The sequence below is a fragment of the Dactylosporangium sp. NPDC000555 genome (assembly GCF_040300025.1).
Lineage (GTDB): Bacteria > Actinomycetota > Actinomycetes > Mycobacteriales > Micromonosporaceae > Dactylosporangium.
The window spans coordinates 55,318-140,296 of sequence record NZ_JBEPDB010000005.1 but is presented as its reverse complement, the minus strand read 5'-3'; the positions used below and the strand labels follow the sequence as shown (position 1 = coordinate 140,296).

Here is an 84,979-nt window from a genome sequence, read left to right as displayed (position 1 = left end):
AGCCCATGATGACCGGCCCCAACGCCCGGTCTGGCTCGACGGGGCTTCGCGCTGATCGACCCAGACCAGGCGCCGCTCCGCTCCGGACCGGTCATGCCGACCCCTCCGCTTCGCTCCGGCTGCGGCATGACTTGCAGCTGAGCCCATGATGACCGGCCCCAACGCCCGGTCTGGCTCGACGGGGCTTCGCGCTGATCGACCCAGACCAGGCGCCGCTCCGCTCCGGACCGGTCATGGCCCGGCCGCGGTCACCTGGGCGGCCGCCTCCCGCCACGCGTCGCGCAGCTGCTCGGCGAAGCCCTGGACGGTCTCGACGCGCGCCCGGTCGCCGGTCACGTTGGACTGGACCAGCTCGTTGATCATGTAGCTGTACAGCGCGGCGAGCCCGGGACCGCCGCTCCACGCCGACGTGTCCAGCGTGGCGCGCAGCTCCATGAGGATCTCCTGGGCGTGGTGCATCCGGCCCGAGCCGGTCGTGCGGTCGCCGGACTCCAGGGCCTGACCGGCGATCATGAGGTCGAGCACGAGCCGGTCGTACAGCATCACCAGCAGCTGCGCCGGGGGAGCGGTCGAGACGCTGTCGGTGACGTAGCGGTTTCGTAGGGCTTGGGTGGTCATGCACTCTCCAGGGCCGGCGGGTTACTTGGCCAGCGAGGACAGCTGGCCGGCCAGCCAGGTCGACTGGTTCCTGAGCGAGCCCAGCGCGGTCTCCATCGCGGTGAACTGCCGTTGCAGCGTTTTCTGGCGGGTCGCCAGGCGGGTGTCCCAGCCGCTGATGCGGTTGTTGAGGTCGGTGATCGCGCTGTTGCCGCTGGTGATCAGCTGGGCCAGGGTGCCGGTGTTCAACTGGGTGGCCTTGCCGGCCATGGCCACCATCTTGTCCGCCAGGCCGTTGCCGGCGTTGTCGGCGCCGGCGTTGAAGTACGACCGCGTCTTCACCGGATCGGCGTTGAGCGCCGCGACGAAGGCGGTCTTGTCGAACGACAGCCGCCCGTCGCGGGTCAGCTCGATGCCCACGTCCTTGAGACTGCCCAGTGTCCCCGCGCCGCCGGACACGGTCTGGAGGATCTGACTGGTCAGCTGCTGCATCGAGGAGTTGCCGGCCAGCGCGCCGCCGGGCACACCGCCGCTGGCGTTCCTGGTCAGGTTGCCAAGCTCGGTCAGCGCCGCGTTGGCCGCGTCGACCATCGCCTGCACCTTCCCGGCGATGCCTTCGGTGTCGCCGGCCACGGTGACGGTCACGGGCGGGGCGCTGTCGGCCTGCCTGCTCTTCGCGGTGATCGTCAGGCCGTCCATGAGGCCGGTGAACGTGTTCGTCGCGGAGGAGACCTCGAACGAGTTGGAGGTACCGACGGTGAGGATGGCGTCGGCGCCCTCGGTCGCTGTCACATCGGCGCCCAGGCCGTCGACGCCGGCGACGGTGAACGCCGACGCCGCGCCGGTGGTGGTCGCGGTCAGCTGGAGCGTGTACTTCCCGGGCGAGGTCTGGATCGCGGTAGCCCTGACCCCGGCGTCGGTCGACTTGTTGATCGCGTCGACCACGCCCTTGAGCGACGTGTCGGTGATCGCCACGTCCGTCTGTTTGCCCGTGGCCGTGTTCGTGATGCTGATCGTCGACGCGCCGGTGATGCTGTCACCCGTCGAGCCCACCCCGCCGGCCGAGAAGATGTGCGACTCCGCGGCGGCCAGCTGCTTGACCCGGAACGTGACCGAGCCGCTCTGGTCGGACCCGGTGGCGCTGGTCGTGGCGAGCACGGTGTCGGAGCTCGAGGTCGCCGCCGCGCCCTTGAACGCATTCTTGTCGTTGAGGGCCTTCGCGGCCGTCAGCAGCGCGCCCATCTTCGTGTTGATCGACTGGTACGCCCCGACGACCGTCTGCTGCACGCTGACCTTCTTCTTCAGCGCGGTCTGCGGCGCCGCCTCCACCTGCATCAGCTGCGCGATGACGGACGAGGTTTGCAGGCCCGAGACCAGGCCGTCGACGCTTCCGCCGGTGACCATGCGGTACCTCCTTCATGCCTGGGTCAGGGGCAGGGCACGGCGCCCTGGCTGGATGCCGTGCCCTGTCGTGTCCTCGTCAGGCCACTTCAGTCCTAGCGCAGCAGCGAGAGGACGTTCTGCGGCGCCTGGTTGGCCTGGGCCAGCATGCTGGTGCCGGCCTGGGTCAGGATCTGTGAGCGGGTGAACGACACCATCTCCTGCGCCATGTCGGTGTCCCGGATTCGCGACTCCGACGCCGAGAGGTTCTCGACCGCGACGTTGAGGTTGTTGATGGTGTGCTCGAACCGGTTCTGGTAGGCACCCAGGGTGGCCCGAGCCGTCGAAACACCCTTGATGGCGGAGTCGATCGCTTCGATGGCGGCCGTCCCGGCCGTGGTCAGGTCCAGGGTGCTGACCCCGAGCCCGGCCGAGTCGAAACCGGTCACCGTGGAACTGCTGCCGAAGGCCGCGGTTCCGAGGTCGACCGCGATCTGGTCCGCGTCGGCGGTGTTCGCGCCGACCTGGAAGGTGCCCAGGTAGGCACCGTTGCCGACGTCGAGCAGCTTCTGCCCGCCGAAGGCAGTCGTCGTCGCGATGCGGTCGAGCTCGCTGTTGAGCTGCGCGAACTCGGTCTGCGCCGCCGACCGGGCATCGGAGTCCTGGGAACCGGTCGACGCCGCCTGAACGGCCAGGTCACGCATACGCTGCAGGATCGAGTGCGTCTCGGTGAGAGCACCTTCAGCGGTCTGCACGACCGAGATGCCGTCCTGCGCGTTGCGCACCGCGACCTTCAGGCCGCCGATCTGGGACCGGAGACCCTCGCTGATGGAGAGGCCCGCGGCGTCGTCGGCCGCACGGTTGATCCGGTACCCCGACGACAGCTTCTCCAGCGACTTGCTCATCTGGCCGTCCGTCACCGACAGGTTCCGGTAGGCGTTCTGAGCAGCGATGTTGTTGTTGATGCGAAGACCCACGTTTTTCCTCCTTGAGATGGGCCAGGCCGGTCCGTCCGTGGTCCGGTCGCTCTTCAGATCGGCGCGAGCCCTCGCCGTTCAAGGGTTTCGCGCAAGAATTTGTCACGCGGCCCTGGGCATGCCCAGGGGAGTCGTGATCGCGAGCCGGGCGCTGAGGTCGCCCTGTGCCGCGATCTGCGCGTAGTACGCCTCCCGCCGGCGCTTCACGCACCCGCTGCGGCCCGGGCCGATCAACAGGTCCGGGTCCAGGTGGTTGTTCAGGCCGTCGCGCAGCAGGACCATGGCCTCCGCGCGCAACTGGCTGATGCGGGACTCGGTGACCCCGAGCTCCTCGGCGATGTCGTTCATCGGGCGCTCGTCGAAGAAGTACGCGGTGACGACCCTGCGCAGGCGTTCCGGCAGGGCGTTGATGGCCTGGTGGAGGTACCCGATCCGCTCCCGGTGCAGGATCAGGTCCTCGGGGCCGGCCGCCCGCTCCGGCACGAGCTCCTCCGCCGAGCCGGCGGTGAAGCCCTGCAGCGACAGGACGACGGCGCGCTGCACGTCCTCGTCGATCGTCTTGAGCTCGCCCACCGCGACGCCCATCGCCTCGGCGAGCTCCGCCTGCGTCGGGGTGCGGCCCAGCCGGCCGGTCAGCTCCTGCTGCACGGCCTCGACCCGGCGGGCCCGGGCGCGCACCGAGCGGCTCGCCCAGTCCAGGCCGCGCAGCTCGTCCAGCAGCGCGCCGCGGATGCGGCTGGTGGCGAAGCTGCCGAACGGGATGCCCCGGCCCGGGTCGAAGGACCGGGCGGCGCCGGCGAGCGCGGCCATGCCGGCCGAGATCAGGTCCTCGCGGGCGACGTGCGCCGGCAGGCGGCCGAGCATCTCGCGGACCAGGTGGCCGACGAGGGGGAGGTGGGCGCGCACCAGCGAGTCCAGGTCCGTGAGCGTCAGGGAGGCGGGGGCTTCGGCGGTGATGGTCACAGCAACCTCTTCGTGGCAGGAGAGCGGTCCCATTCAGGCTCGGCAGCGGTGGGTGCGTGCCCGGGTAGCGCGAAGTTGCAGGCCGGTTGTGCTCAAGCCGGGCATCGAAGTGCCGAAGTATCAAGCGACCGGTGTGCGAGAGGGGCGGAACGGATGGGGCTGGCGGATCTCGCGAGCATCCTGTGGCGGGAACGCGAGATGCTCGAGCTGCTGCTGTTCAAGCTCGAGGAGGAGCAGCTCGTGCTGGCCGCCGGGCGGACCCGCTGGCTCGCGCACGCCACCCGCGAGGTCGAGGTGGTGCTGGAGGAGATCCGGCGTACCGAGGTCGTGCGCGCCGCCGAGGTCGAGGCGATCGGGGCCGAACTCGGGCTGGGCCCCAACCCGAGCCTGAGCCAGCTCGCTGAAGCGGCCCCGGCGCCCTGGTCGGACCTGCTCACCCAGCACCGCAGGGCGTTCCTGACGATAACCGCCGAGGTGAGCGCGATCGCCGAGGCCAACCGCGACCTGCTGGCCACCGGGGCCCGTGCGGCACGCGAGACGATGCTCGCCGCCGTCGGCTCGGTCGAGACCTACGGGCGCAAGGGCGAGACCGTCGCGGCCGCCCCCCGCACCCGGCTGATTGACGAGGCGATGTAGATGAGCACCTTCTCCGGCCTGAACACGGCCCTGTCCGCCTTGTACGCGCAGCGCCGCGCCCTCGACCTCACCGGGCAGAACATCGCCAACGCCAACACCGAGGGCTACTCCCGCCAGCGCGTCGAGCTCTCGCCGGCCGAGCCGGTCAGCAACCCGGCCCGCTGGTCGACCAGCAATGGCGTCGGCGCCGGCGTGCGCATCACCGACGTCACCCGGCTGCACAACGAGTTCAACACCAACCGGACCCGGGCCGAGCGCGGGCTGAACGCGTACCTGCAGGCGCAGAGCACCGTCTACGCCAACGTGGAACAGACCCTCGGCGAGCCCGGCAGCACCGGACTGCAGTCACAGCTGTCGGACTACTGGGCGGCGTGGTCCGACGTGGCGAACCGGCCCGGGGACGTCTCCGCCCGCACCCAGCTGCTCTCCCGCGCCGGGACCATCGCCGACACCATGCGCACCACGAGGCAGAACCTGGACAACCTCTACGGCGCGACCCGCGAGCAGCTCGACGCGGACATCGCCGTCGTCAACCAGACCGCCTCCGGTATCGCCGACCTCAACGCGCGCATCGCGCTCGCGCACACGGCCAACATGCCGACGAACGAGCTGTCCGACCAGCGCGACCGGCTCGTGCTGCAACTGTCCGAGCTGACCGGGGCGACCGGGCGGCTCAACAGCGACGGCATGGTCGACGTGTCGCTGGGCGGCAACCTGCTGGTGCAGGGCGACACCGTACGCACCCTGCAGGCGGTCGGCTCGACGACCGTCGACGGGCTGGGCGTGGCCCCGGTGCGGGTACGGTTCACCGACAACGGCACGCCCGCCGCGGTCGCCGCGGGCAAGGTCGCCTCGCACCTGCAGGCGCTGAACCAGACGATCCCGAACACCGTCGCCGGCCTCGACCACGTCGCCCAGACGCTCATCCAGACCGTCAACGCGCAGCACGCCCAGGGCTACGACATCTCGGCCACGCCGCCGTCCACCACGCCCACGCCGCAGCCGGGCGGGGACTTCTTCACCGGCACCGGCGCCAAGGACATCGCGGTGGCGATCACCGACCCGGCGAAGATCGCCGCGTCCAGCACGCCCACCACGCCGTACCAGGGCGACAACGCCAACCTCGTGGCCGCGGTCGCGAAGAACCCGCAGGGCGCGGACACGCAGTACCGCAACTTCGTGGTCGACATCGGCATCCAGGCGCAGACGGTCAACCGCCGCGCCGCCGCCCAGCAGGTCCTCGCCGACAACGTCACGGCGGCCGAGCAGGCGGAGTCGGGCGTCAGCCTCGACGAGGAGATGACCAACATGCTGCAGTTCCAGCGCGCGTATGAGGCCGCCGCGAAGGTGATCAGCGTCATCGACATGACGCTGGACAGCCTGATCAACATGAAGAGGTAGGGGGAGGGAACGGATGCCCGGCTTCCGCGTCACCGAACGCTCGATGGCCACGACCACGCTGACCAACCTGCAGGTCAACCTACAGCGCAACCAGGACCTGCAGAACCAGTTGTCCAGCGGCAAGCTCATCACCAAGGCGTCGGACTCGCCCGGCGGCGCGATCATCGCGATGCAGCACCGCAGCGACATCGCGGCGCTGAACCAGTACTCGCGCAACGCCGACGACGGGATGGGCTGGCTGGGCATGGCCGACACCGCGCTCAACAGCGCCTCGACGCAGCTCAACCGGGCCCGTGAGCTGGTGCTCACCGGCCTGTCCAGCGGCACGTCCGGCAGCCCGCAGGCACGCGAGGCGATCGCGCTGGAGGTCGAGAACCTGCGCAGCGCGATGATCGACCTGGCCAACAGCACCTATCTCGACCGGCCCATCTTCGGCGGCACGACCTCGGGCAGCCTCGCCTACGACCACAGCGGCGCGTACCAGGGCGACAGCGGCGCGGTCAACCGCACCATCGGCGCCAACGCCGGCGTGCGCGTGGACACCAGCGGCGACTCGGTGTTCGGCGCCGGCGCCGGCAACGTCTTCAACCTGCTGCAGCGGGTCGCCGACAACCTGCGCAACGACCCGTCGGCGCTCAAGAACGACCTGGCCGACGTCGACACGGCGCAGAAACGGGTGCAGACGGGGCTTTCGGGCGTTGGATCCCGATATAATCAGATTTCACAAATGCAGCAGACCGCGGAGAACCGGGTGTTCGACCTGAGGGCCCAGTTGTCCGACGTCGAGGACATCGACCTGCCCAAGACCATCACCGAGCTGTCCCTGCAGCAGACCGCATACCAGGCGGCGCTGGCCGCCACCGCGAGGGTCATCCAGCCGTCGCTGGTGGACTTCCTGCGGTAGGCGCGGGCCGGCCCCAGTCACCGTGAGGAATCTATGAGCGTCGCGACCGTTGGCAGTCCGGAGACGACCACGCTTCCGGTGATCGACTTCGTGGCGCCGATGCCGGGCTTCCCCGACGACCGGCGCTTCGTGCTCGTCCGCCTCGACGACGCCGGCGTACTGTACGCGCTGACCTCGGTGGACTCGGCGGGGCTGCGCTTTCTCGTGGTACCGCCGGCGCAGTTCTTCCCCGACTACGAGACCGAGATCGACGACGATACGCTCGCCGCGCTCGGCGCGACCGACCAGGCCGACCTGCTGGTGCTGCTGGTCGTCACCGCCGGCGAGTCGGGGGCGGAGGACGCCACGGCCAACCTCATGGCCCCGATCGTGCTCGATCGGCGCAGCCGCCGGGCGGTGCAGCTCATCCTCAGCCACGGCGGCCTTCCGGTACGCCAGAGGCTCCTGGTCGCCTGAACGGGGGCGGGGCCCGGCTTTCCCGCCCGGTGCGGCCGACAATTCGGGTACTGTTCGCCTATCGCCCAGCGAAGGAGCGGCTTGTGCTCGTCCTGACCCGACGTCCCGGTGAAAGCGTGATGGTCGGTGACGACGTCGTCGTCACCGTGCTCGACGTGCGCGGCGATGTGGTACGGCTGGGCATCAAGGCACCCCGCAGCATCCAGGTCCACCGCGAAGAGGTGTATCGCGAGCTGCAGAAGGCCAACCGTGAGGCCGCCTCGCCCAGCGATGTCGCCGTGCGGGCGCTGAGCCGCATGCTGCGCACCGAGAACAAGTAGGCGCCTGGCCCCCGGCGTCGCCGACGATCACCCGGCGACCGGGGTACCGGGTGGGTGTCGATCCGGCGCCAACGGGAATCCAGCCGCCCATGGCGTCCCGGGCGCATTTGCCGAAAATCACCCCCACGGTGGGTACCGCGGATCAGAATGGGTCTGTGCCAAAGATCAACAATGGTCTGGCGGCAATCCTGCGGACGCTGCTTCCGCTGGTCCTCTGCGCGGCCTGGCTGGTGGGCGAGCCGCCCATGACGATGCGGACCAACCGCTTCGCGATCGTGGTCCCGGGGCCGCCGACCGGGCAGCCGGCCGAGGCGGCGATGGGCGGGGGCCGGTGCGCGGACCCGGCCGGCGCGTGGCTGGGCATGCGCTGGCGCGGCGCGCTCAAGTGGCGGGTGAACGAGCGGACGATCCCGGCGTACCTCGGCGACCGCACGGCCGTCGTGAACGCGCTGCGCAGCGCGGCCACGACCGTCGACATCGGCCGCAACGACTGCGGCCTGCCGGAGAACCTGGGCATCCAGGAGTCGTACGACGGCAAGACCGACCACGTCGCGGGCGTCACGCCGTCCGGCGGGTGCGGCGAGCGCGACGGGCACAACGCCGTGTCCTTCGGCCCGCTCAAGCACGGGCTGCTCGCGGTCACGTGCATCTGGTGGTACGGCCCGAGGGAGAACGGCCGCAGCGTCGAGACCGACATCCTGATCGACAACACCGAGGGCCTGTTCTTCCTCACCACGCCCCCGTCCTGCAGCAACCGCTGGGACCTCGAGGGTACGGTGACCCACGAGTTCGGGCACGCGTTCGGCCTCGGCCACGTCGCGTACGCGCAGCACTCGGCGCTGACCATGACCGACGGGCTGCCGGACTGCTCGACCGCCTACCGGGGCCTCGGCCTCGGCGACTACCTGACGCTCAAACAGCAGTACGGCACCAACTGAGCCACGCGGCAACGCCTTGGCACCCGCCGTGGAACAGGGCACGCAACCGCCGATGACGACCTTTGAGGGGACCACCCACCCCTCATGGGAGATCAGTTCATGTTGCGCACCCTCAAGAAGTCCGTCCTCGCCCCGGCACTCGCCCTCGCCGCGACCGCCACCACGCTCGTCGTGGCCGCCGCCCCGGCCGACGCCGCCGTCATCAGCGTCCGCGTCAAGGGCTCGCTCGCCGCTCGTACCGGCGCCGCCAACTGGTTCGACCAGACCCGGACCATCAAGAACAAGCAGAAGGTCACCGTCACCTGCCGGGTGAACGGGCAGTACCTGCGCGGCAACGTGCGCCGCACCGCACAGTGGGACCGCACCGCGGCCGGCGACTACATCTCCCACGCGTACGTCTCCGGCAACCCGAAGCTGCCCGTCTGCGCGCCGCCGCCCGCCCCCGCTGCCCCCGCCGCGCCGGCCCCGGTCGCAGCTCCCGTCGCGACCGTGCCGACGGGCCCGACCGGCACGATGACCAACGAGCAGTTCCTGGCCGCCTCGATCCCGGCCGCGCAGCAGAGCCAGCGCGACACCAAGGTCCCGACGTCGGTCACGCTCGCCCAGGCGATCCTGGAGTCCGGCTGGGGCCGCAGCTCACTGTCGGCGAACGACCGGAACTTCTTCGGCATGAAATGCTTCAACAATGTGCCGGGCCCGTACGCTTCGGGCTGCAAGGCGTACGGCACCCAGGAGTGCGACGCGCAGGGCATCTGCTCGACGACGGTGGCGACGTTCCGCACCTACAACGCGTCGGTCGACTCGTTCCGCGACCACGGCGCGAGCCTGCGGTCGCTGTCGCGTTACGCCGCCGCCTTCAACTACACGAACAACCCCAACCAGTTCATCGCCGAGATCCACAAGGGCGGCTACGCGACGGACCCGCAGTACACCACGAAGGTCGTCGCCCTGATGACGAAGTACAACCTCTACCAGTACGACCTGGCCGTCTAGGCCTTTCGCCAGGCACGGAAACGGCAGCGGACAGGCCCGGCTCACCCGGGTTTGGCCGCTGCCGTCCTCGTCCCGAGTGCTCTGTCGACGAGCGAGCGTGTGCGATCGACCGCCGCGGAGCTTTTTTGTCGTACCCCTGGTGCAGACTGCGTGGCGTGGACCTGACGTTTGCGTTCGCCGCCCTGCTCGGGCGGTCCGACTTCCCTGCCGCCTCCTACGACGCCTACTACGGCGGCGACACCCTCGACGAGTTCCTGCTCCCGGCCCTCTGGCTCACCCCGGCCGCCCTCGCGTCGTCCGCCCCGGTCGCGTTGCCAGACATCGACGCCTGCTACCTCGACGACGACCATCAGGCCCTCGCCTGGGAGTTCGACCTGGCCAATTCGCTGTTCGCGGTCGAGTGGGCCGACGACGTGCTGCCGGCGGCGTTCCTCGCCGACGTGCGGGCGGCCGATGCCGACATGTTCGTGCGCGGCACCGACCTGGGCGTGCTGCTCGCCCGCCACGGCCTCGACCTGACGGCCGAGTCGGCGGGGCGGCTGAACTATCGCATCTCGGCGCTGCTGCGCCTGGCCACGGACGGCACCCTGCACGACGCCATGCGCATGGCGACGTTCACGCACCGTCTGCCGGCGCTGGCCTCGTTCGGCTCGGGAGGCCCGCGGCGGGTCGAGGAGGGCTGGGAGGCGGCACTGGCCGCGGTCGAGCCGCCGCAGCTGCGTGACCACCTGCGCCTGCACTGCCTGGAGCCGTTCTGGTCGCGGGACGCGGGCGCCCGCTACCTGGGCGCGGACGAGTGGCCGACCGGCACCTCGGCCCTCGACGGCCGACGCAAGCTGCTGGCGGGTTGGGAGTTCGGCGAGTCTCAGTCGGGGGTGGCCGTGGTCGCCTGAGAAGCGTTTCATGGCTTACCCGTGGTCCGCCCCGCTGTCTAGGCTGCCGCCGTGAACGACACCACACACGGCATCCGGATCAGACCGGGCAACCCGGCCGATGCGCCAACCGTGCTGGACATGCTCGACTCCGCGGTGGTCTGGATGAACGCTCGCGGCAACACCGAGCAGTGGGGCACGACACCGTATTCGCAGAAGCCCGGCGGGGTGGCTCAGGTCGAGCGGTACATGACCGAGAACGCCCCGTACATCGCAGAGTTGGATGGAGCACCTGTTGGAGCCGTGGTGCTGGACTCTGGGCCCAGCCCTCGGATGCCGATCGCGCCGGCCGAGGAACCCGAGCGGTATGTCCGGCTGCTCGTCTCTGACCGACGGCACGCCGGTCTAGGCATCGGGGCGGCACTGCTGGCCCATGCCGTGGAGGAGACCCGGCGGGCCGGCGTGGAGCTGCTGCGGGTCGACTGCTGGGCGGGCGGCGGGGGCGAACTGGTCGCGTTCTACGAGCGCAACGGTTTCACTCGCACCGATCGTTTTCGGTACGAGGCATGGCCGGGACAGGTGTTGGCCCGGCGGGTCGGCTGACGGCGCGGGCATGGCGCCCGGCGGCAGGCTCGTCCGGCGGCTCCGGGAACGGCTCCCCGCCGATCGATGTGAGGGGCTCAGGCGGCGTCGACCGAGACCAGCAGGCCCTGGTTGACGGCCGCCATGAGCGCCTGTGAGCGGTTATTCACCCGGAGCTTGCTGTACAGCCGGGACACGTACGTCTTGACCGTCGCCTCGGACACAGCGAGGCGCTGGGCGATCGTCGGCAGGCTCAGCCCGTCGCGCATCAGGGACAGCACCTCCTGTTCGCGCTGGCTGAGCAGGCCGGTCTGGCCGCGGCGACGGGACAGGGCGGAGGACAGCCCGGGCGCGGTGAACGAGTGCGGGGCGACGGCGGCGTGCCGGATCGCGGCGAGCACGGACGAGATCGGGGCGGCCTTGGTGACGTACGCCGAGAGCCCCGCGTCCAGCGCGCGATACAGCAGGTTGTCGTCGCTCACCGCGCTGAGCAGCACCACCCCGAGGTCGGGGCTGGCGGCGCGCAGCCGGCGGGCGAGCGTGATGCCGTCGGTGTCGGCCAGGGAGGCGTCGATCGTGACGACGTTCGCGCGGCTCTCGGCCACGACGCGCTCGGCATCGGCGGCGCTGCCCGCCTCGCCGACGAGGGTGATGTCGGGAACCGTGGCCACGACCCGGTTGAGTCCGAGGCGGAGGAGGACGTGTTCGTCGACGGCGACCAGACGGATCGTCATCAAGGGGCTCCCTACGGGGTGTTGCCGGGCGATTTTCGGTGCCTGACCAGCGTCGCAGTGAGCCGCGGGCGGCGGCCAGACGCTGCAATCGACCTGCGCTCGTCGGCACCTGTGCTGCACCGCAGGACAATCGGACACCGGCTGACACCGTCCCCCTTTAAGGTGGAACCATGACCGAGGTGGTGACGCGGGTGCGCGCGATCTGCCTGGCGCTGCCGGGCGTCACCGAGCACGTCAGTCACGGCACGCCGCTGTTCAAGCGCGCCCGGAGGGCGTTCGTGCAGATCTGGCCGGACGGCCACCATCAGAACCGGTTCCCGCACCTGTGGTGCGCGGCGCCCGAGGGCGTTCAGGAGCTCCTGATCGCCGAGGATCCGCGGGTGTATTTCAGGCCGCCCTACGTCGGCCACCGCGGCTGGATCGGCATGGACCTCACCGACCCCGACTGGGAGGACGTGGAGGAGCGCATCGAGGTGGCCTACGGCACGGGCAGGCCCTAAGACCGGATCGGGGCACGAGCACATCACGCGACCGGGAGCGTGACGCGCACGGTCACGCCCGGCCGGTCGACGGAGGTGAGCATCGCGCCGCCGTGCCGTGCGGCGATCTCGCGGCCCAGCATCAGGGCGAGGGCCCCGGTGCGGTACTCCTCCGGCTGCTCCGGATGCGGAATGCGCATGGACAGCAGCCGTTCCGCGGTGAGCCCGGATCCGTTCTCGACCGACACCACCACACGCCAGCGGCCGCCCGCGAAGGCGGCGTCGACCTCGGCCGGCCCGGCGATCGCCGCGACCTCCACCGCGGTGTGGAACAGCTCGCGCAGCAGGGCTCGGTCGCCCATCAGGTCGGGGCCCGGCCCGGCGCGCAACGGCACGCCGGGGAAGTCGAGCAGCTCGGCGATCCGCAGCGGGGCCAGGTCCAGCGGTGCCTCGGCGGTCTCCAGCCGGCTCAGTAGCAGCAGGTCGGCGACGAGCACCTGCATCCGGTCGGCGTTGCGCCGGATCACGCCGAGCGCGGCCTGCCGGTCGGCGCGGGACAGCGCCGTCATCCCGTCGTCCGCCTCGAGCATCGTGGCGAACGTGACGATCGACGTCAATGGGGTGCGTAGCTCGTGCGAGGCGACCCGGATGAACTCGGTGCGCAGCTGGGACAGCTCGGACAGCAGCCGGTGCCGCTCGGCCAGGTCCTCGTCGCCGGTGCCCGGTCCTCCTCGTTGAGGCTCCTCGCCGAGCGGCGCGGACCGGGCGGCTCGCAGGTAGAGCTCGGCGTCCGGGGGCGTGCGGGAGCTCAGCGGGCGGAACGCGACGGCGCGGCCGTGCTCGGTCGGGCGCACGCGCAGCGCGGCCCGCATTTCGCGGCCGTCGGCGTGCAGCACCGCGACGTCGAGCTCGACGCCCGGCGGCAGCTCGGCGTCGCGCAGCCGCGGCGGCAGGAGCAGGTGCGCGAAGGCGGACCCGACGGCCCAGGATCGTTCGTGGCCGAACAGTTCCGCGGCCGCCTCCGGCCAGGAGCGGATGACACCGCGGTGGTCGATCGCGATGTCGCCCGGTTCGTCAGAGATGAGCACCGGCCCGGTCCTCCGGAAACGTTACAGGACATGTCATTACATTGCGTAGGATATGTGTGTACCGACAGTAAGCGGCACAATGTCGCGATCGCTGCCGGCGAGGAGTGCCTTGCGAGGAGAGACCGACCGCCTGGTCGACACCGGCCTGATCGAGGGTGCCGTGGTCGACCTGGTGGTGCGTGCGGCGAACGCGGCCACCGTGGTGGACGCGCAGCGGCTCGTGGCCGAGTTCCGCGGGTTCTCCGGGGTGCGCTCCGCCGACATCGTGCCCGCGCTCGCACCGGTCGCCGGCGAGCTCGACCTGACGGAGCGGCTGCCGGTCGGGCCCGCGCAGTGGGGTCAGGAGCTGCGGGTCGAGTTCAGCGCCGTGCCCGCCCGCGCCGAGCTGCTCGCCGCCGCCTCCGAGATCGCCGCCGCCGCGGACCGGGCGCTGGCCAAGCCGTGCCGCGCGGTCGCGCCGCCGCCGCTGCACGGCTCGCCGCTGGCGTGGGCCATCACCATCGGTGCCCGGGCGATGATCCTCACCGTCGACCCGGCCCGCGGCTGGTGCGCGCTGTCCGAGTCGTTCACCACCGTGCTCGGCTACGACCGGCACCGCCCGCCCGACTTCCGGCTGCTCGACATCGTGCACCCCGACGACCGCCCGGCGGTCGTGGCCATGTTTCTGGCCTGCTGCGCCGGGCGGCAGCCCGACCAGGCGCTGGACCTGCGGGTGTGCACGGTCAACGGCCGCTGGCGCACGATCGAGGTCGTCGCGCACAGCTTTGTCGAGGACGCCGATGTCGGCGCCGTCGTCTTCTCCGGCCTCGATGTCACCGCCCAGCGCGAGAGCGAGCGCACCGCCCGGATCGAGCAGCAGCGCCTCGCGCGGCTGGTCGAGACGATGGACGACGGCCTGCTCATGCTCGACGCGCAGGGCCACGTGTGCCTTGCCAACCGGGCCGCGCACCAGCTGCTGGACACCGGGGTGCTCGACGTCGGCCCGGAGCACGATCCGGACGACGAGGAGCCGCTGGACTGGGCCGAGGTCATCCAGCGCACGATCGCGCGGCTCGACCCCGAGGCGTTCCGGGTCGACCGGCTGCGGGCCGGTTTCCGCAGCCGCCGGGCCGTCGTCGGCGAGGAGCTCGCCTTCGCCGACGGCCGCGTGCTCGAGCTCGACCTCGTCCCGGTGTCGGGTCCCGCCCGGGCCGGCGACGCGGCGGACGGCGGCACGCTCATCCACCTGCGCGACGTCACCGCCCGGGTCGCGGTGCGGCGCGGGCTGGAGGAGCGCAGCCGGGGCCTGGAGGAGCGCAACCGGGCGCTGGTGGAGGCGACCGCGCTCAACAACGAGTTCGTCGCCAGCGTCTCGCACGAGCTGCGCGGGCCGCTGTCGTCCGTGGTGGCGTTCTCGCACCTGCTCGGCGACAGCACCAGCGGGGAGCTGTCGGAGGACCAGCGCACGTACCTCTCCGTCATCGACCGCAACGCCAACCGCCTGCTGCGCCTCATCGAGGACCTGCTGCTGCTGTCCCGCCTGGAGGCGCGCACGCTGCAGCTCAAGCCGATGCCGACACGGCTGCCGGAGCTGCTCGGCGTCGCCGTGGCCGAGCGGATCCCGGCGGCGCAGGCGGCTGGTATCGAGCTCACGCTGGACTGCACCGAGGGACCGGAGATCGTGTGCGACGACACCCGGCTGCACCAGGTCGTCGACAACCTCGTGAGCAACGCGGTGAAGTTCACGCCCGGTGGCGGCCGGGTGGCCGTCAAGGCCTGGCCCGGCCCGGAGGGCGAGGGCTGGACCGTGTCCGTCGCGGACTCCGGCGTGGGCATTCCCGCCGCCGACCTGCCACGGCTGTTCAGCGCGTTCTTCCGCGGGTCCAACGTGACCGCGGCCGTCGGGCGGCAGGTCATGCCCGGCACCGGACTCGGCCTGGTTGTCAGCCGGGCCATCGTTGAGTTACACGGCGGCAGCATCAGCGTCGCCAGCACTGAAGGGGTCGGCACGACGGTCACGCTGTCGTTGCCCACGCGACCGGCACGAAATGGGGGATGATCGTGAGCCGACTTCTCGTCGTCGAGGACGATCCGGATATCGCCATGGCACTGCGCCTGCTCCTCACGCGGGCGGGCCATCAGGTCGCGCACGCCAAGGACGGCCGAGCCGGCCTACGGGACGCGTACACCGAGCGCCCCGAGCTGGTGATCCTCGACATCGGCCTGCCCGGCATGGACGGCTGGCAGGTCCTGGAGCGGCTGCGCGACGTCAGCGACGTGCCGGTGCTGCTGCTCACCGCGCACGGCCAGGAGTCGGACAAGGTACGCGGGCTGCGTGGCGGCGCCGACGACTACCTCACGAAGCCCTTCACCAACGCCGAGCTCGTCGCCCGGGTGGAGGCCCTGCTGCGGCGCAGCGCCGGCCCGGCGAGCTGGGCCGACGAGGTGTACGACGACGGCGTGCTGCGCATCGACCCGGCCGCGCGGCGCACGTTCGTGGCCGGCGACGAGGTGCGCCTCACGCCGACCGAGTTCCGCCTGCTCAACGTGCTGGTCCGGCACGCGGGCGCGGTGCTCTCGCCCAACCAGCTGCTGGCCCAGGCCTGGGACGACCCGACCGGCATCGGCCCGGAGCGGGTCAAGTTCGCCGTGCTGCGGCTGCGGCGCAAGCTGGGCTGGACCGACCCGGACGCGTCGCCGATCGAGTCGGTGCGGGGCTTCGGCTACCGGTACCGCCGCCCGGTTCTGGACCGCGCCGAATAGCCGCAGGAGGTTATGCCACGGCACGCGGCCCGGTGAACCGAGCCGCACCCCGGCGGGAACGGTGGCGGCGACGGAGGGACCGCAGGCTGGAAGACGTCCCGCCCACACGCACACGAAATGAGGCCAGATGATCGACCTCTCCGCCGACGGTCACGTCCACACCGCATTCTCGTCCGGTCGCGACAGCGTCAGCCTGCTCGTCGCCGCCGCCGAGCAGGCCGGCCTGACGGAGATCACCTTTGCCGATCGGGTCGGGCCGGACACGGGCTGGCTCCAGCCGTACCTGGCATCGATCCTGCGGGCGCAGCAGCGCACCGACGTGGTCCTGCGCCGTGGCGTCGAGGTCGAGGCCATCGGGATCGACGGCTGGCTCGCTTTCCCGTCGGACCTCAACGGCCTCGAGGTCATCTCCGTCGGCCTCAACCGGCTCCCGCTGCCGGCCGGGCTGCTCAGCCCGGAGGCCGTGCGCGCCCGGATCGACGCCGGCACCATGCGCGCCCTCGACGTCATCGACCAGGTCGTCACCGTCACCGGGCTGGCCGTCGAGCGGGTCTCCCGGTACGCGCCGACCCGGCTGGCCCGGCCGCTGGACTTCGTGGTCCGCGCCGGCATCGACGAGGCGGCCGTGCCCGACACCGCCATCGCCGAACTGGTCGAGGCGTGCCGCGTCAACGGCACGGTGGTCGAGATCAGCGAGCGGCACCGGCTGCCCGGCCGGCGGCTGGTGCAGGCGTGCGCGGAGCAGGGGGTGCGCCTCGTCGCGGCCAGCGACGCGGCGCGCGCGAGCGAGGTCGGGCACTACCGCTACGTCCGCGAGATCGTGACGGACCTGCGCCACTCGCCGGCCGCGGCCTGAGTCGCGGTTCGCCCGAAACGGATCAATAGCGGCGGGTCCGACCTTTAGGATATAAGGTGTGCCGAAGGATCGCGAACTCGTCCTCGTCTCCCTGCTGCACGAGGCAACACGGATCGCGAACGAGGCCGACGACATCCTCGACGCCGGCCGTCCGGTCATCAACGCGGTGTGCGCGGCGACCGGCTGGCCGGCCGGGCACCTGTGCGTGCCCGACGAGCGCGACCGCCGTGTGTTCGTGTCCACCGACGTATGGCACGAGGAGGTGCCCGGCGAGTTCGCCGAGCTGCGCGAGGCGAGCGAGGAGATGCGGTTTCCGCTGGGCGCCGGGATCGTCGGGCGCGCCGCCAAGACAGGCCGGCCGCTGTGGATCGCCGACGCGGCCCGCGACCGGACGTTCGTGCGCGGCCACGCCGGCGCGGTGATCGCCCTGCCGGTGCTCGGCGGCGGGGTCGTCGCCGCGGTGCTGGAGTTCTTCACCCGCGAGCCCGCCGAGCCCGACCCGGGCCTGCTGGAGATCATGGCCGACGTCGGCATCCAGCTCGGCCGGGTCATCGACCGCATGGTCGCCCGCCAGGCGCTGCTGTTCGGCTCGCGGCGGCTCGAGCGGATCCTCGACAGCTGCGTCGAGGCGTTCGTCTCGATGGACGAGGGCGGGATGATCACCGCCTGGAACGCGGCCGCGGAGAAGGTCTTCGGCCTGTCCAAGGAGGAGGCGATCGGCCGGCGGCTGTCGGACACGATCATTCCGCCGCGGTACCGCGAGTCCCACCACCTCGCCGTCGGGCGCTTCCTGACGACGGGGGAGAAGCACGTCCTGGACAACCGCATCGAGATCTCGGCGTGGCACTCCAACGGCTACGAGTTCCCGATCGAGCTCGCGGTGTGGGCCGTGCGGGACCCCATGACGGGCTGGACGTTCAACGCGTTCGTGCACGACATCACCGACCGCAAGCGCACCGAGGACGCGCTGCGCCACGCGTACGAGCACGAGCGCGAGGCGGTGTCCCGGCTGCGCGAGCTCGACGTGGCCAAGAGCGACTTCGTGACGACGGTGTCGCACGAGTTCCGCACGCCACTGACCAACGTCATCGGCCACCTCGAGGTGCTCACCTCCGGCGACGCGGGGCCGCTCACCCCGGCGCAGATCCGCATGCTCGGCGTCATCGGCCGCAACTGCGACCGGCTGCACGCGCTCATCGAGGACATGCTGACCATCTCCAAGGTGGAGGCCGGCGTCTTCGACCTCGAGCTGCGCGAGACCGACCTGCACGAGGTGCTCAGCGCCGCCTGCGCCGCCGTGGAGCCGCGTGCCAAGCGGCGCGGGCACCGGCTCGTGCTCTCGGCGCAGGGGCCGCTCGGCACCGTCGAGGCCGACCCCGAGCAGCTGCGGCGGGCGCTGTCCAACCTGCTCGTCAACGGCGTCAACTTCACCCCGGACGGCGGGCTGATCGAGCTCGGCGCGCGGGTCGACGGCGAGCACGTGGAGATCAAGGTCCGCGACAACGGCGTCGGGATCGACCCCGACGAGCGGCCGCGGCTGTTCACCCGCTTCTTCCGCGGCGCGTTCGCGGTGCGCGAGGCGGTGCAGGGGGCCGGCCTGGGCCTGGCGATCACGAAGACGATCGTGGAGGGCCACGGCGGGGAGATCGCGGTGGAGAGCCTGGCCGGGCACGGCACCACGTTCACGATCCGGATTCCGCGCGAGCGCCCTCTCTGGCTGTAGCCGGTTCCTTCGCCGCCGGCGGCGGAGCCTGCGTCTGTACCGTCTGGAAGCCGGTCCGGGTCATCTCGCCCCACACGTGCTTGCCGCCGCGGATCGCCGACCACATGCCCATGGTTCGCCACAGCGCGGTCAGCTGCCGGTAGCCGAGGTTCTCCAGCACCGAGGCGGCCACCGCGGCGAACAGGTCCGTCCACCGGTGGTAGCGGCGGAACGAGTACTCCTCGACGGTCAGCGCGATGAGGTTGAGCAGCAGGGCGTAGCCGTACGCGACCCCGACGAACACGACCGCGAACCGTGCGTCGACGGCGCCGGCGTAGAGGCCCAGCGGCACCAGGATCACCCCGGCCAGCTCGATCACCGGGGCCAGCAGCTCGAACAGCACGTAGTAGGGCATCGCGACGAGCCCGATCCGGCCGTACCGCGGATTGCCGATCATCCCCCGGTGCTTGCGCAGGATCTCGGCGATGCCCCGGTGCCAGCGCCGGCGCTGCTTGCCCAGCACCTTGAGCGTGCTCGGCGCCTCGCTCCAGGAGACCGGCTCGGCGACGAAGACGATGCGGTAGTCGCGCCGCTGCCGGCGCAGGTGCCGGTGCAGGCGCACCACCAGCTCGGCGTCCTCGCCGATGCAGTCGTGCGCCAGGCCGCCGACCTCCACCAGTAGGTCGCGGCGGAAGATGCCGAACGCGCCGGAGATGATGAGCAGCCCGCCCAGCCGGGACCAGCCGGTGCGGCCGAGCAGGAATGCGCGCAGGTACTCGACCACCTGCACCCGGGGCAGCCACCGGCGCGGCATCCGTACGTCGACGATGCGCCCGGCCACGGCGGTGCATCCGTTGGCGACGCGGATGACCCCGCCCGAGGCGACGGTGCGCACCGGGTCGTCGGAGAACGGCTTGGCCACGGACAGCAGCGCCTGCGGGTCGAGGATCGAGTCGGCGTCGACCATGCACACCAGCGGGTGCCGAGCCACGTTGATGCCGGTGTTGAGCGCGTCGGTCTTGCCGCCGTTCTCCTTGCGCACCACCACCAGCGGGTCGGGCCGGTCGCGCGGCACGTGCACGGAGAGGATCCCGCCGCGGGTCGGGGTGGCGTCGGGTACCACCCGTGGCACCTCGACGAGCCCGAACTCCTGCTCCAGCCGCGCGAAGGTGTCGTCGCTGGAGCCGTCGTCGATGACGATGACCTCGAAGACCGGGTACCGCAGCGCCAGCATCGCCTGCACCGACTGCACGATGCCGGCCGACTCGTTGTACGCCGGGACGAGCACCGAGATGGGCTGGGTCAGCGGGCTGCGGTACGTCTCCTCGTGCCCGGCGAAGGGAACGCGGCGCAGGTGGTGCACGAACTCGGCGCCCGCGAGCACGATGAGCACCAGGTAGCTGCTGTTGATGACCAGGAAGTACGTGAGGATGAAGACGTCCGTCGCGTGCAACAGATCGCGCACCCAGTCCCCGGTCATGCCGAACCCTCCGCTTCGCTCCGGCTGCGGCATGACTTTGAACTGAGCCCATGATGCCCGGCCCCTGTGCCGATCGACCCAGACCGGGCGCCGCTTCGCTCCGGACCGGTCATGCCGAACCCTCCGCTTCGCTCCGGCTGCGGCATGACTGGAACCTGAGCCGATGATGACCGGCCCCCTCCGCTTCGCTCCGGACCGGTCATGGGACTGCCTGCCGGCGGCGGTCGTCGAGCTCGGCCGCGGCCAGCGCCTCGCGGGCGTGCGCGGCACCCAGCAGGACCTCGGGGCCGGGGCCCTCGTCGGGCTCGGCGCTGTGCCGGGGGCGTACGTGCGCGCGGTGCTCCGCGGCGACGAGCGCGGCCCGGCCGGCGCTGCCCAGCCGCAGCAGGGACCGCGCCGCGTTGTGGGCGACCGCGTAGTCGGCGTCGGCCAGCAGCGCCGTCAGCGCCGGCGCCGCGGTCACCGCGCCGAGCTCGCCCAGCGCCCGGGCGGCCTCGGCCCGCAGTACCGCGGGGCGGTCCTCTCCGAGGGCGTCCAGCAGGGGCGCCAGCGCCGTGCGGGTGCCGAGCCGGCCAAGGGTGCGGGCCGCGCTCACCCGCACCTCCACGGCCGGGTCCGCGCGCAGCGCGCTCTCCACCCGCACGGTCGCGCCCGCCGCCCCGATCAGCCCGAGCACCTCCGCGGCCGTGGCCCGCACCGGCGAGCGCGGGTCGTCCAGCGCCGCGGTCAGCGCGCCCTGAGCCGGTGTACCGAGGCGGGTCAGCGCGGTCGCCACCACGTGCGCCGGCACCGGCCGGCGGCTGCGCAGCGTGGCCAGCAGCGGCTGGGTGGCGCCGGCGTCGCCGATGCGCCCGAGCGAGCGCGCGGCGACCACCCGCACGTCCGGGTCGGGGTCGCTCAGCAGGTCGCACAGTGGCAGCACCGCGTCGCGGCGGCGCAGGTTGCCCAGCACCTCGGCGGCCATCGCGCGCGCCACGGGGTCGCGCCTCTTGAGCTGGCTGCGGGCTCGCCAGGCGGCGCCGCGGCGCTCGAAGACGTCGACCAGCGTGGTGTGCGCCTCGCCGCGGACCTTGCCCAGCAGGGCGACGGCGCTGGGCTCGACCGCGAGCCACACCTCGTCGGGCAGGCGCACCAGTTCCTCGATCTGCCGCGGGTCGTCGTCGCCGGCCGCGATCGCGAGCAGCAGCCGCCTCGCGGGCCCGGCCAGCCGGGCGCGCCCGGCCTCGCGAGCCCGGCGCACGGTGCGCCCGCCGACGATGAGGGCGCCGAGGACGAGCGCGGCGAACAGCACGACGAACAGCGCCACCAGGGCGGTGCCGGCGAGCGTCACGTGCGCATGCGGGCCAGGACCGCCTCGACCCGGCTCACCAACTCCCGCGGGCTGAAGGGCTTGACGATGTAGTCGTCCGCGCCGGCGCCGAAGCCGACCTCGACGTCGCCCTCCTGGGCACGCGCGGTGAGCAGGATGATCGGCAGGGCCTTGGTGCCCTGCTCCTGGCGCAGCTGGCGGCACACGTCGATGCCGGACATCCCGGGCATCATGACGTCGAGGACCACCAGGTCCGGGGGGTTCTCGGTGGCCGAGGTGAGCGCGGCGAGGCCGTTGTCGACGGCCACCACGTCGTAGCCGGCCTGCTCCAGCTTGAAGGCGACGAGGTCCCTGATGTCCATGTCGTCGTCGGCGACCAGGATCGCGGTCATCGGTCCGTTCGCTCCTCTCGACGGTGGCGATTTTCAGGATATGCGGGATTTGATGGTGATTTCGGCGGGATGGCAAAAGGGGCGCCGGCCGCGGGCCGGCGCCCCTCCGCGGGTCGTGGTCACGGGTCGTGCCGGCGCCGCGCTGCCTGACCGGCGCGCGCGCCGAGCTCCGCCGCGCGTCGCATCGGGCCCAGGTTGCCGGTGGGCGGCATCGCCTGGCTCGGCCGCTCGTTGGTGGCGCGGGTGAGCCCCGAGGCCGACGCGATGGTGGCCTGGGCGGCCCGCGCGGATGCCGTGGGCCCGTTCTCCCGGGTCGCCGCGGGGGCCGGTGCGGCCGCGGGTGTCTCGGCCATCGCGGCCTCGCGGGCGGCTGACTCCTCGCAGAACCGCTTGAAGCCCCTGAGGTCGGCCTTCAGCCGGCGGTTGAGCACCTCGACGGCGTGGTTCTCGCCGGGCATCAGCTCGCGGGCGTCGATCTGCAGCTCGGCGATGACCCGGGTCATGTCGTCCGCCATCGGCTCGATCCGTAGCGCCTCGCTGACCTGCGGGCCGTCCAGCGCCTCCCAGGCGAGGAACTCGCCGGGCCGCGTCTCGGTGATGCGGGCGTCGAACTCGGCCCGGTTGCCGCCGAGGTCGAGCACCATGTGCGCGGTGGAGGCGTCGATCGGCGCCATGCTCATGATGCCCGACATGAACTGCGGATAGTTCTCGAGGTGCGTGAGCTGCTCGTAGACGACCGCCGCCGGTACGGCCACCTCGATCGACTCTCTGGCGGTGCTCATGGCGGTCCCCCTTGCCGTCGGCGCTGATGGTTGCCCACACCGTACGGCTGATTCGCCCCGATTGAGGGTGATTCGCGGGATTAGCGGCAAACGCCCGCAGGCCCCGCCGGGGTCCGGCGAGGGCCTGCGTGGTGTGTGTTCGCGAGTGGGTCGGGTGGGTCAGACGGTGAGGGTCCAGCCGGTCAGCCGGCCGGTGCCGCCCGCGAACACGTCCTTGGCCTGCAGGGTCCAGGTGCCGTTGCGGGCCTTGCCGGACAGGTCGACGGTGTAGGTGGTCGTCACGAAGGGCCGGTTGTCAGTGGAGGTCGAGCTCTTGAGCTTGTAGCCGGTGCCATCCGGGGCGATCAGGTCGAGACGCAGGTCGCCGCGGTAGGGGTGGGTGATCGAGACCTTGACGGTGGCGGTCTTCGAGCCGGTGCCGGTGCAGTTGGCGATCACGATCTTGCTGGAGGCGGTACCCCGGTCCGGGATCGCCACCGTGGTGGTGCTCGTGGCCGGGGCGCAGGCGGCCGGCGTGGTGGGCGTGGTGGGGGTGGCCGGGTTGGTCGGGCTGCTCGGCGTGGCCGGGTCGGTCGGGCCGGTCGGGCTGGTCGGCTCCTGCGCGACCGGGTCGCCGTCGCCGATCCCGCCGGTGTGGAGCAGCTTGTTCGGCGATCCGCTGCCCGCGTTCTTCACCACGCCGTTGACGGCGCCGGCGATCAGCGCCTCGCGAACCTGCTGCGGGGTGGCGGCCGGGTGCGCGGCGAGGTAGAGGGCGGCGGCGCCCGCCACGTGCGGGGTCGCCATCGAGGTACCGCTCATCCGCTGGGTGGCGGTGCCGGAACTGTTGGAGCTGGACGTGATGTTCACGCCCGGGGCGAAGATGTCCAGGCAGTTGCCGAAGTTGGAGAAGCTCGCGCGGGCGTCGTTGCTGTCCGTCGCGCCGACGGTGATCGCCTCCGGCAGGCGGGCCGGCGACTTGCCGCACGCGTTGGCCGAGTCGTTGCCGCCCGCGACGGCATACGTGACGCCCGACGCGATCGAGCGCTTGACCGCGTTGTCCAGGGTGGCGCCCGCCGAGCCGCCGAGGCTCATGTTCGCCACGGCCGGCTTCACCGCGTTCTTGGTGACCCAGTCGACGCCGGAGATGATCTGCGAGTAGGAGCCGTTGCCCGAGCAGTCGAGCACCCGGACGGCGACGATCTTGACGTCCTTGGCCACGCCGTAGGTCTTGCCGCCGACAGTGCCCGCGACGTGGGTACCGTGGCCCTGGCAGTCGCTCGCATCGGCGTCGTTGTCCACGAAGTCGTAGCCGGAGCGGGCACGACCGCCGAACTCGCTGTGGGTGAGGCGGACGCCGGTGTCGATGATGTACGCGGTGACGTTGCTCGACGGCCCGTAGGTGTACGCCCCGTCGAGCGGCAGCGCCGGCTGGTCGATGCGGTCCAGGCCCCAGGTGGCGCCCGGTTGCGTGGTCTCGATCGAGACCACGCGGTCCTGCTCCACGTAGGCGACGGCCGGGTCGGCGGCCAGACGGCGAGCGGCCGAGGCGCTCATACGGCTGGAGAAACCGCGCACCGCGCTGTCGAACCGGCCCTCGATCTTCCCGCCGACCTTGCCGGCGAGCGCGTCCGAGGTGGCAGTCGTGCCGTCCTTCATCACCACGATGTACCGGTCCTTCAGCACGCCGGCGGCGTCCGTGCCCCGCACGGTGCCCTCCGCCGGGGCGGCCGAGGCGGCCGCGCCGAAGGTGAAGGCGGTGGCGGCCGTGGCGGCGGCGCCGAAGACGATTCCGGTAATGGCGCGACGGGCGATGTTCTTCGTCATTATGTCTGCGTCCCCTTTACGGTGAGCCGGCATTTCGTTGCGTCATTTGATGTGCCGCGGTTCGGTGCCGCGTTTTCCTTGCTGCGACTAGGTTCCGGCGCACCGGTGGCGGCCCCGGGACCCCGGCGGGAGCATCGCAGTTGCCGCGGCCGGTTGCGAAGCGGGCGGGGGCGGAAATGGCGAAGGCCGCCCGGACTGTGCGTCCGGACGGCCTTCACTCACCGGGGGGAACCGGGTGTTCAAAGCTGCACGTTGAACCGTGGGTCGGCGGCGATCTTCTTGAAGGCGGCCAGCGCCTCCGGGGTGTCGTCCATGCGGATGTCGTGGCCGCTCTGGTCGCGCTCGGTCTCGAAGTACACCAGGCCCTTGATCTGTGGCATCTTGGCCAGCTGGGGCAGCACGGTGGCGTACACGTCGGCCTTGTTCTTGCCCACGACCGTCGGCGACGAGTCGTACACGCCCCACTCCGCGACCATGATGGGCTTGCTCGCGTGCTGCGTGGTGGCCCAGGTGTAGAAGCCCGGGAACTTCGCGCTGTTGGTGCGGTTCATCATGTAGTTGAAGTCGCCGTAGTGGAAACCGCCCGGCTGCGCGTTGTTGTAGGTGTCCACGCCGACCCAGTCCACGACGTCGTCGCCGGGGTACAGGTCGCCCCACCACGAGGTGTTGTTCCACTTCTCGTAGTTCATGTACGCCATCACGAACACGGCGTTGCCGACCCCGGCGGCCTTCAGGCGCAGCGCGGTGTGGCGGAACATCGCCGCGTAGTCCTTGGCGGTCTGCCCCGATCCGGCGGCCGGGTTCACGTCGTTCTCCGGCTCGTGGTGCAGCACCATGAAGAACGGCTTGGTGTAGTTGGCCTTGATGTAGCCGGCGAGCCGGTCGATGCGCGCGTCCACGTCGCCGCGGGCCACGTTGGCCCACGTGGTGCCGTAGCCGACCTTCCAGTTCAGCATCAGCGTGCGCGGGTTCGCCGGGTCGTTGGTCATGGCGATCTCGCTCTTGGTCGGGAAGAGCTGGTCACCCTTGTGGTACGTGTGGTAGATCGTCGACGTCCGGCCCGACTTGGCCTCGAAGGTCTTCAGGGCCTGGTCGCGCGGCACGTCGGAGAAGCCGCCGGCCGCCGCGCCCCACAGCACGCCGCAGCTCGGGACCAGCTTGGCGTCGACCTTGCAGGTGCCGGGCGCGGTCGGCGCGGGGCTGCTGGCCGGCGGGTTGCTCGGCGGGTTGCTCGGTGGGTTGGTGGCCGGGCCGGTCGTCGGGGAGGTCTCCACCGGCCGCGGGGCGGTCGGTCGGCTCACGGTGACGTTCAGCGCCGGCCGGCCGCCGGCCGCCTCGGCGGAGCGGAACCGCGCCGGGCTGTTCGGGACGGTCGAGGTGACCGCGAAGGCGTACGTCCCGCCGCCCTTGACCACGGAGCTCACGTCGAAGGTCACCGTCTCCGCGCCGGAGGCCGGCCGGACGGTGCTCACGACCGCACCGAGCCCGGGACGGTTCTTGGCCGACAGGGTCTTCTGGCTCCACGCCGTGCTGGCGACGCGGCTCAGCGAGATCGAGCCGGGCACCTTCCGCGACGCGACGGTCAGCGTCACCTTGGCGCTCTTGACGGTCGCGCCGGTGCCGGGGGCGGCGACGTTGAACTTCAGGTAGGTCACCATCGTGTCGCCGCCGTTGCGGCCCGCGACGAGGGTGTCGGAGGAGCCGAAGTTGTACGACGGGCGGCTGCTGGAACTGTAGGTGTCGTCAGCGGCGCCCGAGCGCACGACGTCGGTCGTCTCCGCGGCGGCGGTACCGCTGTGGACGGCGGTGCCGAATACGGCGCCGATGGCGAGTGCGGCGATCGGCATCAATGTGCGGGCGTGGCGACGAATCATCTATGCAAAGCCCTTCCCTGGCTGGCGGAATCCTCGTGGCGAGGTGCTGCACCCGGCGTTGTCGTCCGGACTCCACAAGATTCGGCAGCCCGGGGTACGCCGCCGGTTCGCCGCGAGTTGCCGTTGGGGTGTCCGCCCGCCGGCCCGCCCGTCCACTGTGGACTCGGCCCGCGTGGCCCGCGCTCGGCCCGGGCGATCCGCGTTCCGGCCGGGCGCCGGGTGTCGAAACGTTGCCGGGCGGCTATGTGAAATGCGTCCGTGATGCATCGGACGAACGGCCGGTCATGGCAACCGGGTCGTAACCAAATGCCAACGCTTACGAACTAGGCGCGCAATTCAGACGAACGTAGTGTTGGTTTGGTAAGCCGCAACACGCGGAAATGTCACATATCGGATTGCCACCATCCGTTACGAGCCCGAGGAGACCGAGATGACCCCGATGCTGATCTCGCGCCCGGCCGTCCACGTCGTCCCCGAGCTGGCCAGCGAGCGCTGCGACAGCTGCGGCGCGGCGGCGAAGCTGACGGTGACCTTCGGTACCGCCGGCGAGCTGGCCTTCTGCGGGCACCACGCGAACCGTTTCGCGGACCGGATCGCCGCGACGGCGGACAAGGTCGTCGTCGAGTCGGGCTTCGAGTGGCGCGGCTGAGAAATTTGGCCCAAGCCCTGTTGGGCGGAGGAAGCGTGGCGTCGCGGCGTTGCCGCGGCGCCACGCCGCGTTTGTGGCGGTCGGTGCCGGCGGGACCGGCTCCGTTTTGGCCCGCGCTGAGTCGACAACAGCGTGTTATCCGTTAAGTCCGAAAAATCGGATATGCGGGGCATAGCATCTTCGTGTGCGTCGCAAGCCGAGCCCTCGTCCGCGGCGGCCCGGGCTGGCGGGCCGCGAGAGGGCGCTGCTCGTCGCCGTCTCGGTGTCCGGGGCGGCGTTCCTGGCCGCGGTACCGTCGATGATCCGGCAATTCTCATCCGTCCTGGCCGGCGCCGTCGCGCTCGTCGCCGCCGGCGTAGCCGTGGCGCTCGTGCTGCGCCGGTCGCGCCGGCTGGCACGCTCCCTGGCCCGGTCCTCGGCGCGGCGCCGGGGGCTCGAGCGGGCCCTGCGCGAGCGCGCCACCCGCGACCCGGTCACCGGCCTGGCGAACCGGGCCCTGTTGACCGGGCTGCTGGCCGGCATCCGGCCGGGGCTGACGGTGGTGCTGCTCGACCTGGACGGGTTCAAGGAGATCAACGACGAGCTCGGGCACCAGGCCGGCGACGCCCTGCTGGTGCAGGTCGCCGGGCGGCTGCGGGCCGCGCTGCCCGACGCGGACCTGCTCGCCCGGCCCGGCGACGACGAGTTCGCCGCCGTGTGGCGCGGATCAGCACCGGCCGACGCGGCCGAGCGCGCGCTGGCCCGGCTGCGCCCGCCGTACCAGGTCGGCGGGCGCCAGGTGCACCTCACCGGCAGCGCGGGCGTGGTCGTGGCCGACGGGCAGCGGACCTCGGCGGAGGTGCTGCGCGACGCCGACCTCGCGCTGGATGCGGCCAAGGGCGGCGGGAAGGACCGGATCGTGCGCTTCGACGCGGGGCTGCGCACCGCCGTCGACCGGCACCGCGAGCTCGCCGCGGGGCTGCGCCGGGCGCTGCGAGACGGCGAGTTCGAGCTGCACTACCAGCCGGTCGTCCGGCTCGCCGACGGCCGGATCACCGCGGTCGAGGCGCTGCTGCGCTGGCACCCGCCCGGGGGCGACCCGATCCCGCCCGGCGTGTTCATCCCCGTCGCCGAGGCCACCGGGCTGATCGTGCCGCTGGGCTGGTGGGTGCTCGGCCGGGCGTGCGCGCAGGCGCGGGCGTGGTACGAGCGCGACGGCGTCGGCCTCACCGTCAACGTCGCCGCGCACCAGCTGCGCGAGCCGGACTTCGTCGACCGGGTGCGGGCCGCGCTCGAGGCGGCCGGACTGCCCCCGGCGGCGCTGGTGCTGGAGGTGACGGAGAGCACGCTGGTCGCCGACGCCGAGTCGACGGCCCGGCTCGACGCCCTGCGCGCCGACGGGGTGCGGGTCGCGATCGACGACTTCGGCACGGGTTACTCGTCGCTGGCGTACCTGGTGCACCTGCCCGTGGACGTGCTCAAGATCGACCGTACGTTCGTCGCGATGGCCGTCGACACCACCCTCATGCGCGCCATCCTGCAGCTGGCCGGCGGGCTGGCGCTGCAGACCGTCGCCGAGGGCGTCGAGACCGAGGAGCAGGCCTCGACGCTGCGCGCCCTCGGCTGCGAGCACGCCCAGGGCTTCCTCTTCTCCCGTCCGGTACGTCCGGATGCCCTCGAAGCGCTGCTGTCAGGCCGCCTCGAGCTCGGTGCGGCGCGCGCGGGATAGCGGGGCGGGCCACTCGTCGGCGTCGGACGGCCGCCGGCTCGACGCGGCGGCCGATGGCGGCAACGTGGCGGCGGCCACGACCCGGTCGCGGCCGGCCCGCTTGGCCGCGTAGAGCGCCCGGTCGGCCAGCAGGACCAGCTCGTCCGGCACCGTGGTGTTGGCCGGCAGCACCGCCGTACCGGCGGAGACCGTGACCGTGCGGAGGACACCGCCGCCCACGTCGATCGGGACGCCGCTCACGGCCGAGCGCAACCGGTCCGCCAGCTCGGCCGTCCGCGACGCCTCCGCGCTGGGCACGAGCAGCGCGAACTCCTCGCCGCCGTAGCGCGCGACGACCACGCCGGGGCCGGCCGCGGCGCGCAGCCGGTCGGCGACCTCCCGCAGCACCCGGTCGCCGGCCGGGTGGCCGAACGAGTCGTTGATGCACTTGAAGTGGTCGATGTCGAGCAGGATCACGCCGAAGGGCCGGGCGCGCCGCGGCGCGCGGAGGCGCTCCTCGAACGCCCGCCGGGTGTGCAGCCCGGTCAGCATGTCGGTGGCGGCGAGCCGGCGCTGGTCCGCGACGAGGCCGGCCATCCGCCCGAGCACCAGCAGGAACAGCAGCGCGCACACGACGGCGATCACCGGGACGTCGCGCGTCCTGCCGGTTTCGTACTGCACCAGGAGTACCACGGGGGCAAGCAGCGAGGCGGCGGCCAGGGCGATCAGGCGCGCGGACGTCGTGGGCGTCGCTCGCCGCGCCGGTGGTTCGTTGACGCGGTGCATCGAGGGGTGCAACGCGGCCCCGCCGAGCAGGATGTACGTCAGCAGCCACAGGAAGCCCACCCAGGCGGGCACGCTACCGCCGAGCAGCGTGAACGCGGTGTCGCCGACGAGCATCGTGCACAGGCTGGCCAGCAGCATGAGGTAGCTGGGGGAGCGGGCACCGCCGCCGAGCATCAGGCGCAGGCCGATGACGAGAACCAGCAGGTCGCCCAGCGGATACGCCATGCTCACCAGCCGGGCCGCCATGGTCATGTCCGCCGCGCCGGTCAGCGGGCCGATGAGGTACAACCACGACAGCAGGCCGGCGGCGGTGGCCAGGATGCCGGCGTCCAGCAGTGCCGGGGTGTGCCGGCCCGGCGTCCGGCGGCGCACGAAGCTCAGCAGCGCGCCGATGATCAGGGGATACTGCGCCAGGTACAGGGCGTCGGCGACATTCGGGAACGTGATCGTGCCGTGGACCACGCTCTGTACGAGGTAGATCGAGTCGGCGGCCGCGTAGGCGAGCTGGCCGGCGCCGAGCAGGTACCAGCCGGTCAGCTCGCCGGCACGACCCGGCGAACGGTACCGCCGGGCGGCGTACAGGACCGTGGCGGCCGTGAGTGCGGACAGCCCGGTGTACAGGCCTCCGCTGAGCCAGGGCGCCGGCCCGAACGCGAGCATCGCGACGAACGCCGCGGCGATCACCGTCCCGAACGCGACGAAGACCCTCCACAACGGCATTTGCTCACGGATTGTGGTCACACGACGATTCTCCGTCATCGAAGCTCGGGGCCCGTCGTCCAGTCGGATGATCCACAGTTGGTTTCCGGTCACAGCGCCGTTCCCGTCTGGTCGTCCGATACCTCCCTGCCCGCGACTACCTCCCTGTTCGCAACCCGAAGGACACGACGGTGCTCCGGCGGGAGCGTGGACTTGGCCGAGGCGAAGGGAGCAAGTCATGACGCCGCAGCTACTGGAACACGTCCGCGCCGAGGCGCTCTTCGTGTCGGACGTGCAGTCGTCGGAGCCGCTCGACCCGGCACGCATCCGCCGCGCGGTCATGGTGAGCGTCCGCCGGCACGGGTCGCGCGGGTGCGCGGCGCTGGTCGCCCACGAGTTCGGCGAGCACCCGGACACCGCCGTCAGCCGGATGGGCTGGGTCCTCGACGCCGTGCGCCGGGCCTACCGCTGATCGTCATTTTTGTCGTACCTCGGGGGCAGAATCCGGGGTATGCGATTCGAGGAGCTGGCCGCGGTTTCGAGGGCGGTGGCGGCGACGCCCGCCCGCAACGCCAAGATCGAGCTGCTCGCGGCCGCACTGCGGGGCCTGGCCGGGTCCGGCGACGAGCGCACCGTCTCCGCCGGCGCCGGTTACCTCTCCGGCGAGCTGCGCCAGCGCCAGACCGGGGTCGGCTATGCGAGCCTCCGCGACCTGCCCCCGCCCGCCGCCGAGGCCTCGCTGAGCGTCGCCGACGTCGACATCGCGTTCGAGCGGATGTCGCAGCTGTCCGGCAAGGGCTCCCAGGCCGCCCGTCGCGAGGAGGTCGCGGCCCTCTTCGGCGCGGCGACCGACGCCGAGCGGCGGCTGCTCGTCGGGCTGCTCAGCGGCGAGGTGCGCCAGGGCGCGCAGGCCGGGCTGCTGGCCGACGCGCTGGCCCGGGCAGCCGAGATTCCCTCCGTCTCGGTGCGCCGGGCCCTGCTGCTGGCCGGCGACCTCAAGGCCGTCGCGGTCTCCGCGTTGCTCGGCGGGGCCGATGCGCTGGACGCCTACCGGCTCACCGTCGGCCGGCCGCTCTCGCCGATGCTCGCCTCCAGCGCACCCAACGCCACCGAGGCCGTCGCGGCCACCGGTGCCCCGGCCGCCGCCGACGACAAGATCGACGGAGTCCGGATCCAGGTGCATCGCTCCGGTTCGGCGATCTTGGTGTATAGCCGCAGCCTCGACGACCTCACCGCGCGCATGCCGGGCGTGGTCGCCGCCGTCGCCGAGCTGGACGTGTCCTCGATCGTGCTCGACGGCGAGGCCGTCGGCGTCGACCCGGACAGCGGCCGGGCCATCCCCTTCCAGGAGACCTCGAGCCGGGCCTCGCGCCGCGACGGGTTGTCGGTCCTGCGGCCGTTCTTCTTCGACATCCTGCACCTGGACGGCGCGGACCTGCTCGACGAGCCGGCCTCGGCGCGGTGGGCGGCGCTGGATCGCGTGGTCCCCGAGCGAATGCGGGTCGGGCGCACCATGGTCGCCACGGCCGACGAGGCGGAGGAGGCCTTCGCGCTCGCGGTCGCCGCCGGGCACGAGGGCCTGGTGATCAAGTCGGCCGCCGCGCCCTACGACGTGGGCCGCCGGGGCTCCGCCTGGGTCAAGGTCAAGCCCCGGCACACGCTCGACCTGGTGGTCCTCGCCGTCGAGTGGGGCCATGGGCGGCGCCGGGGTTGGCTGTCCAACCTCCACCTCGGCGCCCGCGACCCAGACGGTGGGGGGTTCGTCATGCTGGGCAAGACCTTCAAGGGCATGACCGATGAGATGCTGCGGTGGCAGACCGAGCGGCTGCGGGCCTTGGCCGTCGAGGATGCCGTCGAGTCCGAGTGGGTCGTGCGGGTGCGGCCCGAGCTGGTCGTCGAGGTGGCCTTCGACGGGGTGCAGACGTCACCGCGCTATCCGGGCGGGGTGGCGCTGCGGTTCGCACGGGTGTTGCGGTATCGGGAGGACAAGCGCCCCGAGGAGGCGGACACCATCGACGCGGTGCGCACGATCCACCGTGGCATCGCCGCTCAGCGGGAGGCGCCGTGAGCCGCTTCCTCGTCCTCATCGGCCTCGTCGTCGAGCAGGCTCGCCGGGCGCGGGCCGCGGGCCTCCCGGCGGGCGAGGTAGCCGAAACCGTAGACCGTCATCGCGGCGAAGAGCCACCACTGCAGCACGTAGCCGGCGTTCTGCAGCGCGTTCTGCTTCTCCGCCGGCACCGCCGTGAAGCCCGGCGCCGGCTCGTCGGAGCTCACGTAGGCGTCGAAGAGCGCGTAGGGCAGCGCGGGCGCGATCGCCGAGGGCGTGATCCGGCGGATCTCCGTGCGGCCGTTGACCTCCTGCGGCCGGCCGCCCCGGCTCTCCGGCGGGCGCAGCCGCCCGGCGACGGTGACGCTGCCGCCCGGCGCCGCAGGCACCTCGGGGGCCGTGAGCGCACCGGCCGCGGCCGGGCGCACCCAGCCCCGGTCGACCAGCACGGCCGTGCCGTCGCTCAGCACCAGCGGGGTGAGCACCTCGAAGCCGACCGCGCCCTCGACGGTGCGGCCGCGCACGAGGATCTCGTGGGCGGGGTCGTAGTGGCCCGTCACCGTCACCCGCGTCCACTCGGTGTGCTCCGCAGGCGGCGGCCCGACCGTCCCCGCCGCCCCGGACGGCGCGCCGACCACGCCGGTCAGTGGCACGGGCGCCGCCGACGTGCCCGCGTTGATCCGGGCGTTGATCTCGGCCCGCTGGTGATAGCGGTCAAGCTGCCAGAGGCCGAGCAGCACCATGACGGTCACCGCGGCCACCATCAGCGCGGCGTAGCCGAGCCACCGGGGCGTCGCGAGAAACCGGTACACAACCATGCACAGTATCCCGTCCCTTCGGGGCGGCTGGGGTGGCGCCCGTTCGGTATCGTCCGGGACACACCTACGCCTCAGCGCCGGAGGAGCACATGAGCACGATCCCGCGGCTGGTGATCAGCGCGCCGTCGTCCGGTCATGGCAAGACGGCCGTGTCGGTCGGCCTGCTCGCGGCGCTGTCGGCACGCGGCTACCGGGCCGCCGGGTTCAAGATCGGGCCGGACCACGTCGATGCCGCCTACCTGGGCCTGGCCGCCGGCCGCCCGGGCCGTAACCTCGACCCGCGCCTGGTCGGGGCCAAGCGGATGGGGCCGCTGTTCGCCCATGGCGCCGCGTCGCTGGACATCGCCGTGGTCGAGGGCACGATGGGGCTGTTCGACGGCCTCGCCGGGCGCACCGACAGCGAGTCCACCGCGCAGATCTCCGGCCTGCTGCGCGCACCCGTCATCCTGGTCGTCGACGTCGGCGCGATGGGCCAGTCAGTCGCCGCCCTCGTGCACGGCTTCCGCGCCTACGACGAGCTGCTCTGGCTCGGCGGCGTGATCCTCAACCGGGTCGCCTCCAGCCGCCACGAGCAGCTGCTGCGCGAGGCGCTCGACGACATCGGGGTGCCCGTCCTGGGCGCCCTGCGCCGGCACGCCCTCAGCGACGCCGGCGACGCCGGGGCCCCGCTGCCGTCCCGCCACCACGGGGTCGTCCCGGTCGTGCACCACAACATCGACGCCGTGCGCGCCGTGCGCCGCCTCGGCGAGGTCATCGCCGGCGCCGTCGACATCGACCGCACCATGGCGCTGGCCCGCTCCGCGCCCCGGCTGATCTCCGACCCGTGGAACGCCGAGGCCGAGGTGGCCGCAGCCGGCGCGAGCGACGCCGCCCCGTCCTCGCTCGCGGCCACGCGCATCGGCCGCCGCCCGATCGTGGGCGTCGCCTTCGCCTACCCGGAGACCGCCGAGCTGCTCGCCGCCGCCGGTGCCGAGGTCGTGCCGTTCGACCCGCTGCGCGACGAGGCGCTGCCGGCCAACGTCGACGGACTGGTCATCGGCGCCGCGCTGCCCGAGTCCTACGCGGAGGAGCTCACCTTCAACGGCCGCCTCCGCTCCGCCGTCGCCGCGCACGCCGCGGCCGGCAAGCCGATCGCGGCCGAGGGGACCGGCCTGGTCTGGCTGTGCCGCGACTACAACGGCCGCCCGATGTGCGGGGTCGTCGACGCCTCGGCCCGGGAGACCGACCTGGTCGTCCTCGGCTACCGCGAGGCCACCGCCCGATCCTCGTCGGTCCTGCTGCCGGTCGGCGCGCAGGTCATCGGCCACAAGATGCACCGCACGACCATCACGCCGCGCGCGGGCCAGCAGGCCGCCTGGACGTGGGCCGGCGGCCCGGCCGAGGGCTTCGTGCAGCGCGGCGTGCACGCCTCCTACCTGGGCCTGCACTGGGCCGGCACGCCGTCGATCGCGTCCCGCTTCGTGGCCGCGGCCGGCGCGACCGCCGCACCGGCGCCGGGCCAGTGGAGCACGCCGTCGACCAGTCCGTATGGGCGGCCCTCCGTCCCCCAGCTGACCTTCCCCACGGCCCGGATGACCGGCGTCCCGGCCGCCGCGGGCACCGGCCCGAGCTACACGGCCGACTACACCGCGCCCGAGCCCGCCGCGCCGCCGCGCCTGCCCGGCTCGGCCATCCCCGGCTCGATCCTGTCCAGCCCGGGCGGCCCCGGTTCGATCGCCGCGGCCGCTGCGCTCGCCTCCGACCCGGCCGCGCCCGCGCCGGTCGTCTCATCACCCCCGCTCACCGCGGTCGGCTCGTCCCCGGTCTCCGTCGCTTCGCCGGCCACCGGCTCGGCGCCGGGGTCGGTTCTCTCCGCCGGGCCCGTTTCGTCCCCGGTGTCCGCTACGTCCGCGGTGCCCGGCTCGCCGTCCGGCGCCGCGGCGGCTTCCGGCGTGCCGGCGAACGCGCCGACCTCGCCGGGCGCGTCGTCGCCGTTCGGCCCGGCGCTCGGCCCCGCGATGCCGATGTCATGGACCTCACCGTCCCTGTCCGAGCCGGCCGCCCTGGCCTCGTCGCTTGCCTCGTCGCCGGCCTCGTCGCTCCCGGCGTCGTCCACGCCCGTGTCATCCGCCCCGTCGTCGGCCGCTACGCCGTCCGCACCTCCGTCGTCCGCCTCCGTGTCGCCCGCGTCTAGGTCGGTGGCTTCTTCGTCGCCGGTGGCCCCAGCGTCGGTAGTTCCGTCGCTTGTGGTCCCGGTGTCGGGAGTTCCGTCGCCGGTGGTTCCGGCGTCGGGGGGTGTGTCGTCCGCGGCTCCGGCGTCCGCTCTTTCGGCGTCCGTGGGCCAGTCGTCCGCGGCCGCGGTGTCGGGTGCGCCGTCGTTGGCGGGTCCGGGTTCTGTAGACCCGGGCTCCACCGGCTCGGGGTCCACCGGTCCGGGCTCCGCTGGTCCGGGGTCCGCCGGTTCGGGGTCAGTCTCGGGCGGGGTGGGATCGGAGGGTTCGGGCTCTGCCGGTCTGGGCTCTGGCGGTCTGGGCTCTGCGGGTCCGGGCTCCGCCGGTTCGGGTTTTGCGGGTTCGGGGTCCGTCTCGGGCGGAGCGGGTTCGGAGGGTTCGGGCTCTGTCGGTTCGGCGGGGGAGTGGGCTTCCTCGGATAGTGCGGCCATGTCCGACATTTCCGTAGTGTCGGACGAAGCGGACTGGTTTCGCGATGGCGACTCGGGCGAGCCGGGTGACTCGGCGGGTGGTGCTCGGTCCGGGGCTGGGTTGACCGCCGCGGGCTCGGTGACGTCGGGGCCCTGGTCGACCGGCCCGGCTGATGGCGCGGACGAGGAGGGGACGACGGTCCTGCCCGCCGCCACCAGTGGTGCGCCCGGTGAAACGCCGCTCACTGCGACCGATGAGGCGAGCGTTGGGGTGCCTTCCGGCTCGAACGGCCCCGTGACGGCCGTGGGCCTGCCATCGTCTGGGGTTGTGCCGACGACCTCAGCGATCTCGCCGCCGACCGCGCCCTCCCAGCCCTCCGCGGCGCAGCCCTCGTCCGCCGCCCAGCCGGTTTCGTCCGCGCCCGGCGGTTCCGCCGTTCAACCGGTGTTCGCTCCGGGTGGTTCCGCCGCTCAGCCGGTTTCCGCGCCTGGGGGTTCCGCCGCTCAGCCGGTATCGACGCCGCCGGCCGTGGGGGAGCGGCCCGCTGGGGTGATCAGCCCGGCCACCTCGGCGGCGATGCCCGTCTCGTCGGCGCCCATGCCGGGGGCGACCGCTCCGGTTTCCGCGGCGCCGGTCGGCGTCACCGCCATGCCCGCCGCGGGGTCGGAACTCGTGCCTTCGCCCGACAGCGCGCCCGGGACCTACTCCTCGCCGTCGCTCCCGGGCGGCGATCTTCCGGAACAGGCTCCCGTGTCCGCGCCGCCGGTTTCGGCGCCGCCGTCGTCCGGGTCCGCTGTCGAAATCGCGTCGATTCCGGCCGCGCCCGTGTCGGCGCCGGTCTTGGGGCCGTCCGGTTCGGTAGTGTCCGGTTCCGTGCCTTCTTCGCCTGTTTCGGGCTTGCCTTCAGATCCGTCCGGGCCGAGCCCCGTGTCCGCGCCGCCCGGGTCCGCGCCGGTTGGCCCAGCCTCCGGCTTCCGGTCCGCCGATGCCGCGCCCGGCTCTCTGGGCGCCGGGGATCTGTCCGACTCTCGATCCGCCGAGGGCGGGCTCGCGGCCGAGGGCGCCGATGGGCCGGTCGGCTCCCGGCCCGGTGAGGGTGTGGCCGGTTCCGGGGGCTCCGACGCTGACGCGGGTGGTGCGGGGAGCGGTGGCGGGAAGCCGCCGGCCGGTGGTTCGAGCGAGGCAGCCTAGTGGCGACGTGGTCGGTGGCGCTGCGCCGATTTCCCTCGCTGGTGGTCGAGACGCCGCGGCTGACCGTGCGGCCGTTGTGTGCCGATGACGACAAGCGGGTCGCCGAGATCTTCGCCGACCGGCTCGTGCGGCGCTGGCTGCCGGTGGCGCAGGACGAGCTGGAGGAGTTCGACGGATACGCCTGGTGCACCGAGTTCGCGGTCGAGCGGCGGGACAGCGGGGCCGGTGATCACTACGGGATCGTGCGGCGCGAGGACGAGCGGCTCGTCGGGTGCCTGTGGACGAAGAACACCGACTGGCTGACGCGGTCGACCGAGATCGCGTACGCGGTGGCGGCCGATGCCCGCGGATACGGCGTGGCCCCGGAGGCGGTCGACGTGCTGGCGCTGTCGCTGCTGCTGGAGCACCGGTTCCAGCGCATCGAGCTACGCGTGGCACCCGGCAATGTGGCGTCGCGGCGGGTGGCGGAGAAGGCCGGGTTCACCTACGAGGGTCTTCTGCGCAACGCGGGCTCGCTCGCCAGCGGGCGTGTCGATCTGGAGAGCTGGTCGCTGCTCCCGTCCGACATCCGCTGAAGCCACCGGCCGTCGACGGGCCTTTGGTCGCTGTCGGCAGCGGGATCACATCGGCTGGACTCACCGGCCGCGCGTGCTCTGGTCGCCGTCCCGAGGGCGCATCGGCTGAGGCCACCGGGCTCACCGCCCGCGCGTGCTCTGGTCGCCGTCCCGAGGGCGCATCGGGCTGAGGCCACCGGGCTCACCGGCCGCGCGCTGGCTCGGTCGCCATCCTCCCGGGCGCGTCGGCTGAAGCTACCGGGCTCACCGGCCGCGCGTGCTCTGGTCGCCGTCCCGAGGGCGCATCGGGCTGAAGCTACCGGGCTCACCGGCCGCGTGTCGGCTCGGTCACCGTCCTCCCGATGGGCGCGTCGCTGAAGCTACCGGACTCACCGGCGCGCGTCGGCTCAGTTGCTATCCCGAGGGGCGCTTTGGCTGAAGCCGTCGGGTCTCCCGGTGGGGGCACGTCTGGGAACGACGGGGCGCGTCGAGCGAGCGTGGGGGTCAGCGGCGTGGGGCGCCGGTCGTGGGCTTGGCGTTCGAGGTGCGGGCGCGAGCCTTGGCGGGGGACTTGCCCGCGACGGCGGGGCTCGGGGCGACGAAGTCGCGCACCGGCGTGCCGGCCAACGCGTCGCGCAGGGTCTCGGCCACCGTCTCGCGAGGCTTGCCCGCGTTGCCCGAGCCGACGCGGTGCAGCGGGTTGTCCGGGTCGGCGATGAAGCCGGCGACGGTCAGGCCGGGAGTCATGCCGACGAACCAGGCGGAGCGGTCGTCGTCGGTCGTGCCGGACTTGCCCGCGACCGGGCGCCCGACCGTCGAGTAGACACGGGGAGCGGTGGACCAGCCGCCGCAGTCGCCGGTCGTGGCGCGGTACCCGGTCACGCAGCGGGCCGCGTCCACGGCGCCGCGGGCGACGTCGGCCGAGAGGACCTGAGCGCAGCGGGGATTCGTGACCGGGACGCCCTTGTCGTCCACGGCGGGCTTGCCGGAGGCGTCGGTGATCGACATCACGGGGATGGGCTCGCAGCGTACCCCGTCGGCGACGACCGTGGCGAAGGCGCCGGCCACCTCCAGGGGTGTGGTGTCCGCGACGCCGAGCGTGAAGGCGCCCCAGCTCTTGGCCTTGGCGGGAGAGGCCTGGAGCTGGTCGATGCCGGTCCGCCAGCGCAGGCCCAGGCGCTCGGCCATGCGGACCGCGGACTCGGCGCCGACGCGCTGCTCGAGCTGGACGAAGTACGTGTTGACCGACTTGCCGAAGCCCGACCACATGGTCTGCTGGCCGGTCATCGAGTCCGAGGCGTTGGACGGGCACCAGAAGTCGTCGCCGCAGTGGGCGGAGCTGTCCCGGCCGGTCTTGTACTTCGACTGGTACGTCTTCGGCGAATAGATCGCGGTCGACAGCGGCAGGCCCTGCTCAAGGGCGGCCAGCATGGTGAACATCTTGAACGTGGACCCGGCCTGGTATCCGGCCATGTCGCCGCCGCCGAGCAGCGGGTTGACCGTGTTCGGGTAGTTGCCTCGCATCCGCGCGCGCTGCCGCGGATCGGAGTGCGGGCCGTTGCTGGCGCGGTCGAGGGAGTACACCCGGTTGACCGCCATGGCCCGGATCAGGCCGGAGCCGGGCTCGATGGCGACCTGGCCCAGCGCGTACGGGCTGCCGGTCTTCTCCCGCTTGAGGATCTGCTGCTGAGCGATCTCCTGGATGCGCGGGTCGAGCGAGGTGACCACCGTATATCCGCCGCGGCGCAGCTTGTCGAGGCGCTCGTTCGAGCTTGCGCCGAACGCGCTCTGGCCGGTCCACCACGAGCGGAACATCGCGCAGAAGAACCCCCAGCCGGGACGGGTCGCGAGGCAGTCGTTCGGCGGCTCGGTGAGCCTCAGCGCGATCGGCTCCGCGTGCGCGGTGTCGGCGTCGGCGCGGCTGAGGTAGTCGAGGTCGACCATCCGGTCGATGACGTAGTCGCGGCGCGTGGTCGCGGCCTTGGGGTCGGCGTCGGCCGGGTCGTAGGACGACGGGGCCTGCACGAGCCCGGCCAGCAGGGCCGCCTCCGGCAGCGTGAGATCGGCCGGCTTCTTCGAGAAGTACACCTCCGCCGCGGCCTGAATGCCGTAGGCGCGATGGCCGAAGTAGGCGACGTTGAGGTACCGCTCCAGGATCTCGTTCTTGCTCATGTGCTTCTCGAGCTCGATCGCGAGCTTCATCTCCCGCAGCTTGCGCGCCCCGGTCTGCTCCGTCGCCTCGTTGACCTCGGCCGGCGTGCGGGCGGAGTCGCGCAGCACGTTGCGGATGTACTGCATGGTGATCGTCGAGGCGCCCTGCGAAACCACGCCGGCCTTCTGGTTGGCCACGAACGCGCGCGCGACGCCCTTGAAGTCGACGCCGTGGTGCTCGTAGAACCGCGCGTCCTCGGCGGCGACGATCGCCTGCCGGACGTTGACCGATATCGCCGCGAGGGTGGTGTACGTGCGGTACTCCTCGTAGAACTGCGCGAGCAGCGTGGTGCCGTCCGCGGCGTACACGCGCGTGGTCTGCGCGGGCAGGTATCGGTCGGAGGACTGGCGCAGCGCGGCCGGCAGCGTGGCCAGTGCCTCGGCGCCCTGCCTCGCGCCCACGCCGGTGATGGCGGCCAGCGGGTAGACCAGCACGGCGACGGCGAGGCCGACGACCAGCCCGGTCCGCAGGAGCTTGAGGAGGCCGCCGGCCACCCGCATCGTGCGCGCGATCACATTCTTAAGCTAGGACAATTCGACCCGTCATACGCGACGATCGCCTGATGCTGCGGTTTCACGGCGATGCGGAGGTCGCGCCGGGCCTCGTCGACCTGGCGGTCAACGTCCGGCAGGAGGCGCCGCCATCCTGGCTGACCGGGCCGATCGCGGCGTCGCTGGCGCACCTGGCGCGATACCCGGATCCGGCCGAGGCCACGGCCGCCATCGCGCGGCGCCACGGGCGGCCGCCGGAGGAGGTGCTGCTGACCGCCGGGGCGGCGCAGGCCTTCACGCTGCTGGCCCAGGCGCTGCGGCCGCGGCGGGCGGTGGTGGTGCACCCGCAGTTCACCGAGCCGGAATCGGCGCTGCTGACCGCGGGGCACGCGGTGGAGCGGGTGCTGCTGCGGGAGCGGGACGGCTTTCGACTCATCGATCCGGCCATCCCCGACGACGCCGACCTGGTGATCGTGGGCAATCCCACAAACCCGACATCGGTCCTGCACCCGGCCGCGGCCATCGCCGCGATCGCCCGGGACGGCCGGATCACCGTCGTCGACGAGGCGTTCGCCGACACGGTGCCGGGCGAGCCGGAGTCGCTGTCGAGCGACCGCGAGCTGCCGGGGCTGCTCGTCATCCGCAGCCTGACCAAGACGTGGGGGCTGGCCGGGCTGCGGATCGGGTACGTGCTGGGGCCGGCCGGCCTGCTCGACCGGCTGCGCGAGCACGCTCCACTGTGGAGCGTCTCCACGCCGGCCCTCGCCGCCGCGCTCGCCTGCGCCTCGGCCCGGGCGGTCGACACGGAGCGTGAGATCGCCGAGCGGCTCGTCGCGGACCGCGCGCACCTCGTCGGGGCGCTCGAGCGGGCCGGGGTCCGGGTCGCCGGGCGGCCGTCGAGCTCGTTCGTGCTGATCAAGGTGGCGGGCGGCGAGCAGGTGCGCGCCGCGCTGCGCGAGCGCGGGTTCGCGGTGCGACGTGGCGAAACCTTCCCGGGACTGGGCCCGGACTGGTTACGTATTGCCGTGCGGGACACTGCGACGAGTGACGCCTTCGTCGCGGTGTTGTCGAACCTACTGGGAGGCTCAGCATGCTGAACGAGACGATCACCGCGATCCGGCCGCTCGACGACGAGGCCATCGCCGCCGCCCGGGCGCTGCAGGCCCGCCTGACGAAGCCCATGGGCTCTCTCGGCGCGCTGGAGACCCTGTCGGTACGCCTGGCCGGGCTCGCCGCCGTGTGCCCGCCGCCGATCCCGCAGCCGGCGGCGCTCGCCATCTTCGCCGGCGACCACGGCGTGCACGAGCAGGGCGTCACGCCCTGGCCGCAGGAGGTCACCGCGCAGATGGTGGCCAACTTCGTGGCCGGCGGGGCGGTCGTCAACGCCTTCGCGCGCCAGGCCGGCGTGCCGGTCACGGTCGTGGACGTGGGCGTGAAGGCCACGCTGGAGCCGGCCGGGGCGCTGCTCGACCGCAAGGTGCGGGCCGGCACCCGGGACCTGAGCGTCGAGCCGGCGATGACGCGCGAGGAGACCGTGCGCGCGATCGAGGCCGGCATGCAGGTCGCCGACGACCTCGTCGCCAGCGGCGCCCGGGCGCTGCTCACCGGCGACATGGGCATCGCCAACACCACGCCGTCGGCGGCGCTGATCGCGGCGTTCACGCACGCCGACCCGGCCGCCGTCACCGGGCTCGGCACCGGCATCGACAGCGAGACGCACGCCCGGAAGGTCGCGGTCGTCACGTCAGCCGTCGTCGGGCTCAGCGCCGAGGATCCGATCGACATCCTGGCCGCGGTCGGCGGGCTGGAGCACGCGGCGCTGGCCGGGTACATCCTGCGGGGCGCCGCCCTGCGCGTGCCGGTGGTCCTCGACGGCGTCATCGCCGCGTCGGCCGCACTCGCCGCGCACGCCCTAGCGCCGGCCTCGGTGGGGGCCATGGTGGCCGGGCACCGGTCGGCCGAACCGGGCGCCACCGTCGCGCTGGGCTATCTTGAGCTCGAACCACTCGTCGACCTCGGCCTGCGCCTTGGCGAGGGCACCGGCGCCGTCCTGGCGCTGCCGATCGTGGCCAGTGCTGTCCGCGTGTTGCACGAAGTCGCGACTTTCGACTCTGCTGGAGTATCCCACAAGTGAACCCCTACCCCCTCGGTTTGCAACTCGACGGCTTACGCGTCCTGGTGGTCGGCGGCGGCGCCGTCGCCACCAGGCGCGTGCCCGCTCTGCTCGACGCGGGCGCGGACGTCGTGCTCGTCTCCCCGCACATCACCCCCGCGCTGCGGGCCCACGTCGACGCGGGCCGGCTCACCTGGCGGGCCCGCCGGTTCGAGCCGGCCGACGCCGACGACGTCTGGCTGGTCCACGTCGCCGTGGACGACCCCGAGGCCGGCCGGGCCATCAGCGAGGTGACGGCGGCCAAGCGGATCTTCACCGTCCGCGCCGACGACCGCCACGCCGCGTCCGCCTGGACGCCTGCGGTGACCCGCCACGGCCCGGTCACCGTCGCGGTCCTGGCCGGCGGCGACCCGGTCCGCGCGGTCGCGGTTCGCGACGCGATCGGCGAGCAGTTGGCCACCGGTGGGCTCGACGAGGCCCACGCCGAGGCGCGGCGGGGCACGGTTGCGCTCGTCGGCTCCGGACCGGGCGATCCCGAGCTGCTGACCGTGCGCGGCCGCCGGCTGCTCGCCGCGGCCGACGTGGTCGTGGTCGACCGGCTCGCGGCCGGCCTGCTGCTGGACGAGCTGCGGTCCGAGGTGGAGCTGGTCGACGCGTCGAAGATCCCGTACGGGCCCTCGGCGGCGCAGGAGGAGATCAACCGGGTGCTCGTCGACCGGGCCCAGGCCGGCAAGTTCGTCGTGCGGCTCAAGGGCGGCGACCCGTACGTCTTCGGCCGCGGCGGCGAGGAGCTGCTGGCCTGCGCCGAGGCGGGCGTGCCGGTGCTCGTGGTACCAGGGGTTACCAGCGCGATCGCGGTGCCGTCCGCGGCCGGCATCCCGGTGACGCACCGCGGGGTCGCGCACGAGTTCACGGTGGTCTCCGGCCATCTGGCGCCGGACCACGCCGAGTCGCTGGTCGACTGGGCGGCGCTGGCCCGGCTGCGGGGCACCGTGTGCGTGCTGATGGGGCTGAAGAACCTGCCGGCGATCGCCGCGGTGCTGCAGGAGCACGGCCGGGCGCCAGACACACCGGTCGCGGTGATCCAGGAGGGGACGACCCGGGATCAGCGCATCGTGCGGGCGACGCTGTCCACGGTCGCCGACGAGACCAAGGAGGCGGCGATGCGCCCGCCGGCCGTGATCGTGATCGGTCCGGTCGTGGACGCGCTCGCGACGTGAGACTGTGAGGGCGCCGTCCGGAGACGGCGCCCTCACAGCGACGAAGCTACGAGCGGTCGAGCTCCAGCGCACAGCGGATCAGGCCCAGGTGCGAGTACGCCTGCGGGTGGTTGCCCAGCGCCCGCTCGGTCATCGGGTCGTACTCCTCCGGGATCAGCCCCGTCGGGCCCGCGCACTCGATGAACTGCGCGAACAGCTCCTCCGCGTCGGCCCGGCGGCCGGTGCGCAGATACGCCTCGATCATCCACGTGGTGCACAGGTGGAAGCCGCCCTCGACGCCCGGCAGTCCGTCGTCCCAGCGGTACCGGTAGACGGTCGGACCCTCGCGCAGCTCGGCCTCGACGGCGAGCACCGTGGCCAGGAACCGCGGGTCGTCGTCCTGCAGCAGGCCGGACAGGCCGATCCACAGCACCGAGGCGTCCATCTCCTCGTAGCCGTAGGCGACCGTGTACGCGCCGATCGTCTCGTTCCAGCCCTTGTCGAGCACGTTGTCGGCGATGGTCTTGCGCAGCGTCTGCCAGCCGTCGGGCACCAGCCGGCCCTGCCGCTCGAAGAGCTGGATGCCGCGGTCCACGGTCATCCAGCACATGACCTTCGAGTACACGTAGTGCCGGGGCCGGCGGCGGGCCTCCCAGATGCCGTGGTCCGGCTCGTGCCAGCGCCGCTCGACCGCCTCGACCATCGCGTGCATGAGCGCGAAGTCGCCCTCCTCGGGCGGGCGCACGTCGGCCAGGGTGCAGATCAGGTCGGCGACCGGGCCGAACACATCGAGCTGCACCTGGCCGTTGGCGGCATTGCCGATGCGCACCGGGCGGGAGCCCGCGTAGCCGGGCAGCGCCTCGATCACGGCCTCCGGGCCGAGCTCGGTGCCGTCGAGCGTGTACAGCGGGTGCAGCCGCTCCGGGTGCCCGTCGGTGTTGTCGGCGACGCGCAGCGTCCAGCGCACCAGCGACTCCGCCTCCTCGGTCGAGCCGAGGTCGACGAGCGCCTTGGCGGTCAGCGAGGCGTCGCGCAGCCAGCAGTACCGGTAGTCCCAGTTGCGGGAGCCACCGACCTCCTCCGGCAGCGACGAGGTCGCCGCGGCCAGGATCGCGCCGGTCGGCTTGTGCCACAGCCCGCGCAGGGTGAGCGCGCTGCGGCGGACCAGGTCCTTGGCGACCGAGGGCAGTTTCAGCGAGTCCGACCAGTCCCGCCAGGACTGCTCGGCTGCGATCTGCCGCTCCGCGAGGGGCACCCGCGGCGCCTCGATCGAGTCGGTGCCCAGCCGCAGCTCGAGCATCGCGCTGCCGCCCAGGGCACCCAGGTCGACCGTGGCGCGGGCCAGGTCGCTGTGGCCGTCGGAGCTGATGTCCCATTCGATGCCGGGGGAGTACAGCACGATGGGCTCGTTGGAGCCGAGCACGAGCAGGCCGTCGTCGCCCAGCGGCTGTAAGCGGATGTGCACCTGGCCGAAGTCCGGCCGCGGGACGAAGTCGATGCGCGCCCGCGAGCTGCCGGACAGCACGCGGATCAGCGAGTTGCCGGTGCGGTGGTGGTCGAGCCAGTCCGTGACGGTGAGCCCCGACCAGCGGGTCTCCACGGTCATGGTCCCGGGACGGTACCGCTGCCCGAGCGGGGTCCCGCCCTTCTCCGGCTGCACCGTGAAGTGCCCGGCCGCGGTGTCGCCGAGCAGGTCGGCGAAGACCGCGCCCGAGTCCGGCTTGGGGTGGCACAGCCAGGTGACCCGGGCGGCCGGGGTGAGCAGCGCGACCGTGTGCGTGTTGGACAGCATCGAGTGCCGCTCGATCGGCACCGCCTGCTCGCCGAAGAGCCAGCGCCGCCGGGTGTACAGCAGCAGCTCCAGCACCGCGACGGCCTCCTGCGCCCCGTCGATGCTGAACCGCGCCTGCGTCTCGTCGCCGGCGCCGACCCTGATGCTCAGGTCCGGGCCGTGCAGGTGGGCGAAGGCCTTCTCGTCGGTGGCGTCGTCGCCCAGGTAGACGACCGCGCTCGCGGACGCCTGCATGCGCAGCGCGTCGACGGCCAGGCCCTTGTCGGTCGGCACCACCGACAGCTCGATGACCTCCTTGCCGGTGGTCACCTCGATGTCCGGCCACAGCGCGGCGCCGCTGCGGACCGCGTCGAACACCCGCTGGGCCACGTCGCGCGGCGCGGCCCGGGTGTGCACGGCGATGCTGGCCGGCTTGCTCTCCAGGCGTACGCCCGGCTGGTTGTTGCAGATGGCGTTGAGTGCGGCCTGCAGCTCGGCACGGCGCTGCTGGCGCTCGGGCGGAAGCTCGTCGACGAAGCCGACGTCGAACTCGGAGCCGTGGCTGCCTACCAGGCGCACCTCGGCGGGGAGGCGGGACAGGGCGGCGAGGTCGCGCAGAGCCCGTCCGCTGATCACGCCGACCGTCGTCTGCGGTAACGACGACAGCGCGCGTACAGCGGCTACGGATTCGGCGGTCGGGGTCGCCTTGGTGGGGTCCGCGACGATCGGCGCGAGCGTGCCGTCATAGTCACATGCCACCAAGAGGTTGGGCACGCGAGCGACGCGAAGCACAGCCGCGCGGAGGTCCGGGTCGAGCGAGAGGACGGTGCCTGTCGCCGAGGTCTGGTTCATGTCCGGCCTGTTCGTGGGAGCGATGGAGGTCGTTTGTACATTCAGGGTGTCGGGACGGTTGTCTCGCGCTGTCGAGCCGGCGCCGGGTCAGCGGCCGGTTCATGATGCCGCGCCGAGTGCGTCGAGGAACGCGTCCGCCCAGCTGCGGACATCGTGCGCGCGCAAGTGGGAATGCATAGCATGCATCCGTTTGCGTCCCTCGACCGGGTCGACGTGAATCGCACGCATGAGTGCGTCCTTCACCCCGTCGAGATCGTGCGGGTTGCACAGGAACGCCTGGCGCAGCTCGGCCGCGGCGCCGGCGAACTCCGACAGCACGATGGCGCCACCGCCGTCGGCGCGCGCGCCGACGTACTCCTTGGCCACCAGATTCATCCCGTCCCTCAGCGGAGTAACCATCATGACGTCGGCCGCGACGTACAGCGCGGCCAGCTCAGCCCGACTGTACGACTGATGGAGATAGTGCACCGCCGGTTGGCCAACTCGTCCGTACTCGCCATTGATCCGCCCGACCTCGCGCTCGACGTTCACCCGCAGGGTCTGGTAGTGCTCCACCCGCTCCCGGCTCGGCGTAGCCACTTGTACCATCACCGTCTCGGGCGCCGTGAGTCGTCCTTCCGACAGCAGTTCCCGGAATGCCTTCAGCCTTCGTTCGATCCCCTTGGTGTAGTCGAGCCGGTCGACGCCGAGGATGATGGTGCGCGGGTCGCCGAGCTCGGTGCGGATCGCCTTCGCCCTCGCCTGCACCTCCGGTGACGCGGCGAGGCGGCGCATCTCCTCGACGTCGATCGAGATCGGGAAGGCCTCGGCGCGCACGGTGCGCCCCTCCCACTCGACGATGCCGCGCCGCACGCGGGTGCCCAGCAGATGCCGGGCCAGTTGGACGAAGTTCTGCGCGCCCAGTGGCCGCTGGAAGCCGACCAGATCGGCGCCAAGCAAGCCCTTGAGAATGTCGGCGCGGCGAGGTAGCTGCATGAACAGCTCGACCGGCGGAAACGGGATGTGCAGAAAAAATCCGATCTTGAGATCGGGCCGGGTCTCGCGCAGCAGGGCCGGCACGAGCTGGAGCTGGTAGTCCTGGACCCACACCGTGGCGCCCGGCGCCGCGTCGTCCGCGACCGCCTTGGCGAACCGCTCGTTGACCAGGCGGTACGACTCCCACCATCGTCGCTTGAAGATCGGCGTCTCGACGGCATCGTGATAGAGCGGCCAGAGGCTCGAGTTGGAGAAGCCCTCGTAGTACCGCTCGATCTCGCCCGCGCTGAGCGAGATGGCGTGCAGCTGCACCCCGCCGGCCTCGAACGTCTCCTCCGGCGTGTCCGACTCCCCGGCGCCGCCCGGCCAGCCCACCCAGGTCCCGTCGCGCTGCTGGAGCACCGGTTCGAGCGCGGTCACCAGCCCGCCCGGGCTCCGGCGGTACGTTGTCTCTCCGTCCGGGCCGACCACCTTGTCGACGGGCAGCCGGTTGGCGACCACCACGAATGCACTGTTTCCAGCCACGTGTCGTGTCCTCCCCTTGGGTGATCAACCCCTCGTACTTTCAGCCTACTGATCCCCGTAGCAGCCCGGCACCATGCGGAGTGCTGGCTCACAGGTGCGATCCTGCTGTGATGTCGAGCTACGGGGCCGGGCCCGCGCAGGAGTCGAGCCGGACTTTCACCGTCGTCCTGCTCTCGTTGCTCATCCTCACGGTCCTCGGTGCGCTCTTCGGATACGTGCTGGGCCTGCGCGATATCGATGAGAATAAGTCAGCATCCCGTGACCCTGTGTTGGTACCTCCGGCCGGGGTGAATTCCGCCGCGTCCTCGCGCCGGCCGCCGACGACCGCGCCGACCCAGTGCCCGGCCTTCATCGGCCAGGCGGCGAAGGCGCAGGACCCGAAGGCGGCGACACCCCTGATGCTGGTGCAGTACATCCGCACGGCCAAGAACCAGGAGGTGTGGATCTGCGAGGAGGCCGACGGGTCGGGGCTGTGGTATCAGGGCCACGACATGAAGCAGGCGTTCTTCGACGGCGGCGAGATCCCGAAGGAGGGGGTGAACGGCCTGCTGCGTCCGGGCGTGGTCGCCAAGGGCTATCGGACGTGGAGCGTCACCAACGACGGCACCACGTACACGGTCACCCCGGCCGGCCTGAAGGTCGCCGGCAAGCAGGCCTACGAGTCCCCTGCCATCCAGGCCAATCCGCAGGCCGAGTAGGGCCGATTTGGGGGCGCCGTGCTCGCCTGGAAAGATTGGTCCGACAACACACATGTTGACCGGAGGTAGGGCCGCACCGTGGCGCAGTACATCTACGTGCTCGAGAAGGCGCGCAAGGCGCACGGCGACAAGGTCGTGCTCGACAACGTCACGCTGTCGTTCCTGCCCGGCGCGAAGATCGGCGTGGTCGGCCCCAACGGCGCCGGCAAGTCGAGCCTGCTCAAGATCATGGCAGGCCTCGACCGCCCGAGCAACGGCGAGGCCCGTCTCATGCCCGGCTACACCGTCGGCATGCTGCAGCAGGAGCCGCCGCTCAACGAGAGCAAGACGGTCCTGGGCAACATCGAGGAGGCCGTCGCCGAGACCAAGGCGAAGCTGGCCCGGTTCAACGAGGTCGCCGAGTTGATGGCGACGGACTACACCGACGAGCTCATGGAGGAGATGGGCCGGCTGCAGGAGGAGCTCGAGCACGCCGACGCGTGGGACATCGACTCCAAGCTCGCCCTGGCCATGGACGCGCTGCGCTGCCCGCCGCCGGACGCTGAGGTCTCGATGCTGTCCGGTGGTGAGCGCCGCCGCGTCGCGCTGTGCAAGCTGCTGCTCGAGGCGCCCGACCTGCTGCTGCTCGACGAGCCCACCAACCACCTCGACGCCGAGAGCGTGCTGTGGCTGGAGCAGCACCTGCAGAAGTACGCCGGCGCCGTGCTCGCCGTCACCCACGACCGCTACTTCCTCGACCACGTCGCCGAGTGGATCGCCGAGGTCGACCGCGGCCAGGTCCACGGCTACCAGGGCAACTACTCCACCTACCTGGAGAAGAAGGCCCAGCGCCTGGCGGTGCAGGGGCGCAAGGACGCCAAGCTGCAGCGGCGCCTCAGCGAGGAGCTGGAGTGGGTGCGCTCCAACGCCAAGGCCCGCCAGACCAAGTCCAAGGCCCGCCTCGGCCGCTACGAGGAGATGGCCAACGAGGCGGAGAAGACCCGCAAGCTGGACTTCGAGGAGATCCAGATCCCGCCGGGCCCGCGCCTGGGCAACGTGGTCATCGAGGCCAGCCGCCTGCGCAAGGGCTTCGAGGAGCGCGGCCTGCTCATCGAGGACCTCTCCTTCACGCTGCCGCGTAACGGCATCGTCGGCATCATCGGCCCCAACGGCGTCGGCAAGACCACGCTGTTCAAGACCATCGTCGGGCTGGAGCAGCCGGACGACGGCTCGGTGCGGGTCGGCGAGACCGTCCAGCTCTCCTACGTCGACCAGAACCGCTCCGGCCTCGACGGGGACAAGACCGTCTGGGAGGTCGTCTCCGACGGCCTCGACCACCTGATGGTCGGCAAGGTCGAGATGCCGTCGCGGGCCTACGTCGCCGCGTTCGGCTTCAAGGGCCCCGACCAGCAGAAGCCGACCAAGGTGCTCTCCGGCGGCGAGCGCAACCGGCTCAACCTGGCGCTGACGCTGAAGATCGGCGGCAACGTGATCCTGCTCGACGAGCCGACCAACGACCTCGACGTCGAGACGCTGTCCTCGCTGGAGAACGCGCTGCTGGAGTTCCCCGGCTGCGCCGTGGTCATCTCCCACGACCGGATGTTCCTCGACCGCGTGGCCACGCACATCCTGGCGTGGGAGGGCGACGACGAGAACCCGGCCAAGTGGTTCTGGTTCGAGGGCAACTTCGAGTCGTACGAGAAGAACAAGATCGACCGGCTGGGCCAGGAAGCGGCGCGGCCGCACAGCGTCACCTACCGCAAGCTGACCCGCGACTGACGGTAGCTGGCGGATACGGTGGCGCGGTTCATCTATCATTGCGCCCTGCGCTGGTCCGATCTGGACGCGTACGGGCACGTCAACAACGCGCGCTTCCTCACGCTGTATGAGGAGGCGCGCGTTGCGCTGATGTTCACCGCCGCCCGTGCGGCCGGCCTCGAGTCCTTCGAGAACGGCATCGTCATCTCACGTCATGAGATCGACTATCTGCGGCCGATCGACTACGGCGACCCGGTGCGCATCGAGCTGTGGCTCGAGGAGATCAAGGCATCTCGATTGACCGTGGCCTACGAGCTCTTCGACGGCGAGGCGCTCGCGTCGCGGGCGCGGACCGTCTGCGTCCCGTACGACCTCGAGGCCGGCCGGCCCCGCCGGGTCCGCGACATCGAACGCGAGTTCCTCTCGCCATGGCTTGGCTAGCCGATTCCGGCCGATCCGACGCCATGGCGTTCGTGGCGCGGGTCGTGCGCCTGGACCCCGGCGCGGTCGTGCGGTTGCGGCCCGCGGGGGAGGGCGCGGTCACGCTGTGGTCCCGCCTGCCCTGGGGTGTACTCGTGTGTCGCGGGATTCCCGCGCCGCTCGCGCTCGACCGGACCGTGTCGGCCCGCGAGCTGCTTGAGTCGATCGATGGCGAGCTTCCCGCATCGCGGGACACCGATTGGCGTTGGTCGTTGCCCCGCGTTCCGGGGACCGTCGTCGAGCGGATCCCTCGCGGCGACGTCGTGCGGGTCGGCGAGGCGGCGGCCCGGACCGTGCGCACCGCCGCCGTGGAGGGGGTCGGCGGCCGGCCGGTCGGCTCGCGGATGCTGCGCGACGCGCTCCTCGACCACGTGCCGATCACGGTCACCACTGAGGCTGGCGACCGTATACCGGTTTCCCAGCGCCTCGTCCAGGCGGTCATCCGGATGGGCTTCACCTCCGGGGCGGCCGGAGACTTCGTCGATGTCCGGGTTTCGGGTCCGTGGACGGCTCTGGCCTGCGCATATGGCTCTGCCTGGCATCGCGCCGGTGGTTCACCCTCGATCGGATAGACGGCCATAAGACCCTCACCCGAACGGGTGGTACGAGGGTGAAATTGGGGGCTGCTGAAACTCGACCGAACGGGTACCGTCCTCTTTCGGGTCCACCGCCGAGCGAATCCGAGCGGCGACGGACCGCACATGCGGGTGGAGGCGCACGGGGGAGCAGGGAGTCCGAACGATGCCAAGATGGCCATGGCGTGCCGAGCAACCGAGCGGGTCGAAGACCGACTCGAATGTCGCTGAGCTGCCGCGGGAAGACGTAACCCCGACGATCGACGGAGCGCGCGAGCAAGAGGGCGGCGACGGCGGGATCGCCCCGTTGACGCTGCTACGGGTGGCGGAGGCCCTCGAGAAGCTTGAGATCCGATATCTGACCGACGGAGACGGCAGCCTGCTCGCGCTGTGGGAGCGCCACGCGGTGCTGTTCGCGCTGGAGGGCCCGTCGGACGAGATCCTGGTCATCCGGGCGCGGCCGCACGCCACGGTCCCGCCGGACTGGGCCGACCGCTCCTATCGGGTGGTCAACGAGTGGAACCATACGCGCCGCTTCTACAAGGCGTATGTCGGCGACCCCACGGACCGTGGCCAGTTGCCCATCTACGCCGAGATGCAGGTGCCCCTGCTCTCGGGCGTGCACGACGCGCTCATCGCCGAGCTCGTCGACTGCGCGGCGGTGGTGGCACTGGGCTTCGCGGACTGGCTGCACGACGAGGGTGGGCTCCTCTGACATCGGCCCGACGGGCGGGCGATCTTTCATCCGGACGCTTGGCTTCGGTGGCTGTGACCGAGGCTACGCACTGAGGCGAGACGTGGCCGGCGGCCGGCCGGTGAGGCAGAACCGCCGATCGGTATGAGTTCCCCAGGATCGACGCGTGCGCACGGTGCCAGTGGCGCGTCGACCCCGGGGAGACCCACGCCGGTCGGCATCGACCGTCCGGCGCCGCTTCGGCCGTTCGCCGGCTCCGCACGGACGTGGATGCTCGACCTGGACGATTGTCCGATGCGGGGCTCTCGATGTCCTCTCGATCGGCTCTCGGACGACCTCCTGGTCGAATGCGATTTGTCGTGGCTGCCGCCAGGTACCCGATTTATGCGACAAACGCCCGGTACGCGCCGTCCGTGCCGCGGTCCGGGGCCCGGGGGGACTGCGGGGCGGCACGGCCGTGAGCCGGAATCGCGGCGGGCGTGGGACGATGTATGAGATCCCCAGCCCGATGGAGAACGGACGCCTGTGCCACCGACGATCGACCCCGGCGCGAACCGCCCCGGCGCCACCGTGCCGGACCGGATCCGCAACTTCTGCATCATCGCCCACATCGACCACGGCAAGTCGACGCTGGCCGACCGGATGCTGCAGCTCACCGAGGTGGTCGAGGCCCGGCAGATGCGGGCGCAGTATCTCGACCGCATGGACATCGAGCGCGAGCGCGGCATCACGATCAAGAGCCAGGCCGTGCGCATGCCGTGGCGGGTCCGCGAGGGCGGCCTGACCGGCGAGGAGTTCGTGCTCAACATGATCGACACGCCCGGGCACGTCGACTTCACCTATGAGGTCTCGCGCAGCCTGGCCGCGTGTGAGGGCGCGGTCCTGCTGGTGGACGCGGCCCAGGGCATCGAGGCGCAGACGCTGGCGAACCTCTACCTGGCGCTCGAGAACGACATGCAGATCATCCCGGTGCTCAACAAGATCGACCTGCCGGCGGCGCAGCCGGAGAAGTACGCCGAGGAGCTCGCGCACCTCATCGGGTGCGAGCCGGACGATTGCCTTCGGGTCTCCGGCAAGACCGGCGTCGGGGTGTCGCACCTGCTGGACGAGATCGTGCGCCAGCTGCCGGCGCCGACCGGCGTGTCCGACGGCGCCGCGCGGGCGATGATCTTCGACTCCGTGTATGACGTGTACCGCGGCGTGGTCACGTACGTGCGGGTGGTCGACGGGCGGATCGAGGCGCGTGACCGGATCCGGATGATGTCCACCGGCGCCGTCCACGAGCTGCTCGAGCTCGGCGTCATCTCGCCCGAGCCGATCAAGAGCACGGGGCTGGGCGCCGGCGAGGTGGGATACCTCATCACCGGTGTGAAGGACGTGCGCCAGTCGCGGGTCGGTGACACCGTCACGATCAACGCGCGGGCGGCGAGCGAGCCGCTGGGCGGCTACAAGGACCCCAAGCCGATGGTGTATTCGGGCCTCTACCCGATCGACGGCTCGGACTACCCGCTGCTGCGCGACGCGCTCGACAAGCTCAAGCTCAACGACGCCGCCCTGGTGTACGAGCCGGAGACGAGCGCGGCGCTGGGCTTCGGCTTCCGCTGCGGCTTCCTCGGCCTGCTGCACCTGGAGATCATCCAGGAGCGGCTGGAGCGTGAGTTCAACCTCGACCTGATCTCCACGGCGCCCAACGTGGTCTACCGCGTGATCATGGACGACGGCAGCGAGCACGCGGTCACCAACCCGAGCGAGTTCCCGGACGGCAAGACCGGCCAGATCTTCGAGCCGACGGTCCGCGCGACGGTGCTGACCCCCAACGACTACGTCGGCGCGGTCATGGAGCTCTGCCAGGGGCGGCGCGGCTCGCTGCAGGGCATGGACTACCTGTCCGCCGACCGCGTGGAGCTGCGCTACACGCTGCCCCTCGGCGAGATCATCTACGACTTCTTCGACCAGCTCAAGAGCCGCACCAAGGGCTACGCGAGCCTCGACTACGAGCCGTCCGGCGAGCAGCAGGCCGACCTGGTGAAGGTCGACATCCTGCTGCACAGCGAGCCGGTGGACGCCTTCAGCGCGATCGTGCACAAGGACAAGGCGTACAACTACGGCGTCACGATCGCGGGCAAGCTGCAGAAGCTGATCCCGCGCCAGCAGTTCGAGGTGCCGATCCAGGCGGCCATCGGCAGCCGGATCATCGCGCGCGAGACGATCCGCGCCATTCGCAAGGACGTGCTGGCCAAGTGCTACGGCGGTGACATCAGCCGGAAGCGCAAGCTGCTGGAGAAGCAGAAGGAAGGCAAGAAGCGGATGAAGATGGTCGGCCGGGTCGAGGTACCGCAGGAGGCCTTCATCGCCGCCCTGTCGTCCTCGGACACCCCGGGCGACAACAAGCCCAAGAAGTGAACGGCCCAGAAGTCAGGCACTGCCCCCGGTGCGGGGCGCGGACCGGGCAGCCGCCCACGGTATGCGGCGCCTGCGGCTACGCCGCGTTCGTCAACCCCCGCCCCACCGGCTCCGCGATCATCGTGCGCGACGGCCGCTTCCTGGCCATCCGGCGGGCCCGGCCGCCCCGCGAGGGGTGGTGGGACCTTCCCGGCGGCTTCTGCGACGGCTTCGAGCACCCGGCCGACGCGGCCGTGCGCGAGGCGCGGGAGGAGCTGGGCGTGCGGATCGAGCTGGGCGCGTTCGCGGGCATGCATATCGGGACGTACGAGTTCCAGGGCGAGCAGCTGCCCGTCCTGGACTGCTTCTGGCTGGCCACGATCACGGCCGGGGAGATCGCCCTCGACCCGGCCGAGGCCAGCGATCACACCTGGCTGGCGCTAAACGATCCGCCGGAAATGGCATTTCCGACCATGGACGCGGTTCTGCGCGATCCGTTCGTTCGACAGTCATCGGTGCGTTTGGTCCCCTGAGCCCGCGGGCAATACAAGCTCAACCGCAAAGCACAACCCCCTGGTTGAGCTGGTAAAGGAGGAGACCAATGACTGTCACCGGTATCATCACCGCGCTGATCGTCGGTCTGATCATCGGTGCGCTCGGACGTCTGGTCGTCCCCGGGCGCCAGAGCATGCCGATCTGGCTGACGATGGTCATCGGCGTCATCGCGGCGCTGCTGGGCACGGTCGTCGCCAACGCGATCGGCATCTCGACGGACACCCCGGGTGTCGACTGGGGCGAGCTGCTGATCCAGGTGCTGCTCGCGGCCGTCGGTGTGGGCCTGGTCGCCGGTTTCTCCGGTCGTGGTCGCCGCACCCTGCCGTAACGAGCATCGCATTCGCAAAACGTCGGCCCCCGGCTGTAGAGCCGGGGGCCTTGCGTTGCGGCTGGGGACTCAACGCAGCCAGGGAATCGAACGGTCCAGCAGGCCGCGGGTCTTCAGCTCCTTGCGGAGCGGAATCTCCTCGTCGATGTAGCCATTCCAGTTGATGCCCCAGTAGTTGGCCGTGTGCGTCGCCTCGCCGCACAGCTGGCGCTGCACGGGGGTGCGGTTGGCCCACCACTCGCCGTCGTAGTCGATCGGCATGTCGTCGAGCTGGCGGATCCAGCGATACGTGTAGCCGATGAACAGCATCTTGCGGGTGATGTTCGAGTAGTTCGGCGACCGGGAGTGCCAGAGGCGGCGGTCGAAGATGAAGCAGTCACCGGGGTTCGCGGTGATCTCGACGGTGCCCTCGGGGTCGGGGTTGTGCACCGTGGTGTCGGCCGGGCGGGGCAGCGAGTTCCAGAGGTGGCTGCCCGGGATGACCTTGGTGGCGCCGCGGCCCTGCTCCGACAGGTCGGAGATGACGTAGGCGATCTTCAGCGAGAACATCGGCCGCGGGAGGTTCGGGTCCATGGTCTCCGGGTCGGAGTTCTGGCGATACCCGTCCTGGTGCCAGCCCCAGGAGGGGGGCTCCTCCTCGGAGGTGGGCGGCGTGATGTCCAGGTGGTTGTGGTGCGTGTAGATGTTCCAACCCGCCAGGCCCCACATGTAGGGGAAGAGGGTCGGCTGGGTCAGCAGGTGCCCGAACAGTTCGTCCCGCGTCAGGAAGCCCAGCAGGTGCAGCGTGCCGTCCTTCTTCATGAAGGAAGAGCCGGCAGCCTTCTCCTCGGCCCAGACCCGGTCCATGGCGGCCTCGAGCTGAGCCCGGTGGTCCTCCTTGAGGACGTTGCGGACCAGCAGGAAACCGTTGTCCAGGAACTCCTTGCGGTCGGCATCACTGATCGGCTCGTAGCCGGTGAGACCGCCGTAGTCGGGTGCAGCGGACGTCATGTCCTCCCCTTTGGTTCGTCGAACGGAACGACCGATCGTAACGCGAGGTGCACGCATCCCCGACTCGGGAGTTGGCCACCGGACAATGTCCGAAAGTGCGACAACCCGCTGGTCGCGCGGAACGTCATGGTCCTCGGTAGACCTCGGCGACGACCCGCTCACCGGCCGGTCCGGCGTTGATGCCGCCACGCTCCGTCACGGGCGCCCACGCTCCGCTCGACGCCGTCCACTGCATGTCGCCGAAGAGCACCCGCTTCACGCCGTGCTCCTGGGCGTGGGCGACCAGCCAGTGCGCGTACTGCCAGCCGGACTTCGGCTCGCGGACCTTCAACGCCACCCCGACCAGGTCGGTCACGTCGGCGGTGCTGACGCTGCCCCAGTCGAGTTTCAGGCTCGCGCCCAGGGCACGCGCCGCCTCCGGGCCGCGGCTGGCCGCCTCGCGGACACTGCAGGCGACCGCGCCGGTCACGTCGCCGCTGAGCGCGCGGACCATGATCTCGGACTCGTCGACCCACTTCTCGTAGGCCTCCGGGTGTGCGCTGCGCTGCACCTCCTGGGCGGCATCGGTGACCCGCATGTTCTCCCAGCCCTTGACCTTGAGCAGGGCGGTGAAGAAGGCGTTGGCCGCATAGCGCGGGTCGGCGATCTGCTCCGGCCGGCCCCAGCCCTGGCTGGGGCGCTGCTGGAACAGCCCGATCGAGTCGCGGTCGCCATCGGGGAGGTTCTCCAGCTTCGACTCCTGCCACGCGGTGGCCAGCGCGACGACCAGCCCGCGGTGCGGGATCTTGCGGGTGAGCCCGATCGCGGTGATCGTCGCGGCGTTGGCCAGCTGCTCCGTGTCGAGCCCGACCTCGCCGGAGCCGTCTCCGACGGCTTTGACCGATGCGTTACCGGCGTTGACCACGCATGACTTGCCGAGGGTGGGGATACGCAGCGGGATGTTGTCGCCCAGCTTGTGAATCACGACGTAGGCGCTCAGCGCCACGGCGACGGCGGCTACGACCGCGACCATCACCAGTGTTCGACCACGCATCGTCACCTCTCGTCGCTCAGGTCGAACAGCGTACGTGCCCGGCGCCACCCCACGGCGTCAGAAAGCACCGTCCGGAACCCAATTCGGGTCCCGTTTCTCCCGGAACGCCATGATGCCCTCCATGCCCTCGGCGGATCCGAAGTATCCGACGGACAGCTCGGTCATCGTCGCGATCTCATCACGGAACGTGTCGGATGTGCGTCGCCGCAGCAGCTCCTTGGTGCCGGCCAGCGCGCCCGGCGCGCCGCGGACCAGGTCACGAAGGTAGCCCTCCACCGCCGCGTCGAGCTCGGCCGGGTCCACCGCCGCGGTCACCAGCCCGACCCGCTCGGCCCGCGCTCCGTCGAACGTAGCCCCGGTCAGGTAGAGCTCAGCGGCGGCCCGCGCGGACAGCCGCGGCAGCACTGTGGCGGATATCACCGCCGGGACCACCCCGATGCGGACCTCCGAGAACGCGAACGTCGCGGCGGTGCTGCACACGGCGATGTCGGCGGCCGCGATCAACCCCAGGCCGCCCGCGCGGGCCGGCCCCGCCACCCGGGCGACGACCGGCTTGCGGCTTTCCCAGATCGCGGCGAGCACCTCGCCGAGCCGGCCCACCGGCGGCCGGCCGGAGCCGAACGCGGCCGCGGTCTCCTTGAGGTCGGCGCCGGAGCAGAAGACCGGGCCGGTATGGGTGAGCACGACCGCGCGGACCGCGTCGTCGCTCTCGGCCGCCGCCAGCGCCGCCAGCAGCTCCTCGATCAGGGCCGTGGACAGCGCGTTGCGGTTGGCCGGGCTGTCGAGGGTGAGCGTCGCCACGCCCCGCTCGGTTTGTGACCGCACGAGAGACATGCGGGCACATTAGTGCCCCTTGCCCGAAGATCGCAGTAGTTCGGCCGCCGGGGCCGCCCTCCTTTGCCGCGGGTCTCCGGCTCGCGGAGACTGGTGAGTCGCCCTCCTTTGCCGCGAATCGCCGCCTCGCGGACACTGGTGACATGCCCGGAACACTGCCAGACGGCGAGCCCATGCCGCGCGACGGAGCGCTGCCCGACGAGGTCGCCGACGGTGCCGGGCGGTCGGGCTTCGGCGTATATGTGCACGTGCCCTTCTGCGCCAGCCGCTGCGGGTACTGCGACTTCAACACCTACACGGCGAGCGAGGGCGTGCTCAGCGCCGGCTACGCCGAGCAGGTGCTCGACGAGCTGGCCCTGGCCGCCAAGGTGGTCCGCCCGCCGCGCGTCGACACCGTGTTCTTCGGCGGGGGCACGCCGACCCTGCTGCCCCCGGCCGAGCTGGGGCGCATCCTGGAGGGCATCGACCGCACCTGGGGCCTGGCCGCCGGCGCCGAGGTCACCACCGAGGCCAACCCCGAGTCTGTCGACCTCGCGGCGCTGCGCGAGCTGCGAGCCGCCGGCTTCAACCGGCTCTCGCTCGGCATGCAGTCGGCCGCGCCGAACGTGCTGGCGGTGCTGGACCGCCGGCACACCCCGGGACGCCCGCCGCAGGTCGCCGCCGAGGCCCGGACCGCCGGGTTCGACCGGGTCAACCTGGATCTGATCTACGGTACGCCGGGGGAGCACCCGGAGGACTTCGCCGCCTCGCTGCGCACGGTGATCGACGCCGGGGTCGACCACGTCAGCGCCTACGCGCTCATCGTGGAGGACGGCACCCGCATGGCCGCCCGGATGCGGCGGGGCGAGCTGCCGTACCCCGACGACGACGTCGCCGCCGACCGGTACATCGCCGCCGACGAGGCGCTCGCCGCGGCCGGCTTCGCCTGGTACGAGGTCTCGAACTGGTCGAAGGACTCGCCGTGCCGGCACAACGAGCTCTACTGGCGGGGCGGCGACTGGTGGGGGCTCGGCCCGGGCGCGCACAGCCACGTCGGCGGCGTGCGCTGGTGGAACGTCAAGCACCCGCACGCCTACGCGGCGCGCCTGGCGGACTCGGCGTCGCCGGGGCAGGCCCGTGAGCTGCTGACGGCGGACGAACGCCGCATGGAGGACGTCCTGCTGCGCATCCGCCTCGCCGACGGCCTGCCGCTGTCCGTGCTCGACGCGACCGGGCTGGCCGGCGCGCGGGACTGCCTCGCCGACGGGCAGCTCGAGCCGGCCGCGTTCGACGCCGGCCGGGCGGTGCTCACCCTGCGCGGGCGGCTGCTCGCCGATGGCGTGGCCCGCGCCCTGACGTGATGAGGGCGGCTCCCCGTCGCGGGGGCCGCCCTCAGTCGGACTGTGAGCCTTACTTGATGAAGCGGAAGCTCATCGGGTAGCGGTACAGCTCGCCGTTGTTGGCCTTCATGCCGCCGATGATCGCGAAGACGACGATCACGGCCCACGGCACGATCAGCGTGAGGCCGAACGTGCACACGGAGAGCAGCGCTCCCACGAACAGGATGATGCCCCACGTGATCTGGAAGTTCAGGGCCTCGTTCGCGTGCGCCTTGACCGTCGGCGACTCGTTGCCCTTGGCCAGCAGCGCCACGAGCGGCGGGATGAAGCCGAGGATGCCGCCGAAGTGGGCGATGAGCGCCCACGTCTTCTCGTCGCTGTTGGCGTAGCCGACCGGGGCACCGCCGGGCGCGCCGTACGCACCCTGCTGCTGATATCCGGGCTGCTGGTACCCCTGCTGCTGGTAGCCGGGTTGCTGGTACCCGGGCTGCTGGTACCCCTGCTGCTGATACCCGGGCTGCTCATAGCCCGGCTGCTGGTACCCGGGCTGCTGGTACCCCGGCTGCTGGTAGCCCCCGCCGGACGTGGGCGGTGGGGCGTAGGCGCCGCCGCCGCTCGACGGTGGCGGAGCGTAACCGCCGCCCGACACGGGCGGCTGGGGCGGGTACCCGGCGTTGGGGTCCGACGGCGAGCCGTATTCCCCCGGGGGGCGAGGTGGTTCACTCATGGTGGCCACGGTAGGTGCATCGATCAAGTGACGCCAGCGACACGACATGACTTCTTTTGGACAAGTTTTGCCCGGTCCAGCGGCCGTACCGTCTATCGTGCGCCAAACGATCATCGCGTGCCCAGGCGCGACTGACGTAGACTGGCACTCACTAGTTGGGAGTGCCAGTCTTCGAGGAGGTGCCATGGCCCTTGACGAGCGGAAGCTTGAAGTGCTGCGCGCCATCGTCGAGGACTACGTCGCCACTCAGGAACCGGTAGGCAGCAAGGCCCTCGTCGAGCGGCACAACCTGCGGGTCTCCCCGGCGACGGTCCGTAACGACATGGCGGTGCTGGAGGAGGAGGGGTATATCAGGCAGCCGCACACCAGTGCGGGCCGGGTGCCCACCGACGCCGGCTACCGGTTGTTCGTCGACAAGCTCTCCCGGGTCAAGCCGCTCAGCCAGGCCGAGCGCCGGGCGATCGAGCGGTTTCTCATCGGCGCGGTCGATCTCGACGACGTGGTCCATCGCACCGTCCGGCTGCTCGCCCAGCTCACCCGGCAGGTCGCCGTGGTGCAGTATCCGAGCCTGTCGCGCGCGACCGTGCGACATTTCGAGCTGGTGCCGATCTCCACCACGCGGATCATGGTTGTGATGATCGCCGAGACCGGCCGGGTGGAGCAGCGCCTGGTCGACCTGCCCGGCCCGATCCTCGCCGACGACGTGACCGAGTTGCGCCGGGTGATCAACGAGAAGCTGGTCGGCCAGCGGCTGGCCGAGACTCCGCCGCTGGTGCTGGCGCTCATCGAGGAGGCGGCACCCGGCCTGCGGCCGCCGATGACGGCCCTTTCGACGGTCCTGCTGGAGACGCTGGTCGAGCGGACCGAGGAGCGCATCGCGCTCGCCGGCACCGCCAACCTGGCCCGCGGCGGCCTGCTGGACTTCCAGGGCTCGCTGCGGCCGATCCTCGAGGCGCTCGAGGAGGAGGTCATCCTGCTCAAGCTCTTCGGCGAGGTCGAGCCCAGCATCACGCGGGTGCGCATCGGCGATGAGAACGAGATCGAGGACCTGCGGACCGCGTCCATCGTGGCCACCGGATACGGGCCCGGCTCGATGGTGGTCGGCGGGATGGGCGTGCTCGGCCCCACCCGCATGGACTACCCCGGAAACATCGCGACCGTGCGCGCCGTGGCACGCTACGTCGGCGACCTGCTGGCACAGAGTTGACATCTATCTCAGGGGCATAGGACTCAGTGGCGAAGGACTATTACGGGATTCTCGGCGTCAAGCGGGACTCCACGGCCGATGAGATCAAGCGGGCCTACCGTCGGTTGGCCCGCGAGTTTCACCCGGACATCAATCCGGACCCGTCGGCGCATGAGAAGTTCAAGGAGATCAACGCCGCGTACGAGGTCCTCTCCGACCCGCGCAAGCGTGAGATGGTCGACCTGGGCGGCGATCCGCTGGCCCCCAACGGCGGCGGCGCCGGAGGCCCGGCGGGCGGCGCGTTCGTGGGCTTCCAGGACATCATGGACGCCTTCTTCGGCACCCAGTCCGCCCGTGGGCCGCGCCCGCGGGTGCGGCCCGGCGCCGACGCGATCCTGCGCCTCGACCTCGACCTGCACGAGACCGCGTTCGGCGTCGAGGCGCCGATCCAGGTCGACACCGCCGTGATCTGCACCACCTGCCAGGGCGCCGGCACCGCGGCCGGCACCCACCCGCAGACCTGCGAGATCTGCCAGGGCCGCGGCGAGGTCCAGTCGGTCCAGCGCACCTTCCTCGGCCAGGTCGTCTCGGCCCGCCCGTGCTCGGCCTGCCAGGGCTTCGGCACGACCATCCCGCACCCGTGCGCGACCTGCGGCGGCGACGGCCGGGTCCGCACCCGCCGCTCGCTGACCGTGAAGATCCCCTCCGGCGTCGAGGACGGCATGCGCATCCGCCTCGCCCAGCAGGGCGAGGTCGGCCCCGGCGGCGGCCCGCCCGGCGACCTCTACGTCGAGATCCACGAGCGCCCGCACGACGTGTACTCCCGCAAGGACGACGACCTGCACTGCCGCGTCACCGTGCCGATGACCGCCGCGGCCCTCGGCACGCGGCTGACCATCAAGACCCTCGACGGCGAGGAGACGGTCGACGTGAAGGCTGGCACCCAGCCGACCTCCACGCTGCGCATCCGCGGCAAGGGCGTGCCCCACCTGCGCGGCGCCGGCCGCGGCGACCTCTACGTCCACCTCGACGTGCGTACCCCGACCCGGCTCGAGCCCGAGCAGGAGCGGTTGCTGCGCGAGTTCGCCCGCAGCCGCGGCGAGGAGGTCGCCGAACTGTCGAAGCAGGGCGGCTTCTTCTCCCGAATGCGCGACGCCTTCAACGGCCACGCGTGACCGCGTCCGCCCCCCGTAGCGGCCGACGTGTCGCGAGTCCCACATGAGCGGTCCGGGCGAGGCGGAGGTTTCGGCGTGAGTGGTCCGGTGCGGAGCGTCGGGGCCGCTCGCCGGGGGGCGCGGGTTTGGCGCGTGCCGCGTCCGGGGCGAGGCGGAGGTTTCGGCGTGAGTGGTCCGGTGCGGAGCGTCGGGGCCGCTCGCCAGGGGCGCAGGTTTAGCTCACGCCGCGGCCGGAGCGAAGCGGAGGGCTCGGCATGAGCCCGCCGCTCTTCCTCGTCGACGAACTGCCCTCCGGTGACCGCTTCACCCTGGCCGGCGCCGAGGGCCATCACGCCGCCAACGTCCAGCGTCTCACCGCCGGCGAGGCGCTGCTGCTCTGTGACGGCCGGGGCGGCCTGGCCCGTGGCATTGTGCTCGCCGCGCACAAGGGTGCCCTGGATCTCGCCCTCGACCCCGCCGAGCACGTACCTCCCGCCGACCCGTCGATCACCGTCGTGCAGGGGATCGCGAAGGGGGAGCGGGGCGAACTGGCGGTACAACTGCTGACGGAGGTCGGCGCGGACCGGATCGTGCCGTGGCAGGCCGCCCGCAGTGTGGCCCGGTGGCGGGACGCGAAGCCGCTGGAGCGGTGGCGTTCGACCGCACGCGAGGCGGTCAAGCAGTCGCGCCGCCCGTGGCTGCCGGAGGTGACCGAGGCCCGCTCGACGCGACAGCTCGCACTGACCGGCACGGTGCTCGTTCTGCACGAGGAGGCGAGCGAGCCGTTGTCCGCCGTCGCGCTGCCCGCCACCGGGGAGATCACCCTGGTGGTCGGGCCCGAGGGCGGCGTGGCCCCGGAGGAACTGGCGTCGATCGGAGGCACGCCGGTGCGCCTCGGCCGTGAGGTACTCCGCACGTCGACGGCCGGCGCCGCCGCGGTCTCGGCCCTGTCCGTGCGACTCGGCCGCTGGTGACCCCGGCAGCGTTTTGAGGTTAGGCCCATCATCCACTCCACGCCGTGGCGGGCGGGCGGCGATGCCGGCCTTGCGGGACTGCGCGGGTATAGCTATCGCCCTGCCACCACGGTTCGCCCTCGTGCTCGTGCACGCCTGGGCCCATCGTGCGGCGGGCGGCAACCGTCTGGCCCGCGGCGATCATCGTCTCCGGGTCGGCGACGAGATGCCGGGCCCGGTGTGCGCGGCCGACGGGTCGACGAGCGCCTTAGCCGGACCGTCCCTCCGCCAGTGCCTCACCACCATAGCCTCGGACTCGGCGTCGGGACGCTCGAAGGTGTAGTCACAGCTGAGGTGCACCATTTGACATTATGGACTGCCGTTCGGGGCGGTGGTTTCGGTCGGGTTCTGGGATAATTACATACATGGGGCAGCTGGGTTTGTTTTCAAGGGCGGAGTTGGCTGCCATGCGTGACCGAACCAGGTCACGTCGTTATTCTCCGGCGAATGAGCAGTTCCGCCGGGAGCATGCGCGGCATCGAGACTGGGGCCTGGCCAGACGGCACGCCGAGAAGCTCCGCCGCGCGCGCGGTGACACACAGCCGGCGGTCAGCGACCAGGGGGACGGCTCGGTGCGCAGGCCGGTGCCGCCCTCGCCGCCTCCGCCGGTCACGCCGCCTGAACAGGCACAACGTCCAGCGAGCAGCGTTGCGGCAAACGACTGCGATCCCGCGCCGCGTCAGGCGAACGGCGCCGGGCGGCCTGGTCCTGTCCCGAGGGGTCGTCGCGTATCCACGCCACAGCTGCGCCGGCCGCGCCGCCCCGGCAACGCATCGAATGGTTGGCGGCAATATACGGCGGCCGGCGCATCGCGGTCGTATTTCGACAATGCCGCGCGCGCGGCCGGGCGACATTTCCGCCGAATGCTCCGAAAGGCGGGAACAAGCAACCGCTGTCCCCATGGACCGCCGGTGTATCCGCCCTGGGATGAGAGGATGCGCAAATAGGTGTGCTTCATGGTTGGCGGACGGGGTTGGTGTCCAAGCGGTAGAGGGTCCAGGGCTGCCGGCTGGATGGCGGTGTTGGAGTCGTAGCCGGCGTCCAGGTGCACGGTGATGTCGTCGGCTAGGTGGGCCGAGCACGCCGACGTGCGGGTGCCTGAACAACCGCTAAGATCGACCCGCTGCGACCACCTAAGATGCGTTCGTGACGAGTGACTGCCTCTTCTGCCGCATCGTCGCCGGCGAGATCCCGGCGACCGTTGTGCACGAGACCGACACGACGCTGGCGTTCCGCGACATCGCGCCCAAGGCGCCGGTCCATGTGCTGGTGATCCCCAAGGCGCACCACGCCGACGTCGTCGAGATTGCCAAGGCCGACCCCGCGCTCGCCGGTCAGGTGCTCGCCGCCTGCGCCGCCGTGGCCGAGGCCGAGGGGTTGCCCGAAGGGGGCTTCCGCGTCATCTTCAACGTCGGCCGCAACGCCGGTCAGGAGGTCTTTCACGTGCACGCGCACGTGCTCGGCGGCCGGCCGCTCGGGCCCATGGTCATGGCATGAGGCCGGCTCAGCGGTACGAACGGATGGCCCGACGGGTCCAGGCGGAGGGTCGGGTCCCGGCGCTCAGCGTGGCCGTCCACCGGGCCGACCGCCCACTATGGACCTTCCAGGTGGGCGAGGGGGTTGACGCCGCCAGCCAGCTGCGGATGGGGTCGATCACCAAGACGTTCACCGCCGTGCTCGTCATGCAGTGCCGCGACGACGGCCTGCTCGACCTCGACGACCGGATCGCCCGGCACCTGCCCGTCAAGGCACACGGCGAGCTGACCATCGGCCGCATGCTCTCGCACCTGTCCGGCCTGCAGCGCGAGCCGTTCGGCGACGTGTGGGACACCATGCAGGCGCCCGATGTCGAAGGGCTGCTCGGCCAACTCGACCGCGCCGAGCAGGTGCTGCCCCCCGGCCGGCGGTTCCACTACTCCAACCTGGCGATCGCGCTGCTCGGCCACCTCGTCGGGCGGCTGCGCGGCGGCACCTGGGAGCAGGCCCTGCGGGAGCGCATCCTGGAGCCGCTCGGGCTGTACGACATCGCGGTCACGCCGCAGCGGCCAGTCGTCGGATATCAGGTCGACGCCTGGTCCGACTACGCCCACCCCGAGCCGCCCGACGACTTCGGCGCCATCGGCCCTGCCGCCCAGCTGTGGAGCACCGCCGCCGACCTGGCCCGCTGGGCCGCGTTCCTGGCCGACCCTCGCGGCATGGACCCCAACGGCACCGTGCTGTCGGCCGCCACCGTCGAGGAGATGCGGGTACCGCAGGCCGTCACCGAGGACGCCCTCTGGGCGCGCGCCTTCGGTCTCGGCCTCATCGTGTACCCGCAGCCGGGCGGTGAGCGGGTCGTGCACGTCGGCCACGACGGCGCGATGCCCGGGTTCCTCGCCGGCGCGTACGGCCGGATCGGTGGCTCCGGCACGCCCAAGGCCCTCGGCGTGGCGTCTCTTGGCTCATCCGGTACCACGGGCGCGATCCTCGAGCTGCCGCACGAGCTGCTCGCCGCCGTGGCGGAGCACGACCCGGCCGACATCGCCCCGTGGGTGCCCGGCCCGCAGGCCCCGGCGCGGTACCGCTCCGTGCTCGGCCGCTGGTGGGGTGAGGGGTTCGAATACGCGTTCAGCTGGCGCGACGGCACCCTGCACGCCCGCGCCGTCAACGCGCCCGCCAAGTGGCCACCGGCCGTGTTCGCCCCGGTCGACGGCGAGCCCGACCTGTTCCGCACGGTCTCCGGCCGCGAGGCCGGCGAACTGCTCCGCCTGACCCGCGACGAGAATGGCACGATCGTGCGAATGCACTGGGCAACGTACCGCTTTACGCGAGGCCAGGAAGCCTTCGACGGCCACCGCTTCTGACACCACGCCACGGCCAAGACCCCACCCCCGCAAAAGACGGCAACCCCTGCACAGCCGCCGACGGTGCCCCGCCCGCGACAATGCCCTGGACGTCGCCATGGCCCAGCCCGAACGGGACCGCAACTCCTGCACGCGGCGCGCGAACGGGAACCGCAACCACTGCGCACGGCCGGCGATGGTGTCCCGGCCGCGACCGCGCCTGGGGCGTCGCCATGGCCCAGCCTGCACGAACCCGCAACTTCTGCACGCAGCGCCCGTACGGGGACCGCAGCCACTGCGTGCAGCCGGCGGCGTGGGCGACGCTTGAAATATGACCCCCTCCAGAGCACTTTGCGCCAAGACGTGGAGGGTGATCAGTGGAGGACTGGGCGGAGATCCGCCGGCTCTACTTGTCGGAGCAGATGCCGATCAAGGCGATCGCGCGGCGGTTGCATCTGTCGCGTAACACGGTGCGGTCGGTGCAGCCACCGAAGTACGCGGGCGCCACGCGGGTGGTCGCGCAGATCCGGTCGCTGCTCAAGGAGTTCCCGGACATGCCGGCGGGGGCGTCCCGGCCGCGACCGCGCCTGGGGCGTCACCATGGGCCCAGCCTGCACGAACCCGCAACTCCTGGCACGCAGCGCGCGAACGGGAACCGCAACCACTGCGCGCAAGCGCCCGCAAAAGTGCCGCGAAGCGGCATGGGGGGTGTGGGGTGGGAACCCCCCACACATGCTCGAGCGAAGCAAGAGCCAGGCAGGAAACAGCTTTAGGAACAGCGAGAAATAATCGTGAAGACGGCGCCGTTCGGGTCCTCAATCACGGCGAGGCGGCCGTGCGGGGAGTCGAACGGGCCACGCTGCACCCGGCCGCCCGCGGCCAGCACCCGCTCCGCGGCGGCGGCTGTGTCGTCGGTGGCGAAGTAGACCGTCCAGTGGGCGGGCACGCCGTCCCACGCCGCCGTCATCGTCAGGCGGCCCGCGATCGGATCGGCGTCACCGATGCTCCACGCTGAGTAGTCGAAGGGTTCGTCCCCGGAGCCGGCCGGAGTGGGGATCTTGGTTTGGCGGTAGCCGAAGACGCCGCGGTAGAAGAAGTCGGTGACGGTCGGTTCCCGCGTCATCACCTCGGCCCAGCATAGGGCGCCGTTCTCGTCGTACAGCTGCGAGCCGGTGTGCCGGCCCGGCTCCCACGCGCCGAACGCCGCGCCCGACGGGTCGGTGGCGAACAGCATGCGGCCGTTGTTCGGAACCTCCATCGGCGGGACCAGCAGCTTGCCGCCATGCTCGTCGACGCGGTCCGCGGTGCCCGCCAGGTCGTGCGACATGAGGTACAGGCTCCAGGCGGCCGGAAGCTGCTCGGACCCGGGCATCGGCGGGCTCATCCCGGCGACGATCCGGTCATTCTTCATGCACATCACATAATGGCCAAAATCGGCCCCGGTGTCCACGTAGGTCCAGCCGAACACGGCCGCGTAGAAGTGCTGCGCCGCCGGTACGTCGGCCGCGACGACGTCCGCCCAGCAGGGTTCGCCGTCGGTGTATCCGGTGCGTTCGACCATGGTTGGGGGCTCCAATCGAATCGGTCATCTGCCTCCCTACCAGCACCGGACCGCCCCGCGCGGGCGAATCGCGACAGACGGCATGATCGGCCGAACCGGTTCGGGGCGAAAATGGGAACGGCCGCGCGAGCGGTCAGCCGATACCATGAGAGCCTGGACATGAGCCCAGGCTGGAGCGAGCCCGGAAGCAGGTGCTTGAGGCCCAACGCGGCCAAGGTATGACCGAGACCCCAAACCCCGTGCCGGCGCAGACGTCGGAACAGCCCGTGCGGGCCATCAGCAAGATCACCGTTCCCGACCCGCACGTCATGGTCAGGCTGCTCGGGGCCGGCGACGAGATCCTCAAGCTCGTCGAGCGGTCGGTGCAGAGTGATGTGCACGTGCGGGGCAACGAGATCACCATCACCGGCGCGGCGGCCGACAATGCCATGGCCGAGCGAATCTTCAGCGAGCTGATCGAGCTGGTGCGCAAGGGCGAGATCCTGACCTCGGACAACGTCCGGCGCACGGTCGGCATGCTGCAGCAGAACACCGCCGAGCGCCCGGCCGAGGTGCTGACGCTCAACATCCTGTCCCGGCGTGGACGAACCATCCGGCCCAAGACACTGGGCCAGAAGCGCTATGTCGACTCGATCGACCAGCACACGATCGTGTTCGGCATCGGGCCGGCGGGCACCGGCAAGACGTATCTCGCCATGGCCAAGGCCGTCCAGTCGCTGCAGGCCAAGCAGGTCAACCGGATCATTCTGACCCGCCCCGCGGTCGAGGCCGGCGAGCGGCTGGGCTTCCTGCCCGGCACGCTTTACGACAAGATCGATCCGTACCTGCGCCCGCTGTACGACGCACTGCACGACATGATCGACCCCGAGTCCATCCCGAAGCTGATGGCCGCCGGGACGATCGAGGTCGCGCCGCTGGCCTACATGCGCGGCCGCACCCTCAACGACGCCTTCATCATCCTGGACGAGGCCCAGAACACTACGCCCGAGCAGATGAAGATGTTCCTGACGCGGCTGGGCTTCGGTTCGAAGATCGTCGTCACCGGCGACATCACGCAGGTCGACCTCCCCGGGGGGACCCGCAGCGGCCTCCGAGTCGTCCGTGAGATCCTCGACGGCGTCGAGGACGTTCACTTCGCCCAGCTCGGCAGCGCCGATGTCGTGCGCCACCGGCTGGTCAGTGACATCGTCGACGCCTACGCCCGCTGGGACGAAGCGCAGGAGGCTCAGCAGCCGGTGCGTGCCGTCCCGGACCGCGCCGCACAGGGTGGCCGGCCCGGGCGACGCAGATAGTCACGGGAGCCCTGTTGTCCATCGAGATCGCCAACGAGTCCGGCGTCGACGTCAACTCCGACACCATTCTCGCGGTGGCGCGGCACGCGCTCGACGAGATGGGCGTCAACCCTCTCGCCGAGCTGTCGATCCTGCTCGTCGATGTGGAGTACATGACCGAGCTCAACCACCGCTGGATGGACGGCGACGGCCCGACGGACGTGCTGGCCTTCCCGATGGACGAGGGCAGCGTCGACCACGGCCCGGGCGAAGGGGCCGGCGAGCCGGCCCTGCTCGGCGACATCGTGCTCTGCCCGGAGGTGGCCTCGAAGCAGGCCGCCACCGCCGGGCACGCCACGATCGACGAGCTGGCGCTGCTCACCGTCCACGGCATCCTGCACCTGCTCGGGTATGACCACGCGGAGCCGGAGGAGGAGGCCGAGATGTTCGGCCTCCAGGGGCGGCTGCTGGAGAGCTGGCGAAAGGCTTGAAGTCGTGAGCGACGTCACGTTGCTGGCCACGGCCGCCGGGCTGGTTGTCCTGGCGGGCCTGTTCGCCATGACCGACGCCGCCCTCAACGTGGTCTCCCCGGCCCGGGCGCACGAGCTCGCCCGCGAGGGCCGGCCCGGCGCGACCGCGCTGGAGGTCGTCGCCGCCGACCCGGCCCGTTACGTCAACCTGCTCCTGCTGCTGCGCCTGCTGTGCGAGCTGACGGCGACCACCCTGGTGGCGCTGGAGACCGCCGCGTGGGTCGGCGGCGACCGGGACTGGCTCGCCGCGCTGATCACCGCCGGCGCGATGACCGTCGTCAGCTTCGTCGTGGTCGGCGTCGCGCCTCGCACCATGGGGCGCCAGCACGCGTACCACGTGGCCCGGTTCGCCGCGCCGCTGGTGCGCTGGCTCGGCACCGCCCTCGGCCCGCTGGCCCGGCTGCTGATCCTCATCGGCAACGCGGTCACCCCCGGCAAGGGATACCGCGAAGGCCCGTTCGCCACCACGATCGAGCTGCGCGAGCTCGTCGACCTGGCCGAGCAGCGCGGCGTCGTCGAGCATGGCGAGCGCGACATGATCCACTCCGTGTTCTCGCTCGGCACCACGATCGCCCGCGAGGTGATGGTGCCGCGCACCGAGATGGTCTGGATCGAGGCGCACAAGACCGTCCGCCAGGCTCTCATGCTCGCGATGCGCGGCGGCTTCTCCCGCATCCCCGTTGTCGGCGAGAACGTCGACGACGTGCTCGGCATCGTCTACCTCAAGGACCTCGTGCGTCGCACCGCCGGCGACGACACGGGCGCCGGCGAGATGCCGGTCGCCCAGGTCATGCGCGACGCCACGTTCGTGCCCGAGTCCAAGCCGGTTGACGACCTGCTCCGCGAGATGCAGGCGGCGCGCACCCACATCGCCGTGATCATCGACGAGTACGGCGGCACCGCGGGCCTCGTCACCATCGAGGACATCCTCGAGGAGATCGTCGGGGAGATCACCGACGAGTACGACGTCGCCGAGCGCCCGCCGGTCGAGGAACTGCCCGACGGCGCCGTGCGGGTCACCAGCCGGCTGCCGATCGAGGACCTCGGCGAGCTGTTCGGCGTGGAACTGCCCGCCGACGAGGTCGAGACCGTGGCCGGCCTGCTCGCCCAGGCCCTCGGCCGGGTCCCGATCCCCGGCGCGACCGCGGTCGTCGGCGGCCTCGTGCTCGTCGCCGAGGGCGCCACGGGCCGGCGCAACCGCATCGAGACCCTGCTCGTCCGGCGCGCCGAGCCCGAGGACGAGGAACAGACCAGCCACGAGACCGAGAGGCAGCACGCCGATGCCTGAACTGTCCGCCGAGGACGCCAAACTGGTGACCCTTGCCCGCGCGGCGCGCGCCCGCGTCGGCGCCGTCGAGGGTGCGGCGGTCCGCGACGGCGACGGCCGCACGTACAACGCCGCGTCGGTCGCGCTGCCGTCGCTTTCGGTCACCGCGCTGCAGCTGGCGGTCGCGGCGGCGGTCTCGTCGGGCGCGACCAAGCTCGAGGCCGCCGCCGTGGTCACCGAGGCCTCGACGCTCGACGGCCTCGGCCACGCGGCGGTCCGGGACGTGTCGCCGTCCGCGCCGATCCACCTGGCCGGCCCCGACGCCACGGTGTTCGCCACCGTCGACGACTAAGGCCCCGTTTCACAGCTGAAGCGGGGCTGCGGCGGGCCCGGATTCCGCCTGGCCGGCGTCCCGCGGAAGCCCGGTTACAACATGCCGATCCGGCACGCCGGGGCTGTTCCCGCCTGGCCGCGCCGCTCCGGCCCACCGGTTCGCGCTAAATGCCCGATAAGTCGAAAATGTCCGGCACCGCCGGATGCCGGACATTTCTGGTGAGGTCCCCGCCAGCGGCGGTCGCGATCAGGTGGTCAGCGTCGGGACGACCGGGTTCGGGATCGCGCCGCCGAAGCGGCGGTCGCGCTTGGCGTAGACCTCGCAGGCGTACCACAGGTGGCGGCGGTCGAAGTCGGGCCACAGCGCGTCGACCGACACGAACTCCGCGTACGCGGCCTGCCAGATCATGAAGTTCGACGTGCGCATCTCGCCGGAGCTGCGGACCATCAGGTCCACGTCCGGCAGGTCGGGCTCGTCGAGGTACCGGGCGAAGGTCTTCTCCGAGATGCGGTCCGCCTTGAGGCGGCCGGCGGCCACCTCCGCGGCGATGCGCGCCGCCGCGTCGGCGACCTCCGCGCGGCCGCCGTAGTTGACGCACATCGTGAACGTCAGCTTGTCGTTGTGCCGGGTGAGCTGCTCGGCGTACTCGAGCTCGTTGATGACCGAGCGCCACAGCCGAGGCCGGCGGCCCGCCCAGCGGACCCGGATGCCCATCTCGTGGAACTCGTCGCGGCGGCGGTGGATCGTCTCGCGGTTGAAGTTCATGAGGAAGCGGACCTCGTCCGGGGAGCGCTTCCAGTTCTCGGTGGAGAAGGCGTAGGCGCTGACGTACTTCACGCCGAGCTCGAGCGCCCCCTCGATCACGTCGAACAGGGCCGCCTCGCCCGCCGTGTGCCCGGCGGTGCGCGGCAGGCCGCGCTGCTTCGCCCAGCGGCCGTTGCCGTCCATGATGATCGCCACGTGCTGCGGCACGGTCTCCTTCGGCAGCGCCGGCGGGCGGGCACCGCTGGGGTGTGGCGACGGCGGGCGGAAGTCCCTTTCCCTGCTCACGAGCTTTCCTTTCGAAGTGGTCGAGGGGGCCGGTCGTCGCGGTCGACCAGCGGGAGCGAGCGTAGTGCGCGCTCCAGGTGCCACTGCAGATGCGCGGCGACCAGGCCGCTCGCCTCGCGCTGGTGCACCGTCGGGGCGGCGTCGGCGACCGTCCAGTCGCCCTCGGCGAGCGCCGACATCAGCTCGATCGTCGCCGGTGCCGGGTGCGCGGCCCCGGGCGGACGGCAGTCGGGGCAGACCGCGCCGCCGGCCGGCACGGAGAAGCCCCGATGCGGGCCCGGGGTGCCGCACACCGCGCACTCCCGCAGCGCAGGCGCCCAGCCGGCCACGGTCATCGCGCGCAGCAGGTAGGCGTCCAGCACCAGGCTGCCGGCGTGCTCGGCGACGGCCAGCGCGCGCAGGGCGCCCAGCGTCAGCTGGAACAGCCGCAGCGCCGGCTCCTGCTCGATCGGCGTGAGCCGCTCCGCCGTCTCGGCGATGGCGCTGGCCAGGGTGTACCGCGAATAGTCCTCCAGGAACCGCCGCCCGAACAGGTCGACGCCCTCCACCTGGCTGATCACGTCGAGGGTCCGGCCCTCCAGCAACTGCACGTCGACGTGGCCGAACGGCTCCAGCCGACCCCCGAACTTGGATGTGGTGCGGCGCACCCCCTTCGCGACCGCCCGGATGCGGCCGTGGTGGCGCGTGAACAGCGTGATGATCCGGTCGGACTCGCCCAGCTTCTGCACCCGCAGCACCACTGCGTCGTCCCGGTAGAGCTTCCCGCGGAAGCCTGAGCCCGTCACGACGACGCTCCGCTTCGCTCCGCGTCGCCACGACGTCCAGACTGAGCCTGCTGATGGCTGGCTCCTCCGCTGCGCTCCGGACCAGCCATGTCAGAACCCCAGGCGGCGCAGCTGCTTCGGGTCGCGCTGCCAGTCCTTGGCCACCCGCACGTGCAGGTCGAGGTACACGCGGACGCCGAGCAGGTCCTCGATCTCGCGGCGCGCCCGGGTGCCGACCTCCTTGAGCCGGCTCGCCCGGTGGCCGATCACGATCGCCTTCTGGCTCGGGCGCTCCACGTAGATGTCGGCGTAGACGCGGGTGAGGCCCTCCTCGGGCAGTACCTCCTCGACCAGCACGGCGATCGAGTGCGGCAGCTCATCGCGCACCCCGTCCAGGGCGGCCTCGCGGATGAGCTCCGCCATCAGCACCTGCTCGGGCTCGTCGGTGAGCATGCCGTCCGGGTAGAGCTGCGGCGAGCGCGGCAGGTGCCCGATCATGACGTCGACGAGCGTGTGCAACTGCTCGCCCGCCACGGCGCTGACCGGCACGATGTCGGCGAACTCGCCCAGCTCCTGCACCGCCAGCAGGCGCCTGGCCAGGGTGCCCTTGTCGACCAGGTCGGTCTTCGTCAGCACCGCGACCAGGGTCGCCTTGAGCTCGGCGATCTCGCCGCTGATGAACCGGTCGCCGCGGCCGATCTCCTCGTCCGCCGGCAGGCACAGGCCGATCACGTCGACCTCGCTCCAGGTCGAGCGGACCAGGTCGTTGAGGCGCTCGCCGAGCAGCGTGCGCGGCCGGTGCAGCCCCGGCGTGTCGACCAGCACCAGCTGCGAGTCCGGCCGGTGCACGACCCCGCGCACCGTGTGCCGGGTGGTCTGCGGCTTCGGCGAGGTGATGGCGATCTTCTGCCCGACGATCGCGTTGGTCAGCGTCGACTTGCCAGCGTTGGGACGGCCGACGAAGCAGGCGAAGCCCGCACGATAATCACCAGAGGTCTGCACGATGTTTCAGGGTACTCAGACTTCCAGTTGCAACTGGCGGGGGCGCTGTGAAGGAGCTGTGACCTTCACGGCGGCCGCGGTGGCGACCTGGATCTCGACGGTACCCTCGACCAGCCCGCGGCCGGCGGAGCGCAGCACGATCCGGCCCGGCATCAGCCGCGACAGCGACGTCGGCACGGCGCTGCGCTGCTCGGTGGCGAGCACCAGGTGCACGCCGACGGCCTTGCCGCCCGCCGCCACCGCGGTCAGCGCGTCGTTGAGCAGCGGGTCGTGGCCGTCGACGAGCACCAGCACCCGGGCGCCATGGTGCTCGTCCAGCGCGGCCCGCTCGGCGACCAGCTCCCCGATCGTGCCCAGCAGCGCCAAGGCGGCAGACACGTCGGCGGCGTCGACCCGGCAGACCCGCAGCGCCGCCGCGTCGAAGAGCCGTCCGAACGACGCCGCGACCGTGTCCAGCAGCGTCGACTTGCCGGCGCCGGTCGGGCCGTACACCAGCAGGTGCCCGAGCTCGTCGAGGTCGAGCGGCCACACGTGCACCGACTGCGAGCTGGGCAGGTCGACCATCCCGATCGGGGCCGCGAACGCCGCGCGGGCCCCGAGCGCCCGCGCGCCGTGCTCGGTGTCCCGCCCGGAGTGCCCCGGCGACCCGGCGAAGTCGGCGATATCGGAAATGTCGTACGTGGCGTGCAGCGGCAGCTGCCAGGCTCGCGGCTGGTCCGGCACGCGGGCCTCACGGTGCGCCGCGGTGATCGCCGCGATGAGCCGCCGCAGGTCGGTGACCTCGCCGTCGTCGCGCCGGGCGGCCGCGGCGGCGCCGTGCTCGGCGGTGCCCCTCGCGGCGCCGGCCACGTTGCCCGGGCCGCCGGCCGGCGGTGCGGCACCCGCCGTCGCAGCGAGGGCGGCGGCGGATGCGGTGGGCAGGGGCGGGGTGTGCAGGCCGGACTCGAAGCGCCACTCCGTCACGATCGTCGGGCCGCCGGAGCGTTCCCCGGGCGAGCGGGCACCGCCGTAGGCGACCTGGACCGCCTCCGGGTCGGCGGCGCCGACGCGGACGAACGCCCGGCCCGGCAGCAGCGGCGAGAGGTGGGCGGCGTCCGGGTGCTCGAGGACCTCGAGGCTGTCCTGCTCCTCCTCGACGCGCAGCGCGATGCGCAGCGGCGCCTCCGCGCGCAGGTCGTCGTCGAGTGCGCCGTGCGGGTGCGCCGTGGACAGCAGCAGGTGTACCCCGGCCGGGCGCCCGCGCCGGGCCAGGTCGCGCAGGCCGGTCACGAAATCGGCCGGCGTCGCGGTGAGCTCCGCGACGACGATGAGCAGGTTGGCCGGGGCCGCGGCCGGGTGCCGCCGCTCCATCTCGGCGATGTCCTTGACCGCGTGCCGGCGCAGGATCGCCTCCCGGCGGCGCACCTCGGCGCCGAGAGAGACCAGCACCCGCCGGGCCTGGTACGCGTCGTCACCGGTGAACACCCCGACCGTGTGCGGCAGGTCGGCGCACTCGGCGAACGTGGCGCCGCCGGTGTCGACGAGCACGAACGTGAGGCGGTTCGCCGGGTACGTCGCCGCCAGCGCGGTCAGGTAGGAGCGCAGCAGCCAGGAGCGGCCGGAGCCGGGGGCGCCGGCGATGATGCCGTTCGGGCCGTCGCGGCGCAGGTCCACCACGACCGGGCCGGTGCCGCCGAGCCCGATCGGCGCGGCCAGGCCACGGTCGCGGGTCGACGGGACCCAGCGCTTCACGATCGCGCTCGGCGACGGCTCCCCGCCGAGCTTGAGCACCTCACCCAGCGGCGCGATCCGCGGGGCCGCCCCGCCGGCCGCATCACGGGTGGCGGCCAGGGCGTGCGCGACCCGGTCGGCGACCGCCGCGCCGATGCCCTCGCCGTCCAGGGCCACCACCCCGGCGGGCAGCGCCAGTGCGGATTCGGCGCAGGTCAGCAGGCTGATCCCGCCCCTCGGCCCGTCCTCGACCAGGCGGGCCAGCGCGGCTGGCGGTACCGAATCGGGGTCCGGAAGCACCACCACCACGTGCGGCGTGAACTGCTCGGCGATCGCGTGCCGGCCCAGCCGCCGCTGCCGCAGCAGCGCCTCGACCAGCGCGAGCACCCGGCGCCGGTCGTCCTCCCGCGCGGCGACCGTGCGGGCGCCCGGCGAGAACGCGGCGGTCAGCGTGCGGGTGTGCGGCAACCAGCCCGTCCACGTCCAGTGCTCGGCCTCGTCCGGCGTGGTGAGCACCACGAGCGCCAGGTCGTTCGGGCCGACGAGGGTCGCCAGCTGTACGACCCACGAGCGCAGCACCGCGCGGCGATCCTCGGCCGGGCCGGTCGCACCGAGCGCGCCCAGCGATCGCAGGTCCGCCTCGATGGGGACGTCGGGGTCGATCGCGTACCGCTGCCGCAGCGCGCCGATCCGCTCGGTGTGGGCGGGGTCGAAGTCGCCGGTCGTCGGCGCCTGCTCGAAGCGCAGCCGGCTGGGCTGGTCGGCGGTGGCGACGCGCAGCGTGAGGAAGTCCCGGTCGTCGGGGCGGCGGGCCGGCTTCTCCTGCCGGGTCGCGGCCCGCGCCAGGTGGGCGACGCTGGGTGCCTCGGCCCGCCGCGCCTGGACCACCGCCCGGTGCTTGACCGCCGCATCGGCCTCGGCGCGGTCCATCGCCGCCGCGAACTCGGCGGCCGGGTCGGCCCCACGGCGGCGCAGCGTCAGGCGGCGGCGTTTGGGCGGCTGCGGTACCACGGGAAGCCACACCGCCGGCGGGGGCCCCTTCGGCGCCGGCGGGTCCGCCGGCACCTCCTCGACCGTGACCACCGTGGCCCCGAGGCGCAGCAGCTGGCCGCTGGTCAGCGTCGCGGTGCCCGTCAGCGGCTCGCCGTCCAGCCGGGTGCCGCCGGGCGAGCGCAGGTCGGTCGCGGCCGCCTCGTGACTGCCGATGCCCAGGTGCAGGTGGCGCCGCCCGGCGGTGGGGTCGGTGAGGACCAGGTCGCTCGCGCCGTCGGTGCCGATGACGAACTCGCCGGGCGGCAGCGGGAGCCAGATCCCGGCGTCCGGCCCGGCCACGACGAGCAGCTCGAAGCGGTGCGGGCGCGACGTGCGCTCCGGTCGCGGCATCCGGTCCGGCTCGCCGGGCTTCCCGAGGACCGACCCGGACCAGGCGATGTCCGGCGGGGCCAGCAGGATCGTGTCCCCGCAGCGCAGGTCCTGGTCGCCGAGCGGGCGGCGCGGGTCGAGCCGGCGGCCGGTGCGCAACAGCCAGGCCCAGCTGGTCTGCTGCGGGCGTTCGGCTGGGTCGAGCAGCCCCAGCAGCTCGGTGATCAGGTCGGCGACCCCGTTGCCCGGGTCGGCCCGCAGCCGTACCGTGCGATCCAGCGTCGCGGTCGAATCTCGCCTCGCCACCCGCACGTCGATCAGCAGGTCCATCGGCCGGCCCCCCTCTTCCCGAACAGCATCGATCCGTCGTCGGTTTCCAGAAAGCCTGGTGGCGGGGCGGACGCTCTGCAGGGCTCCGCCCTTGACAGTAAGCGCCGCAACGCCGAGTGGATCGCATCGACGCGCGCCAGGATTTCGCGCTATACGCGAGTAAAACGGGTGGAACGGGGCGTCGGTTACCCTCGTGGGCCATGACGGTGCGTGTCGCGATGTGGTCCGGTCCCCGCAACATCTCGACGGCTATGATGCGCAGCTTCGGCGCGCGCCCGGACACGGTCGTGGTCGACGAGCCGCTCTACGCCCACTACCTCGCCGAGACCGGCCTCGAGCACCCGGGCCGGGAGGAGATCCTGGCCGCGCAGCCACGGCGGTGGCAGGACGCGGTCGCCGGGCTCCTCGCACCGGTGGGGGCCGCCGTCTACTACCAGAAGCACATGACCCACCACCTGCTGCCCATGATCGGCCGGGAGTGGCTCGGTGAGGTCCGCAACGCGTATCTGATTCGCGATCCGGCGCACGTGGTCGCCTCCTACGCGAAGGTGCGCGGCGCGCCGACGCTGGATGATCTCGGGTATCGGCGGCAGGTCGAGATCTTCCGCGCGCACGGCGGCCCGGTCGTCGACGCCGCCGACGTCCTGCGCGACCCGGCGGGCACGCTGGCCGCGCTGTGCGGCGCGCTGGGCGTCCCATGGGACCCGCGGATGCTGTCGTGGCCGGCCGGGCGGCGGGAGACCGACGGGGTGTGGGCGCCGCACTGGTACGCCGCGGTCGAGCGCTCGACCGGCTTCGCACCCTACGACCCGGCCACGCCGGACGTCCCGCCGCACCTCGCGCCGCTGGTGGAGCGGGCCGCCCCGCTCTACGCGGAGCTCGCCGCCCACCGGCTGCGCCCTTGAGGGCCCCTCAAGCTCAGCCCTGCGGGAACGAAAGGTGCTGGTGGACCAGCTTCCACTCGCCGCCGGTCCGCCGGAACACCCGGGTGCCGCGGGAGCGGTACTCCGTCGTCGAGCCGTCCGGTCGCGGCACCCGGATCCGATTCAGGCCCCAGCCGACCGCGAGGTCGCCGTCCACGACGACCCGCAGGTCGGGTACCTCCCAGGTGACGGTGTTGTCCGACGCCTCCAGCCCCTGCCGGCACACCTCGCGGACCGCGTCGATTCCGACGTACTCCAGCGGCGCCACGTGCTCGTAGGACACCACGTCCGCGGCGATCGGCGCCATCAGCGCGTCGAGGTCCTTGCGCGCGCCGGCCGCGAACCAGCGCGCGTGCAGCTCGCGGATCTCGCCCTCGTCGTCCATGCTCTCCTCCTGCGGGTGAACGGTTCCGTCACCGCTACAACCCCGCAGAGGGCGGCAACTCATCGGGCAGGCCGAAATCGGTGAGATCCGCGTCGAGAAACGAGACGACCTCGGCGACGGCCGTGCCGGCGAAGCGCAGCACGTCCAGGCCCGCCGGCCGGAAGGCGCCGCCGTCCGCGTCGAGGCGGTAGGTGCCGAACGCGACCTGGCCGTTCGCGGTCGTGGGCAGGAACCGCCAGCGGTGCCCGTCCAGCGGCCCGGCCAGCAGAAACTCGCGGATTCGTTCGCGGCCGGAGAACCAGGCCGGCAGCGGCGGCATCGAGTAGCGGGCGTCGTCGGCCAGCATCGCCACGATCCCGTCGACGTCCCCCGCCTCCCAGGCGGCGGCGTAGCGCTCCGCCCGCTCGCGCACCTGCGCGTCCGGCGCCGGCGCGGTAGCGGGGAGGCGGGCGTCGAGCCGGGCCCGGGCGCGCTGCAGGGCACTGTTGACCGCGGCGGGGGAGGTGCCGAGAATGCCGGCGGTCTCCGCGGCGCTGAAGCCGAGGAGGTGGCGCAGCAGCAGGACCGCCCGCTGCCGGGCCGGCAGGTGCTGCAGGGCGGCGACGAACGCGAGCGCCATGCCCTCGTGGGCCACCACCCGCGCCTCCGGGTAGGGCTCCGGCCAGGCCACCTCGGCGTCCGGTACCGCGCCCGGCTCCGGCTCCAGGTCGGCCGGCAGCTCCCGGCGCCGGCGGCGGCGCAGCATCGTGAGGCAGCGGTTGGTGGCGATGGTGAACAGCCAGGGGCGCGCCGCGCCGCCCGGGATGCCGTCGCGGTGGCGCCAGGCCCGGACCAGGGTCTCCTGCACGGCGTCGTCGGCGTCGTGCACGGAGCCGAGCATCCGGTAGCAGTGCTCGTGCAGTTCCCCGCGCAGCGGGGCGACGAGCCGCTCGAACTCAGACTCGGACGGCATTGGCGCGGGCGTGCTCGCGGTAGAGTTCGGCGATCCGCCGGGTCACCGGCCCCACCTCGCCGTCGCCGATCGGGCGGCCGTCGATCGCCACCACGCCCGCGATCTCGCCCATCGTGCCGGTGCAGAACACCTCGTCGGCCGTGTACATCTCGACCTGCGCCAGGTCGCGCACCTCGGCCGGCAGCGGCGCGATCCGCAGCACCGTGTCGCGCGTGATGCCCTCCGGGCACGCCACCGCCCGCGGCGTGAGCAACGCGCCGCCGGCGACCGCGAACAGGTGGGTGGCGTTGGTCTCGGCCACGAAGCCGCGGGCGTCGAGCATCATCGCGTCGTCGGCGCCGGCGACGTTGGCCTCCATCTTGGCCAGGATCGAGTTGAGCAGGTTGTTGTGGTGGATGCGCGGGTCGAGCACGTCCGGGCCGGGGCGGCGCACGCTGCTGGTGACCAGCGTCAGGCCCTCGGTGTCGTAGACCGGCGCCTTGAACTCGGCCAGCACGATCAGCGTGCAACCCTGCCGGTTGAGGCGCGGGTCCATGCCGCTGGTGATCTTCACGCCGCGCGTCACCGTGAGCCGGACGTGCACGCCGTCGCGCATGTCGTTGGCGGCCAGCGTCTCGCGCAGCGCGGCGATGATCTCCGCGTCGCCGGGGACGCCGGCGAAGCCCAGCGCCGTCGCCGAGCGGCGCAGCCGGGCCAGGTGCTCGTACAGGCCGTAGACGCCGCCGTCGTAGAGGCGCAGCCCCTCCCAGACCGCGTCGCCGCCCTGCACCACCGAGTCGAACGGCGAGATGCCGGGCTCGTCGCGGTGGCGCAGCGTGCCGTTCACCCAGTACCGCAGGTCAGCGTTGCGTTCGTCGTAGCGCTGCAGCATCCAGTCGTCGTCCTTCGCGATGTCGCCGAGGGCGATGAGCACCTCACGCCGAGACTAGTCGGGGCCCGCCGAAACCTCGGCGGGCCCCGTGTGCGGGAATCAGTGATCGGCGCAGCAGGGCCGGTTGTTCGGCGGCTCGAACGGCACGAGCACCCCGTTGCGGGCGAACTGGCAGACCAGCGTGAGCACGCCGGCGCGCCAGATCGGCCGGACGAAGTCCCGCGTGTCGACGAGCATCTCCGCGACCGCCGTCATGCCCCCTAGGACCACGACCTTCTCGATCGCCGACCCGGCCACGATGGCCGAGACCGCGACCGTGCCCGTGAGCCGCTCCGCGCCCTCGAACAGCACCTGACGAGCCCCCTCCGGGGGCGTGTCCGCCTCGGCGCCGACGGCGACCTGGCCGCCGTCGAAGTACGTGAACGCGGGGCGGCCGGCCGTCAGGATGTGGTGGTCGGCCGCCTGGACGTCGGGGAAGCGCATTACCGCGGGAAGACCCAGATCGGGTTCGCGTAGAACCAGAGGTCCTTCCACGGGTCGGCGTCGCCGAGCACGTCGATCGCCGGGCCGGCCGGGTCGATCGCCGCGCCGAGGTAGCCGGGGGCGGTGCGGTTGCCGTCGGTGCCGCGCAGGCGGACGTAGAACGGCTTGTCGGCCGGGCCGAGGTCGTAGGTGAACGACACGGTGCCGGTCGACTTGTTGACCTCGAAGCTCTTCACGACCTTGGTGTTCGGGGCGGTGAAGGAGTCCTGGTCGGCGACCGGGCCGGTGACCTCGCCCCGGATGACGTCGACGCGGGCCAGGGTCGGCACGAAGTTCGCCCAGTTCGCCTTGTTGGCCAGGTTGATCCTGATGACCAGCTCGGCGCTCTGGCCGCGGCGCACCACCAGCGAGTCGCCGAGGGTGACGCCGAACGGGGTGCCCTTGGCGCGCACCTGCACGTCGAGGCCGCTGATCAGGCCGCCGTGGTCGACCCAGACGCGCCCGGCCCGCAGGGCGTCCATGACCGCCTGGTAGCTGAAGTTCTTCGCGCCGACGTGGGTCCGGCTGTAGAAGCCCGGCCAGAAGTCGCCGGCGCTGAGGTTGGTCGGCTGCCCGTACACCGGGTCCGAGTGGAACCCGTTGGTGTTGAAGTCGGTGTTGGCGGGCCGCTTCGCCGTCTCCTCGTACACGACGTGCGAGTCCGAGTTGGCGGAGATCCACCAGGCCTTGCCCTCGGCCAGCAGGCTGTCCCAGAGCCCGCCGACGGTCGAGGTCATCCAGTCGAAGCCGCCCCAGGTGCGGTAGCTCTCCAGCGGGTAGCCGGGGAACGAGGCCGCGTTCGGGGAGTTGCCGTAGTAGCCGCGGGCGTCACCCTGGCCGTTGGGCTTGGGGAAGCCGGCGGCCTGGTGACCCGGGGCTCCCTCGAAGCCGATCGCGATCTTCGGGTTGGCGTCGCGCCAGCCGCGGATCTCGTGCGGCGAGTCGATGCCGTTGCGGGCCGGGTGGTTGGCCAGGAACAGCGCGTCCTGGACCCGCCGCTTGGTGACCTGGTCGCCGAGGAACTTGACGCCGGCGATGGCCAGGGCCTCGGTGACCAGGCCAGGGTTCACCGCGCCGACGGCGCTGCCGTCGAAGGAGTTCTCGAACTCCTTGAGCACCGCGACCTCGTTGGCGCCCGGGTGCACGAAGACGGTGCCGTGCTCCGCGGCCGGGATGTTCCACTCCAGGCCCTGGAAGACGAGCATGTCCTTGTACTCTTCGCGGGCCGCGCGGATCTGCGGGTTGACCCGCTCCACGCCGATCTTGGCGTGGTTGACGCTGCCGTGGTCGGTGATGACCATCCAGTCCAGGCCGTAGGCGGACGCGTGCTTGACGTGGTCGTCCGGGCGGTACATGCCGTCGCTGCTGTACTGGGTGTGGATGTGGTGGTCGCCGGCGAGCCACTTGTAGTTGTTGAACGTCGGGCGGCCGTGCCCGTGGCGGTCCCGGCCGTCGAAGTCGTGATCGTCGCCGCCGTGGGCGTGGGCGGTGCCGGCGTTGGTCAGCGCGCCGCCCGCGGCGGCGGCCGCGCCCAGCAGGCCGGCGCGGCGCAGGAAGCCGCGGCGGGAGACGTCGGCGGGGGAGAGCTCGCCGTCCGGGATCGACGCGTCGAGCACCGCGGGCACGTCGCCGGCGGCCTGCGGCATGTCCTCGTGGTGATGGTGGTGGTGGCCGTGGCCCATGGAGGCTCCGTTTCGGGTTGATGGTCCTCATGGGCGAATCTCGACGCTGATTCCGAACAACAGGTAGCGATACGCCTATGTCCCGGCGAACTTCAGCACGATCACGGCGGCCGCGAGCGCCAGGCCAGCGACTATCACCGATACGTCCGACCAGCCGAAATGCGTTTCCCGGGCGATGGTGCGCGCGCCGCCCCGGTCGAACCCGCGCGCCTCCATCGCCGTCGCCAGCCGGATGCCCCGCCGGATGGCGGCGACCAGGAGCCCGAAGAGCGTGGAGAAGAGCCCGGCCCTGGTACCGCGGGCCCGCCGCGCCAGCCGGATCAGCCGGTACTCGTCGGCCAGCAGCGGCGCCAGTCGCAGCGCGGCCAGCGCGCCGATCGCGAAGCGCGGCGAGACCCGCAGGTGCGCCACGAGCGAGTCGGCCAGGTCGGTCGGGTCGATCGTGGCGAACACCACGAACCCGGGCAGTCCGATGGCGAGCAGGCGCAGCGCGTATCCGACGGCGTTCTCGCGCACGTCGAGGCCCGCACCGCCGAGACTGAGGTGGGCGAGGACCGGAGAGTCCCGCGCGCCGAGCAGCACGGTGAAGACGAAGATGCCGGCCGCGGAGGCGAGGATCGGCCAGCCGCGCCGCAGCAGGGCGGCGGGGGAGACGCCGGTCAGCGGCAGCGCCGCCAGCAGCGCCCCGATCACGGTCAGCGACGCGACGGGGTCGAGGGTGCTCACCACCGCCGCGGTGACCAGCAGCGCGGCGAGCAGCTTCGCGGTGGCGTCGCGCCGGCCCAGCCAGGTGCTCACCGGGTGAGCTCCAGCCGCCGGTCGCCGATCACGGCGACGAGCTGCGGGTCGTGGGTGACCAGCACCAGCGCCCGCCCCTCGTCGCGCAGGTCGGCCAGCAGGGTGACCAGCTCGCGCCAGGTGCGCAGGTCCTGGCCGAACGTCGGCTCGTCGAGCACCAGCACCCGCGGCGCCGCCGCCAGCGCGGTCGCCACGCTGAGCCGGCGCTGCTCGCCGCCGGAGAGGGTGAACGGGTTGGCCAGCGCCAGCCGGTCCAGGTAGAGGCGGGACAGCAGCTCGTCGACGGTGGCCGGGGACGCGCCGCCCAGCGCGAGCTCGGCCCGCACGGTATCGGTCACGAACTGGTGCTCCGGGTTCTGGAACACCGAGCCGATCCGCCCGGCCAGCCGGGCCGCCCGCCAACGGTGCGGCGGCCGTCCGGCGTCCGGGCCGGCGAGCGACGGCGCGGCCACGACCCGGCCGCGGGTGGGCCGGGTCAGCCCGCCGAGCAGCAGCGCGAGGGTGGTCTTGCCGGCGCCGTTGGGGCCCTCGACGGCGAGGGCCTCTCCCCGCAGTACGACCTCGTCGATCGTCTTGTCGGTGTGCGCCAGCCCCAGCGCCTCGGCGGTGAGCAGCGCCTCGCCGGGCGGCCCCGGGGCCTTGCGGGCCGGCATCGGCAACGACCCGGGCGCGGCCGGCGTCCACACCGCGCCGGGGTCCTCGCCGATGACGATCGTCCGGTCGACCAGCGGCAGCGCCTCGTCGACCCGGTGCTCGACGAGCACCATCGTCGCGTCGAGGTCCTGCAGCGCCTTGGCGATGGCGGTGCGCACCAGCTGCGCGCCCTCCGGGTCGAGGTTGGCGGTCGGCTCGTCGAGCAGCAGCAACCCGGGGCGCAGCGCGATGACCCCGGCGATGGCCAGCCGCTGCTGCTCGCCGCCGGACAGGGCGGCGGTGCCGCGGTCGCGGCCGTACGGGAAGCCCACCGCCGCCAGGGCCGCGTCGACCCGGGGCCAGATCTCCGCGCGCGGCACGCCCCGGTTCTCCAGGCCGAACGCGACGTCGTCGCCGGCCCGGCTCATGACCAGCTGGGTCTGCGGGTCCTGGAACACGATGCCGGTCTCGCCGCGCCGCTGCTGGGCGGGGCGGCCGTCGACGAGGATCTCGCCCTCCTGCTCGCCGGAGTCCTCGGCGAGCAGGCCGGCCATCGCGGCGAGCACGGTGGACTTGCCCGCACCCGAGGCGCCCTGCAGCAGCACCCGCTCGCCGTGCTCGATGCGCAGGTCGAGGTGGCGGACCGCCCAGGCCTTGCGGCCGGCGTGCCGCCACCCGAACCCGCGGAACTCGACGGTGCTCAGACCGCGACCCGCTCGCGGCCGGAGGGGAAACGGTCCAGCACGCCGGTCTTCGACAGGGCGCGCTGCAGGGCCCAGCTCCCGGCGCCGGCGATCACCGCGCCGCTGACCACGACGATCGCGGCGTAGGTCCACTTCTGCCCGGCGGTGAAGGCGTCGCCGTAGTAGACGCTCAGGTCGAACACCGCCGCGCCGAGGCCGGCCAGGCCGCCCGCGACCAGGGCGTTGCCCAGCCGGTACCCGCGGTAGCCGGTAGCCGCGAAGCCGAACTCGCCGCCGATGCCCTGCACCAGGCCGGACACCACCACCGTGAGGCCCCAGGCCGAGCCGAACAGCGCCGAGACGGTCGCG

76 protein-coding genes and 1 pseudogene (1 of these 77 cut by a window edge) are annotated in these 84,979 nt (G+C 72.1%); 43 read left to right on the top strand and 34 right to left on the bottom strand.

The window, feature by feature from the left end; genetic code table 11:
- Nucleotides 1-231 precede the first annotated feature (231 nt).
- The 4 genes from fliS to ABT297_RS06055 all read right to left on the bottom strand — a co-directional run bounded on the left by fliS (nt 232) and on the right by ABT297_RS06055 (nt 3,917).
- A complete protein-coding gene (gene fliS, locus ABT297_RS06070) occupies nt 232-618 on the bottom strand; it encodes a flagellar export chaperone FliS (protein WP_350545202.1) in 387 nt (128 codons plus the stop codon).
- A 21-nt stretch (nt 619-639) separates the two neighbouring features.
- Nucleotides 640-2,001: a flagellar filament capping protein FliD gene (gene fliD, locus ABT297_RS06065; protein ID WP_350545201.1), complete on the bottom strand. Its 1,362-nt coding sequence runs from the start codon at nt 1,999-2,001 to the stop codon at nt 640-642.
- A 92-nt stretch (nt 2,002-2,093) separates the two neighbouring features.
- Nucleotides 2,094-2,954, bottom strand: a complete 861-nt coding sequence (locus tag ABT297_RS06060; RefSeq protein WP_350545198.1) for a flagellin N-terminal helical domain-containing protein — start codon at nt 2,952-2,954, stop codon at nt 2,094-2,096.
- Nucleotides 2,955-3,056: 102 nt separating this feature from the next.
- Nucleotides 3,057-3,917, bottom strand: a complete 861-nt coding sequence (locus tag ABT297_RS06055) for a sigma-70 family RNA polymerase sigma factor (RefSeq protein WP_350545195.1) — start codon at nt 3,915-3,917, stop codon at nt 3,057-3,059.
- A 153-nt stretch (nt 3,918-4,070) separates the two neighbouring features.
- On the opposite strand from ABT297_RS06055, the gene flgN reads away from it, so the two are divergent.
- From flgN to ABT297_RS06010, 9 genes are all read left to right on the top strand, one after another.
- Complete coding sequence (gene flgN / locus ABT297_RS06050) at nt 4,071-4,553, top strand: flagellar export chaperone FlgN (protein ID WP_350545193.1); 483 nt, start codon at nt 4,071-4,073, stop codon at nt 4,551-4,553.
- Entirely contained in the window at nt 4,554-5,954 is a 1,401-nt protein-coding gene (flgK, locus tag ABT297_RS06045; protein WP_350545191.1) for a flagellar hook-associated protein FlgK, read from the top strand.
- Nucleotides 5,955-5,967: 13 nt separating this feature from the next.
- Complete coding sequence (flgL, locus tag ABT297_RS06040; RefSeq protein ID WP_350545190.1) at nt 5,968-6,858, top strand: flagellar hook-associated protein FlgL; 891 nt, start codon at nt 5,968-5,970, stop codon at nt 6,856-6,858.
- Between the two features lie 33 nt (nt 6,859-6,891).
- Complete coding sequence (fliW, locus tag ABT297_RS06035; RefSeq protein ID WP_350545187.1) at nt 6,892-7,314, top strand: flagellar assembly protein FliW; 423 nt, start codon at nt 6,892-6,894, stop codon at nt 7,312-7,314.
- A gap of 83 nt (nt 7,315-7,397) precedes the next feature.
- The gene (gene csrA / locus ABT297_RS06030; RefSeq protein WP_350545186.1) at nt 7,398-7,634 is read left to right on the top strand and encodes a carbon storage regulator CsrA; all 237 of its coding nucleotides are present in this window, start codon (nt 7,398-7,400) and stop codon (nt 7,632-7,634) included.
- A gap of 155 nt (nt 7,635-7,789) precedes the next feature.
- Nucleotides 7,790-8,572 (top strand): zinc metalloprotease, encoded by a 783-nt coding sequence (locus ABT297_RS06025; RefSeq protein WP_350545184.1) that lies wholly within the window; start codon nt 7,790-7,792, stop codon nt 8,570-8,572.
- A 99-nt stretch (nt 8,573-8,671) separates the two neighbouring features.
- Nucleotides 8,672-9,565: a sporangiospore maturation cell wall hydrolase GsmA gene (gsmA, locus tag ABT297_RS06020; RefSeq protein WP_350545182.1), complete on the top strand. Its 894-nt coding sequence runs from the start codon at nt 8,672-8,674 to the stop codon at nt 9,563-9,565.
- A gap of 155 nt (nt 9,566-9,720) precedes the next feature.
- Nucleotides 9,721-10,458, top strand: coding sequence for a hypothetical protein (locus tag ABT297_RS06015; protein ID WP_350545181.1), 738 nt, complete (start codon nt 9,721-9,723; stop codon nt 10,456-10,458).
- Nucleotides 10,459-10,509: 51 nt separating this feature from the next.
- A complete protein-coding gene (locus tag ABT297_RS06010) occupies nt 10,510-11,040 on the top strand; it encodes a GNAT family N-acetyltransferase (RefSeq protein ID WP_350545179.1) in 531 nt (176 codons plus the stop codon).
- Between the two features lie 77 nt (nt 11,041-11,117).
- Here the strand turns inward: ABT297_RS06010 and ABT297_RS06005 are convergent, their stop codons facing one another.
- Nucleotides 11,118-11,753, bottom strand: a complete 636-nt coding sequence (locus tag ABT297_RS06005) for a response regulator transcription factor (protein ID WP_350545178.1) — start codon at nt 11,751-11,753, stop codon at nt 11,118-11,120.
- Between the two features lie 170 nt (nt 11,754-11,923).
- On the opposite strand from ABT297_RS06005, the gene ABT297_RS06000 reads away from it, so the two are divergent.
- The gene (locus ABT297_RS06000) at nt 11,924-12,253 is read left to right on the top strand and encodes an MmcQ/YjbR family DNA-binding protein (RefSeq protein WP_350545176.1); all 330 of its coding nucleotides are present in this window, start codon (nt 11,924-11,926) and stop codon (nt 12,251-12,253) included.
- Nucleotides 12,254-12,276: 23 nt separating this feature from the next.
- Here ABT297_RS06000 and ABT297_RS05995 read toward each other — a convergent pair whose 3' ends face one another.
- The gene (locus tag ABT297_RS05995) at nt 12,277-13,320 is read right to left on the bottom strand and encodes a PAS domain-containing sensor histidine kinase (protein WP_350545174.1); all 1,044 of its coding nucleotides are present in this window, start codon (nt 13,318-13,320) and stop codon (nt 12,277-12,279) included.
- Nucleotides 13,321-13,429: 109 nt separating this feature from the next.
- On the opposite strand from ABT297_RS05995, the gene ABT297_RS05990 reads away from it, so the two are divergent.
- The 4 genes from ABT297_RS05990 to ABT297_RS05975 all read left to right on the top strand — a co-directional run bounded on the left by ABT297_RS05990 (nt 13,430) and on the right by ABT297_RS05975 (nt 18,641).
- Entirely contained in the window at nt 13,430-15,358 is a 1,929-nt protein-coding gene (locus ABT297_RS05990; RefSeq protein WP_350545173.1) for a sensor histidine kinase, read from the top strand.
- Nucleotides 15,355-16,062 (top strand): response regulator transcription factor, encoded by a 708-nt coding sequence (locus tag ABT297_RS05985; RefSeq protein ID WP_350545171.1) that lies wholly within the window; start codon nt 15,355-15,357, stop codon nt 16,060-16,062. Before ABT297_RS05990 ends, ABT297_RS05985 begins: the two co-directional genes overlap by 4 nt.
- 127 nt (nt 16,063-16,189) lie before the next feature.
- Complete coding sequence (locus ABT297_RS05980; protein ID WP_350545169.1) at nt 16,190-16,918, top strand: hydrolase; 729 nt, start codon at nt 16,190-16,192, stop codon at nt 16,916-16,918.
- Nucleotides 16,919-16,976: 58 nt separating this feature from the next.
- Nucleotides 16,977-18,641, top strand: coding sequence for an ATP-binding protein (locus tag ABT297_RS05975; RefSeq protein WP_350545167.1), 1,665 nt, complete (start codon nt 16,977-16,979; stop codon nt 18,639-18,641).
- Here the strand turns inward: ABT297_RS05975 and ABT297_RS05970 are convergent.
- The 6 genes from ABT297_RS05970 to ABT297_RS05945 all read right to left on the bottom strand — a co-directional run bounded on the left by ABT297_RS05970 (nt 18,601) and on the right by ABT297_RS05945 (nt 26,263).
- Complete coding sequence (locus ABT297_RS05970) at nt 18,601-20,100, bottom strand: glycosyltransferase family 2 protein (RefSeq protein WP_350545165.1); 1,500 nt, start codon at nt 20,098-20,100, stop codon at nt 18,601-18,603. The two genes, ABT297_RS05975 and ABT297_RS05970, sit on opposite strands and share 41 nt — an antisense overlap.
- A 199-nt stretch (nt 20,101-20,299) precedes the next feature.
- Entirely contained in the window at nt 20,300-21,430 is a 1,131-nt protein-coding gene (locus ABT297_RS05965) for a HEAT repeat domain-containing protein (RefSeq protein WP_350545163.1), read from the bottom strand.
- Entirely contained in the window at nt 21,427-21,801 is a 375-nt protein-coding gene (locus tag ABT297_RS05960; protein WP_350545161.1) for a response regulator transcription factor, read from the bottom strand. The genes ABT297_RS05965 and ABT297_RS05960 overlap by 4 nt, the downstream gene beginning before the upstream one ends.
- Before the next feature lie 119 nt (nt 21,802-21,920).
- A complete protein-coding gene (locus ABT297_RS05955) occupies nt 21,921-22,583 on the bottom strand; it encodes an SRPBCC family protein (RefSeq protein WP_350545158.1) in 663 nt (220 codons plus the stop codon).
- A 159-nt stretch (nt 22,584-22,742) separates the two neighbouring features.
- Nucleotides 22,743-24,389 carry a S8 family serine peptidase gene (locus tag ABT297_RS05950; protein ID WP_350545156.1) on the bottom strand — a complete coding sequence of 549 codons (1,647 nt, stop codon included), beginning with the start codon at nt 24,387-24,389 and terminating at the stop codon, nt 22,743-22,745.
- A 239-nt stretch (nt 24,390-24,628) separates the two neighbouring features.
- Nucleotides 24,629-26,263 (bottom strand): CBM96 family carbohydrate-binding protein, encoded by a 1,635-nt coding sequence (locus ABT297_RS05945; protein WP_350545154.1) that lies wholly within the window; start codon nt 26,261-26,263, stop codon nt 24,629-24,631.
- Between the two features lie 430 nt (nt 26,264-26,693).
- On the opposite strand from ABT297_RS05945, the gene ABT297_RS05940 reads away from it, so the two are divergent.
- Nucleotides 26,694-26,912, top strand: a complete 219-nt coding sequence (locus ABT297_RS05940; protein ID WP_350545152.1) for a DUF7455 domain-containing protein — start codon at nt 26,694-26,696, stop codon at nt 26,910-26,912.
- A gap of 184 nt (nt 26,913-27,096) precedes the next feature.
- Entirely contained in the window at nt 27,097-28,620 is a 1,524-nt protein-coding gene (locus ABT297_RS05935) for a putative bifunctional diguanylate cyclase/phosphodiesterase (RefSeq protein WP_350545149.1), read from the top strand.
- Here ABT297_RS05935 and ABT297_RS05930 read toward each other — a convergent pair.
- Nucleotides 28,582-30,105, bottom strand: a complete 1,524-nt coding sequence (locus ABT297_RS05930; RefSeq protein ID WP_350545147.1) for a GGDEF domain-containing protein — start codon at nt 30,103-30,105, stop codon at nt 28,582-28,584. The two genes, ABT297_RS05935 and ABT297_RS05930, sit on opposite strands and share 39 nt — an antisense overlap.
- A 217-nt stretch (nt 30,106-30,322) precedes the next feature.
- Here ABT297_RS05930 and ABT297_RS05925 point away from each other — a divergent pair, with 217 nt between their 5' ends.
- Together ABT297_RS05925 and ABT297_RS05920 are read left to right on the top strand one after the other, a co-directional pair.
- Entirely contained in the window at nt 30,323-30,556 is a 234-nt protein-coding gene (locus ABT297_RS05925; protein ID WP_350545144.1) for a hypothetical protein, read from the top strand.
- 39 nt (nt 30,557-30,595) lie between these two features.
- Nucleotides 30,596-32,152: an ATP-dependent DNA ligase gene (locus tag ABT297_RS05920; RefSeq protein ID WP_350545142.1), complete on the top strand. Its 1,557-nt coding sequence runs from the start codon at nt 30,596-30,598 to the stop codon at nt 32,150-32,152.
- Here ABT297_RS05920 and ABT297_RS05915 read toward each other — a convergent pair.
- Complete coding sequence (locus ABT297_RS05915; protein ID WP_350545141.1) at nt 32,134-32,949, bottom strand: SURF1 family cytochrome oxidase biogenesis protein; 816 nt, start codon at nt 32,947-32,949, stop codon at nt 32,134-32,136. The genes ABT297_RS05920 and ABT297_RS05915 overlap by 19 nt on opposite strands.
- Nucleotides 32,950-33,038: 89 nt before the next feature.
- Here ABT297_RS05915 and ABT297_RS05910 point away from each other — a divergent pair, with 89 nt between their 5' ends.
- Both ABT297_RS05910 and ABT297_RS05905 read left to right on the top strand, forming a co-directional pair.
- The gene (locus ABT297_RS05910; RefSeq protein WP_350545139.1) at nt 33,039-36,761 is read left to right on the top strand and encodes a cobyrinic acid a,c-diamide synthase CobB; all 3,723 of its coding nucleotides are present in this window, start codon (nt 33,039-33,041) and stop codon (nt 36,759-36,761) included.
- The gene (locus ABT297_RS05905; protein WP_350545138.1) at nt 36,761-37,336 is read left to right on the top strand and encodes a GNAT family N-acetyltransferase; all 576 of its coding nucleotides are present in this window, start codon (nt 36,761-36,763) and stop codon (nt 37,334-37,336) included. The genes ABT297_RS05910 and ABT297_RS05905 overlap by 1 nt, the downstream gene beginning before the upstream one ends.
- Nucleotides 37,337-37,819: 483 nt before the next feature.
- On the opposite strand, the gene ABT297_RS05900 is transcribed toward ABT297_RS05905, so the two are convergent.
- Nucleotides 37,820-40,042: a transglycosylase domain-containing protein gene (locus ABT297_RS05900; protein ID WP_502885500.1), complete on the bottom strand. Its 2,223-nt coding sequence runs from the start codon at nt 40,040-40,042 to the stop codon at nt 37,820-37,822.
- Between the two features lie 47 nt (nt 40,043-40,089).
- Here ABT297_RS05900 and cobC point away from each other — a divergent pair, with 47 nt between their 5' ends.
- The 3 genes from cobC to cobA are packed head-to-tail and all read left to right on the top strand — an operon-like array spanning nt 40,090 to nt 43,351.
- Nucleotides 40,090-41,115 carry an Rv2231c family histidinol phosphate aminotransferase CobC gene (gene cobC / locus ABT297_RS05895; protein WP_350545136.1) on the top strand — a complete coding sequence of 342 codons (1,026 nt, stop codon included), beginning with the start codon at nt 40,090-40,092 and terminating at the stop codon, nt 41,113-41,115.
- Nucleotides 41,109-42,152 carry a nicotinate-nucleotide--dimethylbenzimidazole phosphoribosyltransferase gene (gene cobT / locus ABT297_RS05890; RefSeq protein ID WP_350545134.1) on the top strand — a complete coding sequence of 348 codons (1,044 nt, stop codon included), beginning with the start codon at nt 41,109-41,111 and terminating at the stop codon, nt 42,150-42,152. The genes cobC and cobT overlap by 7 nt, the downstream gene beginning before the upstream one ends.
- On the top strand, nt 42,149-43,351 hold the full coding sequence (gene cobA, locus ABT297_RS05885) for a uroporphyrinogen-III C-methyltransferase (protein ID WP_350545133.1): 1,203 nt from the start codon (nt 42,149-42,151) through the stop codon (nt 43,349-43,351). The genes cobT and cobA overlap by 4 nt, the downstream gene beginning before the upstream one ends.
- A gap of 46 nt (nt 43,352-43,397) precedes the next feature.
- On the opposite strand, the gene otsB is transcribed toward cobA, so the two are convergent.
- Together otsB and ABT297_RS05875 are read right to left on the bottom strand one after the other, a co-directional pair.
- Nucleotides 43,398-45,953, bottom strand: a complete 2,556-nt coding sequence (otsB, locus tag ABT297_RS05880; protein WP_350545131.1) for a trehalose-phosphatase — start codon at nt 45,951-45,953, stop codon at nt 43,398-43,400.
- Nucleotides 45,954-46,052: 99 nt separating this feature from the next.
- Nucleotides 46,053-47,453, bottom strand: coding sequence for an alpha,alpha-trehalose-phosphate synthase (UDP-forming) (locus tag ABT297_RS05875; protein WP_350545130.1), 1,401 nt, complete (start codon nt 47,451-47,453; stop codon nt 46,053-46,055).
- Nucleotides 47,454-47,563: 110 nt separating this feature from the next.
- Between ABT297_RS05875 and ABT297_RS05870 the strand changes: the two genes are divergently transcribed.
- From ABT297_RS05870 to ABT297_RS05835, 8 genes are all read left to right on the top strand, one after another.
- A complete protein-coding gene (locus ABT297_RS05870; protein ID WP_350545128.1) occupies nt 47,564-48,151 on the top strand; it encodes a hypothetical protein in 588 nt (195 codons plus the stop codon).
- 78 nt (nt 48,152-48,229) lie between these two features.
- On the top strand, nt 48,230-49,909 hold the full coding sequence (gene ettA / locus ABT297_RS05865) for an energy-dependent translational throttle protein EttA (protein ID WP_350545127.1): 1,680 nt from the start codon (nt 48,230-48,232) through the stop codon (nt 49,907-49,909).
- An 18-nt stretch (nt 49,910-49,927) separates the two neighbouring features.
- Complete coding sequence (locus tag ABT297_RS05860) at nt 49,928-50,329, top strand: acyl-CoA thioesterase (protein WP_502885499.1); 402 nt, start codon at nt 49,928-49,930, stop codon at nt 50,327-50,329.
- 23 nt (nt 50,330-50,352) lie between these two features.
- Nucleotides 50,353-50,940: a DUF8185 domain-containing protein gene (locus ABT297_RS05855; protein WP_350545125.1), complete on the top strand. Its 588-nt coding sequence runs from the start codon at nt 50,353-50,355 to the stop codon at nt 50,938-50,940.
- A gap of 169 nt (nt 50,941-51,109) precedes the next feature.
- Nucleotides 51,110-51,658, top strand: coding sequence for a type III secretion system chaperone family protein (locus ABT297_RS05850; RefSeq protein WP_350545124.1), 549 nt, complete (start codon nt 51,110-51,112; stop codon nt 51,656-51,658).
- A 504-nt stretch (nt 51,659-52,162) separates the two neighbouring features.
- Nucleotides 52,163-54,040 (top strand): translation elongation factor 4, encoded by a 1,878-nt coding sequence (gene lepA, locus ABT297_RS05845; protein ID WP_350545122.1) that lies wholly within the window; start codon nt 52,163-52,165, stop codon nt 54,038-54,040.
- Nucleotides 54,037-54,552, top strand: a complete 516-nt coding sequence (locus tag ABT297_RS05840; RefSeq protein ID WP_350545120.1) for an NUDIX hydrolase — start codon at nt 54,037-54,039, stop codon at nt 54,550-54,552. The genes lepA and ABT297_RS05840 overlap by 4 nt, the downstream gene beginning before the upstream one ends.
- A 68-nt stretch (nt 54,553-54,620) precedes the next feature.
- Complete coding sequence (locus ABT297_RS05835; RefSeq protein ID WP_350545119.1) at nt 54,621-54,902, top strand: GlsB/YeaQ/YmgE family stress response membrane protein; 282 nt, start codon at nt 54,621-54,623, stop codon at nt 54,900-54,902.
- A gap of 69 nt (nt 54,903-54,971) precedes the next feature.
- On the opposite strand, the gene ABT297_RS05830 is transcribed toward ABT297_RS05835, so the two are convergent.
- The 3 genes from ABT297_RS05830 to ABT297_RS05820 form a co-directional block, all read right to left on the bottom strand.
- Complete coding sequence (locus ABT297_RS05830; protein ID WP_350545117.1) at nt 54,972-55,892, bottom strand: phytanoyl-CoA dioxygenase family protein; 921 nt, start codon at nt 55,890-55,892, stop codon at nt 54,972-54,974.
- 124 nt (nt 55,893-56,016) lie between these two features.
- The gene (locus ABT297_RS05825; RefSeq protein ID WP_350545115.1) at nt 56,017-56,925 is read right to left on the bottom strand and encodes a VldE C-terminal domain-containing protein; all 909 of its coding nucleotides are present in this window, start codon (nt 56,923-56,925) and stop codon (nt 56,017-56,019) included.
- 57 nt (nt 56,926-56,982) lie between these two features.
- Nucleotides 56,983-57,759 (bottom strand): enoyl-CoA hydratase-related protein, encoded by a 777-nt coding sequence (locus ABT297_RS05820; RefSeq protein ID WP_350545114.1) that lies wholly within the window; start codon nt 57,757-57,759, stop codon nt 56,983-56,985.
- 143 nt (nt 57,760-57,902) lie between these two features.
- Between ABT297_RS05820 and hemW the strand changes: the two genes are divergently transcribed.
- A complete protein-coding gene (gene hemW / locus ABT297_RS05815; protein WP_350545112.1) occupies nt 57,903-59,099 on the top strand; it encodes a radical SAM family heme chaperone HemW in 1,197 nt (398 codons plus the stop codon).
- A 49-nt stretch (nt 59,100-59,148) separates the two neighbouring features.
- Here the strand turns inward: hemW and ABT297_RS05810 are convergent, their stop codons facing one another.
- Nucleotides 59,149-59,805: a DUF4870 domain-containing protein gene (locus tag ABT297_RS05810; RefSeq protein WP_350545110.1), complete on the bottom strand. Its 657-nt coding sequence runs from the start codon at nt 59,803-59,805 to the stop codon at nt 59,149-59,151.
- Between the two features lie 184 nt (nt 59,806-59,989).
- Between ABT297_RS05810 and hrcA the strand changes: the two genes are divergently transcribed.
- The 6 genes and pseudogenes from hrcA to ABT297_RS43115 form a co-directional block, all read left to right on the top strand.
- Nucleotides 59,990-61,012: a heat-inducible transcriptional repressor HrcA gene (gene hrcA / locus ABT297_RS05805; RefSeq protein WP_350545108.1), complete on the top strand. Its 1,023-nt coding sequence runs from the start codon at nt 59,990-59,992 to the stop codon at nt 61,010-61,012.
- Between the two features lie 26 nt (nt 61,013-61,038).
- Nucleotides 61,039-62,166: a molecular chaperone DnaJ gene (dnaJ, locus tag ABT297_RS05800; protein WP_350545106.1), complete on the top strand. Its 1,128-nt coding sequence runs from the start codon at nt 61,039-61,041 to the stop codon at nt 62,164-62,166.
- Between the two features lie 254 nt (nt 62,167-62,420).
- Nucleotides 62,421-63,119, top strand: a complete 699-nt coding sequence (locus ABT297_RS05795; RefSeq protein WP_350545104.1) for a 16S rRNA (uracil(1498)-N(3))-methyltransferase — start codon at nt 62,421-62,423, stop codon at nt 63,117-63,119.
- A 1,185-nt stretch (nt 63,120-64,304) separates the two neighbouring features.
- Nucleotides 64,305-64,655, top strand: coding sequence for a histidine triad nucleotide-binding protein (locus ABT297_RS05790; protein WP_350545102.1), 351 nt, complete (start codon nt 64,305-64,307; stop codon nt 64,653-64,655).
- On the top strand, nt 64,652-66,001 hold the full coding sequence (locus tag ABT297_RS05785) for a serine hydrolase domain-containing protein (RefSeq protein ID WP_350545100.1): 1,350 nt from the start codon (nt 64,652-64,654) through the stop codon (nt 65,999-66,001). The genes ABT297_RS05790 and ABT297_RS05785 overlap by 4 nt, the downstream gene beginning before the upstream one ends.
- Nucleotides 66,002-66,402: 401 nt before the next feature.
- Nucleotides 66,403-66,543 (top strand): annotated as a pseudogene (locus ABT297_RS43115) (IS21 family transposase); the annotation flags it as partial.
- Nucleotides 66,544-66,749: 206 nt separating this feature from the next.
- On the opposite strand, the gene ABT297_RS05775 reads toward ABT297_RS43115, so the two are convergent.
- A complete protein-coding gene (locus tag ABT297_RS05775) occupies nt 66,750-67,541 on the bottom strand; it encodes a VOC family protein (protein ID WP_350545098.1) in 792 nt (263 codons plus the stop codon).
- A 218-nt stretch (nt 67,542-67,759) separates the two neighbouring features.
- Here ABT297_RS05775 and ABT297_RS05770 point away from each other — a divergent pair, with 218 nt between their 5' ends.
- From ABT297_RS05770 to ABT297_RS05755, 4 genes are all read left to right on the top strand, one after another.
- Entirely contained in the window at nt 67,760-68,833 is a 1,074-nt protein-coding gene (locus tag ABT297_RS05770) for a PhoH family protein (RefSeq protein WP_350545097.1), read from the top strand.
- A 14-nt stretch (nt 68,834-68,847) separates the two neighbouring features.
- The gene (gene ybeY, locus ABT297_RS05765; protein WP_350545095.1) at nt 68,848-69,303 is read left to right on the top strand and encodes an rRNA maturation RNase YbeY; all 456 of its coding nucleotides are present in this window, start codon (nt 68,848-68,850) and stop codon (nt 69,301-69,303) included.
- A gap of 67 nt (nt 69,304-69,370) precedes the next feature.
- Complete coding sequence (locus ABT297_RS05760) at nt 69,371-70,630, top strand: hemolysin family protein (protein WP_502885502.1); 1,260 nt, start codon at nt 69,371-69,373, stop codon at nt 70,628-70,630.
- Nucleotides 70,623-70,961 carry a cytidine deaminase-like protein gene (locus ABT297_RS05755; protein WP_350545091.1) on the top strand — a complete coding sequence of 113 codons (339 nt, stop codon included), beginning with the start codon at nt 70,623-70,625 and terminating at the stop codon, nt 70,959-70,961. The genes ABT297_RS05760 and ABT297_RS05755 overlap by 8 nt, the downstream gene beginning before the upstream one ends.
- Before the next feature lie 228 nt (nt 70,962-71,189).
- Here ABT297_RS05755 and ABT297_RS05750 read toward each other — a convergent pair whose 3' ends face one another.
- The 4 genes from ABT297_RS05750 to ABT297_RS05735 form a co-directional block, all read right to left on the bottom strand.
- Nucleotides 71,190-71,993, bottom strand: coding sequence for an isoprenyl transferase (locus tag ABT297_RS05750; protein ID WP_350545089.1), 804 nt, complete (start codon nt 71,991-71,993; stop codon nt 71,190-71,192).
- Entirely contained in the window at nt 71,990-72,778 is a 789-nt protein-coding gene (gene recO, locus ABT297_RS05745) for a DNA repair protein RecO (protein ID WP_350545087.1), read from the bottom strand. Before recO ends, ABT297_RS05750 begins: the two co-directional genes overlap by 4 nt.
- A gap of 90 nt (nt 72,779-72,868) precedes the next feature.
- The gene (gene era, locus ABT297_RS05740) at nt 72,869-73,759 is read right to left on the bottom strand and encodes a GTPase Era (protein ID WP_350545085.1); all 891 of its coding nucleotides are present in this window, start codon (nt 73,757-73,759) and stop codon (nt 72,869-72,871) included.
- Between the two features lie 15 nt (nt 73,760-73,774).
- Nucleotides 73,775-77,161 carry an FtsK/SpoIIIE domain-containing protein gene (locus ABT297_RS05735; RefSeq protein ID WP_350545083.1) on the bottom strand — a complete coding sequence of 1,129 codons (3,387 nt, stop codon included), beginning with the start codon at nt 77,159-77,161 and terminating at the stop codon, nt 73,775-73,777.
- 200 nt (nt 77,162-77,361) lie between these two features.
- Here ABT297_RS05735 and ABT297_RS05730 point away from each other — a divergent pair, with 200 nt between their 5' ends.
- Nucleotides 77,362-78,066, top strand: a complete 705-nt coding sequence (locus ABT297_RS05730; RefSeq protein ID WP_350545082.1) for a sulfotransferase-like domain-containing protein — start codon at nt 77,362-77,364, stop codon at nt 78,064-78,066.
- A 13-nt stretch (nt 78,067-78,079) separates the two neighbouring features.
- Here ABT297_RS05730 and ABT297_RS05725 read toward each other — a convergent pair whose 3' ends face one another.
- The 8 genes from ABT297_RS05725 to ABT297_RS05690 all read right to left on the bottom strand — a co-directional run.
- The gene (locus ABT297_RS05725) at nt 78,080-78,469 is read right to left on the bottom strand and encodes a YybH family protein (protein ID WP_350545080.1); all 390 of its coding nucleotides are present in this window, start codon (nt 78,467-78,469) and stop codon (nt 78,080-78,082) included.
- A 34-nt stretch (nt 78,470-78,503) separates the two neighbouring features.
- Nucleotides 78,504-79,421 (bottom strand): RNA polymerase subunit sigma-70, encoded by a 918-nt coding sequence (locus tag ABT297_RS05720; protein WP_350545078.1) that lies wholly within the window; start codon nt 79,419-79,421, stop codon nt 78,504-78,506.
- Nucleotides 79,405-80,334: an aminotransferase class IV gene (locus ABT297_RS05715; RefSeq protein WP_350545077.1), complete on the bottom strand. Its 930-nt coding sequence runs from the start codon at nt 80,332-80,334 to the stop codon at nt 79,405-79,407. The genes ABT297_RS05720 and ABT297_RS05715 overlap by 17 nt, the downstream gene beginning before the upstream one ends.
- 57 nt (nt 80,335-80,391) lie before the next feature.
- Nucleotides 80,392-80,775: a hypothetical protein gene (locus tag ABT297_RS05710; RefSeq protein WP_350545075.1), complete on the bottom strand. Its 384-nt coding sequence runs from the start codon at nt 80,773-80,775 to the stop codon at nt 80,392-80,394.
- Nucleotides 80,775-82,496: a PHP domain-containing protein gene (locus ABT297_RS05705; RefSeq protein WP_350545073.1), complete on the bottom strand. Its 1,722-nt coding sequence runs from the start codon at nt 82,494-82,496 to the stop codon at nt 80,775-80,777. Before ABT297_RS05705 ends, ABT297_RS05710 begins: the two co-directional genes overlap by 1 nt.
- 75 nt (nt 82,497-82,571) lie before the next feature.
- On the bottom strand, nt 82,572-83,294 hold the full coding sequence (locus tag ABT297_RS05700) for an energy-coupling factor transporter transmembrane component T family protein (RefSeq protein WP_350545071.1): 723 nt from the start codon (nt 83,292-83,294) through the stop codon (nt 82,572-82,574).
- A complete protein-coding gene (locus ABT297_RS05695) occupies nt 83,291-84,631 on the bottom strand; it encodes an ABC transporter ATP-binding protein (RefSeq protein WP_350545257.1) in 1,341 nt (446 codons plus the stop codon). The genes ABT297_RS05700 and ABT297_RS05695 overlap by 4 nt, the downstream gene beginning before the upstream one ends.
- A protein-coding gene (locus tag ABT297_RS05690) for an ECF transporter S component (RefSeq protein ID WP_350545070.1) crosses the window boundary here: on the bottom strand, nt 84,628-84,979 show its 3' portion. The gene runs 221 nt beyond the window's last position; the window shows 352 of its 573 coding nt (coding positions 222-573); its start codon lies off the right edge, out of view; the stop codon is at nt 84,628-84,630. The genes ABT297_RS05695 and ABT297_RS05690 overlap by 4 nt, the downstream gene beginning before the upstream one ends.

Coding starts and splice junctions, on each gene's coding strand:
- ABT297_RS05960 (WP_350545161.1), bottom strand. CDS start 21,801: ATGACCGCGATCCTGGTCGCCGACGACGACATGGACATCAGGGACCTC.
- ABT297_RS05930 (WP_350545147.1), bottom strand. CDS start 30,105: ATGCCGTTGTGGAGGGTCTTCGTCGCGTTCGGGACGGTGATCGCCGCG.
- ABT297_RS05835 (WP_350545119.1), top strand. CDS start 54,621: ATGACTGTCACCGGTATCATCACCGCGCTGATCGTCGGTCTGATCATC.
- ABT297_RS05955 (WP_350545158.1), bottom strand. CDS start 22,583: ATGAGCACCGCCAGAGAGTCGATCGAGGTGGCCGTACCGGCGGCGGTC.
- gsmA (WP_350545182.1), top strand. CDS start 8,672: ATGTTGCGCACCCTCAAGAAGTCCGTCCTCGCCCCGGCACTCGCCCTC.
- ABT297_RS06005 (WP_350545178.1), bottom strand. CDS start 11,753: ATGACGATCCGTCTGGTCGCCGTCGACGAACACGTCCTCCTCCGCCTC.
- hemW (WP_350545112.1), top strand. CDS start 57,903: ATGCCCGGAACACTGCCAGACGGCGAGCCCATGCCGCGCGACGGAGCG.
- ABT297_RS05710 (WP_350545075.1), bottom strand. CDS start 80,775: ATGCGCTTCCCCGACGTCCAGGCGGCCGACCACCACATCCTGACGGCC.
- ABT297_RS05725 (WP_350545080.1), bottom strand. CDS start 78,469: ATGGACGACGAGGGCGAGATCCGCGAGCTGCACGCGCGCTGGTTCGCG.
- ABT297_RS05950 (WP_350545156.1), bottom strand. CDS start 24,389: ATGACGAAGAACATCGCCCGTCGCGCCATTACCGGAATCGTCTTCGGC.
- ABT297_RS05855 (WP_350545125.1), top strand. CDS start 50,353: ATGGCGTTCGTGGCGCGGGTCGTGCGCCTGGACCCCGGCGCGGTCGTG.
- fliW (WP_350545187.1), top strand. CDS start 6,892: ATGAGCGTCGCGACCGTTGGCAGTCCGGAGACGACCACGCTTCCGGTG.
- ABT297_RS05910 (WP_350545139.1), top strand. CDS start 33,039: ATGAGCACGATCCCGCGGCTGGTGATCAGCGCGCCGTCGTCCGGTCAT.
- ABT297_RS05920 (WP_350545142.1), top strand. CDS start 30,596: ATGCGATTCGAGGAGCTGGCCGCGGTTTCGAGGGCGGTGGCGGCGACG.
- ABT297_RS06000 (WP_350545176.1), top strand. CDS start 11,924: ATGACCGAGGTGGTGACGCGGGTGCGCGCGATCTGCCTGGCGCTGCCG.
- cobT (WP_350545134.1), top strand. CDS start 41,109: ATGCTGAACGAGACGATCACCGCGATCCGGCCGCTCGACGACGAGGCC.
- ABT297_RS05735 (WP_350545083.1), bottom strand. CDS start 77,161: ATGGACCTGCTGATCGACGTGCGGGTGGCGAGGCGAGATTCGACCGCG.
- ABT297_RS05915 (WP_350545141.1), bottom strand. CDS start 32,949: ATGGTTGTGTACCGGTTTCTCGCGACGCCCCGGTGGCTCGGCTACGCC.
- ABT297_RS05785 (WP_350545100.1), top strand. CDS start 64,652: ATGAGGCCGGCTCAGCGGTACGAACGGATGGCCCGACGGGTCCAGGCG.
- fliS (WP_350545202.1), bottom strand. CDS start 618: ATGACCACCCAAGCCCTACGAAACCGCTACGTCACCGACAGCGTCTCG.
- ABT297_RS05810 (WP_350545110.1), bottom strand. CDS start 59,805: ATGAGTGAACCACCTCGCCCCCCGGGGGAATACGGCTCGCCGTCGGAC.
- ABT297_RS05870 (WP_350545128.1), top strand. CDS start 47,564: ATGTCGAGCTACGGGGCCGGGCCCGCGCAGGAGTCGAGCCGGACTTTC.
- ABT297_RS05705 (WP_350545073.1), bottom strand. CDS start 82,496: ATGGGCCACGGCCACCACCACCATCACCACGAGGACATGCCGCAGGCC.
- hrcA (WP_350545108.1), top strand. CDS start 59,990: ATGGCCCTTGACGAGCGGAAGCTTGAAGTGCTGCGCGCCATCGTCGAG.
- ABT297_RS05755 (WP_350545091.1), top strand. CDS start 70,623: ATGCCTGAACTGTCCGCCGAGGACGCCAAACTGGTGACCCTTGCCCGC.
- fliD (WP_350545201.1), bottom strand. CDS start 2,001: ATGGTCACCGGCGGAAGCGTCGACGGCCTGGTCTCGGGCCTGCAAACC.
- ABT297_RS05940 (WP_350545152.1), top strand. CDS start 26,694: ATGACCCCGATGCTGATCTCGCGCCCGGCCGTCCACGTCGTCCCCGAG.
- ABT297_RS05830 (WP_350545117.1), bottom strand. CDS start 55,892: ATGACGTCCGCTGCACCCGACTACGGCGGTCTCACCGGCTACGAGCCG.
- ABT297_RS05720 (WP_350545078.1), bottom strand. CDS start 79,421: ATGCCGTCCGAGTCTGAGTTCGAGCGGCTCGTCGCCCCGCTGCGCGGG.
- otsB (WP_350545131.1), bottom strand. CDS start 45,953: ATGAACCAGACCTCGGCGACAGGCACCGTCCTCTCGCTCGACCCGGAC.
- ABT297_RS05820 (WP_350545114.1), bottom strand. CDS start 57,759: ATGTCTCTCGTGCGGTCACAAACCGAGCGGGGCGTGGCGACGCTCACC.
- ABT297_RS05985 (WP_350545171.1), top strand. CDS start 15,355: ATGATCGTGAGCCGACTTCTCGTCGTCGAGGACGATCCGGATATCGCC.
- ABT297_RS05730 (WP_350545082.1), top strand. CDS start 77,362: ATGACGGTGCGTGTCGCGATGTGGTCCGGTCCCCGCAACATCTCGACG.
- cobC (WP_350545136.1), top strand. CDS start 40,090: ATGCTGCGGTTTCACGGCGATGCGGAGGTCGCGCCGGGCCTCGTCGAC.
- ABT297_RS05760 (WP_502885502.1), top strand. CDS start 69,371: ATGACCGACGCCGCCCTCAACGTGGTCTCCCCGGCCCGGGCGCACGAG.
- flgN (WP_350545193.1), top strand. CDS start 4,071: ATGGGGCTGGCGGATCTCGCGAGCATCCTGTGGCGGGAACGCGAGATG.
- ABT297_RS05970 (WP_350545165.1), bottom strand. CDS start 20,100: ATGACCGGGGACTGGGTGCGCGATCTGTTGCACGCGACGGACGTCTTC.
- ABT297_RS05980 (WP_350545169.1), top strand. CDS start 16,190: ATGATCGACCTCTCCGCCGACGGTCACGTCCACACCGCATTCTCGTCC.
- ABT297_RS05795 (WP_350545104.1), top strand. CDS start 62,421: ATGAGCCCGCCGCTCTTCCTCGTCGACGAACTGCCCTCCGGTGACCGC.
- ABT297_RS05945 (WP_350545154.1), bottom strand. CDS start 26,263: ATGATTCGTCGCCACGCCCGCACATTGATGCCGATCGCCGCACTCGCC.
- flgK (WP_350545191.1), top strand. CDS start 4,554: ATGAGCACCTTCTCCGGCCTGAACACGGCCCTGTCCGCCTTGTACGCG.
- ABT297_RS05770 (WP_350545097.1), top strand. CDS start 67,760: ATGACCGAGACCCCAAACCCCGTGCCGGCGCAGACGTCGGAACAGCCC.
- ABT297_RS05775 (WP_350545098.1), bottom strand. CDS start 67,541: ATGGTCGAACGCACCGGATACACCGACGGCGAACCCTGCTGGGCGGAC.
- ABT297_RS05850 (WP_350545124.1), top strand. CDS start 51,110: ATGCCAAGATGGCCATGGCGTGCCGAGCAACCGAGCGGGTCGAAGACC.
- ABT297_RS05925 (WP_350545144.1), top strand. CDS start 30,323: ATGACGCCGCAGCTACTGGAACACGTCCGCGCCGAGGCGCTCTTCGTG.
- flgL (WP_350545190.1), top strand. CDS start 5,968: ATGCCCGGCTTCCGCGTCACCGAACGCTCGATGGCCACGACCACGCTG.
- ABT297_RS05825 (WP_350545115.1), bottom strand. CDS start 56,925: ATGCGTGGTCGAACACTGGTGATGGTCGCGGTCGTAGCCGCCGTCGCC.